At 58.5% G+C, this 114,202-nt stretch carries 110 protein-coding genes, 1 tRNA gene and 1 other RNA gene (2 of these 112 only partly in view); 59 read left to right on the forward strand and 53 right to left on the reverse strand.

Annotated features, from left to right (window positions below; translation table 11 throughout):
- Positions 1-106, forward strand: partial view of a PhaM family polyhydroxyalkanoate granule multifunctional regulatory protein gene (locus tag D3871_RS30470; RefSeq protein WP_199724719.1) — the 3' end only. 620 nt of this gene lie to the left of the window's left edge; only the last 106 of its 726 coding nucleotides appear in the window; the start codon falls outside the window, past its left edge; it ends in the stop codon at positions 104-106.
- Between the two features lie 26 nt (positions 107-132).
- Here the strand turns inward: D3871_RS30470 and D3871_RS03060 are convergent, their stop codons facing one another.
- The 4 genes from D3871_RS03060 to D3871_RS03075 form a co-directional block, all read right to left on the reverse strand.
- On the reverse strand, positions 133-1,368 hold the full coding sequence (locus D3871_RS03060) for an MFS transporter (RefSeq protein WP_233575494.1): 1,236 nt from the start codon (positions 1,366-1,368) through the stop codon (positions 133-135).
- 50 nt (positions 1,369-1,418) lie between these two features.
- Positions 1,419-1,730, reverse strand: a complete 312-nt coding sequence (locus tag D3871_RS30695) for a type 2 periplasmic-binding domain-containing protein (protein ID WP_233575495.1) — start codon at positions 1,728-1,730, stop codon at positions 1,419-1,421.
- Positions 1,731-1,773: 43 nt separating this feature from the next.
- Positions 1,774-2,895 (reverse strand): hypothetical protein, encoded by a 1,122-nt coding sequence (locus D3871_RS03070; protein ID WP_119767563.1) that lies wholly within the window; start codon positions 2,893-2,895, stop codon positions 1,774-1,776.
- A gap of 202 nt (positions 2,896-3,097) precedes the next feature.
- On the reverse strand, positions 3,098-4,282 hold the full coding sequence (locus D3871_RS03075) for an MFS transporter (RefSeq protein ID WP_119767564.1): 1,185 nt from the start codon (positions 4,280-4,282) through the stop codon (positions 3,098-3,100).
- A gap of 139 nt (positions 4,283-4,421) precedes the next feature.
- Between D3871_RS03075 and D3871_RS03080 the strand changes: the two genes are divergently transcribed.
- The 4 genes from D3871_RS03080 to D3871_RS03095 all read left to right on the forward strand — a co-directional run bounded on the left by D3871_RS03080 (position 4,422) and on the right by D3871_RS03095 (position 7,312).
- Positions 4,422-5,279: a ferritin family protein gene (locus D3871_RS03080; RefSeq protein WP_119767565.1), complete on the forward strand. Its 858-nt coding sequence runs from the start codon at positions 4,422-4,424 to the stop codon at positions 5,277-5,279.
- A 69-nt stretch (positions 5,280-5,348) separates the two neighbouring features.
- Positions 5,349-5,825: a D-glycero-beta-D-manno-heptose 1-phosphate adenylyltransferase gene (rfaE2, locus tag D3871_RS03085; RefSeq protein ID WP_119767566.1), complete on the forward strand. Its 477-nt coding sequence runs from the start codon at positions 5,349-5,351 to the stop codon at positions 5,823-5,825.
- An 11-nt stretch (positions 5,826-5,836) separates the two neighbouring features.
- Positions 5,837-6,847, forward strand: coding sequence for an asparaginase (locus D3871_RS03090; protein ID WP_119767567.1), 1,011 nt, complete (start codon positions 5,837-5,839; stop codon positions 6,845-6,847).
- Between the two features lie 12 nt (positions 6,848-6,859).
- Positions 6,860-7,312: a DUF411 domain-containing protein gene (locus tag D3871_RS03095; protein WP_119767568.1), complete on the forward strand. Its 453-nt coding sequence runs from the start codon at positions 6,860-6,862 to the stop codon at positions 7,310-7,312.
- Between the two features lie 65 nt (positions 7,313-7,377).
- Here the strand turns inward: D3871_RS03095 and D3871_RS03100 are convergent, their stop codons facing one another.
- Genes D3871_RS03100 through D3871_RS03110 form a run of 3 tightly spaced genes read right to left on the reverse strand, consistent with a single transcriptional unit; the run spans position 7,378 to position 9,033 of the window.
- On the reverse strand, positions 7,378-7,860 hold the full coding sequence (locus D3871_RS03100) for a copper chaperone PCu(A)C (protein WP_119767569.1): 483 nt from the start codon (positions 7,858-7,860) through the stop codon (positions 7,378-7,380).
- Positions 7,861-7,886: 26 nt separating this feature from the next.
- Positions 7,887-8,357 (reverse strand): tRNA (uridine(34)/cytosine(34)/5-carboxymethylaminomethyluridine(34)-2'-O)-methyltransferase TrmL, encoded by a 471-nt coding sequence (gene trmL, locus D3871_RS03105; RefSeq protein WP_119767570.1) that lies wholly within the window; start codon positions 8,355-8,357, stop codon positions 7,887-7,889.
- A gap of 16 nt (positions 8,358-8,373) precedes the next feature.
- Positions 8,374-9,033 carry a ComF family protein gene (locus D3871_RS03110; protein ID WP_233575496.1) on the reverse strand — a complete coding sequence of 220 codons (660 nt, stop codon included), beginning with the start codon at positions 9,031-9,033 and terminating at the stop codon, positions 8,374-8,376.
- A 160-nt stretch (positions 9,034-9,193) separates the two neighbouring features.
- Between D3871_RS03110 and D3871_RS03115 the strand changes: the two genes are divergently transcribed.
- The 8 genes from D3871_RS03115 to D3871_RS03145 all read left to right on the forward strand — a co-directional run bounded on the left by D3871_RS03115 (position 9,194) and on the right by D3871_RS03145 (position 15,466).
- Entirely contained in the window at positions 9,194-10,138 is a 945-nt protein-coding gene (locus D3871_RS03115) for a methyltransferase domain-containing protein (RefSeq protein WP_233575497.1), read from the forward strand.
- Positions 10,139-10,383: 245 nt separating this feature from the next.
- Positions 10,384-10,845 carry a DUF2244 domain-containing protein gene (locus tag D3871_RS03120; RefSeq protein ID WP_119767572.1) on the forward strand — a complete coding sequence of 154 codons (462 nt, stop codon included), beginning with the start codon at positions 10,384-10,386 and terminating at the stop codon, positions 10,843-10,845.
- Positions 10,846-10,860: 15 nt separating this feature from the next.
- Positions 10,861-12,018, forward strand: a complete 1,158-nt coding sequence (coxB, locus tag D3871_RS03125; RefSeq protein WP_119767573.1) for a cytochrome c oxidase subunit II — start codon at positions 10,861-10,863, stop codon at positions 12,016-12,018.
- An 18-nt stretch (positions 12,019-12,036) separates the two neighbouring features.
- Positions 12,037-13,632, forward strand: a complete 1,596-nt coding sequence (ctaD, locus tag D3871_RS03130) for a cytochrome c oxidase subunit I (RefSeq protein ID WP_119767574.1) — start codon at positions 12,037-12,039, stop codon at positions 13,630-13,632.
- A 47-nt stretch (positions 13,633-13,679) separates the two neighbouring features.
- On the forward strand, positions 13,680-13,787 hold the full coding sequence (locus D3871_RS30700; protein WP_233575499.1) for a cytochrome oxidase small assembly protein: 108 nt from the start codon (positions 13,680-13,682) through the stop codon (positions 13,785-13,787).
- Between the two features lies 1 nt (position 13,788).
- Positions 13,789-14,358, forward strand: coding sequence for a cytochrome c oxidase assembly protein (locus D3871_RS03135; RefSeq protein ID WP_119767575.1), 570 nt, complete (start codon positions 13,789-13,791; stop codon positions 14,356-14,358).
- 2 nt (positions 14,359-14,360) lie between these two features.
- Positions 14,361-14,576, forward strand: coding sequence for a DUF2970 domain-containing protein (locus tag D3871_RS03140; protein WP_119767576.1), 216 nt, complete (start codon positions 14,361-14,363; stop codon positions 14,574-14,576).
- A 29-nt stretch (positions 14,577-14,605) separates the two neighbouring features.
- On the forward strand, positions 14,606-15,466 hold the full coding sequence (locus tag D3871_RS03145) for a cytochrome c oxidase subunit 3 (protein WP_119769855.1): 861 nt from the start codon (positions 14,606-14,608) through the stop codon (positions 15,464-15,466).
- A gap of 73 nt (positions 15,467-15,539) precedes the next feature.
- On the opposite strand, the gene D3871_RS03150 is transcribed toward D3871_RS03145, so the two are convergent.
- On the reverse strand, positions 15,540-15,740 hold the full coding sequence (locus D3871_RS03150) for a twin transmembrane helix small protein (RefSeq protein ID WP_119767577.1): 201 nt from the start codon (positions 15,738-15,740) through the stop codon (positions 15,540-15,542).
- A 69-nt stretch (positions 15,741-15,809) separates the two neighbouring features.
- Between D3871_RS03150 and D3871_RS03155 the strand changes: the two genes are divergently transcribed.
- Genes D3871_RS03155 through D3871_RS03175 form a run of 5 tightly spaced genes read left to right on the forward strand, consistent with a single transcriptional unit; the run spans position 15,810 to position 19,748 of the window.
- Positions 15,810-16,523, forward strand: coding sequence for an SURF1 family protein (locus D3871_RS03155; RefSeq protein WP_119767578.1), 714 nt, complete (start codon positions 15,810-15,812; stop codon positions 16,521-16,523).
- On the forward strand, positions 16,510-17,100 hold the full coding sequence (locus D3871_RS03160) for an SCO family protein (protein WP_119767579.1): 591 nt from the start codon (positions 16,510-16,512) through the stop codon (positions 17,098-17,100). Before D3871_RS03155 ends, D3871_RS03160 begins: the two co-directional genes overlap by 14 nt.
- Before the next feature lie 10 nt (positions 17,101-17,110).
- Complete coding sequence (locus D3871_RS03165) at positions 17,111-18,223, forward strand: COX15/CtaA family protein (RefSeq protein WP_119767580.1); 1,113 nt, start codon at positions 17,111-17,113, stop codon at positions 18,221-18,223.
- Between the two features lie 7 nt (positions 18,224-18,230).
- Positions 18,231-19,115 (forward strand): heme o synthase, encoded by an 885-nt coding sequence (cyoE, locus tag D3871_RS03170; RefSeq protein WP_119767581.1) that lies wholly within the window; start codon positions 18,231-18,233, stop codon positions 19,113-19,115.
- A gap of 3 nt (positions 19,116-19,118) precedes the next feature.
- Complete coding sequence (locus D3871_RS03175; RefSeq protein ID WP_119767582.1) at positions 19,119-19,748, forward strand: SCO family protein; 630 nt, start codon at positions 19,119-19,121, stop codon at positions 19,746-19,748.
- An 81-nt stretch (positions 19,749-19,829) separates the two neighbouring features.
- Here the strand turns inward: D3871_RS03175 and rpoH are convergent, their stop codons facing one another.
- From rpoH to ftsY, 4 genes are all read right to left on the reverse strand, one after another.
- Positions 19,830-20,726 carry an RNA polymerase sigma factor RpoH gene (gene rpoH / locus D3871_RS03180; RefSeq protein WP_119767583.1) on the reverse strand — a complete coding sequence of 299 codons (897 nt, stop codon included), beginning with the start codon at positions 20,724-20,726 and terminating at the stop codon, positions 19,830-19,832.
- Positions 20,727-20,962: 236 nt separating this feature from the next.
- A complete protein-coding gene (locus D3871_RS03185; protein WP_119767584.1) occupies positions 20,963-21,883 on the reverse strand; it encodes a cell division protein FtsX in 921 nt (306 codons plus the stop codon).
- Positions 21,880-22,563: a cell division ATP-binding protein FtsE gene (locus D3871_RS03190; RefSeq protein ID WP_119767585.1), complete on the reverse strand. Its 684-nt coding sequence runs from the start codon at positions 22,561-22,563 to the stop codon at positions 21,880-21,882. Before D3871_RS03190 ends, D3871_RS03185 begins: the two co-directional genes overlap by 4 nt.
- On the reverse strand, positions 22,560-23,870 hold the full coding sequence (gene ftsY / locus D3871_RS03195) for a signal recognition particle-docking protein FtsY (RefSeq protein WP_199724720.1): 1,311 nt from the start codon (positions 23,868-23,870) through the stop codon (positions 22,560-22,562). Before ftsY ends, D3871_RS03190 begins: the two co-directional genes overlap by 4 nt.
- 156 nt (positions 23,871-24,026) lie before the next feature.
- On the opposite strand from ftsY, the gene D3871_RS03200 reads away from it, so the two are divergent.
- Genes D3871_RS03200 through D3871_RS03220 form a run of 5 tightly spaced genes read left to right on the forward strand, consistent with a single transcriptional unit; the run spans position 24,027 to position 28,285 of the window.
- The gene (locus D3871_RS03200) at positions 24,027-25,403 is read left to right on the forward strand and encodes a M16 family metallopeptidase (protein WP_119767586.1); all 1,377 of its coding nucleotides are present in this window, start codon (positions 24,027-24,029) and stop codon (positions 25,401-25,403) included.
- 24 nt (positions 25,404-25,427) lie between these two features.
- Entirely contained in the window at positions 25,428-26,762 is a 1,335-nt protein-coding gene (locus D3871_RS03205) for a M16 family metallopeptidase (protein WP_119767587.1), read from the forward strand.
- The gene (rsmD, locus tag D3871_RS03210; protein ID WP_119767588.1) at positions 26,752-27,420 is read left to right on the forward strand and encodes a 16S rRNA (guanine(966)-N(2))-methyltransferase RsmD; all 669 of its coding nucleotides are present in this window, start codon (positions 26,752-26,754) and stop codon (positions 27,418-27,420) included. The genes D3871_RS03205 and rsmD overlap by 11 nt, the downstream gene beginning before the upstream one ends.
- Positions 27,421-27,463: 43 nt before the next feature.
- Positions 27,464-27,952 (forward strand): pantetheine-phosphate adenylyltransferase, encoded by a 489-nt coding sequence (gene coaD / locus D3871_RS03215; RefSeq protein ID WP_119767589.1) that lies wholly within the window; start codon positions 27,464-27,466, stop codon positions 27,950-27,952.
- Between the two features lie 54 nt (positions 27,953-28,006).
- Complete coding sequence (locus D3871_RS03220; RefSeq protein ID WP_119767590.1) at positions 28,007-28,285, forward strand: YfhL family 4Fe-4S dicluster ferredoxin; 279 nt, start codon at positions 28,007-28,009, stop codon at positions 28,283-28,285.
- Between the two features lie 29 nt (positions 28,286-28,314).
- Here D3871_RS03220 and D3871_RS03225 read toward each other — a convergent pair whose 3' ends face one another.
- The gene (locus tag D3871_RS03225) at positions 28,315-29,421 is read right to left on the reverse strand and encodes a GGDEF domain-containing protein (RefSeq protein WP_119769857.1); all 1,107 of its coding nucleotides are present in this window, start codon (positions 29,419-29,421) and stop codon (positions 28,315-28,317) included.
- Between the two features lie 160 nt (positions 29,422-29,581).
- Entirely contained in the window at positions 29,582-30,433 is an 852-nt protein-coding gene (locus D3871_RS03230) for an MOSC domain-containing protein (protein WP_119767591.1), read from the reverse strand.
- A 284-nt stretch (positions 30,434-30,717) separates the two neighbouring features.
- Between D3871_RS03230 and D3871_RS03235 the strand changes: the two genes are divergently transcribed.
- The gene (locus D3871_RS03235; protein WP_119767592.1) at positions 30,718-31,848 is read left to right on the forward strand and encodes a J domain-containing protein; all 1,131 of its coding nucleotides are present in this window, start codon (positions 30,718-30,720) and stop codon (positions 31,846-31,848) included.
- Between the two features lie 14 nt (positions 31,849-31,862).
- Here D3871_RS03235 and D3871_RS03240 read toward each other — a convergent pair whose 3' ends face one another.
- From D3871_RS03240 to D3871_RS03345, 21 genes are all read right to left on the reverse strand, one after another.
- Complete coding sequence (locus D3871_RS03240) at positions 31,863-33,062, reverse strand: Wadjet anti-phage system protein JetD domain-containing protein (RefSeq protein ID WP_119767593.1); 1,200 nt, start codon at positions 33,060-33,062, stop codon at positions 31,863-31,865.
- A complete protein-coding gene (locus tag D3871_RS03245) occupies positions 33,059-36,427 on the reverse strand; it encodes an ATP-binding protein (protein ID WP_119767594.1) in 3,369 nt (1,122 codons plus the stop codon). The genes D3871_RS03240 and D3871_RS03245 overlap by 4 nt, the downstream gene beginning before the upstream one ends.
- The gene (locus tag D3871_RS03250; protein ID WP_119767595.1) at positions 36,420-37,046 is read right to left on the reverse strand and encodes a DUF4194 domain-containing protein; all 627 of its coding nucleotides are present in this window, start codon (positions 37,044-37,046) and stop codon (positions 36,420-36,422) included. The genes D3871_RS03245 and D3871_RS03250 overlap by 8 nt, the downstream gene beginning before the upstream one ends.
- Before the next feature lie 44 nt (positions 37,047-37,090).
- The gene (locus tag D3871_RS03255; RefSeq protein WP_119767596.1) at positions 37,091-38,545 is read right to left on the reverse strand and encodes a DUF3375 domain-containing protein; all 1,455 of its coding nucleotides are present in this window, start codon (positions 38,543-38,545) and stop codon (positions 37,091-37,093) included.
- Positions 38,542-39,567: an SWIM zinc finger family protein gene (locus D3871_RS03260; protein ID WP_119767597.1), complete on the reverse strand. Its 1,026-nt coding sequence runs from the start codon at positions 39,565-39,567 to the stop codon at positions 38,542-38,544. The genes D3871_RS03255 and D3871_RS03260 overlap by 4 nt, the downstream gene beginning before the upstream one ends.
- Before the next feature lie 38 nt (positions 39,568-39,605).
- Positions 39,606-42,347 carry a DEAD/DEAH box helicase gene (locus tag D3871_RS03265; RefSeq protein WP_119767598.1) on the reverse strand — a complete coding sequence of 914 codons (2,742 nt, stop codon included), beginning with the start codon at positions 42,345-42,347 and terminating at the stop codon, positions 39,606-39,608.
- A gap of 279 nt (positions 42,348-42,626) precedes the next feature.
- On the reverse strand, positions 42,627-42,980 hold the full coding sequence (locus D3871_RS03275; RefSeq protein WP_119767600.1) for a HepT-like ribonuclease domain-containing protein: 354 nt from the start codon (positions 42,978-42,980) through the stop codon (positions 42,627-42,629).
- The gene (locus tag D3871_RS03280; RefSeq protein WP_119767601.1) at positions 42,973-43,263 is read right to left on the reverse strand and encodes a nucleotidyltransferase family protein; all 291 of its coding nucleotides are present in this window, start codon (positions 43,261-43,263) and stop codon (positions 42,973-42,975) included. The genes D3871_RS03275 and D3871_RS03280 overlap by 8 nt, the downstream gene beginning before the upstream one ends.
- Positions 43,264-43,859: 596 nt before the next feature.
- Entirely contained in the window at positions 43,860-46,265 is a 2,406-nt protein-coding gene (locus D3871_RS03285; RefSeq protein WP_119767602.1) for a TOTE conflict system archaeo-eukaryotic primase domain-containing protein, read from the reverse strand.
- On the reverse strand, positions 46,253-47,407 hold the full coding sequence (locus D3871_RS03290; RefSeq protein ID WP_119767603.1) for a hypothetical protein: 1,155 nt from the start codon (positions 47,405-47,407) through the stop codon (positions 46,253-46,255). The genes D3871_RS03285 and D3871_RS03290 overlap by 13 nt, the downstream gene beginning before the upstream one ends.
- A 56-nt stretch (positions 47,408-47,463) precedes the next feature.
- On the reverse strand, positions 47,464-47,898 hold the full coding sequence (locus D3871_RS03295) for a hypothetical protein (protein WP_119767604.1): 435 nt from the start codon (positions 47,896-47,898) through the stop codon (positions 47,464-47,466).
- Positions 47,899-48,252: 354 nt separating this feature from the next.
- Positions 48,253-48,585 (reverse strand): phage integrase central domain-containing protein, encoded by a 333-nt coding sequence (locus tag D3871_RS03300; RefSeq protein ID WP_147376739.1) that lies wholly within the window; start codon positions 48,583-48,585, stop codon positions 48,253-48,255.
- A 169-nt stretch (positions 48,586-48,754) separates the two neighbouring features.
- Positions 48,755-49,846 carry a redox-regulated ATPase YchF gene (gene ychF, locus D3871_RS03305; protein ID WP_119767606.1) on the reverse strand — a complete coding sequence of 364 codons (1,092 nt, stop codon included), beginning with the start codon at positions 49,844-49,846 and terminating at the stop codon, positions 48,755-48,757.
- Positions 49,847-49,910: 64 nt separating this feature from the next.
- Entirely contained in the window at positions 49,911-50,990 is a 1,080-nt protein-coding gene (locus D3871_RS03310) for a patatin-like phospholipase family protein (protein ID WP_233575500.1), read from the reverse strand.
- Between the two features lie 48 nt (positions 50,991-51,038).
- Complete coding sequence (gene pth, locus D3871_RS03315) at positions 51,039-51,614, reverse strand: aminoacyl-tRNA hydrolase (protein ID WP_119767608.1); 576 nt, start codon at positions 51,612-51,614, stop codon at positions 51,039-51,041.
- A gap of 190 nt (positions 51,615-51,804) precedes the next feature.
- Positions 51,805-52,419 (reverse strand): 50S ribosomal protein L25/general stress protein Ctc, encoded by a 615-nt coding sequence (locus D3871_RS03320; RefSeq protein WP_119767609.1) that lies wholly within the window; start codon positions 52,417-52,419, stop codon positions 51,805-51,807.
- Positions 52,420-52,523: 104 nt separating this feature from the next.
- On the reverse strand, positions 52,524-53,474 hold the full coding sequence (locus tag D3871_RS03325; RefSeq protein WP_119767610.1) for a ribose-phosphate pyrophosphokinase: 951 nt from the start codon (positions 53,472-53,474) through the stop codon (positions 52,524-52,526).
- Between the two features lie 102 nt (positions 53,475-53,576).
- Positions 53,577-53,653 (reverse strand) — tRNA-Gln (locus tag D3871_RS03330).
- Between the two features lie 55 nt (positions 53,654-53,708).
- A complete protein-coding gene (ispE, locus tag D3871_RS03335; protein WP_119767611.1) occupies positions 53,709-54,575 on the reverse strand; it encodes a 4-(cytidine 5'-diphospho)-2-C-methyl-D-erythritol kinase in 867 nt (288 codons plus the stop codon).
- On the reverse strand, positions 54,560-55,198 hold the full coding sequence (lolB, locus tag D3871_RS03340; RefSeq protein ID WP_119767612.1) for a lipoprotein insertase outer membrane protein LolB: 639 nt from the start codon (positions 55,196-55,198) through the stop codon (positions 54,560-54,562). Before lolB ends, ispE begins: the two co-directional genes overlap by 16 nt.
- Positions 55,195-57,006, reverse strand: a complete 1,812-nt coding sequence (locus D3871_RS03345; RefSeq protein ID WP_199724721.1) for a tetratricopeptide repeat protein — start codon at positions 57,004-57,006, stop codon at positions 55,195-55,197. The genes lolB and D3871_RS03345 overlap by 4 nt, the downstream gene beginning before the upstream one ends.
- A 197-nt stretch (positions 57,007-57,203) precedes the next feature.
- On the opposite strand from D3871_RS03345, the gene mutM reads away from it, so the two are divergent.
- The 3 genes from mutM to mutY are packed head-to-tail and all read left to right on the forward strand — an operon-like array spanning position 57,204 to position 61,181.
- Positions 57,204-58,025, forward strand: coding sequence for a bifunctional DNA-formamidopyrimidine glycosylase/DNA-(apurinic or apyrimidinic site) lyase (gene mutM / locus D3871_RS03350; RefSeq protein WP_119767614.1), 822 nt, complete (start codon positions 57,204-57,206; stop codon positions 58,023-58,025).
- A 48-nt stretch (positions 58,026-58,073) separates the two neighbouring features.
- Positions 58,074-60,011, forward strand: a complete 1,938-nt coding sequence (locus D3871_RS03355; RefSeq protein WP_119767615.1) for a dynamin family protein — start codon at positions 58,074-58,076, stop codon at positions 60,009-60,011.
- A gap of 12 nt (positions 60,012-60,023) precedes the next feature.
- Complete coding sequence (gene mutY / locus D3871_RS03360; protein ID WP_119767616.1) at positions 60,024-61,181, forward strand: A/G-specific adenine glycosylase; 1,158 nt, start codon at positions 60,024-60,026, stop codon at positions 61,179-61,181.
- Between the two features lie 18 nt (positions 61,182-61,199).
- On the opposite strand, the gene D3871_RS03365 is transcribed toward mutY, so the two are convergent.
- The 7 genes from D3871_RS03365 to ilvA all read right to left on the reverse strand — a co-directional run bounded on the left by D3871_RS03365 (position 61,200) and on the right by ilvA (position 68,276).
- Positions 61,200-62,285 (reverse strand): GGDEF domain-containing protein, encoded by a 1,086-nt coding sequence (locus D3871_RS03365; protein ID WP_233575501.1) that lies wholly within the window; start codon positions 62,283-62,285, stop codon positions 61,200-61,202.
- A gap of 302 nt (positions 62,286-62,587) precedes the next feature.
- Positions 62,588-63,214, reverse strand: a complete 627-nt coding sequence (locus D3871_RS03370; RefSeq protein ID WP_119767618.1) for an LON peptidase substrate-binding domain-containing protein — start codon at positions 63,212-63,214, stop codon at positions 62,588-62,590.
- 18 nt (positions 63,215-63,232) lie between these two features.
- Complete coding sequence (gene rapZ / locus D3871_RS03375) at positions 63,233-64,096, reverse strand: RNase adapter RapZ (protein ID WP_119767619.1); 864 nt, start codon at positions 64,094-64,096, stop codon at positions 63,233-63,235.
- 48 nt (positions 64,097-64,144) lie between these two features.
- Positions 64,145-65,083, reverse strand: coding sequence for an HPr(Ser) kinase/phosphatase (gene hprK, locus D3871_RS03380; RefSeq protein ID WP_119767620.1), 939 nt, complete (start codon positions 65,081-65,083; stop codon positions 64,145-64,147).
- A 12-nt stretch (positions 65,084-65,095) separates the two neighbouring features.
- On the reverse strand, positions 65,096-65,563 hold the full coding sequence (locus tag D3871_RS03385; RefSeq protein ID WP_119767621.1) for a PTS sugar transporter subunit IIA: 468 nt from the start codon (positions 65,561-65,563) through the stop codon (positions 65,096-65,098).
- 277 nt (positions 65,564-65,840) lie between these two features.
- Entirely contained in the window at positions 65,841-66,680 is an 840-nt protein-coding gene (gene queF, locus D3871_RS03390) for an NADPH-dependent 7-cyano-7-deazaguanine reductase QueF (protein ID WP_119769858.1), read from the reverse strand.
- Positions 66,681-66,752: 72 nt separating this feature from the next.
- Positions 66,753-68,276: a threonine ammonia-lyase, biosynthetic gene (gene ilvA, locus D3871_RS03395; protein WP_119767622.1), complete on the reverse strand. Its 1,524-nt coding sequence runs from the start codon at positions 68,274-68,276 to the stop codon at positions 66,753-66,755.
- 127 nt (positions 68,277-68,403) lie between these two features.
- On the opposite strand from ilvA, the gene D3871_RS03400 reads away from it, so the two are divergent.
- The 16 genes from D3871_RS03400 (at position 68,404) to clsB (ending at position 85,954) form a co-directional block, all read left to right on the forward strand.
- Positions 68,404-68,892 carry a YqaA family protein gene (locus D3871_RS03400; protein ID WP_119767623.1) on the forward strand — a complete coding sequence of 163 codons (489 nt, stop codon included), beginning with the start codon at positions 68,404-68,406 and terminating at the stop codon, positions 68,890-68,892.
- Between the two features lie 150 nt (positions 68,893-69,042).
- Entirely contained in the window at positions 69,043-73,038 is a 3,996-nt protein-coding gene (locus tag D3871_RS03405) for a DUF3683 domain-containing protein (RefSeq protein WP_119767624.1), read from the forward strand.
- Positions 73,039-73,064: 26 nt separating this feature from the next.
- Entirely contained in the window at positions 73,065-73,502 is a 438-nt protein-coding gene (locus D3871_RS03410) for an HIT family protein (RefSeq protein WP_119767625.1), read from the forward strand.
- Positions 73,503-73,555: 53 nt separating this feature from the next.
- Positions 73,556-73,987: a gamma-butyrobetaine hydroxylase family protein gene (locus D3871_RS03415; RefSeq protein WP_119767626.1), complete on the forward strand. Its 432-nt coding sequence runs from the start codon at positions 73,556-73,558 to the stop codon at positions 73,985-73,987.
- A gap of 111 nt (positions 73,988-74,098) precedes the next feature.
- Positions 74,099-74,833 carry a bifunctional demethylmenaquinone methyltransferase/2-methoxy-6-polyprenyl-1,4-benzoquinol methylase UbiE gene (ubiE, locus tag D3871_RS03420; protein ID WP_119769859.1) on the forward strand — a complete coding sequence of 245 codons (735 nt, stop codon included), beginning with the start codon at positions 74,099-74,101 and terminating at the stop codon, positions 74,831-74,833.
- A 9-nt stretch (positions 74,834-74,842) separates the two neighbouring features.
- Positions 74,843-75,772, forward strand: a complete 930-nt coding sequence (locus D3871_RS03425; RefSeq protein WP_119767627.1) for a Tim44 domain-containing protein — start codon at positions 74,843-74,845, stop codon at positions 75,770-75,772.
- Between the two features lie 69 nt (positions 75,773-75,841).
- Positions 75,842-76,417 (forward strand): ubiquinone biosynthesis accessory factor UbiJ, encoded by a 576-nt coding sequence (locus tag D3871_RS03430; RefSeq protein ID WP_119769860.1) that lies wholly within the window; start codon positions 75,842-75,844, stop codon positions 76,415-76,417.
- Positions 76,418-77,995 (forward strand): ubiquinone biosynthesis regulatory protein kinase UbiB, encoded by a 1,578-nt coding sequence (gene ubiB / locus D3871_RS03435; protein WP_119767628.1) that lies wholly within the window; start codon positions 76,418-76,420, stop codon positions 77,993-77,995.
- Between the two features lie 4 nt (positions 77,996-77,999).
- On the forward strand, positions 78,000-78,605 hold the full coding sequence (locus D3871_RS03440; RefSeq protein WP_119767629.1) for a methyltransferase domain-containing protein: 606 nt from the start codon (positions 78,000-78,002) through the stop codon (positions 78,603-78,605).
- A gap of 85 nt (positions 78,606-78,690) precedes the next feature.
- On the forward strand, positions 78,691-80,121 hold the full coding sequence (locus D3871_RS03445; RefSeq protein WP_119767630.1) for a high affinity choline transporter 1: 1,431 nt from the start codon (positions 78,691-78,693) through the stop codon (positions 80,119-80,121).
- A 170-nt stretch (positions 80,122-80,291) separates the two neighbouring features.
- Positions 80,292-80,600: an FmdB family zinc ribbon protein gene (locus D3871_RS03450; protein WP_119769861.1), complete on the forward strand. Its 309-nt coding sequence runs from the start codon at positions 80,292-80,294 to the stop codon at positions 80,598-80,600.
- A gap of 43 nt (positions 80,601-80,643) precedes the next feature.
- The gene (locus tag D3871_RS03455; RefSeq protein WP_119767631.1) at positions 80,644-81,279 is read left to right on the forward strand and encodes a DUF502 domain-containing protein; all 636 of its coding nucleotides are present in this window, start codon (positions 80,644-80,646) and stop codon (positions 81,277-81,279) included.
- Between the two features lie 85 nt (positions 81,280-81,364).
- Entirely contained in the window at positions 81,365-83,170 is a 1,806-nt protein-coding gene (aspS, locus tag D3871_RS03460) for an aspartate--tRNA ligase (protein WP_119767632.1), read from the forward strand.
- Positions 83,171-83,347: 177 nt separating this feature from the next.
- Positions 83,348-83,845, forward strand: coding sequence for a dihydroneopterin triphosphate diphosphatase (gene nudB / locus D3871_RS03465; protein ID WP_199724722.1), 498 nt, complete (start codon positions 83,348-83,350; stop codon positions 83,843-83,845).
- Between the two features lie 85 nt (positions 83,846-83,930).
- Complete coding sequence (locus D3871_RS03470) at positions 83,931-84,725, forward strand: endonuclease/exonuclease/phosphatase family protein (protein WP_119767634.1); 795 nt, start codon at positions 83,931-83,933, stop codon at positions 84,723-84,725.
- Between the two features lie 62 nt (positions 84,726-84,787).
- Positions 84,788-85,954, forward strand: a complete 1,167-nt coding sequence (clsB, locus tag D3871_RS03475) for a cardiolipin synthase ClsB (protein ID WP_119767635.1) — start codon at positions 84,788-84,790, stop codon at positions 85,952-85,954.
- Positions 85,955-85,971: 17 nt separating this feature from the next.
- On the opposite strand, the gene pdxR is transcribed toward clsB, so the two are convergent.
- Positions 85,972-87,525, reverse strand: a complete 1,554-nt coding sequence (gene pdxR / locus D3871_RS03480; RefSeq protein ID WP_199724723.1) for a MocR-like pyridoxine biosynthesis transcription factor PdxR — start codon at positions 87,523-87,525, stop codon at positions 85,972-85,974.
- Between the two features lie 43 nt (positions 87,526-87,568).
- Between pdxR and D3871_RS03485 the strand changes: the two genes are divergently transcribed.
- The gene (locus tag D3871_RS03485) at positions 87,569-87,964 is read left to right on the forward strand and encodes a rhodanese-like domain-containing protein (protein WP_119767636.1); all 396 of its coding nucleotides are present in this window, start codon (positions 87,569-87,571) and stop codon (positions 87,962-87,964) included.
- Here the strand turns inward: D3871_RS03485 and gcvA are convergent.
- Positions 87,961-88,878 (reverse strand): transcriptional regulator GcvA, encoded by a 918-nt coding sequence (gene gcvA, locus D3871_RS03490; protein ID WP_119767637.1) that lies wholly within the window; start codon positions 88,876-88,878, stop codon positions 87,961-87,963. The two genes, D3871_RS03485 and gcvA, sit on opposite strands and share 4 nt — an antisense overlap.
- A gap of 135 nt (positions 88,879-89,013) precedes the next feature.
- Here gcvA and D3871_RS03495 point away from each other — a divergent pair, with 135 nt between their 5' ends.
- The 3 genes from D3871_RS03495 (at position 89,014) to D3871_RS03505 (ending at position 90,720) form a co-directional block, all read left to right on the forward strand.
- The gene (locus tag D3871_RS03495) at positions 89,014-89,895 is read left to right on the forward strand and encodes a DMT family transporter (protein WP_119767638.1); all 882 of its coding nucleotides are present in this window, start codon (positions 89,014-89,016) and stop codon (positions 89,893-89,895) included.
- An 84-nt stretch (positions 89,896-89,979) separates the two neighbouring features.
- The gene (locus tag D3871_RS30475) at positions 89,980-90,294 is read left to right on the forward strand and encodes an SIR2 family NAD-dependent protein deacylase (RefSeq protein ID WP_199724724.1); all 315 of its coding nucleotides are present in this window, start codon (positions 89,980-89,982) and stop codon (positions 90,292-90,294) included.
- A gap of 21 nt (positions 90,295-90,315) precedes the next feature.
- Complete coding sequence (locus tag D3871_RS03505; protein ID WP_119767639.1) at positions 90,316-90,720, forward strand: YybH family protein; 405 nt, start codon at positions 90,316-90,318, stop codon at positions 90,718-90,720.
- A 77-nt stretch (positions 90,721-90,797) separates the two neighbouring features.
- Here D3871_RS03505 and hpf read toward each other — a convergent pair whose 3' ends face one another.
- The gene (gene hpf / locus D3871_RS03510) at positions 90,798-91,166 is read right to left on the reverse strand and encodes a ribosome hibernation-promoting factor, HPF/YfiA family (RefSeq protein WP_119767640.1); all 369 of its coding nucleotides are present in this window, start codon (positions 91,164-91,166) and stop codon (positions 90,798-90,800) included.
- A gap of 251 nt (positions 91,167-91,417) precedes the next feature.
- Between hpf and D3871_RS03515 the strand changes: the two genes are divergently transcribed.
- Complete coding sequence (locus D3871_RS03515; RefSeq protein ID WP_119769863.1) at positions 91,418-92,356, forward strand: SDR family NAD(P)-dependent oxidoreductase; 939 nt, start codon at positions 91,418-91,420, stop codon at positions 92,354-92,356.
- A gap of 27 nt (positions 92,357-92,383) precedes the next feature.
- On the opposite strand, the gene D3871_RS03520 is transcribed toward D3871_RS03515, so the two are convergent.
- The gene (locus D3871_RS03520; protein WP_119767641.1) at positions 92,384-93,277 is read right to left on the reverse strand and encodes a LysR family transcriptional regulator; all 894 of its coding nucleotides are present in this window, start codon (positions 93,275-93,277) and stop codon (positions 92,384-92,386) included.
- A gap of 96 nt (positions 93,278-93,373) precedes the next feature.
- On the opposite strand from D3871_RS03520, the gene D3871_RS03525 reads away from it, so the two are divergent.
- Entirely contained in the window at positions 93,374-94,363 is a 990-nt protein-coding gene (locus D3871_RS03525) for a DMT family transporter (RefSeq protein ID WP_233575502.1), read from the forward strand.
- Positions 94,360-95,109, forward strand: a complete 750-nt coding sequence (locus D3871_RS03530) for a sulfite exporter TauE/SafE family protein (protein WP_119767642.1) — start codon at positions 94,360-94,362, stop codon at positions 95,107-95,109. Before D3871_RS03525 ends, D3871_RS03530 begins: the two co-directional genes overlap by 4 nt.
- A gap of 12 nt (positions 95,110-95,121) precedes the next feature.
- Here D3871_RS03530 and D3871_RS03535 read toward each other — a convergent pair whose 3' ends face one another.
- Positions 95,122-95,853, reverse strand: coding sequence for an anti-sigma factor (locus D3871_RS03535; protein WP_119767643.1), 732 nt, complete (start codon positions 95,851-95,853; stop codon positions 95,122-95,124).
- Positions 95,850-96,434 (reverse strand): sigma-70 family RNA polymerase sigma factor, encoded by a 585-nt coding sequence (locus D3871_RS03540; protein ID WP_119767644.1) that lies wholly within the window; start codon positions 96,432-96,434, stop codon positions 95,850-95,852. The genes D3871_RS03535 and D3871_RS03540 overlap by 4 nt, the downstream gene beginning before the upstream one ends.
- A 399-nt stretch (positions 96,435-96,833) precedes the next feature.
- On the opposite strand from D3871_RS03540, the gene D3871_RS03545 reads away from it, so the two are divergent.
- The 7 genes from D3871_RS03545 (at position 96,834) to D3871_RS03575 (ending at position 105,123) form a co-directional block, all read left to right on the forward strand.
- The gene (locus tag D3871_RS03545) at positions 96,834-97,205 is read left to right on the forward strand and encodes an RNA-binding S4 domain-containing protein (RefSeq protein WP_119769865.1); all 372 of its coding nucleotides are present in this window, start codon (positions 96,834-96,836) and stop codon (positions 97,203-97,205) included.
- 224 nt (positions 97,206-97,429) lie between these two features.
- Positions 97,430-98,092, forward strand: coding sequence for a TetR/AcrR family transcriptional regulator (locus D3871_RS03550; protein ID WP_119767645.1), 663 nt, complete (start codon positions 97,430-97,432; stop codon positions 98,090-98,092).
- A 26-nt stretch (positions 98,093-98,118) separates the two neighbouring features.
- Positions 98,119-99,909 carry an acyl-CoA dehydrogenase C-terminal domain-containing protein gene (locus D3871_RS03555; protein ID WP_119767646.1) on the forward strand — a complete coding sequence of 597 codons (1,791 nt, stop codon included), beginning with the start codon at positions 98,119-98,121 and terminating at the stop codon, positions 99,907-99,909.
- Positions 99,910-100,085: 176 nt separating this feature from the next.
- Positions 100,086-102,473: a 3-hydroxyacyl-CoA dehydrogenase/enoyl-CoA hydratase family protein gene (locus D3871_RS03560; RefSeq protein WP_119767647.1), complete on the forward strand. Its 2,388-nt coding sequence runs from the start codon at positions 100,086-100,088 to the stop codon at positions 102,471-102,473.
- 25 nt (positions 102,474-102,498) lie between these two features.
- The gene (locus D3871_RS03565) at positions 102,499-102,921 is read left to right on the forward strand and encodes a PaaI family thioesterase (RefSeq protein ID WP_119767648.1); all 423 of its coding nucleotides are present in this window, start codon (positions 102,499-102,501) and stop codon (positions 102,919-102,921) included.
- Between the two features lie 17 nt (positions 102,922-102,938).
- Positions 102,939-104,135 (forward strand): acetyl-CoA C-acyltransferase, encoded by a 1,197-nt coding sequence (locus tag D3871_RS03570; protein ID WP_119769866.1) that lies wholly within the window; start codon positions 102,939-102,941, stop codon positions 104,133-104,135.
- A 220-nt stretch (positions 104,136-104,355) separates the two neighbouring features.
- Entirely contained in the window at positions 104,356-105,123 is a 768-nt protein-coding gene (locus tag D3871_RS03575; RefSeq protein ID WP_119767649.1) for an enoyl-CoA hydratase, read from the forward strand.
- 220 nt (positions 105,124-105,343) lie between these two features.
- On the opposite strand, the gene D3871_RS03580 is transcribed toward D3871_RS03575, so the two are convergent.
- The 5 genes from D3871_RS03580 to D3871_RS03595 all read right to left on the reverse strand — a co-directional run bounded on the left by D3871_RS03580 (position 105,344) and on the right by D3871_RS03595 (position 113,152).
- A complete protein-coding gene (locus D3871_RS03580) occupies positions 105,344-105,547 on the reverse strand; it encodes a hypothetical protein (protein ID WP_119767650.1) in 204 nt (67 codons plus the stop codon).
- Between the two features lie 135 nt (positions 105,548-105,682).
- A complete protein-coding gene (locus D3871_RS30140; RefSeq protein WP_158597865.1) occupies positions 105,683-105,850 on the reverse strand; it encodes a hypothetical protein in 168 nt (55 codons plus the stop codon).
- An 11-nt stretch (positions 105,851-105,861) separates the two neighbouring features.
- Positions 105,862-110,316: a DUF6861 domain-containing protein gene (locus tag D3871_RS03585; protein WP_147376740.1), complete on the reverse strand. Its 4,455-nt coding sequence runs from the start codon at positions 110,314-110,316 to the stop codon at positions 105,862-105,864.
- 201 nt (positions 110,317-110,517) lie between these two features.
- Positions 110,518-111,198, reverse strand: a complete 681-nt coding sequence (locus D3871_RS03590; protein ID WP_119767652.1) for a hypothetical protein — start codon at positions 111,196-111,198, stop codon at positions 110,518-110,520.
- A 247-nt stretch (positions 111,199-111,445) separates the two neighbouring features.
- A complete protein-coding gene (locus D3871_RS03595) occupies positions 111,446-113,152 on the reverse strand; it encodes a thiamine pyrophosphate-binding protein (protein ID WP_119767653.1) in 1,707 nt (568 codons plus the stop codon).
- Between the two features lie 172 nt (positions 113,153-113,324).
- On the opposite strand from D3871_RS03595, the gene rnpB reads away from it, so the two are divergent.
- An RNA gene (gene rnpB, locus D3871_RS03600) (RNase P RNA component class A) lies at positions 113,325-113,644 on the forward strand.
- Between the two features lie 325 nt (positions 113,645-113,969).
- Positions 113,970-114,202: the 5' end (the start) of an extracellular catalytic domain type 2 short-chain-length polyhydroxyalkanoate depolymerase gene (locus tag D3871_RS03605; RefSeq protein WP_119767654.1), read on the forward strand. It continues 1,057 nt past the right edge of the window; only the first 233 of its 1,290 coding nucleotides appear in the window; it begins with the start codon at positions 113,970-113,972; its stop codon lies off the right edge, out of view.

Genomic DNA, 114,202 nt, shown 5'->3' on the forward strand with positions numbered 1-114,202 from the left:
CGGCAAACCGAAGGCAGCCGCGAAAAGCGCCGGCAAGGACAAGGACAAGGGCGAGCCGGCAGCCAAGGCGTCCCCGTCTGCCCGCAAGAGCAAACCGGAGAAATAATTACAGCAATACCCGCGGCAGCCAGTTCAATCCGCCGGTATTGCCGGCGCTACCTTCAGGTGCCGGGCCATCCAGATCGCAATGAATGTACAGGCCATCGCGAGATAGCCGACCAGATTGTACCGTTCGATCTGTCCGGCGGCATTGTGGGTGATGATCAGGCCCGCGATCAACGATGCCATTCCGGAAGCCAGCATCTGTACCGACGAGGCTATGCTCATGAAGGTGCCGCGCACCTGAGGCGCGGCCGCCGCGGTAATCATCGCCATACCCGGAACCATACGCCCGGGCACCAGAATGAAAAACACCGTGGAATTGAGCAGTACGGCCCACCAGGGCACGGGCACCAGATGCGTGGTCACCAGGAGCGGCACCAGCGAAGCCAGCGCCAGCACGCGATAGGTGCGCAGCTTGCCATGGCGGTCCGCCATCTTTCCGATCAGGCGCGAAGTGAAAAAGGTCGCGGTTCCACCGCACAGATAGATCACGGTAATGAAAGATTCCGACATGCCCACATTGGCCGTGTAATAAAGCGCCACATAGGGGATCACCGTGAAGCCACCCAGCATCAATAGCGACATGAAGACATAGGCTTTCAAATGGTTGGGTTCCCTCGCGACCGCGTAGATTTGCTGGAACACATTGCCGCTGCGGATGCGTTGCAAATGATCGGTCAGTGACGGCAGATACCGGTAACCGACCGCCAGGAAGCCGCACGACAGCAGTACGATGAAAAAGAAGGGCGCGCGCCAGCCGAGCGTGCCCATATGTGATGCGAGGAACAGCCCGAGCGGGACACCGGCTACCGTCGACAGCGCGAACGCGGCCATGATCGTACCCATTGCCTGCCCGCGTCGTTCAAAGGGCACGACATCGGCCACCATCGTCTGCACCAGCGCGCCCAATATGCCGCCGAACGCTCCTGCCAGTGCGCGTGCGACGAGCAGCAGCGTGAAATTCGGTGCAAGGCCGCAGCATAGTGTCGCGACGATGAACAATGCATACAGCGTCAGCATCAGCTTGCGGCGATCGTAGCGATCGATATAGGTCGCCGCCAGCAGGCCCGACGCCGCAGCGGTAAAGGTGTACGAAGACAACAGCAAGCCGAATTGATGGGTGTCGATCTGGAATACCCGGATCAGTTGCGGACCCAGCGGCATCATGATCATGAAATCGAGGATGTGCGTGAACTGGATGCCGGCCAGGGTCAGCAGAAATACGCGTTCGCGGCGCCGGGAAGTATGGTCGGGTGCAAGATTCAACAGTGAAGTCCGGAAAATCGGGTCGATAAGACCCGTAGCTTAGCAGCCTGTCAGAGACATTCGATGCTGCTCAGGTTGAGATGGCAGCTCTCACGCGCGGAACTGACGAAATCGGTGAGATAGGGCTGGGAGGACAATTCCGGCAGACAGGCGGCATACAGGCGTCCTGTGAGTCCCTCTTGTCTGATGCGCTTGGCAAACACATAGTCCCGGTTCAACTGCAGTTCGATGTGGCTCCTGCCGCAGCGGCCGCACGGGCGAATTCGCCGCGCATGCCGCGCATTGCGGAAATGGAAAGGCTGTTGCGCAAGGCCTCGGCCTTGCTGTGCTCTTTTCCTTGTCTCGACACAATTTCGCCGCATGTATTGTCCAGCGAATTGGCGGAACAGGACTCTAGCGAATCGTTTAGCGAATCGTTCCAATCGCCATCGGCTGCCCGGGCAATGCGAGTGGACGTTTCATCGTCGCATTTACGATGGGCTCGAAGGTCGGTGCGCCGATCGCACCGCAATTGCGCCTTGCGAATTGGGACTGCCCTAGCGGTATCAGATAGCCAATCCGCACCGCCGTGTCGGCGCCGTTATCGTGGAGGGCGCGCGATAGCTGGATATTCCACTTGTCGCGCGCCACCGTCAGATCCAGCCGGTCGACATCGGCACTGCTGCTGTAGCCGCCATGCACCTGTACGCAGTCATCCAGGAATTGCGAAAAGCGAATGCGGTTCGAAGACTGCATTTCGTTGCGTAGCGCAGTCATGTCCGCGTAGTAGGTCGAATGACTGAGTTCACGCCGCAATTCGATGCGTGAATCGTCGGTCGGACGCAGATTCAGGTTCAGCAGATAGCCATCCGTACGTCCCGACGCGGTCATTTGCGGGTTGAACGCACCAGGATCGAGCGTATCCGGATCGGTCAGCGCGCTGACGGTCGAGGAGGTTGCCGAGTTCGCTTCGACCGTATAAGCCGAAATGCCGAGGTCGGACAGGTATTCGTAATTGGTCCAGTATTTGCGCGCGCCAATCAGGTAACTGTTCTGTTGCAATGAATCGGTGCCGTCAATCTGCCCTGCCGTGCTGCGCAATTGCGCACCCGCCAGCCGGAAACGCACGTTTTTCTTGGGCGAGAAAATGCCGTTGACGACAACTTCGGACTGCGTATTCTGACGCGTGATGGTGCCGCCGGCGCCGAAAGTGGAAGACAGCGTGCGGCCATAATCGAACGTCAGTGCGGGATCGACCATGTATTGCTCCAGCTTGGCATTCCATTTTTCCGAACGGCTCGTATAACCGAACACGGCGCGCTCCTGGCCGAGGCCGAAGTAACCGGGTGCCGGGCGATCGCCGCTTTGCAGATCCGGCAATGCGTTGGTCACTTGCGACGATGTCGCAAATACATCGGGCGCATCGGTGACATCATGCAGATCCGCCGCCCCGACGCCGGAGGCGCAGCCGCATAGTGCGGCAAGCAGTAGTCCAGGCAGGCGCATTGCAAGCGATCGGACAGGAATCATCAACGGAAAAGCAGGCATTGTTGTTCTGAAAACGATGACAATCTCGGAAAGACATTATTGCCGTCTTGAGCGTAATGGACAATGTGATGCAATCATAGTTGCATATCAAAAATCCATCACGCGCCTCGTTCTGCCCTAACGGTTCATCGATCGTAACCGTAACGACATGTCGGTGTCGCTCGTCTCGATCTTGAATTCATCGAAGAAGTGGGAAGATTAGTCAGCGGCGTCGCAGCAGTAACAGTATCAAGGCCATTCCGGCAAATGCCGCGCCCGCATGGAAAGTGGCGGCCGCGCCGAAACGGTCCCATACCATGCCAGCGATGACGCTGGCGGCAAGCATCGCCACACCGCTTGCCAGGTTGAACAGACCAAAGCCTGTTCCGCGCAACTCGGCCGGCGCCGTGTCGGCAACCATGGCGGCCAGCAGCCCCTGCGTCGCTGCCATATGCATGCCCCAGAACACCAGGCCTGCGGCAATCCAGCCAAGGCTGCCCCCCTGCGCCAGCAGCAGGTCGGCAATGATCAAGGGAACGATACCCGTTGCCAGCAAGGCGCGATGATTGAGCCGGTCGGCCAGTTTCCCCAGCGGATAGGCAAACACTGCATAGATAATGTTCATCATCACCAGCACCAGGGGCACCAGTGCCAGCGCGAGACCTTCCTGTTGGGCGCGCAAGACAAGGAAGGCTTCGGAAAAGCGAGCCAGCGTCAGCACGGTCCCGGCAACGACCACCCACCAGTAAGCCGCCGGCAGGCGCGCAAGCGCAGTCCGCGAAATCGGAAATGCCGCCGGTTTGGCAAGCTTCTTCTCGGGTTCATGCACGCCGATCAGCAGCAGGATCACCGACAGTACGCCGGGGATGACGGCGACCCAGAACACCGCCCGGAAATCGTTTGCCCACAACAGCATCAGCCCCATTGCCACCAGCGGGCCGACGAAGGCGCCGACGGTGTCGAGCGATTGCCGCAAGCCGAAGGCCGCGCCGCGAATCGCAGGGTCGGTCGCATCCGCGATCAGCGCGTCGCGCGGCGCGCCGCGGATGCCCTTGCCGATGCGATCGATGAAGCGGGCGCCGAATATCCAGCCCGCCCCGGTGGCCAGTGCAAACAAGGGCTTGCTGGCCGCCCCCATTGCATAACCGAGTACCGCCAGCCATTTTCGCTTGCCGACATAGTCGCTGATGACGCCGGAAAACACCTTGACGATCAGTGCGGTCGCCTCGGCCACACCTTCAATAATGCCGACCATTGTGGCACTTGTGCCAAGTACGACTGTCATAAAGACCGGTAGCAGGCTATGGATCATTTCCGAGGAAATATCCATCAGCAGGCTGACGAAACCGAGCACCCAGACGGTGCGCGGAATTTTTGGAGACGTTGCCGGCGTTATTGTTTTGACCATAAACAATGAAATTTTTCATCTGGACGTGGCCACTTTACCGAACAAAGCCTGTCAAAGCACCCGCGCACGCCCTGGGAATTCCGGATTTCGCGCTTTTCTTTGGTAGAATCAAGCACTTAACTAATCATGAAGGTGTGTGATGCTGTATCCAGAACTATTCAAATCGCTCGAACAGGTGCGCTGGAACATGGAAAAGGATATTCCATGGGAACAGTTCGACGCCGCCAAGTTAACCGATGAACAGGCGCAAACCATTCGCATGAATGCGATTACCGAATGGTCCGCCCTGCCAGCGACAGAAATGTTTTTGCGCGACAACCGCGGCGACAGCGATTTTTCCGCTTTTATGTCGGTCTGGTTTTTCGAAGAGCAAAAACATTCGCTGGTGCTGATGGAATACTTGCGCCGCTTCCGCCCGGATCTGCTACCCACGGAAGAAGAATTGCACAATGTGCGTTTTGAATTTGATCCGGCACCGCCGCTTGAAACCCTGATGCTGCATTTCTGCGGCGAAATTCGTCTTAACCACTGGTATCGTTGCGCGTCCGACTGGCATACCGAACCGGTGATCAAGGCGATCTACAAGATCATCAGCCAGGATGAGGCGCGCCACGGCGGCGCCTATCTGCGCTACATGAAAAAAGCGCTGAACGAAGTCGGCGATACCGCGCGTGCCGCGTTCGCGAAGATCGGTGTATTGATGGCATCCGCACGCCGTACCGAAAAGCCGCTGCATCCGACCAATCTGCACGTCAACCAGGCGCTGTTCCCGAACGACACCGTGCAAAGCCGCTTGCCGGACCCGACCTGGCTTGAGCGCTGGCTGGATGGGCAGATTAAGTTCGACAGCGAATGGGAAAAGAAAGTCATCGATCGCATTCTGCACAATATGTCGCTGTTGTTCGATCGTACCTTCGAGTCGGTGCAAGACCTGAACCGCTATCGCAAGGAAGTGACTGCGCGGCTGCAGGGCGGCAACCTGAAGCCCGCGAACTGATCGCCCGGCTTCCTGAACTTCACGCACTACTAGCCGCAGGCAATCGCTTGCGGCTTTTTCATTTTTACCATGCCAGATTTCGAGAAAAAATTTTCCACCCGTGCCGAATTGGCGGCACGTATTGCCAGCCTGCCCAAACCGGTCGTGCTGACCAATGGCGTGTTCGACATTTTGCATCGCGGTCATGTCACCTATCTGGCACAGGCGCGCGAGCAGGGCGCTTCGCTGGTGGTGGCCATCAACACCGATGCATCGGTCAAGCGGCTGGGCAAGGGGGATGACCGCCCCGTCAATACCTGCGAAGACCGGATGGCGATCCTTGCAGCGCTTGAATCGGTCAGCCTGGTCGTGCCGTTCGATGAAGACACCGCGCTGGAAGTAGTGCAGCAAGCGATGCCCGATATCTATGTGAAGGGCGGCGACTATGATATGACGGCCATTCCCGAGGGCCGGGCGGTTGCCGCGTATGGCGGCAAGGCGATCGCCATCGAATTCCAGCATGATCGCTCGACGACCAAGCTGCTATCGAAAGTCCGCAATACCTGAAGGATATCTGCATGATGCTTGCACCCTTAGTCGAAGTCATTCGCGGTGGCCAGCTGGAATCGGTGCATTACGGCGCCGTCGCGGTCGTCGATACCCGCGGCAAGCTGCTATACCACGCAGGCGATCCGGATTTCCTGACCTTTACCCGCTCAACGATCAAGCCCTTCCAGGCACTGCCGTTCCTGCGGGCGGGCGGACACGAGAAATTCGGTTTCGACAGCCGTGAAATTGCACTGCTGTGCGCGAGTCATTCGGGCGAGCCCATGCATACGCACACCGTGCAAGGCATGCTGGCCAAGGCCGGCTGCGACGAACATCATCTGCGCTGCGGCTGCCATGTGCCGATGCATTACAGCGTGCAGGACAAGGCGCCGCCGGCCGGAGCAACCTTCACCCAACTGCACAACAACTGCAGCGGCAAGCATGCCGGTTTCCTCGCCTACTGTGTGCAGCATGGCGAACCCCTGGACAATTATGTCGATCCCGGCCATCCGCTGCAGCAGGCAGTCCGCGACAGTGTCGCGCAGATCGCCGGTATTCCGGCCGCCGCGATGGCAATGGGCATTGACGGTTGTTCCGCGCCCAACTATGCGCTGCCGCTTTCCCGCCTGGCCTTTAGTTATGCGCGCCTGGCCCAGGGCGATGCGGAACCGCAGTACGGCAGCCTGACTGGCGAGCTGTTCCGCGCGATGACGACGCATCCGGAACTGGTATCGGGTAGCGGGCGCAGCGATCTGGCATTCATGCAAACGGCGCCTGGCGACTGGGTGGCAAAGATCGGTGCCGAAGCGGTGCAAGTCATCGGCATCCGTTCCGCCGGACTCGGCATCGCAGTCAAGATCGCCGATGGCAGTACACGCGCACTGTTTCCCGCCACGATTTCGGTATTGCGCCAGATAGGCATATTACCCTCGGCCGATGCGACGCCTCTGGCATCGTGGGCACAACCGCAACTCAATAATTTCCGCGGTTTACCTACGGGCGAGGTCCGTGCCGCCTTTACACTCACGAAAGACAATTAGCAAGGAGCCATCATGCAACGCAGGACATTATTACAAGGCGCGCTGGCCGCGCTGCTGATGCCGGCCGCAGCGCATGCCGCGCCGACGGTGATCAAGGTGTACAAAACGCCGAGCTGCGGTTGTTGCCACGAATGGGTGGCGCATCTGGAACAAAACGGATTTACGGTAAAGGCCACCGATGTGCCGGATACCTCGCCTTACCGCGCAAAGTATGGGGTTCCCAAGGAGCTGGCGTCTTGCCATACCGGCGTGGTGGCCGGCTATGCGCTGGAAGGCCATGTCCCGGCAGAGCAGGTCAAGCGCCTGCTGGCCGAGCGGCCAAAGGCGAAAGGACTGGCGGTGCCGGGAATGCCGGTCGGATCACCCGGCATGGAAGTGGAAGGCAACCGCAAGGATGCCTTCGATGTCGTGCTGATCAAGGCAAATGGAAAGCATCAGGTATATCGGCATTACGACGCGTCCTGATATGAAACGGCTTCTTTGTTATTGTCACAATGAAGCCGTGCAATGAGGACGCACCATGTAGCGTTTTAGTGGTGCTTGTGCCCACCTGCAGGCGCCTCTTCCTTTTTGGGTGCTTCAACCACGACCGTTACTTCGGTCTTGCCCGACTTTTCAAAATTCAATGTCAGCGGAAACTTGTTCCCCGCCTTCAGCGGCTGTTGCAAGCCGATCAGCATGATGTGGTAGCCATGTCCGGGCTTCATTTCCACCTTTGATGCCGGCGGTAATTCGATACCGTCGACTTCGCGCATCTTCATGACATTGCCTTCCATCGACATGCTGTGAATCTGCACGGACTTGGCGGCCGGCGATGCGACCGACACGAGCTTGTCGGTTGACCGCCCCTTGTTTTCCAACGTCAGATACGCTGCGCCGGAAGGCTGGTTCGCTACGGTAGTACGTGCATATGGATGCCCGATATGCAAATCCTTCAACTTGAACTCGTGTGCGTGCGACAGGCTGGACGTCGTGATGGCGATAGCCATTGCGAAAACGTGGTGCAACTTCATGATGATCCCTTGTATCGAAAATAAAACTACTGGCCGCCTGCAAAGCCATTTTGGCGCCACGCTTCGTATACGACGACCGCTACGGTATTGGACAGATTAAGACTGCGGTTGTCCGGTCGCATCGGTAAGCGAATGCGCTGTGAAGAGGGAAACGATTCCCTCAGGGCAGGGGCAAGGCCGCGCGTTTCCGAACCGAAAACGAAAACATCGCCCGGCTTGAAAGCAAGGCTGACGAATGGCGTGGAACCGTGTGTGGTCATGGCAAACATGCGTTGCGGATCCGGCGATTCGGCGGCAAGGAAGGCGTTCCAGTCACGATGCACTTTCATCGTTGCATAGTCGTGATAATCAAGGCCGGCACGCCGCATCTTTGCATCGTCAAGCGGAAATCCCAGCGGTTCGATCAGATGCAGTTGCGCACCGGTATTGGCGCAAAGGCGAATGACATTGCCGGTATTCGGCGGAATTTCAGGCTCGACCAGGACGACATGAAACAAGTTGCGTTTCCTTTCTTTATTGTTGCGGCGTGCGGGCAAAGACAATGCCGGTCACGCGCGCGGCGCCGAAACGCTTCAGGGTCACTGCAAGCTCATGCATGGTTTGTCCGGTTGTCATGACATCATCCACAATGCCGATGTGTGCACTACGGACCAGATCGATCGTCTTGGCGGAAAGGCAAAATGCATCGTGCACATTCTTTTGCCGTTCTGCCGGATCGAGCCGGGCCTGGGCATGCGTATCGCGCTGGCGAAAGGCGAGTTCCGGTATCAGCCGAATGCCAAGGGAACGCGACAGCGGCCTGGCGACTTCAAGTGCCTGATTGAAGCCGCGTTCCGCCAAACGCTGCTGCCCCAATGGTACCGCGCACAGAAAGTTCGGCAATGTCATATCGCTTCGAGTCAGCAAGGCATCACGCATCATTGCCGCGCAAATCGGAGCCAGTTCCAGACGCGCCGCAAATTTTAATCCTAATACCATTCGGTCCGCCGGCGCCGCATAGTCGACAGCGGCGATTGTCGCATCGAACGCCGGAGGCTGTCGCAGGCAGTCGCCGCATTCATGGTCATTTGCGACATTCAGCGACAAGGGTATTGCGCAGCGTCGGCAACGATGGTGACGCTGCGCGAAGAATTGTGTCTGGCAGCCGTCGCACAATCCAGATGGAGCGTTCATCGAACACAACGCGCAGACGCGCGGCAGAGCAGCTGCCGGCAGACGAGAAAGCGCGGTGTGGGTCCAATGGCGCAGGAGGGAGGGCATGAAGCGCATGAAGCGGGTAATTCATCAAGCGTGTAAACTTCGCCATTATCTCATTGCCTTTGCCGGATTTCTTTTGCCATCCTCCCCATCTTCAAGCGACGTACGGTCCAGCGGACCGATTGATACGCGACGTGTGCGCGAATTGTTTGCTTCGCCAGCGAAGATCGCCGAATCCGGCTTCCTGCGACGCGAAATCGCCGGCCGCATGCATGAGCGGCTTGCGCTTGTAAAAATTGCACCTGAACGCATTCTTGACCTGGGGTGTGGTGAAGGCGCCGACCTTGATTTGTTGCAGGGTCTGTATCCGGCCGCGGAATTGGTAGGTATTGATGCATCGCCTGCGATGCTGCACGCAATGCACAGCCGACAACAGCAAGCCATGTCGTCGATGAACCGGCTGCTTGCAAAATGGCTGCCGGGCAGGCTGGGCGCAAGCAATGGAGTCAACGCCCGCATGGTATGTGGCGATTTTGCGCAACTGCCGCTTGCTCCCGGTTGTACCGACCTGGTCTGGTCCAATCTTGCCCTGCACTGGCATCCTCAGCCGGATCTTGTATTTGCGGAGTGGCGGCGAGTGCTGCGAGTGGATGGACTGCTGATGTTTTCCTGTTTTGGGCCGGATACCTTGCGGGAAATCCGTTCGGCATTCGCCGCAATCGATACCGCCGCTCATGCGCTGCCTTTCGTTGATATGCATGACTTTGGCGACATGCTGGTCAATGCCGGTTTTTCCACGCCGGTCATGGATATGGAAACAATCACCGTAACTTATGAATCGACTGACAAGCTTTTGGCCGAGGTGCGCGCCTTCGGTGGAAATCCGCTGCTGACCCGACGTCGCGGTCTTATCGGACGCGCGGCGTGGCAGAAGGGCTTGGTAGCGCTTGAGCAGTTTCGTGGTGCGGATGGCAGGATTCCGCTGACTTTCGAAGTCGTCTACGGTCATGCATTCCGTCCCGCTGCGCGCAAGACCGCGAGCGGCGAAAGCATCGTCCGGTTCGACCCGCGCAAGAAATAAGACCGGTTCGCATCTCATCCAAACAACAGCAGAAAAGTCCATTGATGACAAGTCGTCAATGAAGTGACGAAAACAGCAAGGTTTTCAGCATCGAATCTGGTGTGAAAAATTGGCTGCAAAGGGCTGTTGGCTCCCGCAGCGCGCCATTTTTCCCCTTGATAAGCAGCCAAGTTCAGCCTTATACTTCCGTGGTTTTGCGTAGTGCTTGTCTCCCTTGATACGTTGCCGCGTTTGGGTAGTTCATCGTGGTTTCGCGCGAGTGGATCCTTAGGCGCAATTGCTCGATAACGCCTCGTCAACTGATGATGGTCTATGCGGCTTTGTGCACGACTTCGTTGCTGATCGCCATCGTGTTTGCCCTGCGCGGTGCCTGGTACATTCTCGGCTTCGCTATGCTGGAAATGTTGGCGATAGGCATCGCCTTTTTCCTGTATGCTCGCCATGCCATTGACCGGGAGCATATTGCGCTGTCAGATGGCTGCCTTCTGATAGAGCTTATACAGGTAGAGCAGGTTCGCCAATTCAGGCTGGATCCGCGCTATACGCGCGTTGAACCGCCGGAATTCGCCGGCGAATTGGTCAGCCTGGAAGCGCGTGGGATCAAGGTGGAAGTCGGGCGCTATTTAACTGAATGGAAACGACGCGAGCTTGCGCGGGAATTGCGGAGTGCGCTGGCGTCTGAAATACACACAGAATTCCAATCTTAGGCTTTTGAGGAAATTATGAAACTTGCGAAGCGCCTTCAATCACTGATGCTCGGTGCGTCGCTCCTGGCGGCCGGTGTGCCGTCATGGGCGGTTGTAGACAGTCAGGGTGGTCCTGCAGTGCGTCAGTTGAACTTCCAGCAACCGGTGACAAAGATCGCCGAGGAAGTGTATTCGTTGCACAACCTGATGCTGATCATCTGTTTGGTGATCTTTGTCGCCGTCTTCGGTGTGATGTTCTACTCCATCATCAAGCACCGCAAGTCGGTCGGTCACAAGCCGGCCACTTTCCATGAAAGCACCGCAGTAGAAATCGCCTGGACCATTGTTCCTTTCCTTATCGTTATCGGCATGGCATTGCCCGCGACCAAGACCGTGGTGGCAATGAAGGATACGTCGAATGCCGATGTCACGATCAAGGCAACCGGCATGCAGTGGAAATGGGGTTACGACTACCTCAAGGGCGAAGGCGAAGGCATTTCCTTCCTGTCCGCCATGTCGACGCCGCGTGAGCAAATCATCGATGTCAGCAAGACCAAGAGCGACAACTACCTGATCGAGGTAGACAATCCCGTCGTCGTCCCGGTTAACAAGAAAATCCGTATCGTCACTACCGCCAACGACGTGATCCACGCCTGGGGTGTTCCTGCATTCAGCGTCAAACAGGATGCTATTCCCGGTTTCGTGCGCGATACCTGGTTCCGAGCCGAAAAGGTGGGTACCTATCGTGGCAATTGCTATGAATTGTGCGGCAAGGAACATGCATTCATGCCTATCGTCGTCAACGTCGTGACCGACGAAGAATACAAGAAGTGGGTTGAAGGCAAGAAGAAGGAAATGGCTGCCTTGGCCGATGATCCGAACAAGACCTGGACTGTTGATGAACTGAAACAGCGTGGCGAAAAAGTCTATACGGCCAACTGCGTCGCCTGCCACCAGGCTAACGGCAAGGGCGTCCCCGGCGCATTTCCCGCGCTCGATGGCGCGGCTGTCGTGACCGGCCCCCGTGCAGAACAGATCAATGTGGTCTTGAATGGACGTAAAGCCATGCCTACGTTCAAGCAATTGTCCGACACGGAAATTGCAGCGGTGATTACATATACCCGCAACAACTGGTCCAACAAGGCCAAGGAAAACATTGTTCAACCGGCTGAAGTCCTGGCTGCGCGCAAGTAATTGAATTAGGAGATTGAGATGAGCACCACCGTAGTTGATCACGCCCACGATCATTCTCACGACCACGCGCACGACCATCCTCACGGTTGGCAGCGTTGGTTGTTTGCAACCAATCACAAGGATATCGGTAGCCTGTACCTGTGGTTTTCTTTCGTCATGCTGCTGTCCGGCGGCGTTCTTGCTCTCGGTATCCGTGCCGAACTGTTCCAGCCCGGACTGCAACTGGTTGAGCCGGAGTTCTTCAACCAGCTGACCACAATGCACGGCCTGGTGATGGTGTTCGGCGCCATCATGCCGGCCTTCGTCGGCTTCGCCAACTGGATGATCCCGCTGCAGATCGGCGCATCCGACATGGCATTCGCCCGGATGAACAATTTCTCGTTCTGGCTGCTGCCACCGGCCGCGATCCTGCTGGCTGCATCTTTCCTGGTGCCAGGCGGCGCGACTGCTGCGGGCTGGACACTCTATGCACCGCTGTCGACCCAGATGGGTATCGGCATGGACATGGGTATCTTCGCGATGCACATCATGGGCGCATCGTCGATCATGGGTTCGATCAACATCATCGTCACCATCCTGAACATGCGCGCTCCCGGCATGACACTGATGAAGATGCCGATGTTCTGCTGGACCTGGCTGATCACTGCCTACCTGCTGATTGCTGTGATGCCGGTGCTGGCTGGTGCCATCACGATGACCCTGACCGACCGTCACTTCGGCACATCGTTCTTTAACGCTGCCGGTGGCGGCGACCCGGTGATGTACCAGCATATTTTCTGGTTCTTCGGCCACCCCGAGGTGTACATCATGATTCTGCCGGCGTTCGGTATCGTGTCGCAGATCATTCCGGCATTCGCACGCAAGCAGCTGTTCGGTTATGCATCGATGGTCTATGCGACCGCTTCGATCGCGATCCTGTCGTTCATCGTCTGGGCGCACCACATGTTTACAACCGGTATGCCGGTGACTGCCCAGCTGTTCTTCATGTATGCAACGATGCTGATTTCGATCCCGACCGGCGTGAAGGTCTTCAACTGGATCGCCACCATGTGGAAGGGCTCGATGACATTTGAAACACCGATGCTGTTCTCGGTGGGCTTCATCTTCGTGTTCACCATGGGCGGCTTTACCGGCCTGATCCTGGCGGTGACACCGATCGATATCCAGATGCAGGATACCTACTACGTGGTGGCACACTTCCACTACGTGCTGGTGGCCGGTTCGCTGTTTGCACTGTTTGCCGGCTTCTACTACTGGGGTCCGAAGTGGACAGGTTTCATGTACAACGAAACCCGCGGCAAGATCCACTTCTGGGGTTCGATCATTACCTTCAACATCACTTTCTTCCCGATGCACTTCCTGGGTCTGGCTGGCATGCCGCGTCGTTATGCGGACTATCCGGCACAGTTCACGGACTTCAACATGATCGCTTCGGTCGGTGCATTCGGTTTCGGTTTGATGCAGGTGTACTTCCTGTTGGCGGTAGTCTTGCCGTCGATCAAGGGCGGCGAACATGCGCCGGCCAAGCCATGGGAAGGTGCGGAAGGTCTCGAATGGACTGTGCCGAGCCCGGCGCCGTTCCATACGTTTGAAACACCACCGACCGTCAAGTAATCTGAATCGATGCAAGGGGGCAGGCGCAAGCCTGTCCCCACCCGACCATGTCCGATCCGAAGAAGCCAAACAATCTGAAAACCGCCTTGATCATCGGGTCAATCGCGTTGATGTTCTTTATTGGTTTCTTCATCAAAAGAATCTGGCTGACCTGACATGACGCAACAGCATCCTGGCCCGGCAGGGCGAAAAAACGCGCTGAACAAGCAAATGCTTGGCAAGCTGCTGGTGGTGGCCGTCATGATGTTTGGTTTCGGCTACGCACTGGTGCCGGTGTACCGGATGATCTGCGATTTGACTGGTATCAACCTGTTGACGCCGAAAGATTCGATGGTCGGCGATATCAAGAATACGCAAGTCGACAAGAGCCGCACCATCACGGTCGAGTTCGATGCCAATGCGCACGGACCCTGGCGTTTCCGCCCGACGGTGGCGAGCGTGCAGGTACATCCCGGCGAAATGGCGCAAGTGGTGTATGAAGTGGTCAATACGCAGTCGCGCAGCATGGATGCACAGGCGATTCCCAGCTATGCACCGCAGCAGGCAACTGCCCATTTCAAGAAAATGGAATGTTTTTGCTTCAAGCAGCAAACGCTCGGGCCGAACGAGGCAAAGCAAATGCCGGTCGTGTTTTATATCGATCCGGCCTTGCCAAGGGATGTAAAGACGATAACATTGTCGTATACATTCTTTGAAGTCGGTGGCGCGGGCAAAAAAGCGAGCTGAAGGTGGACGACTTAAAAAAGGCTACGCAACGCAAGGCATCGTTCGGTGCCACACTGAAAGCAGTGTTCTGGTCGTTTTTCGGTGTACGAAAGAAAAGCGATTATGAAAGCGATGCGCAGCAGCTGAACCCGGTGCACGTCATTATCGCAGGCGTGATCGGCGCAATCATATTTATCGCGACGCTGTTGCTGATTGTGAAGAGCGTCGTTGGAAAGTAACTATTTAAAATTTGTATTGGGAGATGGAAATGGGTTCTCAACACGCTAAGACGGCGCCGTACTATTTCGTACCCGGCCCGTCCAAATGGCCGGTACTTGCAGGTGCATCCCTGCTGTTGACAATGGCTGGTGCGTCCGCCTGGGTCAATGGATATGGCTGGGGTCCAGCGGCCAATATCATCGGCATTCTTGCGACGATTGTCGTGTTGTATTACTGGTTCGGCGAGGCATTCGCAGAATCCGAAAGCGGCCTGTACAGCGACCGCATCGACCTGTCGTTCCGCTGGAGCATGAGCTGGTTCATCTTTTCCGAGGTCATGTTCTTCGCCGGCTTCTTCGGCGCATTGTTCTATGCGCGCAGCATCACGATGCCCTGGCTTGCGGATATCGACCACAAGATCCTGTGGCCGGACTTCACGGCGCAGTGGGGCAATACTCCGGGAGGAACCATCGACCCGTTCACCAAGATGGGACCGTTCCCGATTCCGACCATCAACACAGCCCTGCTGCTGGCATCCGGCGTTACCTTGACCATTTCTCACCATGCATTGCGCCTCGGCGATCGCGGCAAGACAGCATTCTGGCTGCTGGCAACCATTGTCCTCGGCGCCGTCTTCATGGGCTTTCAGGTCTATGAATACATGCATGCGTACAGCGACCTGAACCTGAAGCTCACCTCGGGCATCTACGGTTCCACGTTCTTCATGCTGACCGGCTTCCACGGATTCCACGTTACGCTTGGTGCCATCATGCTTGCGGTCGTGCTGTACCGTCTCATGAAAGGTCACTTTACCGCCGACAATCACTTCGGCTTCGAAGGCGCAGCCTGGTACTGGCACTTCGTCGACGTTGTCTGGCTTGGCCTGTATGTTGTTGTCTACTGGCTGTAAGCAACAAATTCCGGCATGAAAAAGCCGCACTTCGGTGCGGCTTTTTTACTGGATGGGCAGGATAGACAATGCGCTAACGAATGCCTGTCGGCTGTATCCATCCCTGGCTATGCGCAATAAGAATCAGGATAAACAAGGTAATCGAAAAGCCGACGCGGAATGCCAGCGCTCTTACGGTCCGATTGCTTCTTCCCTTGTCGCGCATCAGAAACACAAGAGCCGAGCCAAGGCTTGCGAGAATCAGGATGAAGGCGATCGCAACGAGAATTTTCATGACGCGTGTGGCACTCAAGTGATGCCGGGTATCAAAGATGATAACCGGCTTGTTTAAAGAGACATTGTAATGCCATTCAACTTCCGCTTTCGGTGGATTCCCTTCATTGCCGCGCTGCTGGTTGCTGCGGTAGGCATTGCATTGGGAAACTGGCAGACCAGGCGGGCGCAGGAAAAACATGAGATCGAACAGCGGATGGTTGAGCGCGCACAGGTCCCGGCGCTAGCACTGAGCGGCGCAAACGATGCGCCCGCCGATATCGAATTCATGAACGTGACCATCCGCGGCGAATATTTACCCAACTGGACCGTTTATCTCGATAACCGGCCCTACAAGGGAACACCGGGTTTTTATGCATTGACCCCGTTGAAAATTGCCGGATCCGACATGCATGTACTGGTGTCGCGCGGCTGGATCAAGCGAGACGTGGCGGATCGTACCCGACTCCCGCAGATACCGACGCCGGCCGGAACCGTGGAAATTAACGGCGTTGTGCGCAATACCAGCAGCCGCCTCTTGCAGCTGGGCAAGGCCGAACCGATCAAGCCCAATGCAATTGTTCAAAACGCAGAAGCAGTGGACATCGGCCGCGCCGCCAAGCTGCGCATCTATCCGTTTGTCGTCGAACAAATGACCGATACGCACGACGGCTTGGTGCGTGATTGGCCGCGCCCGTCGGCTGGTGAAGACAAGCATCGGGGATATGCATTTCAGTGGTATGCGCTGGCGGCGACAGCACTTCTTTTTTTTGTTGTGACAGGATTTCGACGTGGAAGAAAATAAGCAACGTAAGGGTGGACGATGGAAATTGTTCGCGGTGATTGCCGTCTGCGCATCGCCGATGATTGCATCCTATCTCACCTACTATGTGATCAAACCCGAAGGGCGTACCAACTACGGCGCACTCATCGATCCGCGCGCGCACCCGATGCCCGAGCTGGGAACCGTGACGCTAGCCCGCACGCCGGTTTCACTGGATAGCTTCAAGGGCAAATGGCTGATGCTGCAAGTCGCCGATGCGGAATGTCAGCAAGACTGCCGCAAACGGTTGCATGACATGCGTCAGCTACGGCTTGCGCAGGGCAAGGAAATGGAGCGTATCGAACGCGTGTGGCTGGTAACCGACAACAAGCCGCTGGAAACGACGCTGATGCGCGAATATGACGGGATGCAAATCCTGCGCGTGCAGCCCGACAAGCTAAAAGCCTGGCTGCCGGCGGAAAGCAATACCATGCTCGCTGATCACATCTACATGATCGATCCATTGGGTAACCTGATGATGCGCTTCCCGAAAGATGCCGATCCCAACAAGATCAAAAAGGATCTCGGCAAGCTGCTGAAGGCGTCGCGCATCGGATAACGGAACCGTCATGCTGATACAACTCGCCATCCTCGGTCTGCTTGCCGCCTTGCTGCCGCTGACCATCGTCTGGGTCTCTAGCGACCAGAACAAGTACCGCAAACTGGTCTGGGTGACCGTCTTCCTGACATTCGATCTCATCATGTTCGGCGCCTTCACGCGGCTGACCGATTCCGGGCTCGGTTGTCCGGATTGGCCCGGTTGCTACGGACACGCCAATCCCTTGCAGGCGCATGAGCAGATCAGTGCAGCCGAAGCGGCGATGCCAACCGGACCAGTGACGGTTGCAAAGGCGTGGATCGAAATGATCCACCGCTATCTCGCGATGGCGGTTGGCGTGCTGATCATTTCCATCATGGTCATTGCCTGGCGCGGCTGGATCAAGTCGCGCCGCGCCGACCTCAGATTTTCGCCGACGCTGCCGACTCTTCTGCTCGCTTTCGTCTGTCTGCAGGGAGCGTTCGGTGCGTGGACGGTAACGTTGAAGCTGCAGCCTGTGATTGTCACGATCCACCTGTTGCTCGGCATGTTCCTGCTATCCATGCTGGTGTGGCTGGGCGCACGTGAGAACATGCACCATCCGGTAGCCGCGCCCGCCCGGTCATTGCAGCGGATGGCGGCAGTGGCGCTGATACTTCTTTTCCTGCAGATTGCGCTCGGCGGCTGGGTAAGCACCAATTACGCGGCGCTTGCCTGTACCGATTTCCCCCTGTGCCACGGACGTGTCATCCCCGACATGGATTTTGAGCATGGTTTCACCTTGTGGCGGCATCTGGGAAAGACCGCCGATGGCGAATACTTGCCGTTTGCCGCGCTTACTGCGGTGCACTGGGTGCACCGGAACTTCGCCTTTGTCGTGGTGATTTTTATTGCATGGCTTGCGCACAAGGCGCTGCATATCGAAGGCCTGAGATCCAACGCGCGCTGGCTGCTGATCGTGCTCGGTGCGCAGTTTCTGACCGGCATGTCCACCATCTTTCTGAAATGGCCATTGGCGCTTGCCGTGATACACAATGGCGGCGCCGCACTCCTTGTGCTGCTGCTGACCATGCTAAACTACCGGGTTAGAATTCCGGCGCAGCCTACGGCGGACCATGCCGCAACGCGGCTGTCGGCCGCATGAGAACCAAGTGACTACCCTGACCGCACACCCGAATCGCATCGCCCAATATTGGGCACTGACCAAGCCGCGCGTTACCCAGCTCGCGGTGTTCTGCGCTGTGATCGGCATGTTCCTCGCATCGCCGGACCTGCCCGACTGGCGGATCGTCGTTGCGGCGACCATCGGCATCTGGCTGCTTGCCGGCGCCGCATTCGCTGTCAATTGCCTGGTCGAGCGGGAAATCGATTCGCGTATGGCGCGGACCGCCCGCCGCCCGATGGCGCGCGGCGAAATCACGGTGGCCCAGACGCTGGTGTTTTCCGGCATTATCGGCGGCGCGGGAATGTGGGTACTGTTCACCTTCGTGAATCCGCTCACGATGTGGCTGACATTTGCCACTTTCGTCGGTTATGCAGTGATTTACACCATGCTGCTGAAGCCGGCGACGCCGCAAAACATCGTGATCGGCGGCTTGTCCGGCGCGATGCCGCCGGCGCTGGGCTGGGCCGCAATCGCCAATGACGTGCCGATGCAGGCCTGGATTCTCGTGCTAATCATTTTTGTCTGGACGCCGCCGCACTTCTGGGCACTGGCACTGTATCGCCGTGACGATTATGCGCGCTCCGGCCTGCCCATGCTTCCGGTGACCCATGGCTTGAAGTTCACCCAGTTCCATATCTGGCTTTATACAATTGCCCTGGTTGCAACAACGATGCTTCCGTATGCCGTGCAGATGAGCGGCTTGATCTACTTGGCGAGCGCGGCGGTGCTGGGTGCGGTATTCCTTTGGTATGCATGGCGCATCTATCGGCATTACACCGATCTGATCGCGCGCAGGACCTTTGCCTATTCCATCATTTACCTGTCGCTCCTTTTCGTGGCTTTGCTGGTCGACCACTACCTGAAGTTTTAAAGTATGCGCTTCTCTTTCTCTCGCCATTCCGCCTCATTTCTGCTGCTGGCTGCCTCGCTGTTGCTCGGTGCTTGCGATCGACAGCAAGAGGGAGGTCAGCTGTCGTCCGCGGCGCCGACTTCTGCATTCAAGAATACCGATGTCACCGGTCTCGACTATGCGAAGGATTTCGCCATGCCCGACCATAACGGCACGCTGCGTACCCTCGCCGACTTCAAGGGCAAGGCAGTCGTGGTGTTCTTTGGCTATACCCAATGTCCGGACGTTTGCCCGAGCACCATGGCGGAAATGGCAAGCGTCATGCAGCAACTGGGATCGCAGGCCGACAAGGTGCAAGTCCTGTTCATTACGGTAGATCCGGAGCGCGACACCGCGGCATTGCTGTCCAAATACGTGCCCGCATTCCATCCGAGTTTCCTGGGGCTGGTCGGCGACAAGGCGGCAACGCAGAAGATCGCCAAGGATTTCAAGGTGTTTTACCAGAAGGTGCCTGGCAAGGAAGCCGGATCCTATACCATGGACCATACCGCCGGAAGCTATGTATTCGATCCTCAGGGGCGCATCCGCCTGTTCGTTCGCCACGGGCAGGGCGCGGAACCCATCGTGCACGATCTGAAGTTGCTATTGTCCTGACCGATCCCGGGTCACAGGAAACAAAAAGGCGCTCCGCAGAGCGCCTTTTTTACTTGAGCTGGCTGTAATCAAACATGCATATCAAGCATAGGAAGCCAGCGCACTTTTCATTTTCTTCAATGCCGCGCTTTCAATTTGACGAATGCGCTCGGCAGACACACCGAATTCGTCTGCCAGTTCATGCAGCGTCGCGCCGGAACCATCGTCGTTTGCCAGCCAGCGCGCTTCAACGATGCGGCGGGAACGCGCATCCAGCCTGCCAAGCGCGGCTTCAAGTCCTTCCGATTGCAAGCGGTCATACTGGCGGGCCTCCAGTTCTTTCGTCGGCTCGCTTGCCTCGGAGGACAGGTAGGCGATCGGCGCGAACTTGTCATCTTCGTCATCGCTCGGTGCATCCAGCGCAATATCATGGCCTGACATGCGGGTTTCCATTTCGATGACTTCTTCGCGCTTCACATTCAATGTCCGTGCGAGTTCATCGACCTGGGTCGGTGTCATCGCGTCCAGACCTTCCTTGTGGCTGCGCAGATTGAAGAACAGCTTGCGTTGGGCCTTGGTTGTCGCCACCTTCACCAAACGCCAGTTCTTCAAGATGTACTCATGCATTTCCGCCTTGATCCAGTGCATTGCATACGATACAAGGCGTACACCTTGATCCGGATCGAAACGCTTGACCGCTTTCATCAAACCGATATTGCCTTCCTGAATCAGATCTGCGTGCGGCAGTCCATAGCCGAGATAGCCGCGGGCAATGGATACCACCAGCCGCAAGTGTGACATGACAAGCTTTTGTGCAGCGGCAAGGTCGTTATTCTCACGGAACTGCCGCGCATAGGACGTCTCTTCCTCATGCGTCAGCATGGGAATACGGTTGACCGCCGAAATATAGGCTTCGATGTTGCCAAGGTTGCCAGAAAACCCGAGAGTCAAGGCAGTATTACCGGCCGGAACCAATGCAGACTGTGCAGTTGTTTTCATTCTTTCTCCTTGCTTCTCAAAGCAGCGATCGCCACAAATGTGCTTGCGATCCACTCTTTGAACATTATATTAGCACTCTCATTTAATGAGTGCTAATCGATGATCTCAACAAAGCTGATAGCGCGCAGCTATTGCGCAACTGTAACGATTAGTGAGGGTGACTTTAGGCTACGTCGCATGAGATAAGTTGCGGGAGCTCAAAGAAAAAAGCCGTAGCAGACTTGAAAGGGACGAAATTAAAGTTTTGCCAAATGCCGCTTAACGCACATCAAGGCCCCGACCAAGCCTAGCCCGGCACTTGTAGCAAGCAGAGCAAATTGAGTGAAACCGTCCAAGGACGCAAGGCGGAATTCAGACGCATACAAACGGGCGAACTCCATCACGGCATCGTTAAGAGGTTGCAAGCCCACCATGACCACGCCAAGCGCAAGGCCGCCAGCCATCAGCCCCAACAGGGCGCCCGAATAGTAAAACGGGCGACAGATGAATGCATCGGTGGCACCAAACATCCGGCACACCGCGATTTCCTCGCGTTGCGTCATCACCTGCAGACGTATCGTATTAAATACCACTGCAACCACGACCACGCCAAGTGTCGTCGCCAGGAACAGCAATGCGAGCCTCAACACCTGCATCAATGCGGCCAGTCGCTTGACCCATGCCGAATCGATCTGGACATATTCGACTCCCGGCAAGGCTTTCAGCTTGGCGGCAAGCGCTTCCACCCGTGCCGCGTCGCCGGAATTCTGCACGCCCGACAACTTGAGTACGTAACCGTCCGGAAGAGGGTTTTCGCCCAGCGCGGTAATCGCATCCGATAACCCGGTCTTGTCCTTCAAGAGCGTCAGCGCGCGCTCGCGCGGGATGAACTCCAGGCGACCGGTGCTTTGCGACGCCTGCACGATATTCCGAATCTGCGTGGCAAGAGCGGTCGCGCGTTCCCGCGGTGTATCAAGCGACATGAACAGGCTGATTTCTGGTTCGACCGCGAGCTGTTCCGATATCGGCCTGACGTTTTCCAGTATCGTCAACCCGGCAAACGGGAGTGCCAGCGCGATCGCCACCACCAGCACATTAAGCACAAAACTGCCGGCCGAAGACCTCACATGCCCGACGGCATCCCGCAATGCTGCGATATGTTGGGTGATCCAGTTCATGATGGTAGCGTCTCCCCAACGGCCGCCGGGGTGTCGATCAGGCGTCCCGCCTGCAACCGAATGATACGGTCCGCACCACGCAATATCGCTTCGTCATGGGTCGCAATCAGGCAGGTCACGCCGGCCACATGAAACGCCATTAATGCATCCATGACTTTGCCTGCGCTGGCACGGTCAAGATTTGCGGTAGGTTCGTCGGCAAGGATGATTTGCGGGCGGTTGACAATGGCGCGCGCAATGGCAACTCGTTGCTGTTCTCCGCCGGACAGGGCCAGGGGTTCCGACAGCGCCTTGTCCGTCAGACCTACCTTGTCCAGCGCCGCACGTGCGCGCTTTTCGGCTTCGTTGCGTGGCGCGCCGGTGATCAGCAAGGGCAGCATCACATTGGCCAGCACCGTACGATCGCTCAGCAGGTTGGCGGGCTGAAACATCAAACCCAGATTGCGCCGCAAGTAGGGAATGCCGGAGGCGGGCAATTGCCCGATATCCTGGCCGTTAACCAGCACGCTGCCGGAAGTCGGACGTTCGATTGCCGCGATCATCTTCAACAGGGTGGACTTGCCGGCGCCGGAGGGCCCTGACAGAAATGCCAGTTCTCCTTTTGCAATCGACAGCGTCACGTCGGACAGCGCGGCGCCGCCGCGACCGTATTGCTTGGACACCCTGTTGAATTCGATCATGTCAGTAGCGCGTCGACGAATTCTTCGGCATTGAATGGCTGCAAGTCTTCGATCTTTTCGCCTACGCCGATAAAGTACACCGGAACCGGGCGCGTCTTTGCGATTGCGGCCAGCACGCCGCCCTTGGCAGTGCCGTCGAGTTTGGTGACCACCAGGCCCGTCAAGCCGAGCGCATCGTCGAACGCCTTGACCTGCGCCAGCGCGTTCTGTCCAGTATTGCCGTCTATGATGAGCAGCACCTCGTGCGGTGCCGATGCCATGCCTTTGGCGATCACGCGACGCACCTTTTTCAGTTCTTCCATCAGGTGCAACTGGGTCGGCAGGCGTCCGGCCGTGTCGATCATCACCACATTGGTGCCGCGCGCGCGCGCCGACTGCACCGCGTCGAATGCAACCGCTGCCGGGTCGCCCGATTCCTGGGAAATGACCGACACGTTATTGCGTTCGCCCCAAATGGTAAGTTGCTCTCTGGCAGCCGCACGGAAGGTGTCGCCAGCCGCGAGCAGCACCGATTGATGGTGCGCCTGCAAGTGCTTTGCCAGCTTGCCTATCGTGGTCGTCTTGCCTGCGCCGTTCACGCCGGCGATCATCATCACCATGGGCTGATGGCGTCCTAGCACCATCGGCTTTTGCAGCGGCGTCAGCATGTCGATCAACAGCGTGCGCAAGGCGGCCTTGACCTGCTGAGCATCGGTCAGCTTCTCGCTCTTTACCTTCTTTTTCAACGCGTCGAGGATGAATTGCGTGGCTTCGACGCCGGCATCCGATACCAGCAGTGCAGATTCGAGCTCCTCGTATAAATCCTCGTCGATCTTTGCGCCGACGAACAGGGTGGTCAGGTTGGTCGATGTTTTCGACAGGCCGGCCTTGAGGCGCTGCATCCATGACTGCTTTTGCTCGGGCGCAGGCGGCGCGGCAGGAACGATTTCGCCTTCTTCCTCCTCGACGGGTGCCGGGGCTTTCGCTGCGGCAGGCGGTGCTACCGGCACGGGCGCCGGAATCGGCGTGGGTGCGGCGACAGGCACGGGTGCGGGCGCTGAGGGCGCAGCAGGCACCGGCGCGGGCGCAGGTGCTGCAACCGGTACAGGCACCGGTACAGGGACCGGCACCGGTTCCTGTACCGGTGCCTGTACCGGTTCTGGCGCCGCCGGCGCGACATCCCGCTTGAACAAGCCAAACCAGGATTTCTGCTCAACCGGGGCCGGGGCAGGACTGGTCGGGACTTCGGCGGCGGGTGCCTCGGCCTGAACGGCCGGTTCTTGGGGCGCAGGCGTGTCTTTCGGTTTTTTCTTGAAGAAACTAAACATTCGGGCAGGGGGAGAAAAGGCAGTCCGGCGCGCATTCAGTCACGTCGCCGAAAGAAGATACAATCGGAACCTCATTTGATGCGCGGCGCTGCCTTGCCATCCAGCCGTGCGCCTGCTGCATCATTACCAACCCCGTATTTTATCAGAGCATAGACCATGAAATTTCGGATCGCCGTATTGCTGTCGGCGTGCGTGCTGAACTGGCTGCCTGCGGTCGCCAGCGCGGCAGCGGACACTGCACAAGAGTTCATGTTGAATAACGGCATGAAAATCATTGTCAAGGAAGACCATCGGGCTCCGACCGTCGCCCATATGGTGTGGTACAAGACCGGGGCGATGGACGAGCACAATGGCACGACCGGCATTGCGCATGCGCTGGAACACATGATGTTCAAGGGTACCAAGACCCTCAAGCCAGGCGAATTCAGCCAGCGCGTCGCCGCCCTCGGCGGTCGCGAAAATGCCTTTACCAGCAAGGATTACACCGCCTATTTCCAGCAGATCGAAAAATCCAAGCTGGAGCAGGTCATGGCCCTGGAAGCGGATCGCATGGCCAATCTGGTATTCGACAAGGATGAATTCACACGTGAAATCCGCGTGGTAATGGAAGAGCGACGCTGGCGCACCGAGGATCAGCCGATTCCGCAGGTGTATGAAACCCTGAACGCAACCGCGTTTTCCGCCCATCCTTACCATCATCCGATTGCCGGCTGGATGTCCGACCTGCAAAGCATGACCGTGCAGGATGCCAAGAACTGGTACGACCGCTGGTACGCGCCCAACAATGCGGTGCTGGTGGTGACCGGCGATGTCGAGGCCAGCAAGGTGCTGGCGCTGGCGCAAAAGCATTACGGCAAGGTGCCGCGCAAGGCGGTGCCGACCACCAGGCCGCAGGAAGAGCCGCCGCAGCGCGGCATCCGCCGCATCACGGTCAAGGCGCCGGCCGAGAATCCGTATGTCGTGATGGCATTCAAGGCGCCGACCCTGCGCGATGTGGAAAAAGACGATGAATCGCACGCGCTCGATGTGCTGGCCGCGATCCTCGACGGCTACGACAACGCGCGCCTGAATGCGAAACTGGTACGTACCGACCGGGTTGCCAATTCGGCCGGCGCCGGGTATTCGAATGTTGCGCGCGGTCCGGTACTGTTCCTGCTCGACGGTACGCCGACCAATGGGACGACCACCGAGCAACTGGAAAAATTGCTGCGCGCCGAAGTCGATCGCATTGCGAAGGAAGGCGTTTCGCAGGAAGAACTCAAACGCGTGAAGACCCAGCTGATCGCCAGCCAGATCTACAAGCGGGATTCGATCTTTGGTCAGGCAATGGAAATCGGTGTCATGGAAATGACCGGACTTTCGCATACCAAGATTGATCGCATCATTGAAAAGCTCAAGATAGTGACCGCCGAGCAAGTGCAGGCGGTCGCACAAAAATATTTCGGCGATGATGCGCTAACTGTCGCGACGCTGGTGCCGCTCCCGCTGTCCGAGAAAAAAGCCGCGCCACCGCCCAAGGGCTTGCGCCACTAACCACGGAAAACCACGGAATTGAACATGTACAAACGCTTCATTCTTGCGATGGCCGGCCTGGTGGCCGGCTTTGCCGCCACCGCCCCGGCGCAGGCTGCGCTGCAAATCCAGTCATGGAATCTCGCCAATGGCGCACGCGTGCTGTTCGTCGAAAACCATTCGATACCGGTGCTCGACCTGAGCGTGGAATTCGATGCCGGATCGCGTCGTGATCCCCAAGGCAAATCCGGCGTTGCCGCCCTGACCAATGCGATGCTGGCACGCGGCCTGCGCGAAGCGGCCGCAGCACAGGCGGAACCGGCGATGACGGAAGCGCAGATTTCGGATGCCTTCGCCGACACTGCAGCCCAGCGCGGAGGCGGAGCCGGCGGCGATCGTGCCGGCGCGTCCCTGCGTACCCTGAGCAGCCGCACCGAGCGCGATGCATCGGTCGCGCTGCTGGCGCGTCTGCTGGCGCATCCAAGCTTTCCCGAAGATTTCCTGGCGCGCGACAAGGCACGCATGATTTCATCAATCCGTGAAAGCGAGACCAAGCCTGAGTCGATTGCGGACAAGGCGTTCTGGCGTCTGCTGTATGGAGCGCATCCGTATGCACGGCATGAAACGGTCGCATCGGTGGAGCCGATCACGCGCGACGATCTGATTGCGTTCCATGGAACGCACTACGTCGCCAATCGCGCGATTGTTTCCATCATCGGCGACATCAATCGCGCCGAGGCCGAAGCAATCGCGCAGCAGCTAACCGTGCGACTGCCACAGGGTGCGCCATTGCCAAGCCTGCCATCAGTCGAATTGTCGTTGCCCCAGGAGGAGCGCATTGCCCATCCCGCATCGCAAGCACACATCCTGTTGGGAATGCCCGCAATCGCGCGCGGCGACAGCGATTATTTCCCATTGTTGGTCGGAAATTACACCCTGGGTGGCGGGGGCTTCGTCTCGCGCCTCACCCGCGAAGTGCGGGAAAAGCGCGGCCTGACCTATAGTGTGTACAGCTATTTCAACCCGCTTGCCCAGCTCGGCCCGTTTCAGACCGGCCTCCAGACACAGAAAGACCAGGCCGACCAGGCGCTGACGGTGGTTCGGGACACCATGACCGCATTCCTGCGTGACGGTCCGACCGAACAGGAAATCAAGGCTGCCAAGGACAACCTGATCGGCGGTTTCGCATTACGGATCGACAACAACAAAAAGATCTTGGACAACATGGCTGCCATCGGTTTCTATAATCTGCCACTGAATTATCTCGATACGTGGACCGCCAAGGTCGCCAAGGTGACGGCCGCTGATATCAAGGCCGCATTCAATCGCAAGTTGTCGCTCGACAAAATGTCGACCGTGGTGGTCGGCAATGGGAAATAGTCCGGTGACGACCAGCCGCAAGGCCAAGCCGGCGCCGCGCCATTCCCATGCAGCGCGGCAGGTACGCATCATCGGCGGCCAATGGAAGCGCACGCCACTGGCGGTGCTGGATGCAGAAGGATTGCGCCCGACACCCGATCGGGTTCGGGAAACGGTGTTCAATTGGATCAACCATTTGTTCGACGGAAATTGGGCGGCGGTGCGCTGCCTCGACCTGTTTGCCGGTACCGGCGCACTCGGTTTTGAAGCGGCAAGCCGTGGCGCCGCGGAGGTGTTGATGCTGGAAAGCGACGCGGCCGCGATACGCCAGCTCGATGCGACACGCGAAAAGCTGAAGGCGACGCAGGTAACGGTGCGGCGCGGCGATGCATTAGCTGCGGCCCAGAGCTTGGTCAGACAGGGCGCGCGATTCCAGCTGATCTTTCTCGATCCGCCTTATCGCCAGGAGTGGCTGGTAAAAATACTACCGTTGTGTCGGCAACTATTAGCCGATGGCGGCTTGGTATATGCTGAAGCTGAAACGCCGTTAAATGCAGCGTTTGACGATGATAACCCGCCCGAATGGCTGGCCGGCTGGACGGTGGTGCGGGCAGACAAGGCGGGCATGGTGTTTTACCACTTGCTGCAGCGCAAAAGCATGTCGGAAATTCAGGCATAATGCGCGTTCCGGAAATCGTTTCATCACTGGTTAGGGAGCCAAGATGGTCACAGCAGTTTATCCAGGCACGTTCGATCCACTCACGCGCGGCCATGAAGATCTGGTACGGCGCGCTTCGGGATTGTTCGACAAGCTAGTGGTAGGTGTTGCCGACAGCCAGAACAAGCGGCCTTTTTTTTCGCTGGACGAGCGGCTGTCGATTGCCAATGAAGTGCTCGGCCACTATCCGAACGTACAGGTCGAAAGCTTTTCCGGTCTGTTGAAGGATTTCGTTCGGGCGCATGATGCGCGCGTCATCGTGCGCGGCCTGCGGGCCGTATCCGATTTCGAATATGAGTTCCAGATGGCTGGGATGAACCGATATCTGTTGCCCGATGTCGAAACCATGTTCCTGACGCCATCCGATCAATACCAATTCATTTCGGGCACTATCGTGCGCGAAATCGCGACGCTCGGCGGCGATGTTTCCAAATTTGTATTCCCTTCGGTCGAGAAATGGCTGAAGGAAAAAATGGCTGCCAGCGGCAAATAAGCCATCCGTGCTGCAAAGACGGCAAGGCAGCAAGGCAGCAAGACAGAGGTTGTTATGGCATTGATGATTACCGACGAATGTATCAATTGTGACGTATGCGAGCCCGAGTGCCCGAACGACGCGATCTACATGGGTACGGAGATCTACGAGATCGATCCGGCCAAATGCACGGAATGCGTCGGGCATTTCAATGAACCGCAGTGCCAGCAAATCTGCCCGGTCGAGTGCATTCCGTTCAATCCCGCCTGGCGGGAAAGCAAGGAACAGTTACAGGCCAAGTACGAGCGCCTGGTAGCCGAGGCAGCGGATAAGGCGCAGGCAGATGCATCCTGAGGCCTCCTTGCCTTGTTGTCGTCTCGCCCTCAGGCTGCAACGGCTTTCGCCGCGATGACGCGATTGCGTCCTGCTTCCTTGGCCTGATAGAGTGCGTTGTCCGCCTGCGCGATCAGGCCCTTTGCGACAGACCCTACCGCATCTTCAGCTATCTGATGGTCGAGTGCCGCCACCCCCAGCGAGACGGTCACGTCGAGCGTTTGTCCGCTGATCAGCATCAGCGGATGTTCAGCGATCCCTAGCCGGATGCGTTCCGCTACATTCACCGCATCGGCCTGTTCGGTATCGATCAGCAGCACCACGAATTCCTCGCCGCCAAAGCGACCCAGCGCGTCGCTCGATCGCAACTCCGCCTTGATGCGCGCGGCGACACCGCGCAACACTTCATCGCCGGCCTGATGACCGAGGCGGTCATTGATCTGCTTGAAATGGTCGATATCGATATACATGCAGGACAGCGCGTAGCCTTGCCGGAACGAGCGGCCGATTTCTTCGTGCAGCCGGCGTTCGATGTAACGGCGGTTGTTCACGCCTGTCAGCGGATCGGTCAAGCCGATGTGCTTGAGGCGTTCGGTATTGATCACATTTTCAACACAGATCGCGACGATCGATGCCAGATGCTCAATGAAGTCGGTGCCAAGTGCCGGAGCGAAGCGCGCGCCATCCGCACTGCCCAGATTCATGCACCCGATCAGCTGGCCATGGCGTATCAGCGGGATGATTGCTACGCTGGCCGGCGGCGCAATCGGTTCGGGAAACACGCGGCCATGCAATTCTTCCGAATAGGCTCCCAACACCGGCCTCGACAGGCGGCCCGCCAGTTCGCCGAACTCGATTTCTTCCTGTACGAATAGCAGATGCGGCAGGGTGGCCAACTGAATGTTGAGGTCGACAAGGATGCGGCGGATATCGTAATCCGGATCGAGCAATGCCAGGGTGACGACATCGAGCCCGGCCGACTGGGCGAAGGTGGTGAATACCGTATCAAGCAGTTCGCGCAGGCTGCCGGCCGAGATGAATTGCAGGTCGAAAGCCTGATGACGCAGCAGGATCTGCTGATTCTGCTGTGCCTGCTCCAGCAATTGCGTCAGTTGCTCGCGCAGCCGTCTGTTTTCCGCAACCAGATCGTGCGTCATCGCCGAAAGCTCCATGTCATGTGATGGGGCATGATGGTGTGCACACATCAGCGATTCAGCGGCTGCGCCGGCAGATGCATGCGGAATCAATAGGAAAAGATTCCAGATACTACCGCGTGGGCCGCATGCCCACAAGGCGCCTGCGTTACAGGACGCCTGCTCAAAATGAGATGATGACGTCGACTTCCTGGCCGACACGCAGCAACTGGCCTTCGCCTTCGAGCATGATGGCATTCATGCCAAACGTGATGCCGCCATTGACCTTGGGGTTGGCGCGATAGGTTTGCAAAATTTCAAGCGGATCGGGGCCGAATTCGCCGGTGGCTTGATCCACCGATGGCATTGGACAGCGCGGGCAGGGTTTGACGGGCTTGAGCAGCGCGCTACCGATCTTGAACGACTCGACGACATCCTCTTCGAACGCTTCAATCCCGTTGATGACGATATTCGGACGGAACCGGTTCATCGGCAAGGCCTGTCGACCTTGCGATTGCAATTTGTCGTTGAGGTCGACTAGTGATGCTTCCGATATCACCAGCATCGGATAGCCGTCGGAAAACAGGGTAGGGGCTTCAATCCCCTTGGTCCATTCGGTGTTGGCCGTGCGTTTTGCTTCGGCATGAAAACGCACCAGGCGGCATGGCACGCCGAGATATTTGGAGAACCAGGTCGCTGTCGTTTCGTCGCAATCGTAGGCACGCACCGTATCGTCCCAAACCTTCACGTCCAGCGTGATTTCTTCGGATGGGTCCGGCAAGCCGAGCGGGACTTCCAGCCGGAGCATGCCGGGCGCACGCAATTCCAGCGTGTCGGCCTTGATGCGCGGCGTGATCAACGCCATCTTCGGATACTCGCGCTGCGTCATGAACTGTCCGGCCGCATCGACCACCATCCATTCGCGGTCGTAGATATGGTCCGACATCAATCCGGCTGCTGTCAGCGTGGCTTCGCGCAGCGAGATGCCGGCGCAGGACTTGATCGGGTACAGGTTGAGTTCGGTCAGGATGGGCATGGGAGTGTCGTTATGTTGCCAGAGGTTGCAAGTCAGGATAGATATAACTTGTCGATGATTGCTATTGTATCCGTTGTCCTCGATCAGGATTTTGGCCTATTGTTTCGATTGCCCGGAAAGCTACCTGTATTTGCTCCCTGTCACGGCCGCTTTGGTTCGGGATGCATCAAGCAAACGGCCCGGTAGAATAGACGTTCCCTTTGGAGCCGCTCCTCCATTTCATTGAAAAACTCCCGCTGTTCGGCAAGAAATCCGACTGTAATTGAAGACCACGGAACATACCAATGCTCAAGCCGCAACTTGCTCCCGTCCAGATTGCCGGGAGCGACAATTCGCTGTCGAAAGCTCAAAAGACTTTCAACAGTCAGATACTGCAAATCGAAAAACTTCGCACCCGGCTTGCCGCCTGGGATACGGCATCCACGGCCTACCAGGAAAAATACACGCGCGAACTGGTGCCTCTGCTGGACGCCACAACGAAATTGCAGATCAAACTGATATACGCTCTCGATCATGCCGCAGAGCAAAAGGGCCTTACCCGTGCCGAGCGGAACATGTTGCAGAAACTGATCGTCGGTCTGGCCGAAGAGGTACTCGCAGAACGCGATGACCCCGAGCTGACGGCGATCCACGACAAGTACAGCGGCCCGGATGACGTCGGCGATGAAGCCACCGAAGCTGCCGCATTACAGGTCATGAAGGGAATGCTCGAAGACATGTTCGGTGTCGACCTGGGGGACGATACCAGACTCGATTCGCCGGAAGAGATCGTGCAGCGAATGCAGGCGCAATTTGAGGAACAGCAGGCCGGTTACGAAGCCAAAAGACAGGCAGAGGAAGAACGGCGCGCCAAGCGAAAGAAAACGGCTAAGCAACTGGAGAAGGAAGCGCAGGCCGAAGAAGATGCCAGAAAAATCAACCAGTCGATCCGCGAGATTTATCGCAAGCTCGCCAGTGCCCTGCACCCGGACCGCGAAACCGATCCTGAAGAACGTCTTCGCAAGACCGCACTGATGCAACGTATCAACCAAGCCTATGACAAGCAGAATCTGTTGCAGCTACTGGAACTGCAGCTTGAACTGGAACATATCGACCGCAATGTCATCAGCAGGCTCGATGAAGAGCGCCTGCGGCATTACAACGCTATCCTGAAGAAACAGGTCGCCGAACTCAAGCAGGAATTGATGCGCGTTGAATCTGCGTTTTGCGCTCAATTCCATCTTTCTCCATTTGTCAGCATAAAGCCCGAAACCGTCATGCGCGACCTTGATTGCGACATCGCAAGCATCAAGCTGGGCAATCGCGAAATCGAGCAGGACTTGCAGGCGCTGGAGAGTGCGAAAGGTATCAAGGCTTGGCTGAAGAAGCTGCGTCGCCGGCCTGTCGCCGATGACTTCTATGACCTCCCTTTCTGACCAGGATGACGCTTCTATCCTTGCCATAGTCCGGCCAGCGCTTCTTCAATCCAGCCAAACCGGAGCCTCTCCTGTTCGAGCCGTATGTGCCGGCCCAGGCGGTTGTCGCGCAAGTCGTCGAACAGCATGCGTTCTACATCGTCGAGACGGGGCAGGTCGCGCAGGGTCGGCTGGGGTTCGATTATCCATTGCTGCCGGTGAGCGAGCAGGGTGTCGCGATCCATCAGGAAGGAGCGGACATGCGGAAACAGCATGCGTAACTGGTCAAGAATCGCAAAGCCATGCGTGTCGATGTCGCCCCAATAGTAAATGGCGCGCCGATGAAGCCACGCGGCTTCGGCAAGCATGTCGAAGCCATAGCCGGCACCGAAGATCACCAGGCTGTCGGCCATCGGCGGAAAAGCCAGAAAATTGATTTCGTTTTCGGTGATGAATATCCGTGACGCATCGGGATCGAGGCGGGCGAAGGTATCGTGCGTAACCGTGAAATCCTGCTCGGAACCGGTCGCGAGCAGCGCGCGCTGCGGGTCGAGCAGCCGAAAGCGCAGGCGCACCGGCTTGTCGCGGAAGCCATAGCGGCGCGCAAAGTTTGCCGCGCCGTTGACGGAAGTGTCGATCGCTTCCGCAGGCAAGGCGAGATCCAGCATTTCCGACAGGCTGGCGCGATACGCTTCGATGAACTTGCTGTGCATGCCGGGAAGATCGACCTGCCGCAGATAGATGCCGGGGCGCGGATTGGCTTGCAGCCAGCCGACGATATCGAGCAGGCGCGGCCAGTCTCCAGCCAGTTCCAGTGCGCGCAGCGGGCGTTTTTTCAGCCAGGGCAGCAGGGCAGGCTGATTTGCGCCGGTTAGTGCTGCAAGAGCGCGGAATTGTTCGGCTTCACGCCGCATTCCTATGAGTGCCAGCGCATCGTCGAGGGTGTCGATCCAGGCCTCATGGGGTAAGGCATTGGTGCCGATGACACGATGCCTGACTTCGCGCTGCACCAGGCGATATCCGGGACGCGCGCCGTGCTTTGCGCCGTGCTGCAAATCCGCGATCCAGATGCGCACCGCATCGAAGTGTTCCGACAGCTCTGCCGAACCGGGATACTTGAGTATCAGTCGCAACGGGAACAATCCCTCGTCGTCGATCAGGCAAGCCAGCAATTGGCCTTTGTCCCAGAGTTTTTTTACCTGGGCGCGCAGGTCGGCAGGCGTGGTCCAGCTCATGCGCGGCGCGCCGCTTTCTCGGCGAGATATTCGGTGATGCTGAGATTGCGCAGCTTCGATGCGCGGCCTTCGTCGTTGTGCACGAAGCCGACGCTGGAGACAAAGGGTTCGATGATATGGATCTTCTGCAACGGCGTGACGATCAGCAATTGCAGGTTCAACTGCTGGAACAGTTTCAAGCCGTATTGCGCCGATTCGTCCGAACCGCGTCCGAATGCTTCATCGATCACCACGAAACGGAAGGTACGCGAGCGCGCTGCACCCCATTCCAGGCCAAATTGATAGGCCAGGCTCGCCGCCAGAATGGTGTAGGCGAGCTTTTCCTTCTGGCCCCCGGACTTGCCTCCGGAATCCGAATAGTGTTCGTGCTCGGCACCATCCTCGCGCCAGCGTTCCGACGCCGCAAAGCTGAACCAGTTGCGTACATCGGTCACCTTGACCGCCCAGCGCTTGTCCATCTCGGCCTGTCCCTCGCGTCCGCGGAAGCGTTCGATGATCTGCCTGACTTGCAGGAACTTGGCTTCCGAATATTGCGCATCGTCCGAACCGGTCAGGCTACCTTCGGTGCAGGCGCGCAGTTCGCTTTGGAAATCGCGGATATCGGCATCCTGAGAGATTTGCGCTTCCAGCACGATGTAGCGTCCCGGGTTGTAATCGATCTGGTTGAGCGATTCGTTGATCGTGGCAATGCGCGTCTTGATGGTTTCGCGTTCGCGGTTCAGCTGCGACTGGAAGTTGGCGACTTCGCGAATGGTGTTTTCGTTGAGCAGTTCCTTGAAGCGCGCCTCGAAGCGGGGTAGATCGTCGCCACGCAGCGTTTGCAGCATGGCGCGATATTCGAAGCCGGCGTCGATGCTCACATCCACTTCTTGCGTATCGAGCGGGTATGCCAGGCAATACGCGCGCATGGCATCGATGATCCGGTCGCGCAATCGTTCCAGTTTTTTGCTTTCGGCATCGATCCTGGCCTGCAGCCACTGGCGCATGTCCTGTTCCCGGTTGGTGCAGGATTCCACGCTTAGGTGATGTTCGCCCAGCGCTTCTTCGCGCATCTTCTCCAACGCATCGAAGCTGGTGGCATGGAGGGCATTGGCCGGGTCGTCGAGCAATGCCCGGGTTTCTTCTTGCAGGGTGGTGGCATTTTCCTGCCGGTTTGTGACACTGCCGAGTTCCTGGTTTTTGGTACGCAGCGCCAGCGCATTCTCCGCCAGCGCTTTCTGTACCGCTTCCAGACGCTGGGCCAGTTCCTTGAGCAGATCCGAGGCGGATTCCAATTGCTTTTTTTCGTCCATCAGCCGGGCTACTTCGAGCGCCAGCGGCTGCCAATCGAGTTCCCGGAAATCGGGATATTCGTCGAGCTTGGACAACGTCTGCTTGCGCGTATTCAGCAGCTGCATTTCACCTTGCAGTGCGCCTATCCGGCTGCCGGTTTCGCCTAGCCGGTTTTCGAGTTGCCGCGCCTTCGCTTCCAGCGCGGCGACCTTGGCAGCGTTGGTCCAGCCGAGCACATAGCGGCCGCGGTCGGCGATAAGGTGCCGGTCGTCCTTCTCATGCCGCTCGCCGGGAGCCTTGATCTGGCCGGCACGGGTGATGGCGCGCGGTTCGCGATGGAATTGCTCTTGCGTTGCGCAGCAGGCGACATCGAAGCGATGCGCGATTTCTCGCTCCAGCCAGTCGTAGAACGGGGAATCGGGCTTGATCGCCAGTTTGCGCGCCAGTGAATCCCGGTGCAACGCCGGCAAATCCTTGCGGCCGGCAGGACGCACCCGAAAGTAGACCAGGCGTCCCTTCAGATGCGTACGGTCGACCCATGCGGCGACCTTCGTGTAATGCGCATCGGGTACCAGCAGGGCCAGACCGAAGCCGCGCAGCAGGCGCTCGGCCGCGCCTTCCCAGTCGCGCTCGTCATCGCGCACCTGCAGCAGTTCGCCGGCAAACGGCATGTCGCTTTCGGACAGATCGAGCGCGGCGCACAGCGCGGACCGCATCGCTATCTGTTCGACGGGGATGTTGCTGCGCCTGGCCTTGAGGCTGGCGATTTCCGCGGCAAGCGCTTCATGTTCCAGCTTGCCCTGGCGCAGCGTTACCGCTGATTCGGTCAATTCGTTCTGTAGTGCCGCACCATATTCCTGCGTCATGTCCGCCAGCGCCGCGAATTCCTGCCGTTGCGCGATGAAGGCGTCCGCATCCGGCGCAGGCGCCATCCCTAGCGCACGCACATACCCGGCATAACGTTCCGCTTTGCGCTGACGCTCCTGGCGCTGAAAATCCCTGGCGTCGATCTCGGCGGCCAGCCGTTCGATACGGTCGCCGCCATTCTCGGCGATGCTGCGCCGGAGCTCTCGTTCCTCGTTCTGCAATGCGGTGCTGCGCTCGTCCAGGCGCTGCACATGTGCATTCAACCTGACCCATTCTTCGTCGAGCGAGGCAAGGCGTTTTTCCAGCAGGGCCATTTTCAGGCCGGCAAACCAGGTTTTGAGCGCGTCGCGGCAAATCCGCAATGCTTCGATCGCCGTCGTGCGTTCGGTATGCTGTTCGCAATCGGCGACCAGCGGCGTCAGCAGCGCCACCTGGCGCTTGGCTTTCAGCACGGCTTCATGGGCGCGGTTGAGATCGTCGAAATGCGCAATCAGCGCCGCCATGCGCGGAGCGACATCGAAGGGTTCCAGCATGTGATTGCGCACGAAGTCGGTCAGATTGCCCACGGACTTCATCGACACGGTTTGATGGAACAACTCGAGCGCCTGTTCATTGTCGATGCCGAAACGGCGCTTGAACCAGGCGCCATACGGTGGAAAGCTGTCGAAGGTTTCCGCGCCCGTACTTCTGAGACGCTTGCGCAAGGCGCCGATATCGGAACCGAAATGGGCGAAATCGGTGGCGATGGCCAACGCCTTTTCGGCGCCGACAAAGAAACGCGCCGGCTGCCCCTGCAGGTCCTTCATCCAGAATACCTGCGCCAGCGTCACGGTCTGGTCGTAGCCGGCATTGTGAAACACGCCGAGTATCACCGAATAATTGTTATGGTCGCGCAAGGCGACCGGCTTAGCGGTGCCGCTGTTTTCATTGCGTTCGGACTTGTAATGCCCGAGCACGTAGGAGCGCAACGTGCGTTCGCGCGCATCGGCGCCGGCAGCCTTGTTGTAGGCAATCCGATGTGCCGGTACCAGCAGCGTGGTCACGGCATCGACCAGCGTCGACTTGCCCGAGCCTATGTCGCCGGTGAGCAGGGCGTTATGGCCGTCCGCATGCAGTGTCCACACCCGGCCGTCGAAGGTGCCCCAGTTGAATACCTCCAGCCTGTGCAGGCGAAATCCGGAAAGACTGTCGTCGGCGAAAAAATCCAGTTCCAGCGGCTTATTCATCGCGCTGGCCTCTCTGCGCCAAGGCACGATAGGCTGACAGGCGTGCATCGAACTCGGACAGCCATTGCGCATCGACGAATGCCTTGAGGATGCGCCGCACTTCGAAGCTCGCTTCCGGAGTCGCGCTTGTTTTCAGGCGCCGTATGAAACCCAGTTCCGCGACCTTGTTCAGATGCGTATCGACCTGATCGATCAGCTTGGCTTCATTGCTGCTTTCGGGAAGGAAGACGCGGATCATGTCGACCACGTCGTCGCGCGACAGCACCAGTCTGGTATCGCCGCCGCCCGCATCGAATTCGGCCAGCTTCTTGCGCAGCAATGCCATCAGCAGGCTGACCGGAAACGACAGCGGTCGCCGGGCCACCAGCCGGGGCAGCTTTGCTGTTCCTTCTTCTTCATCCCCGGTGCGCGAACGCACGAAGGCATAGCCTTCGGCTTCGTCCAGCGTCAGTTCCAGCCCAAGCACGGCGATATAGTCGCGCACCCGGGCCTGCAGCTTGAGCAGCGCATTCCAGACCGCAGCATCGCTCTCCTGGTAAATCACGCCCTTGAGCAGCGGCACTACGACAGCCGACAAGTCGTGGCCGGCGGCCGGTGATTCGATGTGAGGATCTTCCATCCCTGTTCCTTTGATCCCTGTTCCTTTGATTCCTCTTTGATTCCTTATTTCACGAAGATCACGCGCGGCAGTTGCGCCTGCTTCATGCGCTCGCCGCTGCTCGTGCCACGGTCTTGCCAGACAATGGTGTCGCTTGTTTCTTCATCCACCAATGTCTTGAAATCCTCTCCCGTCAGCTGCAGGTAAGCAATCAGTTCCGCCAATCCCTGTTCCAGCGGACGCGCCTGGCACAGCTCGCGCAAACTGACCTGGCTGTGCTGCTGCAGCGAATGACGGACATGGCGCAATAATGCGGTCTTGTCGATCATCACCTGCGAAAACAGTGCGGCGGCATCGACATCGGTATCGCCCGCTGCCAGCGCGGCGTCGGCAATTAGCGGCTTGAGCGGCGGCGTGTAGAGCGGCCGCTCCATCGGCAATTCGACATCGACGGCGGTATCGGCGATTTCCATGATCGCACCGGCAGGCGGCATCTGTCGCAAGGCCAGCGCCTTGCTCTCGATGCCATGCAGGATATCCATGATGCGCCGGTTTTCCAGCCAGGCCTGATCGTCCAGGAAGCGGCGCATCTGCTGCGATAACAGCGCGACCGTGCGCTGGGTGTGTTCGCCGGCTTCCAGCCAGTCGTAATGGATGCGCCGCAAGCGAGCGTCAGGCGTTAACTCGGCCACGGGCGGCAGCGCCAGCACCCGTTCCAGCAAGGCCGTCAATTCTTCTTGCCGGCGGTTGGACATCAAAAAGTCCCAGAACGCGCGAAAGCTTTTTCCCTGGTCCGAATCGGCAATCGCATCGCGCTCGCCCGTGATTTGCTCAAGCAATGCGCCTTTGCTTCCTTCCCAAAGCGTAATACGTTCGCGCACCCGCCGGTCCAGTCCGCGGAAGTTGTGTTCGACTTCGCGAAAATCAGCCAGCAGCTCGCGCGCCAGAGCGATGAACTGCTGAAAGCGATCCTTCAATGCGGCATCGTCCAGCAAGGAAATATCACCCGCCAGAATGCGTGCCATCTCGTCATCGATTTCATCACGTCTTTTTTGCAGTTCCGCAATGCGGGTTTGCGGATCGGACTCGCTGCCTTCGCTCATCTGCCTGAGCAGGTCGAACAGTGTCAGCAGTCGCGACTCGGTGCCGACGAAGGCGCGCGCGGTCAGTGTGTCCAACCAGGCAATCGCCTTTTCGGTGGCGGGAGTCAGGTCGAACTGCGGCTCATCCGAACCTTGCCGGTAGAACTTGCGCAGCCAGCCGCGTTCGTTGGCAGTCCAGTCATTCAGGTAGTCGAGCGCGGACTTGGGAAAGGCATCCCGGCCCAGGCGTTCGCGCAGGCCGAACAATTCATCTTCCAGTGCTTCGGCCAGATCCGCCTGCGCGATTTCGCGCCTATTCGGCGCGATGAAGACGCGATGCAGGAAACTGGCCACCAGCGGCGCATGGTCGGAGCGCAGCAGACGCCAGGCAGGATGATTCTGGCGCAGCAATTCCAGGGTGGCGTAATCCAGATTCATGCGCGTTTCTGTTTTTGTTTGCCTTGCTTTTGCTTGTCTGATTCCATGCGCCGTTGCAGATAGGCGTCGATACGCTTGGGGGTTTCTTTCGTGGCGAGATAGACGCCGCGTTGTCCCGAATGCAGCAGTACGCCCGAGGCAAGCCAGCTTTGCACCATATGGCGCGGGATGCCGCGTGCGCTCAGATCGCTGGCGGTAAGGGTTTTTGCGGCCTTGCGGCGTGTTGTCGGCTTTGCCTTGGCGGCCGGAACGCTCTTGGCCGGCGATGCGGGTTTCGGTACGGCTGGCGCAGCCTGCGGAACCGGGGTTTCACCCAGTTCGATACCAAATAGCGCGGAGAGATCGGTATCCTGCAGTGGCTGGTGTCCACCGGTCTCCGATATCGGCAGGCTGCCCGCCTGACTAATCAGTTGTTGCGGATCTACCTGGCGCAACAAAAACAGCAGTTCCGGCTGATGGTCGAAACGGGCTCCGACACCGTACAGCACGGCAGCGACATGCTTGCACATCCACGCGGAATCGGGGCAGCTGCAACGAAAGCTGATCTGTTCCGACGCAGGAAACAGGCCGTTATCACTGCGCGTGACCACTTCCATCACGGCATCGGACAAGCGACCTTGCAATAATTCGACCAGTGAAGCAACCTTGCCCGCGCATTCCTTGAGGATGGCTTGCCAGAGCTTGTCCTTCAGCGCATGCACCTTGATTTCTACCTGATAGACGTCGGAGCCGGCAACCAGGGCAGTGATCTTGCCGTTTTCGATCTGCAGGTCGACCACAGAGCCATTGCGCACATAAGTCCGTCCACGCGGCAGCCGACTGGCATAGTCGCTATAGGTTTCCAGATGGACGCACCACTGTTTGCCCCAAAAGGTACGCGCAATGGTGCGTCCTTCGATGACGACCGGCGTGCAGATTCGGCCTTTTTTCTTGAGCGACGCGACCGCGCGCTCGGCCTGGCGCTTGCGTTCCGCCACTGGCACATAAGGCGGCCACCCGCCGTAGAAAAAGTCGCTTGCCATGGTTCATCCTCCTTCTGCATCGCACCGGCATGGGCGCATCATTTCTCATCCATCGCGCGCTTGAGATCGAGCGATACCAACTGCAGCAACTCGTCGTTACCCATTTCAGAGAGCAGCATTTCTGTACCGCCCTCCAGAATCTCATTCGATAACCCCAGTTTAGCCTCGATCAGCGCGTCTATTTTTTCTTCGACGGTGCCGCGGCAAATGAACTTGTGCACCAGGACATTTTTTTTCTGTCCGATGCGATAGGCACGGTCGGTTGCCTGATTCTCGACTGCCGGGTTCCACCAGCGATCGAAATGGATGACGTGCGAGGCCGCCGTCAGGTTGAGGCCGGTACCGCCAGCCTTGATAGAAAGCACGAAAAAGGGTGGTCCGTCTTCTCTCTGAAAGCTATCGACCAAGGTCTTGCGCGCCTTCACCGGCGTCGCGCCGTGCAGCACCAGTCCCGGTTGTCCATAGATACTGTGCAAGAACTCGGCGAGCGGCGCGGTCATTTCCTGGAATTGGGTAAACACCAGAAACTTTTCCTGGCGTGCTGCGATTTCCTCAATGATTTCCCGCAGGCGGGCAAACTTGCCGCTGTCGTCGCCGGCGTAGCGCCCATCTCCCAGCCATTGCGAAGGGTGATTACAGATCTGCTTCAGGCGCATCAGGAAGGCGAGCACCGCGCCGCGCCGCTGTATCCCGTCGAGGGTGGCGAGCTGGCTGGCAAAGGTGTCGATGGACTCCTGATACAGGCGTGCCTGTGACCGGCTCAGCGAACAATAGGCCTTGACTTCGGTCTTGTCGGGCAGATCGGCAATGATGCGCTTGTCGCTTTTCAGACGCCGCAAGATATAGGGTTGCACCAGCTTGCGCAGCGGCGCATAGCCGGTCTGCTCATCTTCCGCCATGCGCTTGGCAAGACGGCTGAATGCCTTGTCGGAACCGAGCAGGCCCGGGCAAATGAAATCGAACAGCGACCACAAATCGCCCAGCCGGTTTTCCACCGGTGTACCGGTCAATGCCAGCCGCACCCGGCTCTTGAGTGCTTTCACCGCGCGCGTCTGTTTCGTCCCCGGGTTCTTGATCGCCTGTGCTTCATCCAGCACTGTGAGCGACCATTGCGTTTGCGCGATCCATGGCAAGCGCAGCAGGCTGCCGTAACTAGTGATGACGACATCGATATCGGCCAGGCGCTCGGCCGGCAGCGAGGCGAGCTCTTTGGCCGGTATCGCCGATGGATGCGCGACGAGCAGGCGCAGGCTCGGTGCAAAGCGCGCGATCTCCGTCTGCCAGTTGGCGATGAGGGAGGCGGGCACCACCAATAGATGCGGACCGGGATCGGCGGCTTGCTTTGCCATCAGCAAAAGCGCCAGCACCTGCACGGTTTTGCCCAGTCCCATGTCGTCGGCCAGGCAGCCGCCCAAGCCAAGCTGATTCAGCCACCACAACCAGCGCACGCCGTCCTGCTGATAAGGCCGCAGCTGTGCTTTCATTTCCGGTATGGCAGACTCTTCACCCTGTGGATGACGCAAGCCGTCCAGTACTTCCTGCAACCAGTCGCCGGCCGTGACGCCGGACCATTCCGCCACTGATGCCGAAAGCACATCCTTGTCGCCGCTTTCCAACGCAGTACCCGCCAACAGGCGCATGCCCTGGAGAAACGTGATTTCGCCGCCGGCTGCACCGCGCTGCACTTTTTTCCAATGTGCCAGTACTGCGTCGAGTTTGGCCCGATCGACTTCGACCCACCGTCCTTTCAAGCGCACGAGGCCATCGCCGGCGGTCAGCAATTGCTTCCACTCCGCTTCCGTCAATTGTTCATCGCCGAGCGAGACCGAGATGCTGAAATCCATCAGCGCATCCATCCCCAATCCGCTGGCCCGGTTGCCGATATTGACTTTCACTTGCGGACGCGGCGGCTGATGCGGTTTCCACCAGTCCGGAATGCGTACCACGATGCCGCTGGCTTCGAATATGGGAATGTTTTGCAGGAAGCGATGGGCGTCGCCCGGTGTCCATGCGATGGGATGAAATATTGCGCCGGATTCGACCAGCGATTTCAGCCATGGACTTTGCTCGGATGCGCGCTGCACCGGCAGCAACAGCGCCAGTAGTGCCTCTCGATTGGCTGCGCCGGCGTATTCCTGCAGCGCGCGTCCCAGCGGCAAATGCTGCGCACGTGCCTGTTGCGACACATTTGCCACATAGGTGGCGAGAAAGGCGAATGGCGTATCTTCGCTGGCCTTGTTTTCCGCCAGATGAAAACACACGCGGCCAACCATGTTCCAGCTCGGATGCTTTTGTGCGAGCCAGCGCTGCACATCTTCGCCTGCTGCGGCGATTTCTTCGCGCAAAGTCGTGTGCAGCTCGACCCACAGCGCTTCCAGCCGTACGAGATCGAGGTATTCGGCGCCCGTCATAGGCGGCATACGCGCGGCCAGCTGTTCCAGCTCGGCAAGCGGTGGCGCGATATGCACAGTCTGCCATTGCTGCGCCAGATCCGGCAATGCGCAAAGACGAACCATGAACAGGTGAGCAAGTTCGCGACCGAAGACGAGCGAAGGTGTCAGCGTACTGGCAAGCTCGCTCGCCCCTAGATGCAACAGGCCGCTGCCGGCGCTACGTTCGAAGGCTTTGCGAATACGCGTTGTGGTGCTGGGAGCAAGCTGCTCCGAATCCGAGGGAAGAATGTCCAGATGGACTCGCCCCGCAGGCGAAATGGCGAGTGCGAGAGAAACACCCGTAGTATTTTGCCGCGATAACGACGCGTCGAAATTGGCTTCAGTCATGAGATGCGGAATTCCAGGCGTGCTTGATCGCTACTTCTACCATAGCCCAGCCTCGACCAGACGGCGGACAGTGCCCCGCGTTTGACATGGCGCGCCATGACCGCTTCGTCAAATCTTCATGCGGCACTTGAAGGGGAAGTCGGCAGCTGCACCAATTGTATTCATTGACGAACCTCGTCGCCGTAATCGTCGCCCGTGAAGAGCGGGAACGGCATTCGACCACTTCGTTACGGGTAAGCGGCCGGTCGATGGCAACGAATTTGTAATATTGGTACTCGCTCACTGATGCTGTTCTTTAAGATTTCGCAGTTCGAGCAGCAATGCGGGAATGTCGTCTCGGATGATGCTCCACAAGGTGTCGTTATCGATGCCAAGATATCCGTGGATCAGCCGGTTGCGTGTGGCAATGATGAGCCGCCATGGAACCTGCGGATTCGCTGTACGTACGACATCCGGAATATGCGTTGCCGCCTCGCCGGTCAGTTCAAGATTACGCACCGTGGCGTCATAATTCAGGCTGCTGGCAACGAAACTTGCCTGGTCGAAACCATCGGTATAAGCGATTACTTTCTCGACGAACTCGGTCATGTCGTCGAGATAAAACCGCCATTCTCGTTGCGAGGACTCAGACATGCACCGCCTCTCGTTCAATAAACGGACGCAACTCGGCGCGTAGCGCTTTATCGGTTACCAGATCGACCGCGCAGCCGAACAGGTCTTCGAGATAGAACTGGACGCCAAAGTAGCGTGCCGATGTTGCTGGACCGTCGAAGGCAACCAGGACGTCAATGTCGCTACCCGCCTTTGCCGCGTCGCGTGCGGTTGAGCCAAACAGGGCCAGGTCCGTCACCCCGTAACGCGCAGCCAAAATTGATTTGCTCTGAGCGAGTAATTTAAGGGCTTGTGAACGATTCATTGCAGCGTCCTCTTAAACGGGGTGTTTTGTCCAGCAATGTGCTGGCGCGGTTAGTACCTATGATTCGGTATTGTCATCATTGTAAATGATGACTCTGATGTCCTTATCCGTGATCAATTGCGAATCTACAGCGCATGCCACGCTCAGTCACGGTCTTTAGGTGCTCGTTGATTGTCAGCACTTTTACCTGGCGCGTATGGAGGTATTTTCCATATCATTACCCTTTTAGTTCCGGCATTACCCTATTTCAGACTGCGCCGGAAAATCGCATCACGAAAGATCCAAATACCCGGCGCCTGCGCTTTGCCATGCTCGTCGCGTGCTTCGGTCAGCGTAAGGCGTTTGCCATCGCTTTTGAGTGGAATCACCTGGAATGGTAAGCCGCCGTCAACAAAAAGCCCGTAAATACGGGGCTTTCGAGGTTGTTTGATGTGTGATGGAACGTCGTGAAACGATGCCTTTGGGCTAGACGTTGAACAGGAATTCGCGGCTGCAGGGCGCACCAGTACGGGGTTTCGTCATTTGATGGCGCATTCTGTACCCGCGTTGGTAATTACACCACGCTATTGTAACCGCTGCTTTCGGTAAGGTTTCGCCTATAGGTTCAACTGTCCGGAAAGGTCGCACATCCGATAGCCCATCGCCCGATACCCGCGTTGACGCTTGTCCCACATACGCAACAGCGCCGGATGCCTGGCATCAACAAAATCGATGATTCGCACGTCGGTCTTGGTCGCGTGCTCCCGGTGCAAACGCCCGGCATATTGTTGGAGCGTGCCTTTCCACGAGATCGGCATCGCCAGGACCAAGGTGTCGAGCGGTGGATGGTCGAAGCCTTCGCCGACCAGCTTGCCGGTAGATAGCAGCACACGCGGCGCATCGGGTGGCAAAGCTTCGAGTTCGCCGATCAGGTGATTGCGCTGCTTTTTCGTCATCCGGCCATGCAGCGTGAAAAGATTTCCGACCCGTCCTGCCAGCGCTGCGCCAATCGCTTCCAAGTGGTCGGTTCGTTCGGTCAAGACAAGTATCTTTCGTCTCTGGCTGAAACAATCCTTGATCTCGGCTGCAATCGCCTCTGTGCGGCCGGTATCGCTTGCCACTTGCCGGAAAACGTCCTGAATGCCGGCCTCGGCGGGCACGTCGATCCGGGTGGTGAGCATACGCGGCACGATAGCCAAGTCATGCGGTGCGCTGTCCGACTTGGCCGCGGTGTGCCGGATCGGTCCGCATTGCATGAAAATGATAGGCTGCTGTCCGTCGCGGCGGATTGGCGTAGCGGTCAGGCCCAGCACGTACTTGGCCTTGGCGCTCTTGAGTATCTTCTCGAACGAGAATGCCGAGAGGTGATGGCATTCGTCCACGATGATGTGTCCGTAATTCTCGACCAGTTCACTGACCTCGCCTTGCCGCGAAAGAGACTGCATTACCGCGATGTCGATCTTGCCGGTCGGCCTGGCCTTGCCTCCGCCGATGGCGCCGACGATGCCTTTGCCGACGCCGAGAAAGGATTGAAGGCGCTCCTGCCATTGCTTGAGCAATTCGGTGCGGTGTACCAGTACCAAGGTATTGATGCCGCGACGTGCAATCAGCGCAGCGGCGGTGACCGTTTTTCCGAACGCGGTCGGAGCACATAGCACGCCGGTGTCAAACTCCAACATCCTGGCTACTGCATCTTCCTGATCCATGCGCAGCGTACCGGCGAAGGCCGCATCCAGCGGCTGACCCGGAAAACGCTGATCATTCAAATCCAGGCGGATGCCGTTATCGCGCAGCAGTTCCTTGACCACCTCCAGGCAGCCGCGCGGCAACGCGATGTGCCTGGGATAGTTTTCGGCGCAGCCGATGACGCGCACTTTGTCCCAGGTCGACAAACGCATCGCCTGTGCTTTGTAAAACTCCGGGTTCTGGAACGCGGCTAGCCGGATCAGCCGATTGGCCAATGGCTGCGGGAGATGCGCCTTCTCGACATAGATCATGTTTGCCAGCGTTACGGTAAGCGCCTTGGGCATCTCGCCCGACAACTTCTTCGGCATGGAAGTCACACGCTTCCAAGGCTCTTGCTGATCCTCGTCCGCGATGAACGTCACGTCCAACGGATGGGCGCCGCCGGTCGCAATCAAAATCGCAGTCTCAATAGCCTGCACGGACATTGGCGAAAGGGATGCCAGGTAAGACCATTGATCGGGATACGGCTTGAAATCGTCATCCACGAACACGCTGCAGCCATTCTCGCGCGGCTTCTTTTGCAGCGGCAAAGCGATCAGATTGCCGAACCCACCTTTCGGCATGGTGTCCTGGTTGGGGAGCAGCCGGTCGTAGGAGGCGAGCTTCAATTGCCGTGTGCGGGCACAGGTGTGGCTGATGATCGCGGTGCCCAGTCGGCGGGCATCCCGTGCCGGGAGACTGGATGCGAAGAAAATCCACGCATGCGCCCCGTTGCCGGAGCGCGAAACTTCCAGTGCCACCGGCACGCTCAATTCACGGCACGACTGCGCAAAGGCTCGTGCATCGTCTCGCCAATCGGCCTCGTCAAAGTCCACTGCCAAAAAGTGGCAGCTATCGTCGGGTAGCAGTGGATAGACGCCGATGGTGTGCTCGCCGGCGAGGTGGTCGTAGATGATGGCGTCGGAGAGCGGAATCAGCAGCCGGTTGCCGCAATCGGAACACTTGATGCGTGGCTTCTCGCAAACACTCGCCCGCCATTCATTGGCGCAGGCCGGCGCATAACCCGACTTGCCGGCCTTGCTCTCCCAGCGAATGGGATAAACATCGGTACGGCCACGGAACAGACGGCGAAAGAGGGCGATCTTTTCTTCCGGGCTCAGCCGGGATGGGTCCGGCTCAATCGATACCGGCGGGACTGGTGCTGGCTTCGGCAGCCGCCAATCGATGCCGTGCGTGTTCAGCAGAGCGACAAGGCGTGCGTTCTCGGCGTGCAGTTTTTCGCAGTCGGGGCATCGTGATGCGGAAAGCCGCCCGTGTTTGATCGCTATTTCTCCCATAACCCAGCCTCGACCAGACGGCGAACCAGCGCTCCGCGCTTGGCATGGCGTACCATGAAGCGGCGCAAGGCTTGATCGAATGCGTTCCGGTCCGAAGCAAGAGCATAGGCGTCGGCGAGATCGACAATGGCGCGTTTTGCTTCGTCATAGCCGGAAGCCGTGCCGCGTTCCGCATGGTCGTCGATCGCCTTCCAGTGCCGATCGAAATCGGCGGCCAGCGTCAGGAGATAGGCCTCGCGTTGCTTGCGGCGCTCGGCTTCCTGCCGGACGTGCTCTTCCTCTTCGCGTTTCAGGCGAAGCGTTTTCGCTTCCTCGGCAAGCGCGCGCAATTCGGCCACCTTGTGTGGTTTGGCGGACGATGATTCTCGCGATCCGCTTTCCTTTAGCCAGGCGAGAAATTCTGACTTCACTCTGCGCTCGGCCTGGTGCGACGCGCCTTGCAACAGCAGGTTGAAGACAGTTTCTATCTCATTCCTGCGCAGTTCCGCCACCCAGACTTCGACACTGTCATCATCGTGCCAGTAGTCTTCGATCTTCTGGCTTCCTGCAGTCGCAGCGACCATCAGGTCGGGATCAATTTCCAGAAATTCCACCAGCGCTTGCTGCGCAGCCGAAAGCTGCGCCATACCCGGCGGTACGTCGGGTTCGACGGCATTGTTAGTGACTTCACCGGCGCTGACGCCGGCCAGCCAGCCAAGATAGAGCGGGCGCAGGTCCCCGCGCAGCAATTCGTCGCGCAGCGGCATCAGGCGCCCCATCCAGCCTTGACCGGTTTCCATGCCGAAGCGGTCATAATCCTGACCTTCGTCCAGTGACCAGCTGATGATCCAGTGGGCGCCCGAATTATCGATCATCAGTGCATATTGTGTCGCAAACCGCTTCAATTCGGCTTCGTCGAATGCCTCATGCGGTAGTCGCAGGGACAGTCGGCAACTGCACCAATTGGCCGTGTAGACGAAGGCATCGAAATAGCTCCGCATCCAGTCTGCCGGATCAGCCTTCAAGTCGCCCCAGTTATATTCGTTGACGAAACTCGTCGCCGTGATCGTCGCCCGCGAAGAGCGGGAGCGGAGTTCGGCCATTTCGTTGCGGGTTAGCGGCCGGTCGATGGCAACGAATTCGTAGTATTGGTATTCGCTCATGTGGTTTTTATTTCTGCCTGATGGCTCCTGGAACAAAGCAGCCACCTTAACCAATATCAATCGCCGTTTCCATTTATCGGCAATGTATAAGCCTGCAGCGCATGGTTCGGCGACTCCGGATAGAGAAACGCTAATTGCCCCGTCTGAACCATTTCGGTCAAGTGTTTGTTGCGGAGGTATTTCAGGTCTTTGTGCAACAAGGTGGCAAGCTCCTCTCCGCGCAGCGGTTGCCACCTGCACAGGTGGCGGATAAGTTGCCGTAAACCTACACCGTCCAAGCGCTGGCCGGGATTAGGCAACCGTGCGGCGAGCTCGGGTGGTAAGTCCGGCAAGGCTCGCTTACCACCTTGATTGGACTGCTTACCACCTTCCTCGCTTTGGTTACCACCTTCCAGTGGAAGTTTCCCCTGTTCGGGATGAAGATCAACGCTGGCCTGCGGCGATGACAATGTGTAATAGGTACGGCTCCCCGCTCCTTGCTTTTCCAGCAAACTGCGGTCCCGTAGTCGACGCAACAGGCTGCTCGCCTGCAAGGTATCGAGCTCTGAAAAATAGCGGCACGCGGTGTTGTCTACCGCCCCTGTTTCCCGCGCATAAATCAGCGCCTTGGCCTCATCGCCGGAAAGCGTTTCCCCTGCCAGCGCCTTGAGCCAGGTATAGTCTTCTTCAGTAAGCAGATGGTGTAGAAACAGCGCAGCTTGGTGAGGTAGTCGGGCGTTAGGGAATGCATGATTTGCCAGTGGTCAAATAATGGGGTAATCCTAACGCACATAGGGGTATTTTTCTAATCATTACCTCCTTTAATTCGGACATTATCCTATTTCAGACTATGCCGAAAAATCGCCTCACGAATGATCAACATACCCGGCGCCCGACGATAGCCGATTCCATTCGCACTCCATCAGCCAAAGTAGAAACGCCGCCTCTTTGGATCGCCCCCGAACACTGGTCGCGTTCAGTACATCCAGGGCATGGACAAGCGTCATCCGCTTGACCGGCAATCCCCCGATCTTCGGGAAAACGACCCGTTGCAGCATGTTCAGGCGCGGGGCCTTCGTGACTTCTTCCCAGTCCTTTAGCGCTAGCCATTCGCGGTCCATGGCCTCGAACGTTGTTGCACTGTCGTGTTCCAGGTAAAGCCCTTGCCATCGGTGAGCTCGTAGGGTTTGTTTTTGCAATTAGCGGTGCGGCATTGCAAATCGGTCAGCATGGCGGGCCTTCGTTTCATACCCGTTTTTGGATGGTCACAAGGACCGGCAAGACACCGCCATCAACAAAAAGCCCCGTAAATACGGGGCTTTCGAGAGTTTTATGTTTTATGGAACGTTATGAGGCAACGGATGTGGGCTAGACGTTGAACAGGAAATTCAGCACATCGCCATCCTTGACGATATATTCCTTGCCTTCGGCGCGCATCTTGCCGGCTTCCTTCGCGCCCTGTTCGCCCTTGTACGAAATAAAATCCTCGAACGTGATGGTTTGCGCGCGGATGAAGCCGCGTTCGAAGTCGGTGTGGATCACCCCGGCTGCCTGCGGTGCGGTTGCGCCGACCTGCACGGTCCAGGCGCGCACTTCCTTCACGCCAGCGGTGAAATAGGTTTGCAGTCCAAGCAACTTGAAGCCGGCGCGGATCAGACGGTCCAGGCCGGGTTCTTCCATGCCCATGTCGGCCAGGAATTCTCCTTTGTCCGCATCGTCCAGGTCCGCGATTTCTGCTTCGATCGCCGCGCAGATTGCGACGATAGGCGCATTCTGTTCCTGTGCATACGCGCTTAACTGGTCGAGCAGGGGATTATTGGTGAAGCCGGTATCGGATACGTTGGCGACATACATGGCAGGCTTGGCGGTGATCAGGCAGAGCGACTTGATGATCGCCATTTCTTCGGCGTCCAGGCCCATTGCGCGTACCGGCTTCGCATCGTTCAGCTGGGGCATGATGCGCTCCAGCAGTTCGACTAATTTGGCGGCTTCCTTGTCGCCCGAACGTGCCTTCTTGTTTTCACGATGGATCGCTTTTTCGACCGTGCCCATGTCGGCCAACGCGAGTTCGGTCTGGATCACGGCGATATCGTCGAGCGGGCTGACCTTGCCTGCGACGTGGATCACGTTGGGGTCTTCGAAGCAGCGCACCACGTTGACGATGGCGTCGGTTTCGCGGATGTGGGCAAGAAATTGATTGCCCAGACCTTCGCCCTTGGATGCACCCGCGACCAGACCAGCGATGTCAACGAACTCGACAACTGCCGGTACGATGCGCTCCGGCTTTACGATGTCGGAAAGCTGCGTGAGGCGGGGATCGGGTACTTCAACGATGCCGACGTTCGGCTCGATCGTGCAGAAGGGGTAGTTTTCCGCCGCGATGCCCGCTTTGGTCAGCGCATTGAACAGGGTGGATTTGCCGACGTTAGGCAGGCCGACGATGCCGCATTTGAGACTCATGGTGTACTTCGCTTTGCCAAGTGTATGAATTAACCCGCTATTTTACCGTAGCAAGGAGACCGGTTCAGATTGGCCGGATGAGATCGAGGTTCGGTTTTTCGACAAATGCCGCCAGTGCATCGCGCAAGCGCTCACCTTCGGTGATTGCCCGCTTCCAGGCATGAATGCGTGCCGCGTTGTCCAAACCGTAATAATGAAAATCCTTGCGGTCCGGTAGTTTGCGTCGCGGTAAGACATCGAGAAATGCGCGCGAGGGCGATAGCAGAATCACATTGTCCAGCCATTCGCGCTGCGGGCCGATGTGCGCGCGGCGCCAGGGCAGCGATTTGTCGAGCCAGCCCGGCACGATGCTGTCGCCAAAATGCGGGTAGAGCACCAGCCCGCTCGTCGGGCTGGCGGCGATGCGGGAATAGGGCAGGGCGAGGTGGTAGTCGATCAGACCGCCGTCCCAGTATGTGCCTGCAGGGGCTTTCGAAATTTTGCGTACCGGTTCCATCGTGAACGGCAGCGTGCCGGATGCAAGAAGCGCAGTCCCCAGGTTATCGGCCGTGAGGGTGGCGAACTGGGTATCGAAGGCATCGAATTTTTTCCTCAGCCAGGATGATGGCTCTCGCTGGTCGCCGACCACGACGCGCGCAAGGTGGGAAGCCAGCTGCGACCGCGATACCAGATTACCAAGTACTGCCAGTCCAAAGCCGGTACCGACCGCCGCATTCCGTGTCGGCGCTTTCAGCAGGCCAAGGCCACGCGATATCAGAATATTGAGACGGTAATGAAGATGCGTAGTGACTTCATGCTCATGTCCACTGATGACCCCATCGAGGACATTGCGGCAGGTGTCGGACACATAACGCGCCGACGGGCGGCGCGGATAGCTTTGCTCGCAGTACCGGTCGCCCAGCCGCTGAAATGCCGACACCGGGTCCGCGAGGCAGGCGGCTGCCATCCTCCATGCACCTATTGAAGCGCCGATCAGCGTGCGTTCGCGCGGCGCGGAAGGCAGCCAGCTGCCGAACATCCATTGATCGAGTTTTTGCAGGATCAGTCCCTTGGGTCCACCTGCCGCGCCGGGAACGATCGCAATGTCCTGCGCACGCAAACCGTGCGTGCGCAAATGAGCCAGCGCCTTTGGGCCTGCGTGCATGGTGAGCGCATTCATCGTTTGAATGTGGTGGTGTTGAGCAGGGCGATTTTATTTTGCGGAATGCAGCTTCATCATTGCCGCTTCGAACTTGCCTTCGCATAGCGTGGGGATGACTTCGATGCTCTTGTCGATTGCTTCATCGATAAGAAGCTGTTCTTCCTTGCGCGGGCGATGCAATACGTAGTCGACAACCGCTTGTTGCAGGCTCATGGAACGCGGATGGCCGATGCCGATGCGCAGGCGCCAGTAATCCTGTGTGCCCAGTGCGGAGCTGATGTCTTTCAAGCCATTATGACCGCCCGACGATCCACCTTTTTTTATCTTGGCAGCACCTGGTGGCAAATCGAGTTCATCGTGGATGACCAGCACTTCGTCCGGTGCAATCTTGAAAAAGCGTGCCAGAGCACCTACCGACTGGCCGGAACGGTTCATGTAGGTTTGCGGTTCAAGCAGCCAGACTTCCTGGCCGGCGATATTGGTCTTTGCCGCCAGGGCGTTATAGCGGGATTCGCGCACCAGACGGTTACCGGCAAGTCTGTCGACCAGCCAAAAACCGGCATTGTGGCGCGTCTGCTCGTATTCGGGCCCGGGATTGCCCAGACCGACAATGAGGCGAATGGACATGCTGTCGCTTTGCGTATGCCAACGCTACGGGGCAATGGCATAGGAGAAAAATATAAAAGAACCTGATTATCGAGGAAGTTGCATGGCAACGTCCAATCAGGGCGGGCTGCAACGAGAAGCGGGGCATCCAGCAAAATAAAACCCCGCCACATGGGCGGGGTTGGAATGCCGTAAAACCGGTAAATCCGGATTACTTCTTCTCTGCGTCGCCTTCTGCGGCAGCTGCGTCGTCAGCCGAAACCTGACCAGCCGGAACGCTTGCAATAGCGATAGTCGGGTTGTCCTGGCCGTGCAGCACTGCGGACACGCCTTTCGGCAGATTGATGTCGGACAGGTGGATCGATGCGCCGGCTTCCACTTTCGACAGATCGACTTCAACGAATTCCGGCAGATCGGACGGCAGGCAGGATACGTCCAGGTCGTTCATCACGTGGCTGATGATTGCGCCACCCAGCTTGACGGCCGGCGAGATTTCAGCGTTCACGAAGTGCAGCGGCACCTTGACGTGGATCTTCTGGTTTTGGTCAACGCGCTGGAAGTCAGCGTGCAATACCAACTGCTTGTAAGCGTGCATCTGGAAATCGCGCAGCAGGACTTTTTCGACCTTGCCTTCAACGTCCATGTCGAGGATCGACGAATGGAATGCTTCTTTCTTCAGCGCGTGGTACAGCGCATTGTGATCGAGAGCGATGGCGACCGGTGCAGCCTTGCCACCATAGATGATGCCTGGTGTCTGGCCAGCATTGCGCAGGCGGCGGCTCGCTCCGGACCCCTGCTCACTGCGTGGGAATGCGATAACTTTCATGGTAAAGCTCCAGTAATTGCAAGGTGTCTGCCTTGCGTTGCCGTCTCCCGCGACCAGGAGACGTAAAGACCTCTTCTCGGTGAGAAGAGGGAAAACCGTAAATCTTAATCGATGAACAAGGAGCTGACGGAGTCACCCTTGGTGATGCGCTTGAAGGTTTCTGCCAGCAATTCTGCCGCTGTGAGCTGGCGGATCTTCGGGCAGGCCCGCGCTGCTGCTGTCAGAGGGATCGTGTCGGTCACGACCAGTTCATCCAGCGGCGATGTCGCAATGCGTTCGATCGCCGGTCCCGACAGCACCGCGTGAGTACAGTAGGCAACCACTTTCTTCGCGCCGCGTTCTTTCAATACTTCCGCTGCCTTGGTCAAGGTGCCTGCGGTATCGACCATGTCGTCCATGATCACGCAGTTGCGGCCTTCGACTTCACCGATGATGTGCATGACTTCGGACACATTGGCTTTCGGACGGCGCTTGTCGATGATCGCGAGGTCGCAGTTCAGGCGCTTGGCCAGTGCGCGTGCGCGCACCACGCCGCCTACGTCAGGAGAAACAACCAGCAGGTCGTCGTAATTCTTTTCGACCAGGTCGGACAGCAGGATCGGCGATGCATAGATATTGTCGACCGGGATGTCGAAGAAACCCTGGATCTGGTCTGCATGCAGATCCATGATCAGCACGCGCTCAACGCCGGCCTGTTGCAGCATGTTGGCGATCACCTTGGCGGAAATCGCCACCCGCGCGGAGCGCGGGCGCCTGTCTTGGCGGGCATAACCGAAATAGGGAATGGCAGCGGTGATGCGACCTGCCGATGCGCGCTTGAGTGCATCGACCATCAGCATGATTTCCATCAGGCTGTCATTGGTCGGGGCGCAGGTCGATTGCAATACGAAAACGTCCTTGCCGCGAACGTTTTCGTTGATTTCCACCATTACTTCACCGTCGGAAAACTTCGACACGACAGCCTTGCCAAGCGGGATTCCGAGTTGCTTGGCCACGCCTGCGGCCAGCTCCGGGTTGGCGTTGCCGGTAAAGACCATCAGGTTTTCGAGCGCCATGGGGACACCTAGATGAATAAACGGGTTAACAATTTGAAAAGCCGCCAAGGCTTTGACATGTCGTCTTGCGCTGGCGGCTTATAAGTTTCTTCTTTGTTTTAATGGCAGGGGAAGAAGGATTCGAACCTTCGAATGCCGGAATCAAAATCCGGTGCCTTGACCAACTTGGCGACTCCCCTACACAACCGGTTGTTCGATATTGCCATTATCTGCAACATCAAACGAATTCTTGACTTACGAGCCTAGCAAATTCGAGAGCGGGTGACGCTCGATCGACTTGGCTTTCCATGCTTTCCAATTCCTGGATCCGGTACTGCGTACAGCTTGCAATACTTGCTCGGCTTCGTGTTCCTGAAAAAACGCACAGAACACACATGCACCCGAACCGGTCATCCTGGCATCTCCAAACTGCCGCAGCCATTTCAAGGCTTCGGCAATCGGCGGAAACAGCCTTGTTGCCACGACTTGCAGGTCGTTCTTTCCGAAGCCGGTGGATGCCTCAGGAAAGTCCGTTATTCTGACGGGTTTCGTATCCCTTGTCAATTCCGGATCAGAAAATATCGCGGCAGTCGGTGCCGCGACGCCGGGTTCGATCACAACATACCAGCACTCCGGAGTGGCTAGCGGAGCCAGCGCTTCTCCTACACCTTCGGCAAACGCGTTTTGTCCAAAAATAAAGAATGGCACATCGGCACCAAGTTGCAGTCCCAGTTGCATCAGCTCGGTGCGGTCAAAACCGGTTTGCCACAGATGATTGAGGACAATGAGGGTCGTTGCTGCATCGGAAGAGCCGCCGCCCAAGCCGCCGCCCATGGGCAGACGCTTGTCGATGGCGATATCCGCGCCTAGACGGGTGCTGCTTTTCGCTTGCAGCAGTCGAGCGGCACGCACGATCAGATCCGATGCCTCCGGTACGCCATCGACTTCGGTGGTGCGTCGTATACGGCCGTCGTCGCGCGTGGAGAAATGCAGCATGTCGCCATGATCCAGCAACTGGAAAGCCGTCTGCAGCAAATGGTAGCCGTCTGCGCGGCGCCCGGTGACATGCAGGAACAGATTGAGCTTGGCCGGCGCTGGGCAGTTGTTCAGTGTTCTTGCCATGTGTCGATCACGATGCGAATGGAAACGTCGCCTGCCTGTTCGGTGGATCGCGCGAGGTCAATGCGGCGCGGAAGGCTTTGCGGCGAAGCCTCGTCTTGCCAGTTTGCATAGCGAATGCGCCAGCCTTCGCGCGTCGTGATGTCACTGTTGCGAGGCGTTGCAACGAAGTGCTGGCCCGATCCATCCAGGCCGAAACCTTGCAGCCACTGGCGCATGCCCGATACCGGAAGCGGCCACCCCAATGCTTCCGCCGTCAGGGTGTCGACATCGGATGCAGTTCGCACCGCTTGGCCGGCCTGCGTCAGTTTGGCGCCTTGAGCAGTCACGTCGATGACCGCGACGGTCTGACCTAGCGGGGAAAGCAGTGTCACAGTTGTTCGTGCCGGAGACTGCGCCCAGGTAAAGCTGCCATGCAGGGCTTCTTCCCGGCGTTCGCCCTGATAGCGCACGGACAGGCGGCCTGCCAGATCAAGCTTGTCCTGGAATGTGCGCAACGGCGCTGCCACAGTCGCCGAAATCTCTGGTCCGGTGGTCGACGCCGGCGGCACAAGGCTTGCGCAACCCGCAGCCAGCACCGAAAGCGCCGCAGCTGCTGTGCGGCGCCCTATATGCCAGCGCATCATAGGTTGACGTTGAGCCGGGCCAGCGTGCTCTTGAGGGTATCGTTTTGCGGGTCCTTGGTCTGGGCGTCGCGCCATAATTTCTGCGCATCGTCTTTCTGGCCTTTTACCCATAGCACTTCGCCAAGATGCGCAGCGATTTCCACGTCCGGTCTCAGCTCATAGGCGCGGCGCAGGGAGGCTTCGGCATCCTTCAACTTTCCAAGCCGAAATTGAATCCATCCCATGCTATCCATGATGAAAGGATCATCGGGAGCAAGCTTGAGCGCTTTTTCTATCAGGACATATGCCTCGTCGAGCCGGATATTGCGCTCGGCCAGCGAATAGCCCAGTGCGTTGTAGGCATGATGATTCGACGGTGCAAGCTGCATGATCTTGCGCAGCGCGGTTTCCATGACTTCCCACTGACTGCTCTTCTCGGCAATCATTGCGTAGTCATACAGCAGGTCGGTATTGTCGGGAAATTTCTTGAGGCCGGTCTTGAGCACATCCAGCGCATCCGGCAAACGGTTCGCATCGCGCAGCAGTTGGGCTTCGGCCAGCACCATTTGCGATTGTTCGCGTTCGCCATTGACCGGAGTTTCGTGCAAGACCTTGCGCGCGCCGATAAGGTCGCCGCGCTTGGCGATCACTTGCGCACGCTTGACCTGTGCATTCAGGTAATTTTCGCCGGGTTCGATTTGCGACAGCCATTTCAGCACGGCTTCCCCGTCCTTGCGTTCTTCGGCAATCTGCGCAAGGAGCAGCAAGGCTTGCGACGGATCACGCTCTTCATCCGGGTTTGCCGCCAGGACATTGAGGTAAGTAGTCAGGTGCTTTTCCGCTGCGGGCAATTCATTGGCCTGCACTTCCAGGACGCCAAGCGCATACAGCGCGGTCAGATCCTGCGGTTGTTCTTTTAACAGTGCCTCGAACTGCGCGCGGGCGGCAGTGTATTTCTTGTCTTCGACCAGTGTGCGTGCATATGCCAGGCGCACTTCACGTGCCTTCGGATTCTTGGCAATGAAGTCTGCAATGATACGGTTGGCTTCGGCTTTGTCCGGGGTGACTTGCGCCAGGGCCAGTACCGCGATTTCAGAATCCGGTTTCGCCTTCAATGCCAGTTGCGCTTCCCGTCTTGCCCGTTCATTGTCGCCGGCTGCAAAGGCGCCTTGCGCCAAAGCCAGATGCGATTCTGTCATGTCCAGATAGGGCGCCAGCACCTGCTCCAGCAATGTGAATGCTGCAGCCTTGTCCTTGGCGCGCGCCAGCAGGCGCTGCATCTGAAAAGCGAGCAGGCCGCGCGTCTGCGGACGCGCTTCCTGCATGCGTTGTTCGAGAATGGGTTTGGCTTCCGCCAGATTGTCGCTAAGGATGACGAAGCTCAGGTAGTATTGAGCCGCTTCCTCGGAATTCGGTGCCAGGCTGCGCCATAGACGTACCGCGCTCAGAGCTTCGTCGGCCTGTTTGGCGCTGAGAGCAATTTCAGCAGCACGCTTGGCGAGGCGTGGATCGCGCGTCTGCTGTGCGGCGGATAGTGTGGTGACGTATGCGCTCTGCCAGTCGCCACGCTGGAGTGCGATTTCCGAGGTCAGGAGCTTGTACAGGAGTTCCTCGGTCAACGCCACGGACGGCAACGCGTCTTCTTCTTTCTGGTCGGCAGATGCCGACACGGGGCGGCGTGCAATTGCGCCTGGATTGCCAGCCGTTTTGTTATCGGCGGTAACGGTTGCCGGTGCGCCGGAGCCTGATTGTGGCATTGGCTGCGGGCCGACTGCCGCGCAGGCTGACAACACAAGAGGCAGCGTTACAATAAGAAGAGTGTTTTTCAAAGGGTATTCCCGGCTAATCAAGCAAAGTTAATTCTACGCCCAACGGTGCAGCATTGCAGTATCAGCACCGGTGATGCCGAAGCGAAAAGACGGCCAACCGCCAGCATTGGTCAAGGTCTGCCGCCCCAGAACTGAGTGCAGTCATATCATGCTTGTTCCGAGATAAATTTGTCCTTCTGCAAAGAGTACGTTCCACAATGCCTGAATTACCCGAAGTAGAGGTTACCCGGCGCGGCGTTGCGCCCCATCTCGAGGGCCGTATCGTTACCGGGGTTAGCTTGCGTCATACCGGCTTGCGCTGGCCGTTCCCGGCAAATCTCGGTCAGCTTCTGGCCGGGCGCCGCATCATCAACACCGGCCGTCGCGGAAAATACCTGCTGATCGGCTTCGAGCACGGTACGCTGATCGTCCATCTTGGCATGTCAGGGCATTTGCGTATCCTGCCGCAATCGACGCCGGCACAGAAGCACGATCACTTCGACCTCGAAGTCGGCGACCAGTTGCTGCGCATGACCGATCCGCGGCGATTTGGTGCGGTACTCTGGCATGGCCACGACGAAGGATTGATTGACGAACATATACTACTGCGCGGACTCGGCGTAGAGCCGTTGGACGATGCCTTCAACGCACTACTGCTTTACCGTGGAACTCGCAAACGCAGGTCGGCCATCAAGCAAGTGTTGCTTGCTGGAGACATTGTGGTCGGCGTAGGAAATATCTATGCGTCGGAAAGCCTGTTCAAGGCCGGCATCAATCCCAAGGTGGCTGCCGACCGCATCGGATTGGCGCGTTACGAAAAGCTCGCGACAGCAATCAGGGAAACGCTGGCTGCCGCCATAGAGCAGGGCGGCAGCACTCTGCGCGATTTCATGGCGGCCGATGGCCAGCCTGGTTATTTCCAGCAAAGCTATTTTGTCTATGATCGCGCCGGACTACCCTGCCGCGTTTGCGGCGGCGAAGTGCGGCAATTGAAGCAAGGCCAGCGTTCCACCTTTTATTGCCCAAATTGTCAAAAGTAAGAACGGGTGCTAGATTCGCAAATACAACTCAGTTGAATTGGGGAAACCGTGAGTAATCTCGTACAAAAGTTCCAGGAATACAGCCGCTGGCGCAACGACGTGCTGGCTGCACTGGAACGCTATCGCACCTGCGTCGGCGCGTCGGACTTGGCGGATGCCGCCAGCGATCAGCGTTTTTCGCGCCTGCAGACGAGGCTCACTGATGACAAGCTGTCAATAGCTTTCGTGGCCGAATTTTCCCGCGGCAAATCCGAACTGATCAATGCGATCTTTTTTGCCGATTACGGCCAGCGCATTCTTCCTTCCTCGGCCGGTCGCACAACGATGTGTCCGACCGAGTTACTGTACGACGAAACCTTCCCGCCCTCCATCCGTCTGCTGCCTATCGAGACCCGCGCCGAAGCCGCATCGACCAGCGATTTCAAGGAACAGAGCCATGTCTGGACCGTGCTGCCGCTCGATATTTCTTCCGGCGAAGGCATGCTGGAAGCATTCAAGCAGGTCAGCCTGACCAAGCGCGTATCCATCGACGAAGCCAAGCGTTACGGCTTGTATCAGGAAGATGACCCGGATGCGGCGCTGTCGGTGGATCAGGATGGCCTGGTCGAGATTTCGCAATGGCGCCATGCGATCGTCAATTTTCCGCATCCCTTGCTCAAGCAAGGCCTGGTGATCATCGACACCCCTGGTCTCAATGCGATCGGTACCGAACCGGAACTGACGCTGAACCTGATTCCGAACGCGCATGCGGTGCTATTCATTCTGGCTGCCGATACCGGTGTCACCAAGAGCGATATCGATGTCTGGCGCGACCATATCGGCGCCGGGCCGGCCCGCATGGTGGTATTGAACAAGATCGACAGCATGTGGGACGAGCTGCGGTCGGCAGCCGAGGTTGAGCAGCAGATCGTCAAGCAGGTCGCAACCGTAGCGCAAACGCTGAACCTGGATGCGCGGCAGGTGTTTCCGATTTCGGCACAAAAAGGCTTGGTCGGCAAAGTCAACCGCGACAGTGAACTGCTTGCCAAGAGCCGCTTGCCGGCGCTGGAAACGGCACTGTCCGAAGAACTCATTCCAAGCAAACAGCAAATCGTGCGCAGTCAGTTGCTGACCGAGGTCAACGAGCTGACAGCGGCCAAACAGGCGCTGCTGTCTGCGCGTTCGCGTAATGTGGTCGAGCAGTTGGTGGAACTGAAAAGCCTGCGCGGCAAGAACCAGAACATCATCGAACACATGATGAAGCGGGTCGACCTTGAAAAGAAGGAGTTCGACGGCAGTCTGCTGAAGCTGCAAGGAACGCGTGCGGTATTCACCCGCTTGTCGACCGAGGTGTTTACCAGCCTGGGTATGGATATTCTGAAGGAAGATATCGTCCGTACCCGCGATGCGATGGGAAAAAGCAAGTTTTCCATCGGTCTGCGCGCAGCAGTGAAGGATTTCTTTGCACAAATCCAGAAAAATCTCGCGACTTCAGGCGGCAAGACAGAAGAAATCACGGAAATGATGACCGTCATGTACCGAAAGTTTTCGACCGAACATGGACTCGCATTGTCGTCTCCGATGCCGTTTTCGCTTGAAAAATACCGCAAGGAGATCGAATTGATCGAAGGCGTTTATCACAAGCAGTTTGGCACAGCGACGCTGATGACGACGCCGCAAGTCGTTTTGATGACCAAGTTCTTCGACTCGATCGCGTCCCGGGTCAAGCAAAGCTTTTTGCAGGCCAACCGCGATGTCGAGGCATGGTTGAAAGTCGTGATGGCGCCGCTCGAAGCGCAGATCTGGGAACACAAGTCCCAATTAAAAAAGCGCAAGCAGTCGATCGAGCGAATTCATATGGCAACCGAAAGCCTCGAAGAAAAGCTGGAAGTGCTGGGAATAATGCAGGGCGACCTCGAACAACAAAAACATGCATTGCTGCAGCTCGAGGCGGAACTCAAGGATGCCATCGAAGCAAAGCTGGCTGCATTGAAAGCCGCCGCATAAGGCCAGAATCACATGAAGCAGGTTGTCGGGGCGTGCTCTGCCCCTGCCGGCGGTACGGGCAAGAGCGTCGCAGCGGGTCTGGCCGACCCGGGTTTTTCCGAAGCGGTCATCCGTTGGCAAAAGCAGCATGGACGCCATGCGCTGCCCTGGCAAAACACACGGGATGCCTATCGCATCTGGCTATCCGAGATCATGCTGCAGCAGACCCAGGTCGCGGCCGTGATTCCGTATTACCAGCGCTTTCTCAATCGATTTCCCGACGTGCGGTCGCTTGCGGCCGCGCCGTCCGAAGATGTCATGTCGCACTGGAGCGGCCTCGGCTATTACACCCGTGCCCGTAACCTGCACCGCTGCGCACAGCGCGTGGTTGAACAATATAACGGCGCTTTTCCTTCCGATCCTGGCCTGCTCGCGGAGTTGCCGGGCATCGGCCGTTCCACCGCTGCCGCGATCAGCGCATTTGCGTATGGTACGCGCGCAGCTATCCTCGATGGCAATGTCAAACGGGTGTTTTGCCGTGTCTTCGGCGTTGAAGGCTATCCGGGCGCCAAGCCGGTCGAAGACCTGCTATGGAAAAGGGCAGTGGCCTTGCTGCCGCAAGACGGCGTGGAATCCTATACCCAAGGCTTGATGGACTTGGGTGCGACGCTATGCACACGAAGCCGGCCCGCTTGCGAACGCTGTCCGTTGGCCGATCGTTGCGTTGCGCGCGCCACCGGGCGCACTCACCTTCTTCCGGAGCGCAAGCCGAAAAAGGCTGTTCCCGAAAAAAGCACGACGATGATGATCGTGGCGGACGCCGACCATGTATTGCTTGAACAGCGGCCGGACAGCGGCATATGGGGTGGGTTGCTGACCTTGCCTGAAATTTCGGTACTTGAGCCTGCCGATCTGGCAAGCGGCGAAATCGAAGCGGCGCTTTACACTGCAGCGGAGCCCTATGGGATTTTCGATACGTATGAACGGCTACAGCCGTTTACGCACGTGTTCACGCATTTCAAGCTGCATGTACTGCCGTATCAGGTATGCCTGACGAAGCGAAATGCATTTGCCGGGCAGGGAAACCATGTGTGGTATGCGATCGCGCGGCTTGCCGACGCACCCTTGCCGGCACCGGTAAAAAAGCTGCTGCTTGCCGTTTTTCGCGAGCCGGATCTGCTTTCGCGGTAGGTGACGGCACCCTACAGCTTATTCGGAACTTACCCATTCGACGCGATTGCGGCCCAGTTGCTTGGCCTGGTACAGAGCGGCATCCGCCCGCGCAATCAGATCGGTAATCTTTTCGCCATTACGGTACTGGGCCACGCCGATCGACAGCGAGATGTGTTTCTGCGCGAGGATCTTTTGAAAGTCGAGGAAATGCGCATAGACGCGCAGCCTTTCGGCATGCATCACTGCGCCTTTCAGATCGGTGTCCGGGAGAATTTGCAGGAATTCATCGCCGCCATAGCGGCCCAGCACGTCGGTGTCGCGGATACTGTCGCGCGCCGTTTTGGCGAACTCTTTCAGGATCGTGTCGCCGGTGAGATGTCCATTGTTATCGTTGATTTCCTTGAAACGGTCGATATCGATAAGGCAGATCGTGAACGGTATCGATGAGGTATCGGCCTGAAGTTTGACCTGCTCCAGCTCGGTTTGCAGCTGTCTCCTGTTGTACAGGCCGGTCAGTTCATCGCGCGCTGATTTTTCTTCGTAGTGTTCGAGTTGATAGCGCGTGGCACGCAGCAATTGCCGCAGATTTTGTATCTGCTTGCCGACCAGGATCATGCCGGGCAGCGTCAGGGCCAGCACGCACCATTGCACCAGGTCAGCGCGAAACGCATCGACAAAACCTTCAGCCTGGCCGCGCAATACAATAATGGCAAGATAAGAACTAAGGCAGCCGAAAGACAAACCGATCAGCGAGCCCGTGGACAAGCGGAAGATACCGAATGAAAAGGCGATCAGGATAAACGGCACCAGCGCAATCTGCGTGGCGCGTTCGAGATAAGCGACGATCAGCATGATCAGCAGCGAGGTCACAAGCTGCGGCAACATCAGGCTCGGTTCCTCGAAGCGCAGATTCAGACCCAGGCGGAACACGCTGTAGAACAGCACGACAAACCCGAGGACGACTGCGGCGACGCTGATGAAGGTCTGACCGCTGATGAAGCCCTGTCGGTAAAAAATATACAAGCTCAGCGCGTACAGCAGCGAGATCAGGCTGATCGGCGAGATCTGTGGGATACGCACGGGTTGCGTATTCTTTCTGCGGTTGATGGACTCTGTCCGCATGGTGTCGCGTGCGTCATCCAATAGCATAGGGTTAGCGCTCAAGATGGTGCCAGGTGGTGCCGGGTAGGCGGATTAAACAGGGAGATGGTGCAAAGGCGAGCTGACCCTGCATTTATCCTATGAATGCAAGTTCACGATTTTGCGCAGTAACAAACCGGTGGTAGAAAACGGCGATTGGCCAGAAGTGATATCGGCGGCAAGCGCCGCCTTATCGGAAATGGCACACGCGCGGACAATGGCTTGTCATCGACAGGTCATTCAGTTCGCGATCGCATGCCGGTCCCACAAGAAGCCGAATAAGGTCAGAGAATTTTGTGCTGCTGCAGATATTGATGAACAATTGACAAGCGTGTCTGCGCGTCGTCAAGTTCGAGCAGTTTTTGGCGGGCTTTCAATGGTATCGGGAGGATTTCGCACCAGCGATTGGCTACCCAGCTCGCGTTGTCGAGCCTGGCCGGCTGCGAGAACGGACTGATAAACTTGGCGCCTTCTTCCTCGCGCCCCTTGGCATCAATGTCGTCGATCACGATCTTGAGCATCTTTGCGCACTCCACATGGATATCGCTGACCGGCGATACCGGATCGGCAGCCATCATCTCGACGCGCGCCTCGAGTCGCTGATCGGAAAGCACGCGCGTTTCAAGGATGCGAAAGCGCTCGCCGCCTTCCGTACGCAACATCATCACGCCTAGGTTCTGCATGTCCCAGTCGGCGATGCTGGCCAGGCAACCTGTTCCCTCCGGCTCCGCTGCCATGCCTACTTCCTGGCCGGCCTTGATCAGGACCACGCCAAACGGCGTGTTGTGTTTCATGCAATCACGCACCATGTCGATGTAGCGCGTTTCAAACACCTTGAGCGGCAACACGCCGCCCGGGAACAGGACTGTCTTCAGCGGGAACAGCGGAAGCCAGGAATCGGTCAGCGGCATGGTAGCGATGAAAGGAAGTTAACTAAGTTCGCGATGGCGCAGCAGCACGCGCTCGGACGCGCGGAAATGCCGCGCAAGCTGTTCGACCATATAGACTGATCGATGCTGTCCGCCAGTGCAGCCGATGGCCACTGTCAGATAACTGCGATTGTCGTTCTTGAAAGCGGGTAGCCACTTCCCGACAAAATTGCGGATGTCGGCGAGCAGTTCCGCAACGTGTGCCTGCGCATCGAGAAACGCGATCACCGGTTCATCGCGCCCGGTGTAGGGGCGCAAGGTCGTATCGTAAAAGGGATTGGGCAACACGCGCACATCAAATACCAGGTCCGCATCCAGCGGCACGCCAAACTTGAAGGCAAATGATTCGAACAACAGCGTTAGCGGCGTGCGTTCGGTTTCCACCAGGTCCTTGATCCAGGCGCGCAGTTTGTTGGCCGACAGTCCTGAAGTATCGATCACATGGCCGATCCCTTCGATTGCCGACATCATTTCGCGTTCACGCAGAATGCACTCGGTCAGTGTTGGCTGGCCGGCTCGTCCGAGTTCGGGTCGTACGCGATGCGAGAGGGGATGGCTGCGTCGCGTTTCGGAAAAGCGCGTAATCAGCGATTCGGTTTTTGCCGTAAGAAACAATACCTTGACATCGTGGCCTTCTTCCTTGAGCAGGCTGATATCGTCCGGCAGGCCGGCCAGGGAATCCGCACTGCGCGCGTCCATGGCAACGGCCAGCGTGTCGCCGTTTTCCTCGAGACGGATTTCAACGAGATGGCGCAGCAGCTTTGGCGGCAGATTATCAACGCAGAAATATCCGGCGTCTTCGAGTGCATTCAAGCCGACCGATTTTCCCGAGCCGGAAATGCCTGTAATAAGAATGATACGCATAGACTTGAATCATACCGCAAGCCTCTGACGATCGCAGTTGCGCGCGCGCTACTCGTTACCCATGGCCTTTTGCTGGCGCTCCATGAATTCTTTGAGTGTATCAATGCCACGCAATTGCAAGATGGTATTGCGGACGGCCGCTTCCAGCAGCACCGCGAGATTTCGGCCAGCCTCAACGGGGATAATGACTTTGCGTATGGGCAAGCCAAGCACTTCCTGGGTTTGAGAATGCAGCGGCAGGCGCTCGTAGTTTTCTTCCAGCGTGCTGCGACGCACCAAATGGACGATCAGCTTGAGACGCATTTTGCGGCGCACTGCGGTTTCACCAAAAATGGTCTTGATATCGAGCAAGCCCAGCCCGCGTACTTCCAGCAGGTTCTGCAGCAAGGGCGGGCAACGCCCTTCAATCATATTGGGCGCAATGCGGGCGAACTCTACTGCATCGTCAGCTACCAGGCCATGATTGCGTGAAATCAGTTCCAGTCCGAGTTCGCTCTTGCCGAGGCCCGATTCGCCGGTGATCAAAACGCCAACACCAAGCACGTCCATGAACACACCATGCATGGTGATGCGCTGTGCCAATTCCTTCGACAGATAAACACGCAAATAGTCGATGACTTGCGCGGCTGGCAGCGGCGTCGAGAACAGGGGGATATTTTTTTCGTCGCAGATCGCGAGGATATAAGGCGGCGTTTCCAGGCCTTGGGCAATGATGAAGGCCGGAGGCTCGCCCACAACCAATTCCTCGGTCTGGTATTTGCGCGATGCGGGAGACAGCTTGCTGTAATACTGAATTTCCTGATGGCCGAATACCTGCAGGCGTCCAGGGTGGATCAGGTTCAGGTGGCCTACCTGGTCGGCGGCCGAGGTGGCATCACCGGAGATGCGTCTTTCGCCACCGGGAAAGCCGGCAAACCACCCGAGCTGCAAAGCTTCCCGGGTGTCGTCGAACAATTGCTGGATTGTCAGGTGCGTGGAAGCAGGCATTGAAGTCGGTGATCAGGCATGCACGCTAGGTTGCCAGGCAAGAATGCGGGCGTGTACCGATGCGGCATCCGGATCGGTAGCGAGCAACTGGCGAAACGCCTCGTCGGAAAACATCTCTGCCACTTCGGACAGAATTTCCAGATGCTGTTGCGTGACATGATCGGGAATCAGCAGAAATACCAAAAGGCTGACGGGTTGGCTATCCGGCGATTCGAAGGGAATAGGTTCCTTCAATCGGACAAAGGCGGCCAGTGGCGCTTTTAAACCCTTGATGCGTCCGTGCGGTACCGCAACGCCATGACCGAGTCCAGTCGACCCGAGACGTTCGCGCGCGAACAGGTTATCCGACACAACCGAGCGGGCGATTCCGCAGTTGTTTTCAAAAATTAATCCAGCCTGTTCGAATGCACGCTTCTTGCTGGAGACTTCCAGATCAAGAACAACATTATTCGCCGACAGGATTTTGGCAAGGTTGGTCATGTTACGCGATCGTATGATGCAACGCACAAATTAAGCAATCGAGACGCATTATAGGCCTGTTTTCCGGATGCGCAACTAAAGCATAAGATGGAATAGGGAAACCTTATTGACGGGAAGCAGAGCGTAGATATGGTATATGTCAACGATTATTACGCTTCCCGCTTTGCACAGTCCATTTACTGCTTACTGCCCTTTGCTGTTGACGGCAAAAAGCAAAATAAGTTTCCCGCATGCATCGCATTCTAAGCGCCCCTGCTTACTGGATGCTTACCTTGTCTTATTGGCGTGCATTGCGTCGGTTCGACGGCCTTTGTCCCGTTGTGAAATTGCTTCGCCACGGGTTGATATCAAGTCCGCCGCGGCGCGTATAACGTGCATAGACAGCAAGTTTTTGTGGATGGCAATTGCGCAGAATATCCATGAAGATACGTTCTACGCATTGCTCATGAAATTCATTGTGTTCGCGAAAGCCGATCAGATAGCGTAACAAACCTTCCTGGTCGATTTGCGGACCGACATAGTGAATCTGGACGCTGCCCCAGTCGGGCTGCCCGGTGACCAGGCAATTCGATTTGAGCAAGTGCGATACCAGGCTCTCTTCGACAACGGCTTCTTCAGTATTGGCCTTTAACAGCGAGGTGTCCGGCGTGTAGGCGTTCACTTCAATATCAAGCCGGTCCAGCAGCAAACCTTCAAGTTCACCCATTTCCTGTTTTGAAAAATCATCCGGCAAGCTCAGACGCACCTGTACCGGCGCACCGAAGCCGTCGGACAAATCGGTACGCAGCATCTCGGTCAACGCTTCGGCACTGGCGACCCTGGTCTGGTTGAACGAATTCAGGTAAAGCTTCAGCGACTTCGATTCGATGATATTCGGCGAATCCGATGGCACCATGAAGCTCGCAATCGCTACCTGCGGCTTGCCGCGCAAGTTAAGCCAGGACAGTTCGTATGCATTCCAGATATCCATGCCGAAAAACGGCAGCGTCCCGCTGATGCCGATTTCTTCGCGTTTCTGCTGGCGCGCAATCGGAAAGAGCAGGGAAGGTGCGTATTGGGTCTGGTATGCCGTCGGCTTGCCAAGCGGGGAAGCTTCCGGAAGATTGGATGTACTCATCATGAAATCGTGACAATGTTGGGGCGCAGGCGCATCAGTCTTTCGACATGCCGATGCGCCGCCGGTTCGGCCTTACAGAAACAGCTTGTATACCGGATTCTGGGTTTCGTCCCAGTAGCGGTAGCCCAGGCTTGCAAGGAATTGACGGAACATCTTCATTTCCTTTTTCGGCACCTGAAGGCCGACCAGGATGCGGCCGACATCGCCGCCCTGATTGCGGTAATGGAACAGGCTGATATTCCAGTTCGGCGCCATGCTGTCGAGGAAGCGCATCAGCGCGCCCGGCCGCTCGGGGAATTCAAAGCGGTACAACAGTTCGTCATGTGCCAGCGCGCTCTTGCCGCCGACCAGATGGCGCACGTGCAGCTTTGCCAGTTCGTCATGCGTCAGGTCCAGGGTCTTGAATCCGTGCTTTTCAAAGTTCTTCGTGATCTGGTTGGGCTCGTCGCGGCTGGAAATCGTCATGCCGACAAAGACATGCGCCTCCTTTTCATCGCTGATGCGATAGACGAATTCGGTTACATTGCGCGGCCCGACCAAGGAGCAAAAGCGCTTGAAGCTGCCGCGCTCCTCGGGAATGGTGACCGCAAATACCGCTTCGCGCGCTTCGCCGACTTCGGCACGTTCGGCCACGAAGCGCAGACGATCGAAATTCATGTTGGCGCCGCAGGCAACGGTGACCAGGGTTTCACCGCTGATCGGCTTCTTGGTTGCTCTGGAACGTTCGATGTATTCCTTGGCGCCTGCCACCGCAAGCGCTCCCGACGGTTCAAGGATGCTGCGCGTATCCTGGAATACATCCTTGATCGCCGCGCACACCGCATCGGTGTCGACGAGGATGATCTCGTCCACGAGCTTTTTGGTAATGCGGAAAGTCTCTTCGCCGACCAGCCTGACCGCGGTGCCATCCGCAAACAAGCCGACGTCGGGCAGCGTCACGCGCCGCCCGGCCTTGATGCTGCGCGCCATCGCATCGGAATCGACAGTCTGTACGCCGATGATCTTGATTTCGGGGCGCACCGCCTTGATGTAGGATGCCACGCCGGAAATCAGTCCGCCGCCGCCGATAGCGACGAAGATCGCATGGATCGGGCCGGTATGCTGGCGCAGGATTTCCATGGCGATGGTGCCCTGGCCGGCAATGACGTAGGGGTCATCGAATGGATGGACGAAAGTCAGCTTTTGCTTCTTTTCGAGCGTCAGCGCATGGTTGTAGGCATCGGTATAGGACTCGCCATGCAGCACCACTTCGCCGCCGCGCGCGCGCACTGCTTCGATCTTGACCGGCGGGGTCGTCGTCGGCATCACGATCACGGCGCGGCATCCCAGCTTGGCGGCGGACAAGGCAACGCCTTGCGCATGGTTGCCGGCCGATGCACAAATGACGCCGCGCTTCAGTTGTGCCGGCGTCAGGTGCGCCATCTTGTTGTAAGCGCCACGCAGCTTGAAGCTGAATACGCTTTGAATGTCTTCCCGCTTGAAGTAGATGCTGTTGTCCATGCGCGCCGACAGGGTGGGCGCGTACTCCAGTGGCGACTCGACGGCGACGTCGTAGACGCGAGCGGTCAGGATTTTTTGTAGGTAGTCGGTAGTCATAGGCTTCGGTCTGCGGCACGCCCCCCAATGCGGCGTGTGAACCCGCCATTATAATGGACGCCCTTATACAACTCTTCATCTGCATGCATACCCGCTATGCGCCCGATGCGCGCCTGACGCCCAACCGATGATCGAATCCACTGTTCGCTGGCTACTTAATGTTCTTGCCATTCCCGATGTCGGACTGAGCTCCGTCTTTATCATCAGCGTATTGTCCGCAACGCTGCTGCCGCTCGGTTCCGAACCGGCCGTGTTCGCTGTCGCCAAGGCCAATGCGGCGCTTTTCTGGCCGGTCATTCTGGTTGCGACGATCGGCAATACGCTCGGAGGGGTCATCGACTACCTGATCGGCTACGGCGCCAAGCAAACCTTCACCGACAAGGCGGAAGGACGCTGGTTCAGGTGGATGCAGCGCTTCGGACCCAAAACGCTGCTGCTATCCTGGCTGCCCGGCGTGGGCGATCCTTTGTGCGCGCTGGCCGGTTGGCTCAGGATGCCATTCTGGCAATCCGTACTGTTCATGTCCATCGGCAAATTCCTGCGCTATCTGACAATGACATCCGCTTTGTTGTACATACCGGACGGATTCTGGCAAGAACTTGGCAATCTATTCTGAATTAGTTGCAATAACCCCATCTTTTTGCCGGATTGACCAAATGTTTCGAGGCTTTTCAGCCGTTTAGGCGCACGCAGAGTAGGGCTGTTACCGACCGCTGCATTGCAATAAGCTAAAATGCTCCTTTAAGGGTCAGTCCGATACTTCCTGATGAACGCCCCAGCACAAATCCAAGCTCTGCTTTCCGAAACGCCCGGTGCGGCCGCTCCCGCCCGCCTGCGCGAAATTCCCTATAACTACACCTCGTTTTCCGATCGCGAAATCGTGATCCGCCTGCTCGGCGAAGAATCGTGGCGGATCCTCGATGAATTGCGCAGCGAGCGCCAGACCGGCCGGTCCGCGCGCATGTTGTACGAAGTCCTCGGAGACGTCTGGGTGGTACGGCGCAATCCCTACCTTCAGGATGACTTGCTCGACAATCCGAAGCGTCGCCAGGATCTGATCGACGCGCTCAACCACCGCCTGACCGAAGTCGAAAAGAGGCGTCTGACCACCGACCTGGCCGATGCCGGCGACGCGCATGCACGTCATCGCAGCGCCAATGTCGAAGTCTTGCTGAGGGCAGCGCGCAAGGCGGTAACCGATTTCGGTGAAGAATTCCGCCAGATGTACGATTTGCGCAAGCGCGCGACCAAGGTACTCGGGCGCTATACCGCCAAGGACAATATCAAGTTCGATGGCTTGTCGCGCGTGTCGCACGTCACCGATGCGACCGACTGGCGCGTCGAATATCCTTTCGTCGTGCTGACGCCCGATACCGAAGATGAAATGGCCGGCTTGGTGAAGGCCTGTATTGAACTCGGCCTGACCATCATTCCGCGTGGCGGCGGCACTGGCTATACCGGCGGCGCGATCCCGCTGACGCCGATGTCGGCCGTGATCAACACCGAAAAGCTGGAAGACCTGGGGGCGGTTGAAATGACGATGCTGCCCGGCGTCGACAGGCCCTACGCAACAATCTATTCCGGCGCCGGCGTCGTCACCAAGCGCGTGTCCGACGCGGCGGAAAAAGCCGGCTTCGTCTTCGCTGTCGACCCCACTTCGGCGGAAGCATCCTGCATTGGCGGCAATGTCGCGATGAATGCCGGCGGCAAGAAAGCCGTGCTGTGGGGCACCGCGCTCGATAATCTCGCCAGCTGGCGCATGGTCGACCCGAACGGCGACTGGCTGGAAGTCACGCGCATCGACCACAATCTCGGCAAGATTCATGACGCTCCGGTCGCCCGCTTCAAGCTCGAATGGACCCATCCGGGCGAACGCGGCAAGACCAATGCCCCATTCAAGACCGAGTATCTGGAAATCGAAGGTCGCCGCTTCCGCAAGGAAGGCCTGGGCAAGGATGTCACCGACAAGTTCCTGGCCGGTCTGCCCGGCGTGCAAAAGGAAGGCTGCGACGGCCTGATTACGTCGGCGCGCTGGATCCTGCACAAGATGCCTAAGCATACGCGTACCGTCTGTCTCGAATTTTTCGGCCAGGCGCGCGATGCCATTCCATCGATCGTGGAAATCAAGGATTTCCTCGATGCGGAAACCAGAAAGGGCGGCGCGATTCTGGCCGGCCTTGAACATCTCGACGAGCGCTACCTGCGCGCGGTCGGCTATGCGACCAAGTCCAAGCGCGGCGTGCTGCCGAAGATGGCGCTGTTCGGCGACATCGTCGGCGATGACGAGGAAGCGGTTGCCCGCGCGGCATCGGAAGTTGTCCGTATCGCAAATACCCGTGTCGGTGAAGGCTTCGTTGCGGTCAGCCCGGAAACGCGCAAGAAATTCTGGCTCGACCGTGCGCGTACCGCCGCGATCGCCAAGCATACCAATGCGTTCAAGATCAACGAAGACGTCGTCATTCCGCTCAACCGCATGGGCGAGTATACCGACGGCATCGAGCATATCAATATCGAACTGTCGATCCACAACAAGCTGCAACTGCTTGCGGATCTGCGCGGCTTCTTTGCATCGAATCATCTGCCACTGGGCAAGAGCGAAGATGCGGACGCCAACGACATTCCCGCCTCCGAATTGCTGGGCGAACGTGTCGCCCAGGCACGCGAACTGATCGAAACCACCCGTGCGCGCTGGGCCTACCTGCTTGCCAATCTGGACAAGCCGCTGCGCCAGGCACATGACGAACTGGCGGCGCTGGGCGTCTCCATGACGTGGATCGATGAGCGGCTGCAACGCCAGCCCAAGGCGACGGTGTTTGATGTCGTGCAGGACCGCACCATCCGCGTGTCATGGAAGGCCGAAATCCGCGCGCAGCTGCGCCAGATCTTCAACGGCGGCGCATTCAAGCTTATCCTCGACGAGTGCACTGCGATCCACAAGCGCGTGCTGCGCGGACGTGTCTTCGTCGCGCTGCACATGCACGCGGGCGATGGCAATGTGCATACCAATATCCCGGTCAATTCCGACCATTACGAAATGCTGCAGGATGCGCATGCCGCGGTTGAACGCATCATGGTACTGGCGCGTTCGCTCAATGGCGTAATTTCGGGTGAACACGGGATCGGCATTACCAAGCTGGAATTCCTGACCGAAGAAGAGATCCAGGATTTCCGCGACTACAAGTTGCGCGTCGATCCGGAAGGACGCTTCAACAAGGGCAAGCTGCTCAATCTGCCGGACATGCATGCGGACTTGCGCAATGCCTACACGCCGTCATTCGGCCTGATGGGCCACGAATCGCTGATCATGCAGCAGAGCGATATCGGCGCGATCGCCAACAGCGTCAAGGATTGCCTGCGCTGCGGCAAGTGCAAACCGGTGTGCTCGACCCATGTGCCGCGCGCGAATCTGCTGTACTCGCCGCGCAACAAGATTCTTGCGACTTCCCTGCTGGTCGAGGCTTTCCTGTACGAAGAGCAGACCCGGCGCGGCGTATCGATCAAGCATTGGGAAGAGTTCGAGGATGTCGCCGATCACTGCACGGTCTGCCACAAGTGCGAAAAGCCATGCCCGGTCGATATCGATTTCGGCGATGTCTCGATGAACATGCGCAACCTGCTGCGCAAGATGGACAAGAAGTCGTTCAATCCCGGCACGGCTGCCGCGATGTTCTTCCTGAATGCCACCGATCCGGCCACCATTAACGCGACACGCGCGGCGATGACCGGTCTCGGTTACAAGGCGCAACGCATGGCCAACGACGTGCTGAAAAAGTTTGCGAAGAAGCAGACCAAGGCGCCACCGGCCACGCATGGCAAGCCGCCGGTCAAAGAGCAGGTGATTCACTTCATCAACAAGAAAATGCCGGGCAATCTGCCCAAGAAAACCGCAAGGGCTCTGCTCGACATCGAGGACGATAAGGTCGTACCCATCATTCGCGATCCGATGAAGACCACGGCCGATACGGAAGCGGTGTTTTACTTCCCGGGCTGCGGTTCGGAGCGCCTGTTCTCGCAAGTCGGCCTCGCGACCCAAGCGATGCTGTGGCATGTCGGTGTGCAAACCGTGCTGCCGCCGGGTTATCTGTGCTGCGGTTATCCGCAGCGCGGCGCCGGACAGTACGACAAGGCGGAAAAGATGATTACCGATAACCGCGTGCTGTTCCATCGTGTCGCCAACACACTGAACTACCTCGATATCAAGACCGTCGTCGTGTCGTGCGGTACCTGCTACGATCAGCTGCAAGGCTATGAATTCGACAAGATTTTCCCCGGTTGCCGCATCATCGACATCCACGAATATCTGCTCGAAAAGAACGTGAAGCTGGAAGGTGTCTCGGGTACCCGCTACATGTACCACGATCCTTGCCATACGCCGATGAAGCAGCAGGATCCGCTGAAAACCGTCAATGCGCTGATCACCACCGATGACGGCACCAAGGTTGAAAAGAACGACCGTTGTTGCGGCGAATCCGGCACCTTTGCGGTCAGCCGCCCTGACATTTCCACGCAAGTCCGCTTCCGCAAGGAAGTCGAAATGCGCCAGGGCGCCGACAAGCTGCGTGACGACGGATTCGGCGGCGAGGTCAAGATCCTTACTTCCTGCCCGTCTTGCCTGCAAGGCTTGAACCGCTACAATGAAGATTCCGGCACCAGCGCGGACTACATCGTGGTCGAGATGGCCAAGCATCTGCTTGGCGAAAACTGGATGCCCGAGTACGTTGCGCGTGCAAACAATGGCGGAATCGAACGCGTTCTCGTGTAAGTTTTGTACCTTGGGATAGGGAACCGATGGCCAAAGAAGCGTGTGAACTATGCATGCATCCCGGTGGCGAAGTCATCTACCGGGATGACAATTACCGCATCGTCCTGGTCGATGACGAGCGCTACCCCGGTTTTTGCCGCGTGATCTGGAATGCGCATGTGGCCGAGATGACGGACCTGCCATCAGCCGAACGGGCAATACTGATCGCGGCGATATGGCAGGTCGAAGAGGCGGTGCGCGAAACCATGCATCCGCACAAGATCAATGTCGCGAGCTTGGGCAATGTGGTGCCGCATCTGCACTGGCATATCATTCCGCGCTATGAGGATGATGCGCATTTCCCGAATCCGATCTGGGGCGAGGTCAAGCGCACTCCGATTTCTGCCGATCTTGCGAAGCGCCGTGCGTTGGTGCCGCGCTTGCGCGAGGCCTTGCTTGACCGTTTTGAAGAATCGTTGCTGTAGCTCCTGCGCGGCTGCTCCGGCCGCGACGGCTTTCAACCTGATCCCGACTCCCCATGGCCGAACCGAAACAAGCAACACCTTCCCCGACTTCCCTGACCGTGCGCAGCCAGTCGCGCGTGCTGGAAATCGCTTTCGATTCCGGCGAAGCGTTTTCGCTGCCGTTCGAATTCCTGCGTGTTTATTCGCCGTCGGCGGAAGTAAGAGGCCACGGCGCCGGGCAGGAAGTGTTGCAGACCGGCAAGCGCGATGTGCAGATCACTGCAATGGAACCGGTCGGCAACTATGCGGTGCAGCCGCATTTTTCCGACAGTCACAATTCCGGGATTTATTCTTGGGATTATCTATACTGGTTGGGCGCCAACCAGTCCCAGTTGTGGGAAGAGTACTTGGCGCGCCTGGAAGCGGCAGGTTTCATGCGTGAAAGCGGACGCGATGCGCCGATGGTGACCGATGCCGGCGGCCATGGCTGCGGTCATCATCACTGACGGCTGTCGCGCCGCATTGCGCTGCGTGCAAAATTTTCTCCGTATGGAACGCTTGAAAGCCGCGCCTGTCTGCACTTGTATAATGCGCGCTGGACCAAATTGCCTGACGCCATGACCAATACCACGCATTTCGGTTATCAGACCGTATCTGAAGACGAGAAGGTGCACAAAGTCGCCGAAGTCTTTCATTCCGTCGCGGCAAAGTACGACGTAATGAATGACTTGATGTCGGGCGGCCTGCATCGACTCTGGAAAGCCTTCACGATTGCCCAGGCCGGCGTGCGGCCCGGCTTCAAGGTGCTGGATATCGCGGGCGGCACAGGCGATCTGTCGAAAGCCTTTGCGCGCCAGGCGGGACCGAGCGGCGAAGTCTGGCTGACCGACATCAATGAATCGATGCTGAGAGTAGGGCGCGACCGCCTGTTGAACAAGGGCTTACCCGTCCCCATCTTATTATGTGATGCGGAAAAGCTGCCATTTCCGAGCAATTATTTTGACCGGGTCAGCGTGGCTTTCGGCTTGCGCAACATGACGCACAAGGACGCCGCGCTAGCAGAGATGCAACGCGTCCTGAAACCCGGCGGCAAGCTGCTGGTGCTGGAATTTTCCAAGGTGCACGAAGCGCTGAAAAAACCGTACGACCTGTATTCATTTTCCGTCTTGCCCTGGCTGGGGCAGCGTATTGCGAAGGATTCGGACAGTTATCGCTACCTGGCCGAATCGATCCGCATGCACCCGGACCAGGAAACGCTCAAGTCCATGCTGCAGGCAGCGGGCCTGGAACGTGTCGAGTACTTTAATTTGACCGCCGGGGTCGCAGCCCTGCACACCGGTGTCAAACTCTAGGAGAGTGCCATGAAGAAGTTTTTACTTGCATTGATGGTGGCAGTCAGCGCCATGTCGGTCGTCGTGGTCGAAGCGGAAGCCAAGCGCCTTGGCAGCGGCAGCTCCGTCGGCCGCCAGTCTTCGGGCGTCAGCAAGCAGGCAACACCGCCGACCTCCGGCCAGACTGCCAATTCCAACCAGGCCGCGCAGGCGCCGGCCGCGACCCCGCAAGGCGTGCCGGCCAAGCCGGCCAGCCCGTGGCGCAATATCCTGGGCGGCGCATTGCTTGGGCTCGGCTTGGGCGCATTGCTGTCGCACTTGGGACTGAGTGGCGCCATGGCCAGCATCATCAGCACCATCTTGATGGTCGCGTTGCTGGCGTTGGCCGTGATGTTCATTGTCCGTCTGTTCCGCAACAGGAATGGTGGTAGTCAGCAAAAGCCCGCTTTCGCTGGCGGCTACGATAGCGGCCTGTCCGCACGCACACCGGAAATCGGCTCCCGCATCGAACCGAATGCGCAGCCAGCCGCGTTTCAGGCGCAACAGGCACCGGCAGGCGCCGCAGCGCCGCTGCATTTGCCGGCCGGATTCGATGCACCGTCCTTCCTGCGTCATTCCAAGACTTACTTCATCCGTCTGCAGGCGGCTTGGGACAAGGCCGACATCGAAGACATCCGCGAATTCACGACGGCGGAAATGTTTGCCGAGCTACGCCTGCAGTTGCAGGAACGCGGTCCGGCCGCCAACCATACTGATGTGGTATCGCTGGACGCCGATTTGCTGACGATGGAACAGATCGGTGACGAATACCTGGCCAGCGTACGATTCAGCGGCATGATCAAGGAATCTGAAAATGCCCCGGCTGAACAGTTTGCCGAGATCTGGAACCTGACCAAGCCAGTATCCGGCCAAGGCGGCTGGTTACTTGCCGGAATTCAACAATTGTCTGGTGTTGCCTAAATACCTCCCGGCAAACTGGTAAACTGCAAACCGCCCGTGGATGGCCACGGGCGGTTTTATTTTGCGACCATGATTCGTACTCCCATTTCCTCAGCTATCAATCACCTGCTTGCCAGCGAATCCTGGGCACGTGAAAAACTTGCGCGGCACGCAGGCAAGGTGGCGATGTTCGATGCCGGTGTCGCTGCGATCCGGCTGAAAGTCGCTTCCGATGGAATGGTGCAGGCCGCCGAAAGCCACGACGTTGCCAACGTCACGATACGGGCCAAGCTGTCCGATCTGCCCCTGATTGTGCAAAACCGGAAGCATGCGTTTTCCTATGTGCAGATTGAAGGCGACGCCGACTTTGCCAATACCGTTTCGCAGCTCAGCGAATCGCTGCGATGGGAAGCCGAGGAAGACTTGGGACGCGTTTTCGGCGATGCAGCAGCGGTGCGCCTGGTATCCGGCGTCCAGGCCATTGCCCAGACAGCGAAAGCCACACAACAAAAATTTGTGGAAAACCTGGCGGAATATTTTCTTGAAGAGAATCCGCTACTGGTGCGCCCTCGTCAGGTCGGCGAGTTTTCCGGTGAAGTCACAAGATTGCGCGACGACGTGGAACGTCTCGCCAAACGCATCGATCGCTTGAAGGGAAGCCGCTAGATGTTTTTCAAGGTACTGCGGCTGTACAAGATTGCCCGTGTCGCGATCAAATATGGGCTCGACAACATTGCCATGTCGGGACTGGCAAGTCCCCGCATCGCCAGGCTGATCGACACCTTCTTTTTCTGGCGCGACATATCGACGCCGCGCGGCGTGCGGCTGCGGCGCGCGCTGGAAGAGCTGGGTCCCATCTTTGTCAAGTTCGGCCAAGTCTTGTCGACGCGGCGCGACCTGATGCCGCCGGATATTGCCGATGAACTCGCCAAGCTGCAGGACCGCGTGCCGCCGTTTGATTCCGATCTCGCGATTGCGCAGATCCGCAAATCGCTCGGTGCGCACCCCGACCAGCTGTTTGCCAGCTTTGAACGGGTTCCGGTCGCATCGGCATCGATCGCTCAAGTCCATTTCGCAACGCTCAAGGACGGGACCCAGGTCGCGGTGAAAGTGTTGCGGCCAGGCATGAAGCGCTCTATCGATGAAGACGTCGCCCTGATGGGCATCGCCGCCGGCTGGGTCGAAAAGCTGTGGGCCGATGGCCGCCGGCTCAAGCCCAGGCAGGTGGTTGGCGAATTCGACAAGTATCTGCACGATGAGCTGGACCTCATGCGCGAGGCAGCCAACGCCAGCCAGTTGCGGCGTAACTTCACCCGGTCCGATCTGTTGATGGTGCCGGAAATGCTCTGGGACTATTGCTCAACATCGGTGATCGTGATGGAGCGCATGCACGGCATACCGATTTCGCAGATCGACCGCTTGGTGGCTGAAGGCGTGGACATGAAAAAGCTCTCGCGCGACGGCGTCGAGATCTTTTTTACGCAGGTATTCCGCGACGGTTTCTTCCATGCCGACATGCATCCGGGGAATATCCTGGTATCGGTCGATCCGAAAACCTTCGGCCGCTATATCGCACTCGATTTCGGCATCGTCGGCACGCTGACCGACTTCGACAAGGATTACCTGTCGCAAAATTTCCTCGCCTTTTTCCGGCGTGATTACAAGCGGGTCGCCGAAGCCCATATCGAATCGGGCTGGGCGCCCAAGGAAACCCGGGTCGATGAATTGGAAGCGGCGGTGCGTGCCTGTTGCGAACCGATCTTCGACAGGCCGCTGCGCGACATCTCGTTCGGTCAGGTCTTGCTGCGCCTGTTCCAGACCTCGCGCCGCTTCAATGTGGAAGTGCAACCGCAATTGGTGCTGCTGCAAAAGACCCTGCTCAATATCGAAGGCCTGGGCCGCCAGCTCGATCCCGACCTTGACCTGTGGAAGACGGCCAAGCCGTATCTGGAACGCTGGATGCAGGAACAGATAGGCTGGCGCGGCATGCTCGCCCGCTTCAAGGAAGAGGTGCCGCACTATAACAAGATGATTCCGCAATTGCCGCGCCTATTGCACCAGGCATTGACCGCGAAATCCGAAGAACCGGCGGTCAATGCAGATTTGCTGAAGCAACTGATCGCCGAACAGCGGCGCACCAACATGCTGCTTGGCATAGCGATCTATTTCGGTGGCGGACTCGCAGGCGGCATCCTGATCGTGCAACTGATGTTGCGCTGGTATCAGATTCTTCACTGGTGGTAGCACCATGGCGCAGGATTTCAATAGTCGCGATCCGCAGACGCCGGAATTCTGGTCCGAGCGCTTTGAAAAAGACTTCACGCCCTGGGACCGGGCCGGTGTGCCCGAAGCTCTGCGCGCGTTTGTCGCAGCCTCGCCGCAGCCCCTCAATACGCTGATCCCGGGTTGCGGCAGCGGTTATGAAGTTGCCTGCCTTGCCGATGCCGGCTGGGATGTCACTGCAATCGACTTTTCAGCTGCCGCCGTTGCCGCAGCGCACCGCGCGTTGCCCCAGCATGCCAGCCGCATCCTGCAAGCCGATTTCTTCCGTTATTCTCCCAGCCGGCCGCTCGACCTTATTTATGAGCGTGCCTTCCTGTGTGCGCTGCCGCGCGACAGATGGCCAGCCATCGCGCAGCGCTGGGCCGAACTCTTGCGTCCGGGTGCGCTTCTTGCAGGATTTTTCTTCTTCGATGAAAAGCCGAAAGGCCCCCCTTTTGGTGCATCGGCGGGCGAACTGGAGGCCTTGCTCTCGCCCCATTTTGAGCGTATCAACGATCAGGCGGTCAGCGATTCCGTCGAGGTGTTCGCAGGGCGGGAGCGCTGGCAAATCTGGCAACGCAAAGCGGGCTGAGGGCTTTTTTCCGGTGACCACGGATTTTGTCGTTTCCGAAAATGTTTGCGGCTATAATCGCGACAAATTTTCCCAAGGAACCTGAATGAGCACTTTGGTCGGATTCGTCATCCTTTATCTGGTGGCATCGATTGCCATTGGCTTGTACGCAGCCACGCGCGTCAAGAATGCGAGTGATTACGCGGTCGCCGGGCGTTCGCTGCCACTGTATGTCGTGATTGCAACCGTGTTCGCCACCTGGTTCGGTTCCGAAACCGTGCTCGGCATTCCCGCCAAGTTTCTGGAGGATGGTCTGGGCGGCGTGGTCGAGGATCCGTTCGGATCGTCGATGTGCCTGATCCTGGTCGGCCTGTTCTTTGCCCGCAAGCTGTACCGGATGAACCTGCTGACCATTGGCGATTATTACCGCCAGCGCTACAGCCGTACGGTCGAAGTCATCGTCTCGCTGTGCATCGTGATTTCCTACCTTGGCTGGGTCTCGGCGCAAATCACCGCGCTCGGCCTGGTATTCAATATCCTGTCGCAAGACGCGATCTCTGTTCCAGCGGGCATGCTGATCGGCGCGGGTATCGTCCTGTTGTATACGCTGTTCGGCGGCATGTGGTCGGTTGCGATGACCGACCTTTTCCAGATGATCATCATCGTCGCCGGTCTGGTCTATATTGCATTCGTGGTGTCCGACCTTGCCGGTGGTGCCGGAAAGGTGATTGACCATGCGGCTGCGGCCGGGAAGTTCGAGTTCGCGCCCGCATTGACTTCCAAGGATGTACTCGCCTTCATCGGGGCCTGGGTCACGATGATGTTCGGTTCGATCCCGCAGCAGGACGTGTTTCAGCGCGTGATGTCGGCCAAGAATGAAAACACCGGCGCGGCAGGTTCGATCGCCGGCGGTTCGCTGTATTTCATGTTTGCCTTCATCCCGATGTTCCTGGCCTATTCGGCATCGCTGATCGATCCCAAGATGGTCCAAACCCTGCTGGACAAGGATGCGCAAATGATTTTGCCGACCCTGATCCTGAACAATACGCCGCTGTTTGCGCAGGTCATGTTCTTCGGCGCCTTGCTGTCGGCGATCATGTCGACCGCCAGCGGCACCTTGCTCGCGCCCAGCATCACGCTGACCGGGAACGTCATCCGCGAACTGTATCCGATGGATGACAAGCAATTGCTGTTTGCCACGCGTGTTGTCGTGGTCTGTTTCGCGGTGGCGGTCACTATCTTCGCCTTGATGTCGCAAGGCACGTCGATCTATGACATGGTCGGCAACGCTTACAAGGTGACGCTGGTCTCGGCCTTTGTTCCGCTGGTCATGGGACTGTATTGGAAGCGTGCCAATACGCAAGGCGCACTGCTGGCCGTCATTGGCGGCCTGGCAACCTGGCTGCTGATGGAGAATTTCGGCGGTGAATCGATCTGGCCGCCGCAACTGGTCGGCTTGCTGGTCAGTTTTGGCGGCATGATTGCCGGTTCGCTGGCGCCGCAGGTGCTGGGGCGCCCCGCCGCGGTGTCGCACTGATCCGCACTGATCCGCCGCTGTAAAAAACTTGCTTCGCAGGCGGCGGCCGGTCTGGGTTGATTGATCTGCAACCCGCATCGGGCCGCCGTGCCGGCCATAAATCTGTCCGCAAACTCTCCGGCAAAACCTTTATAATTCAGGGTTTTGGACGATTTTTGCGGGCGCATCCCATGCCAATTTATGCTTATCGCTGCGAATCTTGCGGCTTCAACAAAGATGTATTGCAAAAAATATCCGACGCACCCTTGTCGGATTGCCCAACGTGCGGGAAAAGCACATTCAAAAAACAATTGACCGCCGCCGGTTTCCAGCTCAAGGGTACCGGCTGGTATGTGACCGATTTCCGTAACGGCAGCGGCGGGACGTCGGCACCGGCAAGCAATGCGACAGCAGCGGCCGACAAGCCGGCGGCCACTTCCAACTCCGATTCCAGCGCTGCTGCGCCCGCAGCGAGTACGACATCGACCACAGCTACCTAATCGCCAGCAGGGCGTCTGACCTCGCCTTACGCTGAAGGAAACCATGCGCAAATATTTCGTCACCGGCCTGCTGATTCTTGTTCCTCTCGCCATTACGCTGTGGGTGCTGAACCTGATCATCACTACCATGGATCAGTCGCTGCTGCTGCTGCCGGAGCGGTGGCGGCCGGCGGTATTGTTTGGCTATAACCTGCCGGGTGCGGGCGCGGTCCTGACGGTGCTGATCATTTTTGTCACGGGTTTGCTGACCCGGAACTTTATTGGCAAGAGGCTGGTGTACGCCTGGGAATTGTTGCTGACCCGGATTCCCATCGTCAGCTCGATCTATTCCAGCGTCAAACAGGTTTCGGATACGCTGTTTTCCTCATCCGGCAATGCGTTTCGCAAGGCGATGCTGGTGCAATACCCGCGCCAGGGTTCATGGACCATTGCGTTCCTGACCGGCGTGCCGGGCGGCGATGTGAAGAATCATCTGGTCGGCGATTACATCAGCGTTTATGTGCCGACCACGCCGAACCCGACTTCCGGATTTTTTCTCATGATGCCGCGGTCGGATGCAATCGAACTCGACATGACGGTCGATGAAGCGCTGAAATACATTGTCTCCATGGGTGTGGTGTCGCCGGAGTATGTGGTCGCCGCCTCCAAGAACCTGAAGGCCGTGCCGCCTCAAATCTGAAACCGAACTGTTTATCCCGGGACCTCGACTTGTGCCTGCGCAGGCACCGGGGTCAATCCCAAGAAACCGAAACTGGAAACTGAATATGTCTATGCGAACCCATTACTGCGGCCTCACCACCGAAGAGCTGCTCGGCCAAACCGTCAGCCTGTGCGGCTGGGTGCATCGTCGCCGCGACCACGGTGGTGTCATCTTCATCGACTTGCGCGACCGTGAAGGCTTGGTGCAAGTCGTCTGCGACCCGGATCGCGCCGATGTATTCAAAACCGCTGAAGCGGTACGCAATGAATTTTGCGTACGCATCACCGGCCTGGTCCGCAACCGTCCGGAAGGCACGACCAATGCCAACCTGAAGTCGGGCAAGATCGAAGTGCTGGCGCATCAGCTCGAAGTGTTGAACGCATCGGTCACGCCGCCGTTCCAGCTGGACGACGACAACCTGTCCGAGACCACCCGACTGACACACCGCGTGCTCGATCTGCGCCGCCCGCAGATGCAGAACAACCTGCGCCTGCGTTACAAGGTCACGATGGAAGTGCGCAAGTTCCTCGATGCGAACGGCTTCATCGATATCGAAACACCGATGCTGACCAAATCGACGCCGGAAGGCGCGCGCGACTACCTGGTGCCGTCGCGTGTCAACGCCGGCAACTTCTTCGCGCTGCCGCAGTCGCCGCAGCTGTTCAAGCAGTTGCTGATGGTTGCCAACTTTGACCGCTACTACCAGATCACCAAGTGCTTCCGCGACGAAGACCTGCGCGCCGACCGTCAGCCGGAATTCACGCAGATCGACTGCGAAACCTCGTTCATGAACGAGCAGGAAATCCGCGACATGTTCGAAGGCATGATCCGCGGCGTGTTCAAGAATGCGCTCGATATCGACCTGCCGAACCCGTTCCCAGTCATGGAATATGCGGAAGCGATGGGCCTCTACGGTTCGGACAAGCCCGACATGCGCGTCAAGCTGCAGTTCACCGATCTGACAGCCGTGATGAAGGATGTCGACTTCAAGGTCTTCTCCGGCGCCGCCAACATGGAAGGCGGCCGCGTGGTCGGCCTGCGCGTACCGGGCGGCGGCGCGATGCCGCGTTCCGAGATCGATGCCTATACCCAGTTCGTCGCGATCTATGGCGCCAAGGGCCTCGCCTACATCAAGGTCAACGAAAAGGCGAAGGGCCGCGACGGCTTGCAGTCGCCTATCGTCAAGAACCTCCATGATGCGGCGCTTGCCCAGATCATCGAGCAGACCGGCGCGCAGGATGGCGACCTGATCTTCTTCGGCGCCGACAAGGCCAAGGTCGTCAACGATGCGATCGGCGCATTGCGCGTCAAGATCGGCCATAGCGACTTCGGCAAGAAGAATGGTCTCTTTGAAGAGACCTGGAAGCCACTGTGGGTGATCGACTTCCCGATGTTCGAATACGACGAAGACGGCCAGCGCTATGTCGCCGCGCACCATCCATTCACGTCGCCCAAGGATGGTCACGAAGACTTGCTGGAAACCGATCCGGGCAAGGCGATCGCCAAGGCCTACGATATGGTGCTCAACGGTTGGGAACTGGGCGGCGGTTCGGTCCGTATCCACCGTGCCGATGTGCAGAGCAAGGTCTTCCGCGCGCTCAAGATCGATGCGGAAGAAGCCCAGCTCAAGTTCGGCTTCCTGCTCGACGCGCTGCAGTACGGCGCGCCGCCGCACGGTGGCCTGGCATTCGGCCTCGACCGCATCGTCACGATGATGACCGGCGCCGAATCGATCCGCGACGTGATCGCCTTCCCGAAGACCCAGCGTGCGCAGTGTCTGTTGACACAGGCGCCGTCGGAAGTCGACGAAAAGCAATTGCGCGAACTGCATATCCGGCTTCGGAGCGTAGAGCCCGCAGTCAAGGCTTGATGCATAGTCGATAGAGGAAAAGGGCGCAGCTTTCTGCGCCCTTTTTTATTTATTGCCGCGGGCATGGGCCTGCATGATCGGTTTTGCATGATCGGTTATGATTTTGCAGCGACTGTGACAAGTCCGCAGTCATGGTTTTTGCCAAGCCACAGAGCAAGCGCCACTTAAGCGATTTACATGCACAAGCCCTACAAGATCCCCGAATCCGTCCTCGTCGTTATCCACAGTGCCGAACTGGATGTTTTGCTGATCGAGCGCGCCGACAAGCCCGGCTTCTGGCAATCGGTCACCGGTTCTAAGGATACGGACGACGAAGCTTTGCGCCAGACCGCGATCCGCGAAGTCTTTGAGGAAACCGGCATTCGCATCGCCGATGAAACTTCGCCCCAGTTCCAGGCATCCAACTTCGTATTGGCCGGCAATCTGTGCGACTGGAAACTCTCTAACGTTTATGAAATCTATCCGGTATGGCGTCATCGCTATGCGCCGGGTATCACCAGGAACACCGAGCATGTATTCGGCTTGCGGGTGCCGCGAGAGATTGCGATCATCCTCGCGCCGCTTGAACATGTGCGGCATATGTGGCTGCCCTACCGCGAAGCAGCCGATAAATGCTTTTCACCGTCGAATGCGGAAGCGATTCTGCAGTTGCCGAAATACAGTACACCCGACTGAACCGCGAGCCGGCCTAACGCGGTCAGTTTAAAAAACGGTATGCGGCCGCTCGCCCGGCCCGTTGCCTGAAAACCAGAATGACGGAATGAAACTTCGGATCGCAACGTACAACATACACAAAGGCGTCAGCTCGCTGCGCAGCATGCCACGGGTGCATGCACTGAAGCAGGCACTGGCTTCGATGGAAGCCGATATCCTGTTTTTGCAGGAAGTCCAGGGACGGCACGACAAATTCGCCACCAGGCATGCATCGCTGTGGCCGGAGCAGGAGCAGCACCAGTTCCTCGCCGGCGATTCCCATCAAGCGGTGTACGGCATGAATGCAGTGTATGACCACGGTCATCATGGCAACGCATTGCTGAGCCGCTATCCGATTCTGTCGTCGACCAATCAGGACGTGTCGGACCATGCATACGAAGCGCGCGGCATCCTGCGCTGCGTGGTCGATACGCCCCAAACGCAACTGCATTGTTATGTCATTCATCTCGGCTTGTTCGCGGGCAGCCGCAAGCGCCAGACGGAGGCCCTGATCGAAGCGGTCGCCAAATCGTCGCCGTCCGATGCGCCGCTGATCATCGCCGGCGATTTCAACGACTGGACGAACCAGTTGAGCGCGACGCTGCGCAACCGGCTTGGCGTTACCGAAGTGTTTGACGATAATCTGCCGACTCGCGGTTTTGGTGCCTACCTGCGCACACTGAGCGGACGCGGTCCCAAGATGAAGCCGGCCCGCACCTTTCCCGCAGCCTTGCCCTGGCTGCGCCTAGACCGCATTTATGTGCGCGGCCTGCACATAGAAACCGCGGAAGTGTTGCACGGCGCGTTGTGGGCAAAACTTTCCGATCACGCACCGATTGTCGCGTCGCTTGAACTGAAATGAGCCGCCCATAACTGGACGCGATAAAATCGCAGCGTACATATCACCAAGGGGTTTCCGCGGTTATGCGTCCGGTTGAATTCATCGCCCATAACAGAGTCGGACTTCTTCATTGCGGCGCGGAATTTTTCCCCGCACTGATTGGCGCTATTGACAACGCGCGTTTCGAAGTCTTCCTCGAAACCTACATCTTCACGCTCGACGCCACCGGCCTGCAGGTGAAGGATGCGCTGGTGCGCGCCGCAGCGCGCGGCGTTGCCGTCAATGTCATCACCGACTGGGTCGGTACCGGGCATCGGCACTCGGCCGAACTGAACAAGCGATTGCAAAAGGGCGGCGTCAATTATCGTGTGTTCAACGCCTGGTGTCGTCGCGGCGTTGCCCGTACCCATCGCAAGATGTGCGTGGTCGATCGCGAAGTCGCGTTTCTGGGCGGCTTGAATATCAACGACGACTATATCTCCGATGACGGCTTTGCGATTCCGCTGCCTGCGCCGCGCTGGGATTTCGCGGTGCGCATCCATGGGCCGCTGGTCGCTGCCATTCATGAAGAATTGCAGTCGCAATGGCGGCTGCTCAATGGCCTGCATTTGCGTTTTCGCTGGGAGCGGTTTCGCGATCGCCGCATAGCCAACCCTATCATCGAAGATGGCGCCGCGATGGCGGCGCTGGTGTTGCGCGATAACCTGCGCAATCGCCGCACCATACAGCGTACCTACCTGAAGGCGCTGGGCAATGCGCACCACCGGGCGGTGCTTGCCAATCCGTATTTCGCGCCGGGTCGCAAGCTGCGCGACGGACTTGCCGCCGCCGCGCGCCGCGGTGTCGACGTCACCTTGCTGATCGGAGTAGGCCAGTTTCGCATCCAGGATGCGGTGGCCCATTCGTTTTACCCCAAGCTGCTCAAGAGCGGTGTGCGGGTGGTCGAATATCGCAAGACGCAATTGCATGGCAAGGTCGCGGTCATCGACGACGACTGGGCCACGGTGGGATCAAGCAACTGGGATGGATTGAGCCTGTTCGTCAATCACGAAGCCAACGTCGTGGTGCGCGAACCGAAGTTTGCCCATGCGCTGCGCGTGCATATCGAAAATGCGATCGATGAGGGCGTTACGATACGCATGGAAGATTACGTCAACATTCCCTGGTATGAGCGTGCGTGGTACGGCGCCGCGTATTTCCTATACAAGAGTATTTTGCGCATCATTACCCTTGGCCGCTATGTCGAGTAATCGCGGACAATTTCGAGTCAGGCAAGAATCCGGGACAGCTGCGTCATGCCGTGACGGATATCGCCGGGCGCCAGTGCACTGAATCCCATCACGAAGCCATGGCGTTGATCAGTGCCGCGATACAGCCGCGACAGCAAGGGCAGGTCGATACCGGCGTCGGCCGCAATGCCTGCCAGGCGCTTGTCCGACAGGCGCTGATCAGCCAGCAGGCAGGAAGTCTGCAACCCGCCTTGCGAAGCCTGGGGCAAGAGGCGGTTCTCGGCATGGCGCTGCAGCTCTTCCATGAAGATGTCGCGCCGCGCCCGATACAGCTCGCGCATGCGCCGTACATGCGCCATGAAATGACCTTCGCGCATGAAGTCGGCCAGTACCGCCTGCATCAAGGGCGAGGTATGGCCATCCACCTGGCTGCGCGCCATCACGAACGCGTTCACCATCGGTTTCGGCACCACCAGATAGGCGATCCGCGCGCCGGGAAACAGGACCTTGGAAAAGGTGCCGATATAGAGCACCCGCTGCTGCCGGTCGAGTCCGTGGATCGCCGCCACCGGGCGGCTGTCATAGTGGAATTCGCTGTCATAGTCGTCTTCCACGATCCATCCGTTGTCGCGGCAGGCCCATTCTATGAGCTGCAGGCGGCGCGACAGGCTCAGCGTGGCGCCGAGCGGATACTGATGAGAGGGCGTGACATAGGCCAGCCTGGCCTGTGCATTCATGCTCAGCGCCTGGTCGATCACCATGCCATCCGCGTCCACCGGCACCGGCACCAGCGTGGCGCCCGCACCGCTGAAGGCAGTCTGTGCGCCGCGATAGCCGGGGTCTTCCATCCACACCGCGTCGCCTTCATCGAGCATCATCATCGCCACCAGCGTCAGTGCCTGTTGCGAGCTGGTCAGTACGATCACTTGGTCGGCATCGCAGTCGACGCCGCGCGACAGGCACAGGTATTGTGCAATCGCTTCGCGCAGCAACGGCAATCCCTGCTGGTCGCCGTAGCCCATCCACGCGAGCGGCTCATGGCGGGCATGGCGCGACAGCAAGCGTTGCCATACGGCGGCGGGAAAGCTGTCGAGCGCCGGCATCCCGGCAGAGAATGCGCGTATCTCGCGTGCATCGATACAGCCGCCCATGAGCGCGATTTGCTGACCGCGCCGCGACAGGCTTGCCAGCGATACAGCCTGGAGACCGGTCGCGGACGACGGCGACAAGGGGTGGCCATCGGTCTCCGGTGCAGCTCCCTTGCGTACGAAACTGCCATTCCCCGTCTGGCGCACCAGATAACCTTCCTCTTCGAGCTGCGCATACGCCGTTTCGGCGGTGCTGCGCGACAAGGCAAGATCCGCGGCCAGCGCGCGCGTCGACGGCAATCGCTCGCCCGAGGGCAAGGTGCCGTCAAGGATCGCGCTGCGTATCGCCCGGTAAAGCCGGGTCGACAATGCCATGCGCGCATCGCCGCTTTGTTCGAGCAGGGTGAGCAGCACCCCGGCGACGGGACGAGAAACGGTCAGCATAAATAGTATGGTCGCGTCGGTGGAATTGGTATGAAATGACAAACCAATTGACGATACCATGTTTGCATCTTCCTGATTCACCATTGCAAAGAAAGGATGCACCATGCAGGCACAGCTGCAACATTACCTCGACAAGCTGGCATATGAAATCGATTCCTCGGACTTGAATGCCGCACTCAAAGCCAACGAGAAGATCATCGTGATCGATACGCGCTCCGCCGAGGTGTATGCGATCGAGCACATCCCCGGTGCGATCAATGTGCCGCACCGGACCATGTCCGAAGCGAGCACCGTGCAGCTGGACCGCGATGCGCTGATCGTCACCTATTGCGATGGCATAGGCTGCAATGCATCGACCAAGGGCGCGCTCAACATGACGCGTCTCGGGTTCAAGGTCAAGGAATTGATGGGCGGGCTGGACTGGTGGAAGCGCGACGGATATCCGACTTCCGGCACGCAAGGCTCGCAGGGAAACAGCGAGATCCTCTGCGGGTGTTAACCTGGCGAACTCGGGTCACTGGCGGCTTCCGCCATGATCCAGTCGCAAAAGGCGCGCACCGCCGGCTTGGCTTCGGCTTCCGCCGGACGCAGCAAATGGAAACGGTAGGGCCCCAGCACGCGCTGTGGAAACAGCCTCACCAGCCGTTCGCTGCGCAAATCTTCGGCGATGAAGGGTTCGGATGCGATCGCCACGCCCTGGTGATTGGCGGCCGCCTCCAGCGTCAGGTAGGTGTGCGAAAAACTCGGCCGCATGCTGCCGGTGTAATTGACGCCGAAGTGGCGCAGCCATTGCTTCCAGTTCAGTTCATGCGGGATGCGCGGTTCCAACTCGTCGTGCAGCAGTGGAAAACGCAGCAGGTCGACTGGCTCCTGCAGGTCCGGCGCGGCCTTCTTGAACGCCGGACTGCAGACCGCGGAAAACCACTCTTCCATCAGCAGATCGGCTTTCAGTCCCGGGTAGGGGCCGGTTCCCAGCCGTATCGCGACATCCACGCCTTCATGCAAAAAGTTAACGGGATGAATCGATGCCAGCACCCGCATGTCGATTTCCGGATGGCGTTCACGCAATCTCCCCAGGCGCGGCAACAGCCAGCGCGTCACCAGTGAAGGTACCGAAGTCACGGTCACCACTCTGTCGTCGCCATGCCGGCGCACCGCTTCCGACGCTTCCATCAAGCCATTGAGCAGGGGACGCAATCTTTCCGCATATTGACGCCCGGCGGGCGTGAGGATGACACCGCGCGCCATGCGCTGGAACAGGGTGACTCCCAGCCAGCTTTCCAACTGCTTCACCTGATGCGCGACGGCGCCGGCTGACACATGCAGTTCTTCTCCGGCAGCTTGGAAGCCGCCATGGCGGGCGGCGGCTTCGAATGCGCGCACGGCGGGTAAGGGGGGAAGGCGATATTCCATTCAAGGCTCAATTTAATTAGGGCTTGCATCGAAGAATATTGATTTGTGAGGTTCAAGGCAAGACCATAAACTTCTTCGATCCGATTTGAGATCCTATTCGACCCTCAATCATTTTTACCCTGAAAGGATGTGAGCATGTCTCGCGCCGCCGCCATCGCCCTGATCCTGCTGTCTGCCTTCGGTTTCGGCAGCATGGCCATTTTTGCCAATATGGCCTATGCCGCCGGCGTTACCCCGAGCATGCTGTTGACACTGCGTTTCGCCATTGCAGTGGCGCTGCTGTTGCCGGTTCTGCTGATGCGCGGCATCAAGCTGCCGCGCGCGCGAACCATGGCCGGGCTTGCGGTAATGGGGACCTTGTACACCGCGCAATCGCAGTCCTACTTCACGGCGCTCATGCATGCGAGCAGCGGCCTGGTTGGCTTGCTGCTGTATGTTTATCCGGTACTGGTGACGGCGCTTGCCGTTACCTTCGGATCTGAAAAGCTTGACCGGCGTACTTTCGTGCTGCTGATTGCCGCGATTGCCGGCATGGCCATCATGCTTGGCGGCGATTTGCAGGGCCAGCCGTTGGGGATCGTTCTGGGCCTGGCCGCCGCCGCCATCTATGCGGTGTATATCCTGCTCGGCGGCCGCATCATGGAAGGCACCGATCCCCTGGTCGGCACGCTGGTGATCATGAGCGCCGCAGCGATGGGCAACGGCATGTTCGCATTAGCCGAAGGCGCGGCCCTGCCGACATCGATGACCGCATGGCTAGGCATCGGAGCCATCGCGGTGGCTTCGCTGATCGCTGTCGCGTCTTTCTTGGTCGGCATCAAATATGTCGGTGCATCGCAGGCATCGATCATTTCAACGCTGGAACCGGTGATCACCCTTTGCCTGGGCGTGGTGCTTCTTGCCGAAACCGTCAGCAGCGGGCAGTTGATCGGAGGCGCGATGGTGCTGGCCGCCGTGGTCATGCTCGCAATGCGGCCGCGTACGCCAGTCACGGGACAGGAGTGTGCGGCAGGATAGCAATTCTGCCGCAGGCGTCGACACGGGCAGGGGCGGCGCTATACTGCCCTTACCGTGCCATCTTTCTCGCCCCGATCGCCTGCCATGTCTTTCGATAGTGTCCAGCTGGACAAATTGCGCGCCGCCCGTCATATCGCCGTATTTACCGGTGCGGGCGTATCCGCCGAAAGCGGCATCTGGGCAACATTCCGGGCCGAGAATCCGGCAACGCCGGAAGCCATTCGTCGCGCTCCGGTCACCGTCTGGAACTGGTATGCGCATTCATGCGGGCGTACCGTGGTACAAATCAATCCTGAACCGACCAGCCATGGCGACATTGCACCATATGTGTTGCGCGGCAGGGCTGGCGAGCTGCTGCCCAGGCTGCTCAACGCAGCATGGCCCGAACTGGCAAGCTGAATTTTTTCAGGGAGGCACCCAATGGATACCGATGAACAAGCCATCCGAAAACTTTTTTCCGACTGGCACAACGCGACCGCGAACGGCAATGTAGAGGCCTTGGGTCCGCTGATGTCGGACGATGTCATCTTTCTGACGCCGGGACAGCCTCCCATGCGTGGCAGGGAAGCCTTTCTGGACGCATTTCGCGAGGGTTTGCAGCAGTTCCGTATCGAACCGGAAGGTACGATCGAAGAATTGCAGATCATGGGCAAGCTGGCGTATTGCTGGACTCATCTTTGCGTCAACGTCACGCCGCTCCGCAATGGTTTGCCGATGCGCCGATGCGGCAATACGCTGACGATCTTCCGGAAACAAGCCGATGGCCGCTGGGTGTTGATCCGCGATGCCAACCTGCTGACGTCGCAACCTGCATCGCCGGGCTGACCGGAACTGCGTCCGCAGGCGCATTCGCTTTTCTCTCCGATGTTTTCCCCCGGCCGGCTCACGCCGGCCGCCTGTCCTCAAAACCCTTCGGAACGATCTTCCCCTGCCGACATCTCCCCGCTCACATGCTTCAAGGCTGCGCGCTTGTGGTCTTGCAGCTTGTCCTTGTGCCGGACAACCTGGCGATCCAGTTTGTCGATCAACCCGTCGATGGCGGCATACAGATTTTCCGCATAGTGATCCAGGTGGATGATATTGCCCTTCAAGCGCAGGTTCACTTCTGCGCGCTGTCGCTTGTCTTTCTCGGACGGTTTTTCTATCCCGAGCACGACGGCAATATCGATGATTTGATCGAAGTGGCGGATAACACGGTCCAGCTTGTTCTCTACATATTCGCGCAGGGAAGGGCTGATATCAACGTGGTGTCCGGTAAGCAGTAGATTCATCGAGGTCGCTCCTTGCAAATGGTTAATTGAATTGGTGTCGGTATGTGGTTCTCCGCGGCCGGCCTTACTTCCTTGAGACGTGTAGCCACGATGCAGGTTCACTATCGTCGATAGCGATAGAAAACGCCCCCACCCATCGACACTATGCGCCGACAGATTTATTGGGTTGCTCGCGAAAATCATTTTCCGCTTACCATTAAAGTTTCTTTGCGGCTATTTATTCCCCTCCTTTTTGATTGTTTGCCATCACCATGACTACACATACGTCTTCTACTTCCGCTCAAATTCGCTTCGATGGTCAGGTCGCCATCGTGACAGGCGCGGGAGGCGGACTTGGACGCTCCCATGCCTTGCAACTGGCTGCGCGCGGCGCAAAAGTCGTTGTCAACGATCTCGGCGTTGCACGCGACGGATCGGGTAACGAACAATCCGCGGCGGAGCGCGTCGTTGCCGAAATCCGCGCAGCCGGCGGGCAGGCGATCGCGAGTGCCGCGTCCGTCACCGATCCGGCCGCCGTGCAGGAGATGGTCGAGCACACCATGCGCGAATGGGGACGTATCGATATCCTGGTGAACAATGCCGGCTTCCTGCGCGATAAGAGCTTTTCAAAGATGAGTATCGAGGATTTTCGCGCGATCGTCGATGTGCATTTGATGGGTGCAGTGCATTGCACCAAGGCAGTATGGGAAATCATGAAGCAGCAGAACTACGGCCGCATCGTGATGACCACGTCATCGTCCGGCCTGTTCGGCAATTTTGGTCAGGCCAACTACGGCGCGGCCAAGATGGCGCTGGTTGGCCTGATGCAGACGCTCGGTATCGAAGGCGAGAAATACGGCATCCGCGTCAATTGCCTGGCGCCGACTGCGGCGACGCGCATGACGGAAGACTTGATGAGTGCCGAAGTGCTCGCCCAGTTGACGCCGGAAAGCGTGACTCCGGGCATGCTCTACCTGGTGTCCGCCGACGCGCCGACCAAGACCGTGCTGTGTGCCGGTGCAGGCACGTTCTCGCGTTCCAGCATCACGCTGAGCGATGGCGTGCATATCGGGGGCCGTCCCGATGCGGTTGAACTGCTGGTTGCGAACCTCGATAAACTCCATGACCGGAGCGGCGAAATCGTCCCGGTCGCGGGTCATCAGCAGGGACAGATGGAAGTGACGAAGGCGCTGCAAGCCAGGGCCCAATAAGCACGATAAGCCGCGACGTGACGCGGTTTATCGCTCGCCGCCTTCGGTGAGATAAGCCACCAGTTGCCTGGCCTGTGCGGAAAGCTTGTCGAGACTGCGTACGCACAGGCGCAACTCGCGGGTTGCCCAGGCATCGTCCAGTGCGACGATGGCGGTCGGCGTGCCGACGCTATGCCGGATCGCCGCCGCTTCCGGCAGGATCGCCACCCCGACGCCTTGTGCGACCAATTGGGCAATCGCGAAAAAACCGGGCGCCCGCACCCGGACCGTCAGCGGTTTGCCCAGCATCGTCGCCATGTCTTCCACGAAGCGCTGCAATGCCCGTTCGGCCGGCATGCCGACAAAGGCAAAGCCCAGTGCTTCACGCAACATGCAATGGCCGAGTTTGGCCAAAGGATTGGCTTGCGGAACAAACAAGACAAGGCGGTCGTGCCGAAACGGTAACGACACGATCCCTTCCAACGGCAGATTGCCGTCAAGTACGCCGACATCGGTTTCCTCCGCCAGCAACGCCCGGATGATGTGCTGGCTGGGAAGCTCATCGATCTGCAAATCGACTTCAGGAAAATCATTCAGGAAAGGCCCCAGCGCAGGCGGCAGGAAGGTGCTGTTCGCCACCGTGTTGGCTGCCAGACGAATCTGGACGCGTTGCTGGCCTGTGAGCGCTGCCAGCGCGTCGCCCAGCTGCTGCGATTCCGTGACTACCCGGCGTGCATGGTCCAGTGCGATACGGCCTGCCGGCGTCGGCGTCATGCCATCCGCGTGCCGCACAAATAGCGTGATTCCGATCCTGTGCTCAAGAAGGCGCAGGCGGTTGCTGGCCGCCGACAATGCGATCGGGAATGCCGCCGCCGCGCGGCTCAGGCTGCCGGCTTCCGCGATGGCAATCAATAAACGCAAATCGGTCAGATCGAAATGCATGTTTTCTTCGTACGCGAAGGCTATCTACAGGAAATACGCATTTTATCAAGCCAGACTTCGCGCCAGAATAAGGAAAACAGAGTAACTGGAATCAATATGTCTGAAATTGTGCAAAACAAGCCAGCCATGGTCGATATCGCCGCGCGATGGGCGGCAGATGGTCGCTTATACGCCGTGCTGGCGGCCGCCGGCTTTTCGCTCAAGGCGGTCTTCGTCAAGCTCGCCTATGCTGCCCACCCGGTCGAACCGCTGACGCTGCTGGCCCTGCGCATGGCATTTGCGTTGCCTTTGTTTCTATGGCTGATCTGGAAAAGCCGGACGCCCGGAACGCAGCCCTTGTCGCGCGGCGACGTAACGCGGGTCTGGGTACTGGCGCTGCTCGGCTACTATCTGTCCAGTCTGTTCGATTTCCATGGACTGACCTATATCACCGCCGGTCTCGAGCGCCTGATTTTGTATCTCTATCCAACGATGGTGCTGCTGTTCGACGCCTGCCGCACCCGCCGCGCGCCGTCGGCACGTGCATGGCAAGCGATGTTGATCTGCTATGTGGGACTGGGGATTGCGGTTAGCCACGACCTGCAGCAAGCAGGGGCGGGCACCGACGTGTTGACCGGCGCAGCATGGGTATTTGCCAGTGCGTTGACTTACGCACTGTATTACCTCGGTACCGGCGACCTGGTAAAGCGCATTGGTTCGATGCGGCTCGCCGGACTGGCAGGAAGTGCATCCTGCGTGCTGGTGCTCGGCCACTTTCTGCTGTTCGGCCATCCGCTCAGCCTGCCGCAATTGCCGATGCCCGTGTTCACCTGGTCGCTCCTGATGGCCGTGCTTTCGACCGCCTTGCCGATTTACTGGCTGTCGCTCGCGATCCAGCGTCTTGGCGCCGCGCAGGCGGCAGCGGTCGGCACCCTGGGTCCGGTATTGACCGTGTTCGCCGCTTGGGCATTGCTGGGAGAAACCTTGTCTGCGCTCCAGTTGGCCGGACTGGCGCTGGTGATGTTGGGGGTCACCCGGCTTAAGCCGAAGCAGGACGCCGCTGCGGCAACGGCGGTGCGCACCGAACTCAAGGCCAGCCAGTCATGAGCGAAGGCCTGTTCTGGCTCAATGCCGCGATCGCCGCGACCTTCCTGCTGGCGGGCTTCGTCAAGGGCGTGATCGGGCTGGGTCTGCCGACGGTCGCAATCGGCCTGCTCGGCCTGGTCATGACGCCGGTACAGGCCGTGTCGCTGCTGGTCGTGCCTTCGCTGGTCACGAATATCTGGCAGTTGCTGGCCGGCCCCCGCATCCTTCCCTTGCTGCGCCGGCTGTGGACGATGCTGCTCGGTTTTTGTGCCGGCACCTGCTTCAGCGCAGTTGCGCTTGATCCTGGCGCCAGCGAAAGAAACAGCATGCTGCTCGGCGTTGCGCTGATCGCCTATGCAATCGTCGGTTTGAGCAAAAAACGCTTTTCGGTGCCCGCGCATGCCGAGACCTGGTTATCGCCGCTCGTCGGTGCGCTCACCGGTGTGGTTGCCACCGCAACCGGCGTTTTCGTGCTGCCCGCCGTGCCTTATTTGCAGGCGCTCGATCTGGACAAGGAAGAACTGGTGCAGGCGCTTGGATTGTCCTTTACGGTGTCGACGCTAGGACTGGCTGCGGTGCTCGCGGTGCAGGGCAATTTCCAGATGTCGGTCGCCGGTGCATCGCTGGCCTCGCTGCTGCCCGCGCTATGCGGCATGCTGCTCGGCCAAGCGGTGCGCACGCGGGTGCGCGCCGAAACCTTCCGGCGCTGTTTCTTCATCGGCTTGCTGGCGCTCGGCGTCCATCTGGCGTGGCGCTTCGCCGGTTAATGGCGCGTCTCGTTAGATCGGCAGCCAGGCGCCCGTGTAGATCACCGGTCCGCTCGGCGCATTCGGATTCGGCGAACCGCCCTTCGGCTCCAGGCTGATCGCCAGCACCGGGATCGATTCCGGCGTCGCGTTATCCGGCAGGGGCAGGGTCACCGTGCCATCGGCGGCCACCAGGCCCAGCGAGCGCGGTGCACCCTGTTTCGGCACCGCCCACAATTCCAGGCTCTTGTCCGCCGCGATCGCCTGCTGCGCAATGACTTTCACTGTCAGGCGCCGGCGCTTCGCATCGCCGGTAATCACCATCATCGGCTGCGCCTTGTCGTTCGCCAGTGTCGCGACATAGGACGTGGTCGGCGCCGATGTATCCGGCAACCTGGTCAGCAGCACCGTGAGAAGGATGGTCGCCAGCGCAGTGGATGCCATCCCGAGTCCGCGCCAGAAGCTGAGGTCTTCGCGCAGGCCGAGCCAGAAAGAACGGCGCGACTGATTGACCCGCACACTGCGCAGATCCAGCTGTTTTTCAATCGATTGCCAGACCTGTGCGGATGGCGCGACAGCGGGCGCGAATTCGGCCAGCGGATTAAGCCGGTCCTGCCATTCGGCGACCGCGCGCTGCAATACCGCGTCCTCGCGCAGCCAGGTTTCGAAACGACGGCGTGCTCCGCTGCGCAAGGTGCCCAATACGTATTCGGATGCCAGTTTTTCGCGCAATGTGTCGTTGTGCCGGAGTTGCTGGAGATTCATGCACCCTCCAGCTTTGACAGGCAAAGACGCAGGCGTTCAAGGCCGCGGCGTATCCAGGTCTTGACGGTGCCGAGCGGAAGTTTCATCTGATCCGCAACTTCGCTGTGCGACAGGTCGTGGTAGAACGCAAGCGCGATCGCCTGTCGGTGCAAGCCTTCCAGACGTGAAAAGCACTTTGCCAATGCCTTTGCATCGCTGCTGAGCTGCAGCGCCTCGATAGGCGTCGGATTGGGGCTTTCCAGTGCTTCCATCACGTCTTTGTCAAAGTTGTCCGCGTCGATCTCAACGGTGGCGTCAAGACGGCGCAGCATGTCGAAAGTCTTGTTGCGTACGATGGTGGTCATCCACGTCATCGGCGCAGCAAGGGCAGGTTGGTAACTGGCAGCGTTGTTCCAGATGTTAACGAAACTTTCTTGCAAAACTTCTTCCGCCAGTTCCCTCTTGTTCAATATACGCAGCGTGAAGCCAAACAGTTTCGCTGAAGTAGCGTCATACAGTGAACGAAATGCAACGGGGTCCCGGCGTGCAACGTCGGCAAGCCATGTTTTCAGCTGCGCGGTGGTGAGTTCGTCAGTTGCCAAGGTTTGGTCCGTTCATAGTGAGCTGCAAGATATTTGGTACAGTATGCGGCGATTATAGTATGGACAAGTTTTTAGCTGATTTTCGGCAACCGATTTCCTGGCAAATGCGGACGTTACAGGCTAAATGGCGGTGATATCAATCCGATTCAATCGGACCGCTATCATCCTATATTGCGCCGCACGATATAAAAAGCACGCCCACGCTATAAAATGTCGATGCTTAGGCGCCGCGCAGGAATAACGTGTGCAATTTGGCGGACGTGGCGGGATGCGCGGCAAGGCGGGAGGAGGAGTCATAGCGAGCTATGGCGACGACGAGCAACGCCGCAGCGCGCCCGCTACGGCCAGCAAAATTGTGCAAGTTATTCCTGCGCGGTGCCTTACATGCATATACAGATGATGTCAGATTCCGTCCGCGTTGATAAATGGCTTTGGGCCGCTCGTTTTTTCAAGACACGTTCTTTGGCCACCGATGCCGTCGACGGGGGCAAGGTGCGCCTGAATGGCGAGCGCGTCAAGCCGGCGCGAGGGGTAAAACCCGGCGATATGCTGGAAATCGACAATGGTTCGACCGAGTGGGAAGTCACGGTGAAGGATCTAGCCGACAAGCGCGGCTCGGCGGCCATTGCCCAGACGCTGTACCAGGAAACCGAACGCAGCATTGCCGAACGCGACCAAAAAGCAGAACAAAGAAAATTCTTCCGCGAGCCGGGCGAAACCATCAAGGGCCGGCCAACCAAACGAGACAGGCGGCAAATCGACAAGTTTTGAACCGGAAACTGACTGGTTGACGTCCCGCTTCCACGCTCTGCTCGCATGGCGTTTTTTGCTGCAGTGCATAACTAGAATCGTCACTCTAAGTTCCTGTTTGACATTTATACTTCGGTAGATAATAGTACGAGCGTTCGCTTCAGGTTATTCGCCGTGCTGGGTTTTGAATATTTTGATAGGGCACTTCCGTGGCAACCAACATGAATGACTCGAGTACAAAACTAATGCGCAAAGGCGAACTTACCCGTGCTGCGATCCTGGATGTGGCGCTTGATCTGGCCAGCCGTGACGGATTGGAAGGCCTCACCATCGGTCTGCTTGCAGACAAGATGAACATGAGTAAGTCGGGTGTGTTCGCGCATTTCGGATCGCGCGAAGATTTGCAGATCGAAGTCGTCAAGTTGTATCACCACCATTTCGAACAGGAAGTGTTTTATCCCAGCATGAAGGAGCCGCGCGGCTTGCCCCGTCTGAAGGGCATGTTTGCCCGCTGGGTCAAGCGCGTATCGGTGGAAATCGCTTCCGGCTGCATCTACATCAGCGGTGCCGTCGAGTACGACGACCGCCCGGGTGCGATCCGCGAAGAGTTGGCCGGTATGGTGCGCGCATGGAAAAACGCACTGCGCCGCTGCGTGGTGCAAACCATCGAGATGGGCCATTTGGCAGCCGATACCGATCCGGATCAATTGGTCTTCGAAACGTACGGTTTAATCTTAGCGTTGCACCACGATGCGCGTTTCCTGAAGTTGCCCGGCAGCGTCAATCGCGCCGAAGTCGGGTTCGAACGCCTGATCAAGAGTTATCAACCCCAGCAGTCCGCCGTGCAATCAGGGCATGAAGCGGCTGCAAAACCGAACCCCAAATCCGCTGTCAAGAAAACAGCCTAATCGTTTAGCCGTCAGGAGAAATAACCATGGGTCAATACGTCGCTCCATTGCGTGACATGCAGTTCGTGTTGCATGAACTGCTGAAAGTCGAAGAAGAGTTCAAACAACTGCCGAAGCACGCAGAGATCGACAAGGACATCATCAACCAGGTACTGGAAGAGGGTGGCAAGTTTACGTCCCAAGTAGTATTTCCCCTGAACCATAGCGGCGACCGCGAAGGCTGCCGCCTCGACAAGGAAACCCACGTCGTGCACACGCCGAAGGGCTTCAAAGAGGCGTACCAGCAGTACGTCGAAGCCGGCTGGCCATCGCTGTCCTGCGATCCCGAATTCGGCGGCCAAGGTTTGCCGATTGTGATCAACAATTCGTTCTACGAAATGATGAACTCGGCCAACCAGGCCTGGACCATGTACCCCGGCCTGTCGCATGGCGCGTACGAGTGCCTGCACGAGCATGGCACGCCGGAACAGAAGTCGGTGTACCTGCCCAAGCTGGTGTCGGGCGAGTGGACCGGCACCATGTGCCTGACCGAGCCGCATTGCGGCACCGACCTCGGCATGCTGCGCTCGAAAGCCGAGCCGCAGGCGGACGGCTCGTACAGCATTTCCGGCGGCAAGATCTTCATCTCGGCCGGTGAACATGAAATGGCGGCCAACATCCTTCACCTGGTGCTGGCGCGCCTGCCGGATGCACCGTCGGGCACCAAGGGCATTTCGCTGTTCCTGGTTCCGAAGTACATCCCGAATGCCGACGGCACTCCGGGCGAGCGTAACAAAATCTTCTGCGGCGCGATCGAAGAAAAGATGGGCATCCATGGCAACTCGACCTGCCAGATGAATATGGATGGCGCCAAGGGCTGGCTGATTGGCGAGCCGAACAAGGGCTTGAACGCGATGTTCGTGATGATGAATGCAGCGCGCCTGGGTGTCGGCATGCAATCGCTGGGCTTGACTGAAGTCGCTTACCAGAACGCCGTCGTGTATGCCAAGGATCGCCTGCAGATGCGCAGCCTGTCCGGCGTCAAGGCACCGGACAAGGCGGCCGACCCGATCATCGTGCATCCGGACGTGCGCCGCATGCTGCTGACCGCGCGTGCATTCGCCGAAGGCGGCCGTGCATTCAGCTCCTACGTCGCGCTGCAGATCGACCGCGAACTGAACCATCCAGATGAAGAAGTCCGCAAGGAAGCCGCCGACGAAGTCGCATTGCTGACTCCAATCATCAAGGCCTTCCTCACCGACAACGGCTGGATCGCGACCTCGGAAGCGATGCAGGTATACGGCGGCCACGGCTTCATTTCCGAATGGGGCATGGAGCAGTATGTGCGCGACGCCCGCATCAACATGATCTATGAAGGCACCAACACCATCCAGTCGCTCGACCTGCTGGGCCGCAAGATCCTGATGGACAACGGCGCGAAGCTGCGCAAGTTCGGCGCCAAGGTGCAAGCCTTCGTCGAAGAAAACGGCACCAATGAAGCCATGTCCGAATTCATCACGCCACTGGCCGACCTGGGCGACAAGGTTACCAAGCTGACGATGGAAATCGGCATGAAGGCTTTCCAGAACCAGGATGAAGTCGGCGCCGCCGCCGTGCCTTACCTGCGCGTGGTCGGCCACATGGTGTTCTCGTACTTCTTCGCGCAGATGGCGAAGATCGCGCTGGAGAAGCAGGATTCCGGCGACAACTTCTACAAGGCCAAGCTGGCGACTGCGCGCTTCTACTTCAACCGCCTGCAGCCTGAAACCGCCATGCTGATTCGTCAGGCACGCTCGGGTTCTGCGAACCTGATGGCGCTGGAAGAAGATCTGTTCTAAGCATCTCACCGCACGGCTCCTTCCCCCTTTCAGGGGGAAGGCTGGGATGGGGGTAGAGTGCTCGAGATATCACTGCAATAACTCAACCGCACTACCCCCACCCTACGCCGGGCGCCCCTATCCCCCCTTACAGGGGGAGGGAACCCTCACAGCGAAAAAATTTAAGGAATCCTCCCATGTCCAACTTCATCGTCAAGAAAGTCGCCGTGCTCGGCGCCGGCGTGATGGGTGCGCAGATTGCCGCTCATTGCGTGAACGCGAAAGTCCCCGTCGTCCTGTTCGACCTGCCCGCCAAGGAAGGCCCGAAGAACGGCATCGTGCTGCGCGCGATCGAAAACCTCAAGAAGCTCAGCCCCGCACCGCTCGGCAACAAGGATGACGCCGCGCTGATCCAGGTCGCCAACTACGAAGATAATCTCGACATCCTCAAAGGATGCGACCTGATCATCGAAGCGATCGCCGAACGCATGGACTGGAAGCATGACCTGTACAAGAAGGTCGCTTCGCATATCGCGCCGAACGCGATCTTTGCCTCCAACACATCCGGCCTGTCGATCACCGCATTGTCGGAAGGCTTCGATGCCGAACTGAAGGAGCGCTTCTGCGGCGTGCACTTCTTCAATCCGCCGCGCTACATGCATCTGGTCGAACTGATCCCGACCGTGTCGACCCGTCCGGAAATCCTCGACCAGCTCGAAGGCTTCCTGACCACCACGCTGGGCAAGGGCGTGGTCCGCGCAAAGGATACTCCGAACTTCATCGCGAACCGTGTCGGCATCTTCAGCATGATGGCGACCATGTACGAAGCGCAGAAATTCGGCTTGCCGGTCGATGTGGTCGACGACCTGACCGGCACCAAGCTCGGCCGCGCCAAGTCCGCGACTTTCCGTACCGCTGACGTGGTCGGTCTGGACACCATGGGCCATGTGATGAAGACGATGCAGGACAACCTGCAGTCCGATCCGTTCTATCCGGTCTACAAGACGCCTGAACTGCTGGCCAAGCTGATCGCTGCCGGCGCGCTCGGTCAAAAGACCGGCGGCGGCTTCTTCAAGAAGGTCGGCAAGGACATCCTGCGTTTCGATGGCGAGAAGGGCGACTATGTGCCGTCCACCGGCAAGGCCGACGATATCGTGGTGCGCATCCTGAAGGAAAAGGATCCGGCCAAGAAGATGAAGACGCTGCGCGAATCGACCAATCCGCAGGCGCAATTCCTGTGGGCGATCTTCCGCGATACCTTCCATTACATCGCCGTACACCTGGAATCGATCGCCGATTGCGCGCGTGACATCGATTTCGCATTGCGCTGGGGCTTCGGCCAGAAGAACGGCCCGTTCGAAGGCTGGCAGGCCGCCGGGTGGCAGCAGGTTGCAAGCTGGGTCAAGGAAGACATCGATGCGGGCAAGGCACTGTGCGATGCACCGCTGCCGCAATGGGTGTTTGACGGCCGCGATGGCGTACATACCGCCGAAGGTTCATGGTCGCCTGCAAAGAACGCCTACGTACCGCGTTCCGACCTGCCGGTGTACCAGCGCCAGTCTTTCCGCGCTACCGTGCTGGGCGAAAATGCACCGGACGGCACCAAGGCAGGCACCACCGTATTCGAAGACGATTCGGTCCGCATCTGGCACCAAAACGACGATGTGCTGATCCTGTCGTTGAAGACCAAGATGCACGTCATCGGTCAGGGTGTGATCAACGGTCTCGCCAAGGCAATCGACGAAGCGGAAAAGAATTACAAGGGCTTGGTGATCTGGAGCGCGGATGCAGCCGATGGCGGTGCATTCTCCGCCGGCGCCGACCTGCAATCAATGCTGCCGGTCTTCATGTCGGGCGGCATCAAGGCGATCGAGCCGGAAGTCGCCAAACTGCAACAGGCGCACCAGGCACTCAAGTATGCGAATGTGCCGGTGGTTGCGGCCGTAGCCGGCCTCGCGCTCGGCGGCGGTTGCGAATTGATGATGCACGCGGCCAAGCGCGTGGTCTCGATCGAATCCTACATCGGCCTGGTCGAAGTGGGCGTGGGCCTGGTTCCCGCAGGCGGCGGCTTGAAGGAAGCCGCAGTGCGCGCAGCAGCCGATGCCAAGGGCACCGACATCCTGCAATTCCTGAAAAACTACTTCACCAATGCAGCTACCGCCAACGTGTCGAAGTCGGCACTGGAAGCGCAAAAGATGGGCTACCTGGCGCAGAACGACGTCATCGTATTCAACCCTTACGAGTTGCTGCACGTAGCCAAGGTCGAAGCGCGCGCGATGTTCGATGCCGGCTATCGCCCGCAACTGCAGAAGCTGGTTCCGGTCGCCGGCCGCACCGGCATAGCGACCATCATGGCACAGCTGGTCAACATGCGTGACGGCGGCTTCATCTCCGCGCATGACTACAAGCTGGGCGCGATGATCGCAGAGATTGTTTGCGGCGGCGACATCGAGTCGGGCAGCCTGGTCAGCGAACAATGGCTGCTGGATCTGGAACGCAAGGCCTTCATGGAATTGCTGAACAATCCAAAGACGCAGGAACGCATCATGGGCATGATGCAGACCGGCAAACCCGTTCGTAACTGATTGATCACTAGGCGAGGACGATTTCATGGACATGCTGCAGTTCGGAAAGCAGGCGCTGGCTGCACAGCCGTTCAGCACGCTGGTCGGCGCAGTCTTGACGAGGTTCGATACGGAAGGCACCGAACTGCGTGTGCCGCTCCGTGACGAACTGAAGCAGCAGCATGGCTTCGTGCACGGCGGCGTCATCAGCTATGCCGCCGACAATGCCTTGACCTTTGCAGGCGGGGCGGCGCTCGGAACGGGTGTCGTCACCTCCGAATACAAGATCAATTACGTGCGTCCGGCCCTCGGGCAGGAGCTCGTCGCCCGTGCCGTCGCTATCCATGCAGGCAAGTCGCAGGCAGCATGCCGCTGCGACATTTTCGTCGTCAACGAAGGTAAAGAGACTTTGTGCGCAATCGCGCAAGGCACGATCGCACGGCTCCCCGCCGCGTCGTCGGCTGAATGAACCAGGAGAATTTCGAAATGAGCAAACAACTTCAAGAAGCATACGTAGTCGCCGCGACCCGCACACCGATCGGCAAGGCGCCGCGCGGCATGTTCAAGAACGTCCGTCCGGACGACTTGCTGGTGCGCGCATTGCAGGCCGCCATGGCGCAGGTGCCTAACCTCGATCCAAAAACCATCGAAGATGCCATCGTCGGCTGCTCCTTCCCGGAGGCCGAGCAGGGCATGAACATGGCGCGTAACGCCGTGCTGTTGGCCGGCCTGCCCAATACCGTGGGCGGCGTCACGATCAACCGTTACTGCGCCTCCGGCATCACCGCGGTGGCAATGGCCGCGGACCGGATCCGCGTCGGCCAGGCTGACGTCATGATCGCCGCCGGCGCCGAATCGATGTCGATGGTGCCGATGATGGGTCACCACCCGGCGATCAACATGGGCGTGTTCAAGGATGAAAACATCGGCATGGCCTACGGCATGGGCCTGACCGCGGAAAAGGTGGCGCAGCAATGGAAAATCTCCCGCGAAGCGCAAGACCAGTTTTCGCTGGAATCGCATCTCAAGGCCATCGCCGCACAGCAATCCGGTGCCCGCGAAGCGGAAATCTGCCCGGTCGAGATCGTTGAAAAATTTCCTAACCTGGCCACCGGCCAGATCGACATCAAGACCCGCACCGTCAACCAGGACGAAGGCGCGCGCGCCGACACCAGCCTGGCAGTGCTGGGCAAGCTCAAGCCGGTATTCGCCAACAAGGGCACTGTCACCGCCGGCAACAGCTCGCAGACTTCGGATGGCGCAGGCGCGCTGATCCTGGTCTCGGAAAAGATCCTGAAGCAGTTCAACCTGACGCCGCTGGCCAAGTTCTCGTCGTTCGCCGTGCGCGGCGTACCGCCGGAAATCATGGGCATTGGTCCGAAGGAAGCGATCCCCGCCGCTTGCCGCGCCGCCGGCATCACGCAAGACCAGCTCGACTGGATCGAACTGAACGAAGCCTTTGCCGCACAGGCGCTGGCCGTGATCCAGGACCTCGGCCTCGATCCTTCCAAGGTCAACCCATACGGCGGCGCGATCGCTCTCGGCCATCCGCTGGGCGCGACCGGTGCGATCCGCGCCGCGACGGCCATCCATGCGATGCGCGCGAAAAAACTGAAGTACGGCATGGTCACCATGTGCGTCGGTACCGGCATGGGTGCCGCAGGCATCTTCGAAGCGGTATAACGCGGTCGCATCATGAGCCGACATTGAATAGCCGCGCGGTCGCAAGCCGCGCGGCTTTTTTATGGAGAGCAGCATGGAGTCCGGATTTTTCCGTCCCCAATTCCGGTCGACGCTGTGGCAACAGGTCGTCACCTGGATCGGGCAGCGCACGACTAGCGAAAATCGCGCACAATCACTCTCACACAAGACAGCATAACAACCGAATTTCACAGGAGAAGATATGGATATCCAGACCAACAAGGCCAACGGCATTCTGACCATCGAGTTCAATCGCCCGGACAAGAAGAATGCCATCACCTCGGCGATGTATCAGGTGATGGCCGATGCATTGAGCGATGCCGAGAATGACAGCACCATACGTGCGATCCTCCTCATCGGCAAGCCGGAAATTTTCACGGCCGGCAACGACCTCGAAGATTTCATGAAAAATTCCTCATCGATCTCCGGTGACCGTCCGGTCGCGCAGTTCATGCGCCACCTCAGCACCGCCACCAAACCGGTGGTTGCCGCCGTTGCCGGGGCCGCAGTGGGTATCGGCACCACCATGCTCATGCATTGCGACCTGGTGTACGCGGCGGAGAATGCGAAGTTCTCGATGCCCTTTACCCAGCTCGGCCTGTGCCCGGAATTTGCCTCTAGTCTGCTGTTCCCGCAAATGGTCGGCTATCAGCGCGCAGCTGAAAAGCTCCTGCTGGGCGAAGGTTTCTCCGCGCAGGAAGCGCAGGAGATGGGCCTGGTCAGCCGCGTATTGCCTGCTGCCGATCTGATTCCGTTTGCCCAGGGACAGGCAGCGAAACTGGTGGCGTTGCCGGCATCGTCATTGCGCACGACCAAGAAGTTAATGAAGAGCGGTCAGCTGGAAGCGATGCAGCAGCGCATGCTGGAAGAGAACAAGCATTTTGGCGAAATGCTGGGGGCGAATGAAGCGAAGGAGGCGTTTACGGCGTTCTTTGAAAAGCGACGACCGGATTTTACGAAGTTTGCTTGATTGACTTACTGGGGGAATAAATTTTTGACGGTGACAACTATGTCGCCGTCAAATATATCGATTGTTATCGCCGAGTCCAATCAATAAATTTTTCCATAATAAGTTCTACTTCGTCGAAAGATAATTCAACAGGATCGTCCTGGTTTAGGAATTAGGTCAGGTTCTAAATGGTGATTCGGAAAGGCTGAGGAGTGTTTAAGTTGGAATACTTGATTGGCTCTCAATCTTGTACTTGCAATTCGCTCAATAACGGCGGTAACCCAATTTCCAACATGTACGTTCCAAAGTCTATAAATGGCACCTCTCCTATGTGATCAAAGGCAAACCATGTTGCATCGCATTCCTTGCAAATATAGATAAGCTGTTCTGTAGCTTTTATTTTTGCTTTCGCAATATCGCCTTGTTGACAGCGTGGACATAACATTTGAAATCCTTTTAATGAACTGGATATGCAGTAATAATCTGATTCGTACCAGGTCGCACGATAATCTTTACGTTTCGTTCTCCAGTCGTACCAACGATACGTCCCATTGGTACTCGTCCGTATGAACATAAATATCTATCGGTATCGCCGAGTCCATTCAATAAGTTTTTCCATAATAAGTTCTACTTCGTCGAAAGATAATTCAACAGGATCGCCCTGTTTAGTTATAGCTTTTATGTGAATCGACGATTCATCTTCCACCCACATTGCAAAATCATCGGTTTGGTAGAAATCTTTGTCCATTTTTTTCTCGCTTAAGGAAGTGATGGGTCAATAACAATATGAGGATTTCCGCTGGCATCTTTAATCTTTGTTCCGCTTGCGTCATAAAGATGAACATGCGGTGCAGCAGCCTGTGGGTCATCGTAAGGACGCCCAGTCGTTTTATCAATATGCCCGGAGTCTATCCGTAGCCGTTCTTTTCCTGTTACAGGATCAAGCCACTTGTCTGATTTGGTAGGGTGCGGCGTTAGTCCCTTAGCATTTGCGTTTGCCCGTATTTGCGAGCGACTTTTTCTTTCAATATCAGCTAAAACTATCGAAGGACTAATACCTTTACACGAGCATGCTGTTAACCCCAGCGGATCGATCCACGCTATGGGATTTGGCGCATATTGATACAGGTTATAGCCGCCCTGCAGCCCGATCGGATCCTGGCTGATGAACCGTCCTATATCCGGATCGTAGTACCGGAAGCGGTTGTAATGCAATCCGGTTTCACTATCGCAGTATTGCCCCTGGAAACGGATCGGCTGCACCTCGGCAAACGTGTCGGCGCCGGGCGTGCTGCTCGCGTCGGGTTCAGGTTCCAAGGTTACGGCCAGCGTATTGCCCCATGCCCGGTAGGTCGCTGCCCACACCAGCTTGCCGTCGTCGGCAGTCAGTTCGCGCGGCGTGCCCAGATGATCGACATGCAGATGCCGGATGCGCTGTGCCTGGCGACGGCTCCCTGTGGCTTGCCCGACCTGCGGGGCGCTGTTCTGCACCTGCGCCAAGGGCACGAACGACTCCGGCTCATACACATGGGTGCGCATGTGACTGCCCCTCGTCTCGCACAGCAAGCGGTTGCCATCCCAGAGGAACCGTGTGGTGCCGAACGCATCGCGCTTGAACAGGCGCCGCCCGAACGGATCATAGCCATAGCGTACCGTTTGCACTGCCGGCTGGTCTTCCTGCGCAGGGCGGGTGACGTTCGCTTCGACCAGTTGATGCTCGGCATTCCAGCGCAGCGTCATCTGCATATGGCGGCCGATCTTCTTGTCGATCAGGTTGCCATGCGTATCGTATGCAAACCGCTTGTCTTCATGCACGGTGACCCGGTTGTTGACGATGCGCCCGGCGCTGCCGGTGGCGTGCTGCGCATCGAGCAGGTTGTGCGCCGGATCGAACGCAAAGACTTCCGCCAGGGTCGGCTGCGTGGCTTGCAGCAGGCGGCCGATGGCGTCGTACTGGTAGCGGGTAAGCCCGCTGCGGCGGTCCTCCAGCGTGGCCAGGTTGCCGGCACGGTCATAGCCGTAATGGCGGCTGAGGAGGCCGTCTTCTCCCTTGCTGGCCTGCTGGGCGGTCAGCCGTCCCGCCGGGTCATACTGGAACCGGCTGGCCATCGCCCCCTGGGTGCGGCCGATCACCCGATGCAGCGCATCGCGCTCCAGATCGGTGACCACCTCGCCGTCCAGGCTGATCTGGTGCAGATGCCCGCTGCCGTAATACAACTGCTGCATCACCCTGCCATCGGGCAAGGTGGTCTGGAGCCGGTTGCCCAGCGCATCGTAGGCATGGGTGAGCGTGGTGGCGCGGCCTTCGGCGGTGGTGGTCTCGGCCACCAGTTGCCCGATCGCGTCATACTGCAGCTGCACATGGGCGTGCTGGTTTCTGGCTTGCACCAGCCGGCCCAGCTTGTCATACGCATACACGCTGCGCAATTGCTCGGCCTGGGCGGCCCCGGTCAGGTGCGAGACGATCTTTTCGATCAGCCGGCCACCGCCATCGCGGCGGTAGGTGGTTTCGATCGCTGCGCTCTGTGCCGTCGCCAGCGGCGCCAGGTTGGGCAGCGTGCCCAATTCTTCCCTGGCCACCGGCAAGCCGGAGGCATCATAGCGGTAGCGCGTGACCCGTGCATCCACCCTGATTTCCTGCACCAGCCGGTCCGCCGCATCGTAGGCAAAGGCATGCACCGCCCCATTCTCGTTGACCAGTTGCACCAGTCGCCGGGCGGCGTCGTAGCGGTATTGCAACACCTGCCCGAGCGCATCGGTACGGGTCAGCGGCTTGCCATCGACATCGCGCGCATAGACGGTGCGCTGACCGGCGCCATCGACATGGGCGATGAGCCGGCCCAGCGCATCGTAGTCCAGTTGTTCTTCGCGGCCATCCGGCGCAACGATCGCCGTCAGCCGGCCAAGTTGATCATGGCGATAGCGGGTGACGTGTCCCAGCGCATCCCGGAGCGCGATCAGCCGGCCCTCGTCATCGTAGTCAAAGCGGGTGGTGTGCTGCGCGCAATCGGTATGGCTGCGTACCTGACCGCTGCTGTCATACGCGAAGGTGCGGGTCTTGCCGTGCGCATCGATGATGGCCAGCGGCAAGCCGCGCCCATCATGGCGGTAGTGCGTGCGCTGGCCCAGCGCATCGGTGACCGAAGCCAGGTTGCCGCAGGCATCGTAGCGGTAGGCGGTGATGCCGCCTTCGGCATCGGTCACCAGCGCCGGCTGGCTGGTGCGGCCGTCGTACACGATGCGGGTGATGCCGCCCTCGGGCGCTTCGATGCGGATCAGCAGGCTGCGGCTGTCGTAGCGATAGCGGGTGGTGCGCCCGGCCGCATCGGTGGCTGCCAGCACATTGCCATAGTCGTCGAGCAACTGCTCGGTACGCTGCCCCAGCGCATCGGTAGCGCCGGTATAACGCTGCGCGCGGTCAAAGCGGTACGTATGGCGGCGCCCGAGCCGGTCGGTGACCACCGTTTCATGCGGCCGATAGTCGAACGACCAGGATTGGCCGCTATTGGTCCAGTGCCGGAGCACGCGGCCGGCGGGGCGGTAGTCATCGTACGTGTATTCGGCGATCAACCCGCCGGGCTGGCTGTGGCGGATCAGGAGATGGTTGCGGTAGCCGAATTCACGCACCGTCTGGCCCAGCCGGTTGCGGACCCGGATCAAGTCGCCGGCGGCATCGTAGTCATAGTGCACCAGCGGCACGGCGCTAGGCGGCACCGGCGCCTCGGGGGTGTCGCGCAACAGCGAGACCGTGCGCAGGCGTGGCCCGCTAAAGTCCAGCACATAGGTGCGGCCGGCGCTGTCGAACAGGCGGGTCGGTTGCCGGCATTCATCGTAGAGAATGCGGGTGGTGTTGCCGTTGCGGTCGGTGATGTCGGTCAGGTGGGCCATCCCGGCATGCGGGTCCGCCAGCGCGAAGGTGCTGTGGGTCTGGTCGCGGTCGATCAGCGCAAAGCACAAGGCAGACAGCCGCACCAGCGTGACTTGCTCGTAGGGAGAATACAGGCGCTGGCCGATCTGGGGCAGGCTGAAGCTGACTTCCCGCTGTTGCGGATCGAGCACGACGACGTGATCGGCGCTTACCTGCAGCGCCAGCGAGATCGGCAGGCTCCAGCCCTGGCCGAGCCAGCCGGTGCGGGGATTGTCGGAACTGTAGCTGCGCTGCCAGAGCAGGGGCAGGGGCGCGGGCAAGGCGAAATCGCGCTCGAGCTCGCCGGTGAGCAGCTTGTTGCCGAAGATCGGGTTGACTGGATGGCCGACGGTCACGCACTGCTTGCAGGATTTGCCGCGGCCCTCGCTGGTCTTGCCGGCCGGGGCGGGCGCGGCAGCGGGGTCAGAATCGGGTGCCGGTGCGGCAGGCTTGGAACGTACCGGAGGACGCTCGGCCGCCGAAGCGCCGGGTTGCAAGACCGGGCTCTTGTGCAGCGCCGCTTCATTGGCGGCCACCCATTGGGCAAACCGCGGCCCCAGCTTGCTGCCGGCCAGTTCCTTGTAGAGCGCGCTCCTGATTGCCTGGCTGCGCATGAGCGCCGTTGTCACGCCCGACAGGACCGCTACGAGCAGCGCTACCTGGCCGTGCGCGAACGCGTCGGCTGCGCGCGCCATGTCGGCGACGTAACGGCCGGTATCGGTGTCCTTGAAATTGGCTGCATTCCAGGACAGCGCAAATCCGCGGGCAAAATGCTGCGCCAAGTCGACGATGCCCTTGAGCAGTTCCTGGGCCAGACTAACTAACCCGATCAGCAGCATGGCCTTCGACCCGAGGGCCGCACCGGCCTGGGCGCCGGCGATGGCACCGGGAATGGCGCCAATACCGCCGGCCAGCGAACCGGCAGCGGCGCCGGCCACACCGCCCAGCACCGCACCTCCGCCCACAAACAGCGCCACTTCCTCGGCTACATCGCGCACGATGTTCAGCACTGTCTGGCCAATACCTGTCCAGTCGAAGCCTGGCAGCGCGGCGCGGATCAGGGAGGTGGCGCGCGGTGCACCCTGGGCAAAGGCAATTCCGACGCAGTAGCCGTTACGTACGGCAGGCAAGGTGGTGACTTCCCGCGCCAGCACCTCATAACTTGCGCTGATTTGATGGGTATGAAAGCGTATGCGCTGCTGGATATCTGTCTTGAGTTCGATGCCGGCCGCATGGTAGGCCCGTTCGAATTGCTGCAACACATAGGCAGGGGAGGTGTGACCGGGAGAAGGCGGGACGGGCGGCATGAAAAGCGGAAGCGGCGAAGCGGCCGGTGTTGTCAAAAAAGAATGTTAACAATACATCAACATTTTGACGCCACGCAAGTACCTTTTGACTGTCCCGGAACGGCACATGTACATGCTCTTTTATGTGCAGGTCGAAAGTATCTGCGTCCGGCAAGGCACGCCCCACCGAATAACGCAGGCGATAACGATTGATCGGACGATTTAATGCCGATGTAGCAACCGCGCCCACCATCCTTTGCGCGGCATGATATGTTCCGTCGGGATCGGCGTATCGACCTCGGCAGATTTCTGGACGTATATCGGTGGCGGCGACACGGGTTCCGCTGGTGGGGGCGGACCATCGGATTCGGACGACGACTGTGCCGGCGTGGGGGGTGGCGCTGCGTCCTGCATTTGCCGCGGAGGTCGCGACGGTTCGACCTCGGGCGGCTTTTCGGTTGATTTGAAATCAGGAGACGCACCGGATGGGGTTTGCTGTGCGGGAGTCAGCGACTCGACCTGCTTGTCGTACTCCAGAAACAATACCTTGCTTTCCAGTACCTTGATGACGCTGTCCTTGTCTGCCAGTCGGGCACGCAACTCACTGGTCACCTGGTCTTTCACCTTGCGCAGCTCCGCTTCCAGCGTGAGAGCGCGCTCGAGCGAGCGGTTTCTTTCTTCCAGAATGGTAATTCTCATCTTGTCATGGTCCGGTGCAAAGCCATGCTCGGGATCGTTGGCATGCAGTCGTCCGTAGGTTCGCAGCAACTCGGATGTCTCGATTTGCGTCTCGCCTTCTGGGGTCACCGTCTTGGAAAGACGACCGCGTTCAATATCGCGATACAGGGTTGATCGGTTTCTGCGAACAAGTTTCGCAGCCTCGGTGATGGAAACGAATGCCATATTCCGGAAGCGTTTTAGTTGTGAGTATCAAAACTCCTTCAATGAGGAGACCAGGATGGCGTCAATATCGCGGGCAGGAGAGTGCGCCGTCGGTGCAAGCCGCCGTGTATGACTTGACCGTCCAATCACGAAAAGATTCTGTCGCGGCGCACAAAAGTCATCGCTTTTGAATTACGGCAAGTTCGACAAATAAAAAATGCCCGATCGCATGAAGTCGATCAGGCACTTTTTCCAAGAAGAAAGATTGTCAGGACTTGTTCTTGAGAGCCGTATCTCGAATCGTCTGCAAGGTCGCGTTCGGCGTGATGAGGTCGGCGTCGTATCGCAGTTCGATCAAGGCCGGCATGCCGGTGGTTTGCATATGGACGCGGGCGCGTCCAAGCGCAGCGGCAAACCCGTCTGTCGTATCGACTGCTTCGCCGAATGCGCCATACGCACGTGCAAGCACGGCGAAATCCGGATTGTGCAAGGTGGTGCCCGATACCCGTGCCGGGAATTCGCGCTCCTGATGCATGCGTATCGTGCCAAAGGTCCCGTTGTTAAAGACGATAAACAGGACTGCGGCGCGATACTGCACCGCAGTCGCCAGCTCCTGTCCATTCATCAGGAAGTCGCCGTCGCCGGCGAAGTTGACCACGCTGCGCTGCCTGCCCGCATGCTGTTCGACGATGCTCGCGGCGACAGCCGACGGCGCGCCATATCCCATGGCACCGGACGTCGGCGCAAGCTGGGTGCGAAAGCCGCCATAGTTCCAGAACCGGTGCGCCCACGTGGCGAAGTTGCCTGCGCCATTGGTGATGATGGTATCGGCCGGCAGGGCGCCTTGCAGCGTCTGCACGACTTGCCAGAGATTCAGTGTGGCTTGCTTGTCCTTGAAGATCGGCGGCTCTTCCTGCCAGGTCTTGAGTTCGTTGCGTGCTTCTTCGACCGTGTGACGCCAGGCGCTTGCATCGATCGGTTGCATCTCTGCGAGCGCCGCGGCAATCTGCTGCATGCCGCTGTTGATCATCAGGTCCGCCTGATACACGCGCCCAAGTTCATCCGCGCCGCTATGGACATGGACCAGCCCTTGGCGTGGGCAGGGCGCTTCGAGCAAGGTATAGCCGCCGGTCGTCATTTCACCCAGCCTGGGGCCGATGGCGATTACCAGATCCGAGGACTTGATGCGCGCGGCGAGCTTGGGATTGATGCCGATGCCGACGTCGCCGACGTAATGTGCATGCCGGTTGTCGAGCAGGTCCTGAAAACGGAATGCGCAGGCAACCGGCAAGGCATTGGCTTCGGCAAAGCGGCGCATGTTGTCGCAGGCGTTCACGTCCCAGCCCGTGCCGCCGAGGATGACAACCGGACGCTGTGCGCGCGCAAGCATATCGCGCAGCTGCGCTATCTGCCCGGCTGACGGAGCTGCCTGCACCGGCCTGTACCTGCGCACATCCGCGACATCGGCGCGAGCACTCAACACATCTTCCGGCAGCGCCAGCACGACCGGCCCGGGACGGCCGCTGGTGGCGACCTGAAAGGCGCGCGCCACATATTCAGGAATGCGTTCGGCGCGATCAATCTGTGCTACCCATTTGGTCATCGTGCCAAACATGCGGCGGTAATCGATTTCCTGAAATGCCTCGCGCTCGACGAAGTCATTACCGACTTGGCCGATGAACAGGATCATCGGAGTCGAATCCTGGTGTGCGGTATGCACGCCGATCGACGCATTGGTTGCACCGGGGCCGCGTGTAACGAAGCAGAGGCCGGGGCGCCCGGTCAGTTTGCCGTAGGCCTCGGCCATGAACGCCGCGCCACCTTCCTGGCGATTGATGATGAAGCGAATCGACGAGTCGTGCAGCGCATCTAGCACCGCCAGATAACTTTCACCAGGCACGCCGAACGCGATATCGGCGCCATGGGTTTGCAATGCATCGACCAATATCTGGCCGCCGGTGCGGGAAGTTGGCATAGTCGTGGGCGTTGTGAGTCAAGGCTTCAGCAATATAGCGCAAGCAGGCGATTCGTGCGGATGTGGTCACCATGCATTCATGCTGCGCCGCAAACTTGCGCGCACACCGGGTACGTGGGACACGGTGCCGAATCTTCCGCCCTGGTTGCGCGCCTGCGTTACAATGCCGCGTGAAGTAAGCCAGACAGCCGCTGGCCATCGCAAGATGGCGGGAGGAAGGTCCGGACTCCATAGAGCAGGGTGACGGCTAACGACCGTCCGCCGTGAGGCGCGGAATAGGGCCACAGAGACGAGCGTATTAAGTTACGGTGAAACGCGGTAACCTCCACCCGGAGCAATTTCAAATAGGCACGCATTGATGCTGCTCGCGGAGCGTGCGGGTAGAAAGCTTGAGCCGTGGAGCAATTCACGGCCTAGAGGAATGGCTGTCATAGCGCGCGGGGGCAACTCTTCGCGCCGTAACAGAATCCGGCCTATCGGCTTGCTTCACTTTATTCGATATCGATGCGTCAAATGTATGCAAATTTGCGATTGAATTGTGTGCAATATGTTGTGCGAATCACAGTAAAAGAATGCGCACACTTTGCAACTTGAGCAATCTCAACGCAATTGGACGCGAGCTTCTATACAGTAAGCCTCTTGATAGAGCCCGTTGGCCGTGGGATGGATAACAGAGAATAGTGGAGGATTGCAGATTCGGACGTACCTTCGAATTAGCGGCCGCTAACCCAGTATCACCACAGGACAACCGGAATTGCTTTCCCGCTTCCGAACTTCATCCCACGACCAACGGGCTTTTCTTACAAGGAGTGCGATCATGCATCTCCTTCGTCTGCTTATTTCGTTCACCTGTTCTCTAATACGACATCAGGCACTCGGCGCGGTTCTGCTGAGTGCTGTCATCGCATGCCTGTCCGGTACGGCGTGTGCTGCTCCGGTTTCCTTACCAGGCCTTCATGTCGACAACACGCAAACCTCGGTGTCGGGTTTGTCGTCAGGCGGCTTCATGGCGGTGCAATTCAGCGTTGCCTATTCATCGAGTATTGTAGG

The sequence above is a fragment of the Noviherbaspirillum saxi genome, from assembly GCF_003591035.1.
GTDB classification, from domain to species: domain Bacteria; phylum Pseudomonadota; class Gammaproteobacteria; order Burkholderiales; family Burkholderiaceae_D; genus Noviherbaspirillum; species Noviherbaspirillum saxi.

What these genes read in the sequence shown, in the direction of transcription:
- rpoH (WP_119767583.1), bottom strand. Translation starts at nt 20,726, where the DNA reads ATGAAAACAACTGCACAGTCTGCATTGGTTCCGGCCGGTAATACTGCC.
- rapZ (WP_119767619.1), bottom strand. Translation starts at nt 64,096, where the DNA reads ATGCGTATCATTCTTATTACAGGCATTTCCGGCTCGGGAAAATCGGTC.
- ubiB (WP_119767628.1), top strand. Translation starts at nt 76,418, where the DNA reads ATGTTTTTCAAGGTACTGCGGCTGTACAAGATTGCCCGTGTCGCGATC.
- D3871_RS03370 (WP_119767618.1), bottom strand. Translation starts at nt 63,214, where the DNA reads ATGCCGCTGACCGATTCCTGGCTTCCGCTGTTCCCGCTGAAGACAGTC.
- D3871_RS03075 (WP_119767564.1), bottom strand. Translation starts at nt 4,282, where the DNA reads ATGGTCAAAACAATAACGCCGGCAACGTCTCCAAAAATTCCGCGCACC.
- D3871_RS30700 (WP_233575499.1), top strand. Translation starts at nt 13,680, where the DNA reads ATGTCCGATCCGAAGAAGCCAAACAATCTGAAAACCGCCTTGATCATC.
- D3871_RS03425 (WP_119767627.1), top strand. Translation starts at nt 74,843, where the DNA reads ATGAAGAAGTTTTTACTTGCATTGATGGTGGCAGTCAGCGCCATGTCG.
- D3871_RS03430 (WP_119769860.1), top strand. Translation starts at nt 75,842, where the DNA reads ATGATTCGTACTCCCATTTCCTCAGCTATCAATCACCTGCTTGCCAGC.
- ctaD (WP_119767574.1), top strand. Translation starts at nt 12,037, where the DNA reads ATGAGCACCACCGTAGTTGATCACGCCCACGATCATTCTCACGACCAC.
- hprK (WP_119767620.1), bottom strand. Translation starts at nt 65,083, where the DNA reads ATGCCTGCTTCCACGCACCTGACAATCCAGCAATTGTTCGACGACACC.
- D3871_RS03320 (WP_119767609.1), bottom strand. Translation starts at nt 52,419, where the DNA reads ATGAAAGTTATCGCATTCCCACGCAGTGAGCAGGGGTCCGGAGCGAGC.
- D3871_RS30140 (WP_158597865.1), bottom strand. Translation starts at nt 105,850, where the DNA reads ATGGACAAAGATTTCTACCAAACCGATGATTTTGCAATGTGGGTGGAA.
- coxB (WP_119767573.1), top strand. Translation starts at nt 10,861, where the DNA reads ATGAAACTTGCGAAGCGCCTTCAATCACTGATGCTCGGTGCGTCGCTC.
- D3871_RS03485 (WP_119767636.1), top strand. Translation starts at nt 87,569, where the DNA reads ATGCAGGCACAGCTGCAACATTACCTCGACAAGCTGGCATATGAAATC.
- D3871_RS03470 (WP_119767634.1), top strand. Translation starts at nt 83,931, where the DNA reads ATGAAACTTCGGATCGCAACGTACAACATACACAAAGGCGTCAGCTCG.
- D3871_RS03550 (WP_119767645.1), top strand. Translation starts at nt 97,430, where the DNA reads ATGCGCAAAGGCGAACTTACCCGTGCTGCGATCCTGGATGTGGCGCTT.
- ilvA (WP_119767622.1), bottom strand. Translation starts at nt 68,276, where the DNA reads ATGACTACCGACTACCTACAAAAAATCCTGACCGCTCGCGTCTACGAC.
- D3871_RS03155 (WP_119767578.1), top strand. Translation starts at nt 15,810, where the DNA reads ATGCCATTCAACTTCCGCTTTCGGTGGATTCCCTTCATTGCCGCGCTG.
- D3871_RS03205 (WP_119767587.1), top strand. Translation starts at nt 25,428, where the DNA reads ATGTACAAACGCTTCATTCTTGCGATGGCCGGCCTGGTGGCCGGCTTT.
- D3871_RS03145 (WP_119769855.1), top strand. Translation starts at nt 14,606, where the DNA reads ATGGGTTCTCAACACGCTAAGACGGCGCCGTACTATTTCGTACCCGGC.
- D3871_RS03515 (WP_119769863.1), top strand. Translation starts at nt 91,418, where the DNA reads ATGACTACACATACGTCTTCTACTTCCGCTCAAATTCGCTTCGATGGT.
- D3871_RS03200 (WP_119767586.1), top strand. Translation starts at nt 24,027, where the DNA reads ATGAAATTTCGGATCGCCGTATTGCTGTCGGCGTGCGTGCTGAACTGG.
- ftsY (WP_199724720.1), bottom strand. Translation starts at nt 23,870, where the DNA reads ATGTTTAGTTTCTTCAAGAAAAAACCGAAAGACACGCCTGCGCCCCAA.
- lolB (WP_119767612.1), bottom strand. Translation starts at nt 55,198, where the DNA reads ATGATGCGCTGGCATATAGGGCGCCGCACAGCAGCTGCGGCGCTTTCG.
- D3871_RS03530 (WP_119767642.1), top strand. Translation starts at nt 94,360, where the DNA reads ATGAGCGAAGGCCTGTTCTGGCTCAATGCCGCGATCGCCGCGACCTTC.
- D3871_RS03595 (WP_119767653.1), bottom strand. Translation starts at nt 113,152, where the DNA reads ATGCCAACTTCCCGCACCGGCGGCCAGATATTGGTCGATGCATTGCAA.
- D3871_RS03255 (WP_119767596.1), bottom strand. Translation starts at nt 38,545, where the DNA reads ATGAATCTGGATTACGCCACCCTGGAATTGCTGCGCCAGAATCATCCT.
- D3871_RS03585 (WP_147376740.1), bottom strand. Translation starts at nt 110,316, where the DNA reads ATGCCGCCCGTCCCGCCTTCTCCCGGTCACACCTCCCCTGCCTATGTG.
- ispE (WP_119767611.1), bottom strand. Translation starts at nt 54,575, where the DNA reads ATGGCAAGAACACTGAACAACTGCCCAGCGCCGGCCAAGCTCAATCTG.
- D3871_RS03590 (WP_119767652.1), bottom strand. Translation starts at nt 111,198, where the DNA reads ATGGCATTCGTTTCCATCACCGAGGCTGCGAAACTTGTTCGCAGAAAC.
- D3871_RS03415 (WP_119767626.1), top strand. Translation starts at nt 73,556, where the DNA reads ATGGCCGAACCGAAACAAGCAACACCTTCCCCGACTTCCCTGACCGTG.
- D3871_RS03580 (WP_119767650.1), bottom strand. Translation starts at nt 105,547, where the DNA reads ATGTTATGTCCACGCTGTCAACAAGGCGATATTGCGAAAGCAAAAATA.
- D3871_RS03220 (WP_119767590.1), top strand. Translation starts at nt 28,007, where the DNA reads ATGGCATTGATGATTACCGACGAATGTATCAATTGTGACGTATGCGAG.
- ubiE (WP_119769859.1), top strand. Translation starts at nt 74,099, where the DNA reads ATGACCAATACCACGCATTTCGGTTATCAGACCGTATCTGAAGACGAG.
- D3871_RS03110 (WP_233575496.1), bottom strand. Translation starts at nt 9,033, where the DNA reads ATGAACGCTCCATCTGGATTGTGCGACGGCTGCCAGACACAATTCTTC.
- mutM (WP_119767614.1), top strand. Translation starts at nt 57,204, where the DNA reads ATGCCTGAATTACCCGAAGTAGAGGTTACCCGGCGCGGCGTTGCGCCC.
- D3871_RS03325 (WP_119767610.1), bottom strand. Translation starts at nt 53,474, where the DNA reads ATGGCGCTCGAAAACCTGATGGTCTTTACCGGCAACGCCAACCCGGAG.
- rsmD (WP_119767588.1), top strand. Translation starts at nt 26,752, where the DNA reads ATGGGAAATAGTCCGGTGACGACCAGCCGCAAGGCCAAGCCGGCGCCG.
- D3871_RS03235 (WP_119767592.1), top strand. Translation starts at nt 30,718, where the DNA reads ATGCTCAAGCCGCAACTTGCTCCCGTCCAGATTGCCGGGAGCGACAAT.
- D3871_RS03560 (WP_119767647.1), top strand. Translation starts at nt 100,086, where the DNA reads ATGTCCAACTTCATCGTCAAGAAAGTCGCCGTGCTCGGCGCCGGCGTG.
- D3871_RS03240 (WP_119767593.1), bottom strand. Translation starts at nt 33,062, where the DNA reads ATGAGCTGGACCACGCCTGCCGACCTGCGCGCCCAGGTAAAAAAACTC.
- D3871_RS03535 (WP_119767643.1), bottom strand. Translation starts at nt 95,853, where the DNA reads ATGAATCTCCAGCAACTCCGGCACAACGACACATTGCGCGAAAAACTG.
- D3871_RS03260 (WP_119767597.1), bottom strand. Translation starts at nt 39,567, where the DNA reads ATGGCAAGCGACTTTTTCTACGGCGGGTGGCCGCCTTATGTGCCAGTG.
- D3871_RS03250 (WP_119767595.1), bottom strand. Translation starts at nt 37,046, where the DNA reads ATGGAAGATCCTCACATCGAATCACCGGCCGCCGGCCACGACTTGTCG.
- D3871_RS03545 (WP_119769865.1), top strand. Translation starts at nt 96,834, where the DNA reads ATGTCAGATTCCGTCCGCGTTGATAAATGGCTTTGGGCCGCTCGTTTT.
- D3871_RS03095 (WP_119767568.1), top strand. Translation starts at nt 6,860, where the DNA reads ATGCAACGCAGGACATTATTACAAGGCGCGCTGGCCGCGCTGCTGATG.
- D3871_RS03525 (WP_233575502.1), top strand. Translation starts at nt 93,374, where the DNA reads ATGTCTGAAATTGTGCAAAACAAGCCAGCCATGGTCGATATCGCCGCG.
- D3871_RS03175 (WP_119767582.1), top strand. Translation starts at nt 19,119, where the DNA reads ATGCGCTTCTCTTTCTCTCGCCATTCCGCCTCATTTCTGCTGCTGGCT.
- D3871_RS30695 (WP_233575495.1), bottom strand. Translation starts at nt 1,730, where the DNA reads ATGCGGCGAAATTGTGTCGAGACAAGGAAAAGAGCACAGCAAGGCCGA.
- D3871_RS03445 (WP_119767630.1), top strand. Translation starts at nt 78,691, where the DNA reads ATGAGCACTTTGGTCGGATTCGTCATCCTTTATCTGGTGGCATCGATT.
- hpf (WP_119767640.1), bottom strand. Translation starts at nt 91,166, where the DNA reads ATGAATCTACTGCTTACCGGACACCACGTTGATATCAGCCCTTCCCTG.
- D3871_RS03265 (WP_119767598.1), bottom strand. Translation starts at nt 42,347, where the DNA reads ATGACTGAAGCCAATTTCGACGCGTCGTTATCGCGGCAAAATACTACG.
- D3871_RS03245 (WP_119767594.1), bottom strand. Translation starts at nt 36,427, where the DNA reads ATGAATAAGCCGCTGGAACTGGATTTTTTCGCCGACGACAGTCTTTCC.
- D3871_RS03190 (WP_119767585.1), bottom strand. Translation starts at nt 22,563, where the DNA reads ATGATCGAATTCAACAGGGTGTCCAAGCAATACGGTCGCGGCGGCGCC.
- D3871_RS03310 (WP_233575500.1), bottom strand. Translation starts at nt 50,990, where the DNA reads ATGCACGCAGGCCCAAAGGCGCTGGCTCATTTGCGCACGCACGGTTTG.
- D3871_RS03070 (WP_119767563.1), bottom strand. Translation starts at nt 2,895, where the DNA reads ATGCCTGCTTTTCCGTTGATGATTCCTGTCCGATCGCTTGCAATGCGC.
- D3871_RS03135 (WP_119767575.1), top strand. Translation starts at nt 13,789, where the DNA reads ATGACGCAACAGCATCCTGGCCCGGCAGGGCGAAAAAACGCGCTGAAC.
- coaD (WP_119767589.1), top strand. Translation starts at nt 27,464, where the DNA reads ATGGTCACAGCAGTTTATCCAGGCACGTTCGATCCACTCACGCGCGGC.
- D3871_RS03570 (WP_119769866.1), top strand. Translation starts at nt 102,939, where the DNA reads ATGAGCAAACAACTTCAAGAAGCATACGTAGTCGCCGCGACCCGCACA.
- mutY (WP_119767616.1), top strand. Translation starts at nt 60,024, where the DNA reads ATGAAGCAGGTTGTCGGGGCGTGCTCTGCCCCTGCCGGCGGTACGGGC.
- nudB (WP_199724722.1), top strand. Translation starts at nt 83,348, where the DNA reads ATGCACAAGCCCTACAAGATCCCCGAATCCGTCCTCGTCGTTATCCAC.
- D3871_RS03575 (WP_119767649.1), top strand. Translation starts at nt 104,356, where the DNA reads ATGGATATCCAGACCAACAAGGCCAACGGCATTCTGACCATCGAGTTC.
- D3871_RS03165 (WP_119767580.1), top strand. Translation starts at nt 17,111, where the DNA reads ATGCTGATACAACTCGCCATCCTCGGTCTGCTTGCCGCCTTGCTGCCG.
- D3871_RS03285 (WP_119767602.1), bottom strand. Translation starts at nt 46,265, where the DNA reads ATGGGAGAAATAGCGATCAAACACGGGCGGCTTTCCGCATCACGATGC.
- D3871_RS03450 (WP_119769861.1), top strand. Translation starts at nt 80,292, where the DNA reads ATGCCAATTTATGCTTATCGCTGCGAATCTTGCGGCTTCAACAAAGAT.
- D3871_RS03275 (WP_119767600.1), bottom strand. Translation starts at nt 42,980, where the DNA reads ATGTCTGAGTCCTCGCAACGAGAATGGCGGTTTTATCTCGACGACATG.
- aspS (WP_119767632.1), top strand. Translation starts at nt 81,365, where the DNA reads ATGTCTATGCGAACCCATTACTGCGGCCTCACCACCGAAGAGCTGCTC.
- D3871_RS03505 (WP_119767639.1), top strand. Translation starts at nt 90,316, where the DNA reads ATGGATACCGATGAACAAGCCATCCGAAAACTTTTTTCCGACTGGCAC.
- D3871_RS03230 (WP_119767591.1), bottom strand. Translation starts at nt 30,433, where the DNA reads ATGCCCATCCTGACCGAACTCAACCTGTACCCGATCAAGTCCTGCGCC.
- D3871_RS03280 (WP_119767601.1), bottom strand. Translation starts at nt 43,263, where the DNA reads ATGAATCGTTCACAAGCCCTTAAATTACTCGCTCAGAGCAAATCAATT.
- D3871_RS03400 (WP_119767623.1), top strand. Translation starts at nt 68,404, where the DNA reads ATGATCGAATCCACTGTTCGCTGGCTACTTAATGTTCTTGCCATTCCC.
- queF (WP_119769858.1), bottom strand. Translation starts at nt 66,680, where the DNA reads ATGAGTACATCCAATCTTCCGGAAGCTTCCCCGCTTGGCAAGCCGACG.
- D3871_RS03405 (WP_119767624.1), top strand. Translation starts at nt 69,043, where the DNA reads ATGAACGCCCCAGCACAAATCCAAGCTCTGCTTTCCGAAACGCCCGGT.
- D3871_RS03225 (WP_119769857.1), bottom strand. Translation starts at nt 29,421, where the DNA reads ATGACGCACGATCTGGTTGCGGAAAACAGACGGCTGCGCGAGCAACTG.
- pdxR (WP_199724723.1), bottom strand. Translation starts at nt 87,525, where the DNA reads ATGGTATCGTCAATTGGTTTGTCATTTCATACCAATTCCACCGACGCG.
- pth (WP_119767608.1), bottom strand. Translation starts at nt 51,614, where the DNA reads ATGTCCATTCGCCTCATTGTCGGTCTGGGCAATCCCGGGCCCGAATAC.
- D3871_RS03565 (WP_119767648.1), top strand. Translation starts at nt 102,499, where the DNA reads ATGGACATGCTGCAGTTCGGAAAGCAGGCGCTGGCTGCACAGCCGTTC.
- D3871_RS03100 (WP_119767569.1), bottom strand. Translation starts at nt 7,860, where the DNA reads ATGAAGTTGCACCACGTTTTCGCAATGGCTATCGCCATCACGACGTCC.
- D3871_RS03495 (WP_119767638.1), top strand. Translation starts at nt 89,014, where the DNA reads ATGTCTCGCGCCGCCGCCATCGCCCTGATCCTGCTGTCTGCCTTCGGT.
- D3871_RS30475 (WP_199724724.1), top strand. Translation starts at nt 89,980, where the DNA reads ATGTCTTTCGATAGTGTCCAGCTGGACAAATTGCGCGCCGCCCGTCAT.
- D3871_RS03185 (WP_119767584.1), bottom strand. Translation starts at nt 21,883, where the DNA reads ATGAACTGGATCACCCAACATATCGCAGCATTGCGGGATGCCGTCGGG.
- rfaE2 (WP_119767566.1), top strand. Translation starts at nt 5,349, where the DNA reads ATGCCAGATTTCGAGAAAAAATTTTCCACCCGTGCCGAATTGGCGGCA.
- D3871_RS03455 (WP_119767631.1), top strand. Translation starts at nt 80,644, where the DNA reads ATGCGCAAATATTTCGTCACCGGCCTGCTGATTCTTGTTCCTCTCGCC.
- D3871_RS03090 (WP_119767567.1), top strand. Translation starts at nt 5,837, where the DNA reads ATGATGCTTGCACCCTTAGTCGAAGTCATTCGCGGTGGCCAGCTGGAA.
- D3871_RS03555 (WP_119767646.1), top strand. Translation starts at nt 98,119, where the DNA reads ATGGGTCAATACGTCGCTCCATTGCGTGACATGCAGTTCGTGTTGCAT.
- D3871_RS03290 (WP_119767603.1), bottom strand. Translation starts at nt 47,407, where the DNA reads ATGAGCGAATACCAATACTACGAATTCGTTGCCATCGACCGGCCGCTA.
- D3871_RS03150 (WP_119767577.1), bottom strand. Translation starts at nt 15,740, where the DNA reads ATGAAAATTCTCGTTGCGATCGCCTTCATCCTGATTCTCGCAAGCCTT.
- D3871_RS03520 (WP_119767641.1), bottom strand. Translation starts at nt 93,277, where the DNA reads ATGCATTTCGATCTGACCGATTTGCGTTTATTGATTGCCATCGCGGAA.
- D3871_RS03410 (WP_119767625.1), top strand. Translation starts at nt 73,065, where the DNA reads ATGGCCAAAGAAGCGTGTGAACTATGCATGCATCCCGGTGGCGAAGTC.
- D3871_RS03080 (WP_119767565.1), top strand. Translation starts at nt 4,422, where the DNA reads ATGCTGTATCCAGAACTATTCAAATCGCTCGAACAGGTGCGCTGGAAC.
- D3871_RS03385 (WP_119767621.1), bottom strand. Translation starts at nt 65,563, where the DNA reads ATGACCAACCTTGCCAAAATCCTGTCGGCGAATAATGTTGTTCTTGAT.
- ychF (WP_119767606.1), bottom strand. Translation starts at nt 49,846, where the DNA reads ATGAGTCTCAAATGCGGCATCGTCGGCCTGCCTAACGTCGGCAAATCC.
- clsB (WP_119767635.1), top strand. Translation starts at nt 84,788, where the DNA reads ATGCGTCCGGTTGAATTCATCGCCCATAACAGAGTCGGACTTCTTCAT.
- gcvA (WP_119767637.1), bottom strand. Translation starts at nt 88,878, where the DNA reads ATGGAATATCGCCTTCCCCCCTTACCCGCCGTGCGCGCATTCGAAGCC.
- D3871_RS03440 (WP_119767629.1), top strand. Translation starts at nt 78,000, where the DNA reads ATGGCGCAGGATTTCAATAGTCGCGATCCGCAGACGCCGGAATTCTGG.
- D3871_RS03365 (WP_233575501.1), bottom strand. Translation starts at nt 62,285, where the DNA reads ATGCGGACAGAGTCCATCAACCGCAGAAAGAATACGCAACCCGTGCGT.